Annotated in this window: 108 protein-coding genes and 15 pseudogenes (2 of these 123 only partly in view); 52 read left to right on the plus strand and 71 right to left on the minus strand. The window is 40.9% G+C overall.

Annotation, left to right across the window (positions count from 1 at the left end):
* A pseudogene (locus tag ACRWSG_RS18320) lies at positions 1-397 on the plus strand (glycosyl hydrolase family 18 protein) (it extends 2,236 nt beyond the left edge of the window).
* A gap of 468 nt (positions 398-865) precedes the next feature.
* Complete coding sequence (locus ACRWSG_RS18325) at positions 866-1,618, plus strand: substrate-binding periplasmic protein (protein ID WP_054553453.1); 753 nt, start codon at positions 866-868, stop codon at positions 1,616-1,618.
* A gap of 18 nt (positions 1,619-1,636) precedes the next feature.
* Here the strand turns inward: ACRWSG_RS18325 and ACRWSG_RS18330 are convergent, their stop codons facing one another.
* The 4 genes from ACRWSG_RS18330 to ACRWSG_RS18345 all read right to left on the minus strand — a co-directional run bounded on the left by ACRWSG_RS18330 (position 1,637) and on the right by ACRWSG_RS18345 (position 4,669).
* Positions 1,637-3,142 carry a phospholipase effector Tle1 domain-containing protein gene (locus ACRWSG_RS18330; RefSeq protein ID WP_462167111.1) on the minus strand — a complete coding sequence of 502 codons (1,506 nt, stop codon included), beginning with the start codon at positions 3,140-3,142 and terminating at the stop codon, positions 1,637-1,639.
* Between the two features lie 129 nt (positions 3,143-3,271).
* On the minus strand, positions 3,272-3,673 hold the full coding sequence (locus ACRWSG_RS18335) for an Hpt domain-containing protein (RefSeq protein WP_199528804.1): 402 nt from the start codon (positions 3,671-3,673) through the stop codon (positions 3,272-3,274).
* Positions 3,674-3,727: 54 nt separating this feature from the next.
* Positions 3,728-4,339 carry a GGDEF domain-containing protein gene (locus tag ACRWSG_RS18340; protein ID WP_462167113.1) on the minus strand — a complete coding sequence of 204 codons (612 nt, stop codon included), beginning with the start codon at positions 4,337-4,339 and terminating at the stop codon, positions 3,728-3,730.
* 33 nt (positions 4,340-4,372) lie between these two features.
* Entirely contained in the window at positions 4,373-4,669 is a 297-nt protein-coding gene (locus tag ACRWSG_RS18345) for a response regulator (protein ID WP_462167114.1), read from the minus strand.
* Between the two features lie 145 nt (positions 4,670-4,814).
* Between ACRWSG_RS18345 and ACRWSG_RS18350 the strand changes: the two genes are divergently transcribed.
* Entirely contained in the window at positions 4,815-6,962 is a 2,148-nt protein-coding gene (locus ACRWSG_RS18350; protein ID WP_462167116.1) for a diguanylate cyclase domain-containing protein, read from the plus strand.
* Positions 6,959-7,264: an EAL domain-containing protein gene (locus ACRWSG_RS18355; protein ID WP_462167117.1), complete on the plus strand. Its 306-nt coding sequence runs from the start codon at positions 6,959-6,961 to the stop codon at positions 7,262-7,264. Before ACRWSG_RS18350 ends, ACRWSG_RS18355 begins: the two co-directional genes overlap by 4 nt.
* On the opposite strand, the gene ACRWSG_RS18360 is transcribed toward ACRWSG_RS18355, so the two are convergent.
* From ACRWSG_RS18360 to ACRWSG_RS18375, 4 genes are all read right to left on the minus strand, one after another.
* Entirely contained in the window at positions 7,261-7,833 is a 573-nt protein-coding gene (locus ACRWSG_RS18360) for a manganese efflux pump MntP (RefSeq protein WP_462167119.1), read from the minus strand. The genes ACRWSG_RS18355 and ACRWSG_RS18360 overlap by 4 nt on opposite strands.
* 85 nt (positions 7,834-7,918) lie before the next feature.
* A complete protein-coding gene (locus ACRWSG_RS18365; RefSeq protein ID WP_462167121.1) occupies positions 7,919-8,545 on the minus strand; it encodes a hypothetical protein in 627 nt (208 codons plus the stop codon).
* 138 nt (positions 8,546-8,683) lie between these two features.
* A complete protein-coding gene (locus tag ACRWSG_RS18370; RefSeq protein WP_462167122.1) occupies positions 8,684-10,009 on the minus strand; it encodes a hypothetical protein in 1,326 nt (441 codons plus the stop codon).
* Between the two features lie 160 nt (positions 10,010-10,169).
* Positions 10,170-11,474 carry an NAD(P)/FAD-dependent oxidoreductase gene (locus tag ACRWSG_RS18375; protein ID WP_462167123.1) on the minus strand — a complete coding sequence of 435 codons (1,305 nt, stop codon included), beginning with the start codon at positions 11,472-11,474 and terminating at the stop codon, positions 10,170-10,172.
* A gap of 258 nt (positions 11,475-11,732) precedes the next feature.
* On the opposite strand from ACRWSG_RS18375, the pseudogene ACRWSG_RS18380 reads away from it, so the two are divergent.
* Positions 11,733-13,666 (plus strand): annotated as a pseudogene (locus ACRWSG_RS18380) (RecQ family ATP-dependent DNA helicase).
* A gap of 7 nt (positions 13,667-13,673) precedes the next feature.
* Here ACRWSG_RS18380 and ACRWSG_RS18385 read toward each other — a convergent pair.
* The 4 genes and pseudogenes from ACRWSG_RS18385 to ACRWSG_RS18400 form a co-directional block, all read right to left on the minus strand.
* Complete coding sequence (locus ACRWSG_RS18385) at positions 13,674-14,594, minus strand: nucleotidyl transferase AbiEii/AbiGii toxin family protein (protein ID WP_187489864.1); 921 nt, start codon at positions 14,592-14,594, stop codon at positions 13,674-13,676.
* Between the two features lies 1 nt (position 14,595).
* Positions 14,596-15,162 carry a type IV toxin-antitoxin system AbiEi family antitoxin gene (gene abiEi, locus ACRWSG_RS18390; RefSeq protein WP_235372680.1) on the minus strand — a complete coding sequence of 189 codons (567 nt, stop codon included), beginning with the start codon at positions 15,160-15,162 and terminating at the stop codon, positions 14,596-14,598.
* A 69-nt stretch (positions 15,163-15,231) separates the two neighbouring features.
* Positions 15,232-16,600 (minus strand): annotated as a pseudogene (locus ACRWSG_RS18395) (TrkH family potassium uptake protein).
* On the minus strand, positions 16,597-17,256 hold the full coding sequence (locus ACRWSG_RS18400) for a potassium channel family protein (RefSeq protein ID WP_462167124.1): 660 nt from the start codon (positions 17,254-17,256) through the stop codon (positions 16,597-16,599). Before ACRWSG_RS18400 ends, ACRWSG_RS18395 begins: the two are co-directional and overlap by 4 nt.
* A gap of 177 nt (positions 17,257-17,433) precedes the next feature.
* Between ACRWSG_RS18400 and ACRWSG_RS18405 the strand changes: the two genes are divergently transcribed.
* The 3 genes from ACRWSG_RS18405 (at position 17,434) to ACRWSG_RS18415 (ending at position 20,395) form a co-directional block, all read left to right on the plus strand.
* Positions 17,434-18,738: a DUF4118 domain-containing protein gene (locus tag ACRWSG_RS18405; protein ID WP_462167126.1), complete on the plus strand. Its 1,305-nt coding sequence runs from the start codon at positions 17,434-17,436 to the stop codon at positions 18,736-18,738.
* Positions 18,731-19,399: a response regulator gene (locus ACRWSG_RS18410; RefSeq protein ID WP_054553464.1), complete on the plus strand. Its 669-nt coding sequence runs from the start codon at positions 18,731-18,733 to the stop codon at positions 19,397-19,399. The genes ACRWSG_RS18405 and ACRWSG_RS18410 overlap by 8 nt, the downstream gene beginning before the upstream one ends.
* Positions 19,400-19,492: 93 nt before the next feature.
* On the plus strand, positions 19,493-20,395 hold the full coding sequence (locus tag ACRWSG_RS18415; RefSeq protein WP_138599349.1) for a diguanylate cyclase: 903 nt from the start codon (positions 19,493-19,495) through the stop codon (positions 20,393-20,395).
* Position 20,396: 1 nt separating this feature from the next.
* Here the strand turns inward: ACRWSG_RS18415 and ACRWSG_RS18420 are convergent, their stop codons facing one another.
* From ACRWSG_RS18420 to ACRWSG_RS18435, 4 genes and pseudogenes are all read right to left on the minus strand, one after another.
* The gene (locus ACRWSG_RS18420; RefSeq protein ID WP_462167127.1) at positions 20,397-21,092 is read right to left on the minus strand and encodes a class I SAM-dependent methyltransferase; all 696 of its coding nucleotides are present in this window, start codon (positions 21,090-21,092) and stop codon (positions 20,397-20,399) included.
* A gap of 124 nt (positions 21,093-21,216) precedes the next feature.
* Entirely contained in the window at positions 21,217-21,714 is a 498-nt protein-coding gene (locus ACRWSG_RS18425) for a GNAT family N-acetyltransferase (protein WP_462167128.1), read from the minus strand.
* A gap of 63 nt (positions 21,715-21,777) precedes the next feature.
* Complete coding sequence (locus ACRWSG_RS18430; RefSeq protein WP_462167129.1) at positions 21,778-22,395, minus strand: glutathione S-transferase family protein; 618 nt, start codon at positions 22,393-22,395, stop codon at positions 21,778-21,780.
* 46 nt (positions 22,396-22,441) lie between these two features.
* Positions 22,442-23,474, minus strand: a pseudogene (locus tag ACRWSG_RS18435) (NADP-dependent oxidoreductase).
* Between the two features lie 166 nt (positions 23,475-23,640).
* Here ACRWSG_RS18435 and ACRWSG_RS18440 point away from each other — a divergent pair.
* Together ACRWSG_RS18440 and ACRWSG_RS18445 are read left to right on the plus strand one after the other, a co-directional pair.
* Positions 23,641-24,075, plus strand: a complete 435-nt coding sequence (locus tag ACRWSG_RS18440; RefSeq protein WP_054553470.1) for a hypothetical protein — start codon at positions 23,641-23,643, stop codon at positions 24,073-24,075.
* An 11-nt stretch (positions 24,076-24,086) separates the two neighbouring features.
* On the plus strand, positions 24,087-24,929 hold the full coding sequence (locus ACRWSG_RS18445) for an SMP-30/gluconolactonase/LRE family protein (RefSeq protein ID WP_194441210.1): 843 nt from the start codon (positions 24,087-24,089) through the stop codon (positions 24,927-24,929).
* Here the strand turns inward: ACRWSG_RS18445 and ACRWSG_RS18450 are convergent.
* From ACRWSG_RS18450 to ACRWSG_RS18460, 3 genes and pseudogenes are all read right to left on the minus strand, one after another.
* Positions 24,926-25,160: pseudogene (locus ACRWSG_RS18450) on the minus strand (helix-hairpin-helix domain-containing protein). The gene ACRWSG_RS18445 and the pseudogene ACRWSG_RS18450 overlap by 4 nt on opposite strands.
* A gap of 18 nt (positions 25,161-25,178) precedes the next feature.
* Complete coding sequence (locus ACRWSG_RS18455; protein WP_138599343.1) at positions 25,179-25,523, minus strand: VOC family protein; 345 nt, start codon at positions 25,521-25,523, stop codon at positions 25,179-25,181.
* Between the two features lie 136 nt (positions 25,524-25,659).
* On the minus strand, positions 25,660-28,395 hold the full coding sequence (locus ACRWSG_RS18460; RefSeq protein WP_462167132.1) for a TonB-dependent receptor domain-containing protein: 2,736 nt from the start codon (positions 28,393-28,395) through the stop codon (positions 25,660-25,662).
* A 259-nt stretch (positions 28,396-28,654) separates the two neighbouring features.
* Here ACRWSG_RS18460 and ACRWSG_RS18465 point away from each other — a divergent pair, with 259 nt between their 5' ends.
* Positions 28,655-29,860, plus strand: coding sequence for an anhydro-N-acetylmuramic acid kinase (locus tag ACRWSG_RS18465; protein WP_054553475.1), 1,206 nt, complete (start codon positions 28,655-28,657; stop codon positions 29,858-29,860).
* Here the strand turns inward: ACRWSG_RS18465 and ACRWSG_RS18470 are convergent.
* The 8 genes and pseudogenes from ACRWSG_RS18470 to ACRWSG_RS18505 all read right to left on the minus strand — a co-directional run bounded on the left by ACRWSG_RS18470 (position 29,762) and on the right by ACRWSG_RS18505 (position 35,476).
* Positions 29,762-30,340 carry a hypothetical protein gene (locus ACRWSG_RS18470; RefSeq protein WP_462167134.1) on the minus strand — a complete coding sequence of 193 codons (579 nt, stop codon included), beginning with the start codon at positions 30,338-30,340 and terminating at the stop codon, positions 29,762-29,764. The genes ACRWSG_RS18465 and ACRWSG_RS18470 overlap by 99 nt on opposite strands.
* Positions 30,341-30,522: 182 nt before the next feature.
* A complete protein-coding gene (locus tag ACRWSG_RS18475; protein ID WP_462167538.1) occupies positions 30,523-30,906 on the minus strand; it encodes a GGDEF domain-containing protein in 384 nt (127 codons plus the stop codon).
* Positions 30,869-31,351 (minus strand): hypothetical protein, encoded by a 483-nt coding sequence (locus ACRWSG_RS18480; protein ID WP_462167135.1) that lies wholly within the window; start codon positions 31,349-31,351, stop codon positions 30,869-30,871. Before ACRWSG_RS18480 ends, ACRWSG_RS18475 begins: the two co-directional genes overlap by 38 nt.
* Positions 31,336-32,346, minus strand: coding sequence for a tetratricopeptide repeat protein (locus ACRWSG_RS18485; RefSeq protein WP_462167136.1), 1,011 nt, complete (start codon positions 32,344-32,346; stop codon positions 31,336-31,338). Before ACRWSG_RS18485 ends, ACRWSG_RS18480 begins: the two co-directional genes overlap by 16 nt.
* A gap of 149 nt (positions 32,347-32,495) precedes the next feature.
* Positions 32,496-33,206, minus strand: coding sequence for an arsenical resistance protein ArsH (gene arsH / locus ACRWSG_RS18490; protein ID WP_462167138.1), 711 nt, complete (start codon positions 33,204-33,206; stop codon positions 32,496-32,498).
* Positions 33,207-33,269: 63 nt separating this feature from the next.
* Positions 33,270-33,644, minus strand: a pseudogene (locus tag ACRWSG_RS18495) (sigma-70 family RNA polymerase sigma factor); the annotation flags it as partial.
* A gap of 15 nt (positions 33,645-33,659) precedes the next feature.
* Positions 33,660-33,806: a hypothetical protein gene (locus tag ACRWSG_RS18500; protein ID WP_462167140.1), complete on the minus strand. Its 147-nt coding sequence runs from the start codon at positions 33,804-33,806 to the stop codon at positions 33,660-33,662.
* A gap of 95 nt (positions 33,807-33,901) precedes the next feature.
* Positions 33,902-35,476, minus strand: coding sequence for an arylsulfatase (locus ACRWSG_RS18505; RefSeq protein WP_187489899.1), 1,575 nt, complete (start codon positions 35,474-35,476; stop codon positions 33,902-33,904).
* A 313-nt stretch (positions 35,477-35,789) separates the two neighbouring features.
* On the opposite strand from ACRWSG_RS18505, the gene ACRWSG_RS18510 reads away from it, so the two are divergent.
* Together ACRWSG_RS18510 and ACRWSG_RS18515 are read left to right on the plus strand one after the other, a co-directional pair.
* The gene (locus ACRWSG_RS18510; protein WP_462167141.1) at positions 35,790-36,611 is read left to right on the plus strand and encodes a hypothetical protein; all 822 of its coding nucleotides are present in this window, start codon (positions 35,790-35,792) and stop codon (positions 36,609-36,611) included.
* Positions 36,612-36,653: 42 nt separating this feature from the next.
* Positions 36,654-37,130 carry a hypothetical protein gene (locus tag ACRWSG_RS18515; protein ID WP_054553486.1) on the plus strand — a complete coding sequence of 159 codons (477 nt, stop codon included), beginning with the start codon at positions 36,654-36,656 and terminating at the stop codon, positions 37,128-37,130.
* Between the two features lie 34 nt (positions 37,131-37,164).
* Here ACRWSG_RS18515 and ACRWSG_RS18520 read toward each other — a convergent pair whose 3' ends face one another.
* The 3 genes and pseudogenes from ACRWSG_RS18520 to ACRWSG_RS18530 form a co-directional block, all read right to left on the minus strand.
* The gene (locus ACRWSG_RS18520; protein WP_054553487.1) at positions 37,165-37,500 is read right to left on the minus strand and encodes a hypothetical protein; all 336 of its coding nucleotides are present in this window, start codon (positions 37,498-37,500) and stop codon (positions 37,165-37,167) included.
* Positions 37,501-37,972: 472 nt separating this feature from the next.
* A pseudogene (locus tag ACRWSG_RS18525) lies at positions 37,973-39,009 on the minus strand (methionine synthase).
* Between the two features lie 11 nt (positions 39,010-39,020).
* A pseudogene (locus ACRWSG_RS18530) lies at positions 39,021-39,999 on the minus strand (DUF1852 domain-containing protein).
* 380 nt (positions 40,000-40,379) lie between these two features.
* Between ACRWSG_RS18530 and ACRWSG_RS18535 the strand changes: the two are divergent.
* The 4 genes from ACRWSG_RS18535 to ACRWSG_RS18550 all read left to right on the plus strand — a co-directional run bounded on the left by ACRWSG_RS18535 (position 40,380) and on the right by ACRWSG_RS18550 (position 44,916).
* A complete protein-coding gene (locus ACRWSG_RS18535; RefSeq protein WP_187489903.1) occupies positions 40,380-41,189 on the plus strand; it encodes a sulfite exporter TauE/SafE family protein in 810 nt (269 codons plus the stop codon).
* Positions 41,190-41,319: 130 nt separating this feature from the next.
* Positions 41,320-41,502 carry a hypothetical protein gene (locus ACRWSG_RS18540; RefSeq protein ID WP_462167142.1) on the plus strand — a complete coding sequence of 61 codons (183 nt, stop codon included), beginning with the start codon at positions 41,320-41,322 and terminating at the stop codon, positions 41,500-41,502.
* Complete coding sequence (locus tag ACRWSG_RS18545) at positions 41,499-42,455, plus strand: serine hydrolase domain-containing protein (RefSeq protein WP_462167144.1); 957 nt, start codon at positions 41,499-41,501, stop codon at positions 42,453-42,455. The genes ACRWSG_RS18540 and ACRWSG_RS18545 overlap by 4 nt, the downstream gene beginning before the upstream one ends.
* Positions 42,456-42,954: 499 nt before the next feature.
* Positions 42,955-44,916, plus strand: a complete 1,962-nt coding sequence (locus ACRWSG_RS18550; RefSeq protein WP_462167145.1) for a TonB-dependent receptor plug domain-containing protein — start codon at positions 42,955-42,957, stop codon at positions 44,914-44,916.
* 39 nt (positions 44,917-44,955) lie between these two features.
* Here ACRWSG_RS18550 and ACRWSG_RS18555 read toward each other — a convergent pair whose 3' ends face one another.
* Entirely contained in the window at positions 44,956-45,867 is a 912-nt protein-coding gene (locus tag ACRWSG_RS18555) for a LysR family transcriptional regulator (RefSeq protein ID WP_171043833.1), read from the minus strand.
* Between the two features lie 97 nt (positions 45,868-45,964).
* On the opposite strand from ACRWSG_RS18555, the gene ACRWSG_RS18560 reads away from it, so the two are divergent.
* The 3 genes and pseudogenes from ACRWSG_RS18560 to ACRWSG_RS18570 all read left to right on the plus strand — a co-directional run bounded on the left by ACRWSG_RS18560 (position 45,965) and on the right by ACRWSG_RS18570 (position 47,817).
* A complete protein-coding gene (locus tag ACRWSG_RS18560) occupies positions 45,965-46,381 on the plus strand; it encodes a VOC family protein (protein WP_138617930.1) in 417 nt (138 codons plus the stop codon).
* Between the two features lie 11 nt (positions 46,382-46,392).
* A pseudogene (locus ACRWSG_RS18565) lies at positions 46,393-47,492 on the plus strand (alkene reductase).
* A gap of 79 nt (positions 47,493-47,571) precedes the next feature.
* Positions 47,572-47,817 carry a hypothetical protein gene (locus ACRWSG_RS18570; protein ID WP_462167146.1) on the plus strand — a complete coding sequence of 82 codons (246 nt, stop codon included), beginning with the start codon at positions 47,572-47,574 and terminating at the stop codon, positions 47,815-47,817.
* An 87-nt stretch (positions 47,818-47,904) separates the two neighbouring features.
* Here the strand turns inward: ACRWSG_RS18570 and ACRWSG_RS18575 are convergent, their stop codons facing one another.
* Both ACRWSG_RS18575 and ACRWSG_RS18580 read right to left on the minus strand, forming a co-directional pair.
* Positions 47,905-48,903, minus strand: a complete 999-nt coding sequence (locus ACRWSG_RS18575; protein WP_371351533.1) for an AraC family transcriptional regulator — start codon at positions 48,901-48,903, stop codon at positions 47,905-47,907.
* 1 nt (position 48,904) lies between these two features.
* A complete protein-coding gene (locus tag ACRWSG_RS18580; RefSeq protein ID WP_300419835.1) occupies positions 48,905-49,687 on the minus strand; it encodes an SDR family NAD(P)-dependent oxidoreductase in 783 nt (260 codons plus the stop codon).
* Positions 49,688-49,863: 176 nt separating this feature from the next.
* Here ACRWSG_RS18580 and ACRWSG_RS18585 point away from each other — a divergent pair, with 176 nt between their 5' ends.
* The 9 genes from ACRWSG_RS18585 (at position 49,864) to ACRWSG_RS18625 (ending at position 57,310) form a co-directional block, all read left to right on the plus strand.
* Entirely contained in the window at positions 49,864-50,628 is a 765-nt protein-coding gene (locus ACRWSG_RS18585) for a metalloregulator ArsR/SmtB family transcription factor (RefSeq protein ID WP_462167147.1), read from the plus strand.
* 9 nt (positions 50,629-50,637) lie between these two features.
* Positions 50,638-51,660 (plus strand): ACR3 family arsenite efflux transporter, encoded by a 1,023-nt coding sequence (arsB, locus tag ACRWSG_RS18590; RefSeq protein WP_462167148.1) that lies wholly within the window; start codon positions 50,638-50,640, stop codon positions 51,658-51,660.
* A gap of 13 nt (positions 51,661-51,673) precedes the next feature.
* Complete coding sequence (locus ACRWSG_RS18595) at positions 51,674-52,174, plus strand: phosphatase domain-containing putative toxin (RefSeq protein ID WP_054553501.1); 501 nt, start codon at positions 51,674-51,676, stop codon at positions 52,172-52,174.
* A 2-nt stretch (positions 52,175-52,176) separates the two neighbouring features.
* On the plus strand, positions 52,177-53,187 hold the full coding sequence (locus ACRWSG_RS18600; protein ID WP_462167149.1) for an ArsJ-associated glyceraldehyde-3-phosphate dehydrogenase: 1,011 nt from the start codon (positions 52,177-52,179) through the stop codon (positions 53,185-53,187).
* 5 nt (positions 53,188-53,192) lie between these two features.
* Positions 53,193-54,401 carry an organoarsenical effux MFS transporter ArsJ gene (gene arsJ, locus ACRWSG_RS18605; RefSeq protein WP_199528780.1) on the plus strand — a complete coding sequence of 403 codons (1,209 nt, stop codon included), beginning with the start codon at positions 53,193-53,195 and terminating at the stop codon, positions 54,399-54,401.
* A 144-nt stretch (positions 54,402-54,545) separates the two neighbouring features.
* The gene (locus ACRWSG_RS18610; RefSeq protein ID WP_462167151.1) at positions 54,546-55,727 is read left to right on the plus strand and encodes a MerR family transcriptional regulator; all 1,182 of its coding nucleotides are present in this window, start codon (positions 54,546-54,548) and stop codon (positions 55,725-55,727) included.
* Complete coding sequence (locus tag ACRWSG_RS18615; protein WP_462167152.1) at positions 55,724-56,263, plus strand: GNAT family N-acetyltransferase; 540 nt, start codon at positions 55,724-55,726, stop codon at positions 56,261-56,263. Before ACRWSG_RS18610 ends, ACRWSG_RS18615 begins: the two co-directional genes overlap by 4 nt.
* Before the next feature lie 5 nt (positions 56,264-56,268).
* On the plus strand, positions 56,269-56,952 hold the full coding sequence (rsgA, locus tag ACRWSG_RS18620) for a GTPase RsgA (RefSeq protein WP_462167154.1): 684 nt from the start codon (positions 56,269-56,271) through the stop codon (positions 56,950-56,952).
* Positions 56,912-57,310, plus strand: coding sequence for a hypothetical protein (locus tag ACRWSG_RS18625; protein WP_462167155.1), 399 nt, complete (start codon positions 56,912-56,914; stop codon positions 57,308-57,310). Before rsgA ends, ACRWSG_RS18625 begins: the two co-directional genes overlap by 41 nt.
* 3 nt (positions 57,311-57,313) lie before the next feature.
* On the opposite strand, the gene ACRWSG_RS18630 is transcribed toward ACRWSG_RS18625, so the two are convergent.
* Together ACRWSG_RS18630 and ACRWSG_RS18635 are read right to left on the minus strand one after the other, a co-directional pair.
* On the minus strand, positions 57,314-57,715 hold the full coding sequence (locus tag ACRWSG_RS18630) for a hypothetical protein (protein WP_462167157.1): 402 nt from the start codon (positions 57,713-57,715) through the stop codon (positions 57,314-57,316).
* A complete protein-coding gene (locus ACRWSG_RS18635; RefSeq protein WP_462167159.1) occupies positions 57,690-58,574 on the minus strand; it encodes an alpha/beta hydrolase family protein in 885 nt (294 codons plus the stop codon). The genes ACRWSG_RS18630 and ACRWSG_RS18635 overlap by 26 nt, the downstream gene beginning before the upstream one ends.
* Before the next feature lie 74 nt (positions 58,575-58,648).
* Here ACRWSG_RS18635 and ACRWSG_RS18640 point away from each other — a divergent pair, with 74 nt between their 5' ends.
* The gene (locus tag ACRWSG_RS18640; protein ID WP_054553508.1) at positions 58,649-59,011 is read left to right on the plus strand and encodes a MerR family transcriptional regulator; all 363 of its coding nucleotides are present in this window, start codon (positions 58,649-58,651) and stop codon (positions 59,009-59,011) included.
* A 127-nt stretch (positions 59,012-59,138) separates the two neighbouring features.
* Here ACRWSG_RS18640 and ACRWSG_RS18645 read toward each other — a convergent pair whose 3' ends face one another.
* Positions 59,139-60,038 (minus strand): LysR family transcriptional regulator, encoded by a 900-nt coding sequence (locus tag ACRWSG_RS18645; RefSeq protein WP_462167160.1) that lies wholly within the window; start codon positions 60,036-60,038, stop codon positions 59,139-59,141.
* A 409-nt stretch (positions 60,039-60,447) separates the two neighbouring features.
* Between ACRWSG_RS18645 and ACRWSG_RS18650 the strand changes: the two genes are divergently transcribed.
* From ACRWSG_RS18650 to ACRWSG_RS18665, 4 genes and pseudogenes are all read left to right on the plus strand, one after another.
* Positions 60,448-61,038 carry a hypothetical protein gene (locus ACRWSG_RS18650; protein ID WP_462167161.1) on the plus strand — a complete coding sequence of 197 codons (591 nt, stop codon included), beginning with the start codon at positions 60,448-60,450 and terminating at the stop codon, positions 61,036-61,038.
* Between the two features lie 63 nt (positions 61,039-61,101).
* Positions 61,102-62,076: an SEL1-like repeat protein gene (locus tag ACRWSG_RS18655; RefSeq protein WP_462167162.1), complete on the plus strand. Its 975-nt coding sequence runs from the start codon at positions 61,102-61,104 to the stop codon at positions 62,074-62,076.
* 467 nt (positions 62,077-62,543) lie between these two features.
* Entirely contained in the window at positions 62,544-63,515 is a 972-nt protein-coding gene (locus ACRWSG_RS18660) for a calcium/sodium antiporter (RefSeq protein WP_462167163.1), read from the plus strand.
* A 35-nt stretch (positions 63,516-63,550) separates the two neighbouring features.
* A pseudogene (locus tag ACRWSG_RS18665) lies at positions 63,551-64,386 on the plus strand (mechanosensitive ion channel family protein).
* 54 nt (positions 64,387-64,440) lie between these two features.
* Here the strand turns inward: ACRWSG_RS18665 and ACRWSG_RS18670 are convergent.
* Positions 64,441-64,776 carry a zinc ribbon domain-containing protein YjdM gene (locus ACRWSG_RS18670; RefSeq protein WP_054553514.1) on the minus strand — a complete coding sequence of 112 codons (336 nt, stop codon included), beginning with the start codon at positions 64,774-64,776 and terminating at the stop codon, positions 64,441-64,443.
* A gap of 172 nt (positions 64,777-64,948) precedes the next feature.
* On the opposite strand from ACRWSG_RS18670, the gene ACRWSG_RS18675 reads away from it, so the two are divergent.
* From ACRWSG_RS18675 to ACRWSG_RS18690, 4 genes and pseudogenes are all read left to right on the plus strand, one after another.
* Positions 64,949-65,401 carry a TlpA family protein disulfide reductase gene (locus ACRWSG_RS18675; protein WP_054553515.1) on the plus strand — a complete coding sequence of 151 codons (453 nt, stop codon included), beginning with the start codon at positions 64,949-64,951 and terminating at the stop codon, positions 65,399-65,401.
* Between the two features lie 82 nt (positions 65,402-65,483).
* Positions 65,484-66,070: pseudogene (locus tag ACRWSG_RS18680) on the plus strand (DUF4202 domain-containing protein).
* 20 nt (positions 66,071-66,090) lie between these two features.
* Positions 66,091-66,606 carry a TFIIB-type zinc ribbon-containing protein gene (locus tag ACRWSG_RS18685; RefSeq protein ID WP_054553516.1) on the plus strand — a complete coding sequence of 172 codons (516 nt, stop codon included), beginning with the start codon at positions 66,091-66,093 and terminating at the stop codon, positions 66,604-66,606.
* Positions 66,607-66,753: 147 nt separating this feature from the next.
* Positions 66,754-67,413 carry a hypothetical protein gene (locus ACRWSG_RS18690; protein WP_462167164.1) on the plus strand — a complete coding sequence of 220 codons (660 nt, stop codon included), beginning with the start codon at positions 66,754-66,756 and terminating at the stop codon, positions 67,411-67,413.
* A 96-nt stretch (positions 67,414-67,509) separates the two neighbouring features.
* On the opposite strand, the gene ACRWSG_RS18695 is transcribed toward ACRWSG_RS18690, so the two are convergent.
* The 11 genes and pseudogenes from ACRWSG_RS18695 to ndk all read right to left on the minus strand — a co-directional run bounded on the left by ACRWSG_RS18695 (position 67,510) and on the right by ndk (position 78,879).
* Positions 67,510-67,809: a hypothetical protein gene (locus ACRWSG_RS18695; RefSeq protein ID WP_462167165.1), complete on the minus strand. Its 300-nt coding sequence runs from the start codon at positions 67,807-67,809 to the stop codon at positions 67,510-67,512.
* 148 nt (positions 67,810-67,957) lie between these two features.
* Positions 67,958-68,338 (minus strand): VOC family protein, encoded by a 381-nt coding sequence (locus tag ACRWSG_RS18700; protein WP_187489350.1) that lies wholly within the window; start codon positions 68,336-68,338, stop codon positions 67,958-67,960.
* A 115-nt stretch (positions 68,339-68,453) separates the two neighbouring features.
* The gene (gene der / locus ACRWSG_RS18705; protein WP_054553521.1) at positions 68,454-69,923 is read right to left on the minus strand and encodes a ribosome biogenesis GTPase Der; all 1,470 of its coding nucleotides are present in this window, start codon (positions 69,921-69,923) and stop codon (positions 68,454-68,456) included.
* A 75-nt stretch (positions 69,924-69,998) separates the two neighbouring features.
* Positions 69,999-71,178: pseudogene (gene bamB / locus ACRWSG_RS18710) on the minus strand (outer membrane protein assembly factor BamB).
* 9 nt (positions 71,179-71,187) lie between these two features.
* Positions 71,188-71,807: pseudogene (locus ACRWSG_RS18715) on the minus strand (YfgM family protein).
* A gap of 24 nt (positions 71,808-71,831) precedes the next feature.
* Positions 71,832-73,106: a histidine--tRNA ligase gene (hisS, locus tag ACRWSG_RS18720; RefSeq protein ID WP_462167166.1), complete on the minus strand. Its 1,275-nt coding sequence runs from the start codon at positions 73,104-73,106 to the stop codon at positions 71,832-71,834.
* A 133-nt stretch (positions 73,107-73,239) separates the two neighbouring features.
* A complete protein-coding gene (ispG, locus tag ACRWSG_RS18725; protein ID WP_054553525.1) occupies positions 73,240-74,358 on the minus strand; it encodes a flavodoxin-dependent (E)-4-hydroxy-3-methylbut-2-enyl-diphosphate synthase in 1,119 nt (372 codons plus the stop codon).
* A gap of 5 nt (positions 74,359-74,363) precedes the next feature.
* The gene (locus ACRWSG_RS18730; protein ID WP_054553526.1) at positions 74,364-75,248 is read right to left on the minus strand and encodes a RodZ domain-containing protein; all 885 of its coding nucleotides are present in this window, start codon (positions 75,246-75,248) and stop codon (positions 74,364-74,366) included.
* A complete protein-coding gene (pilW, locus tag ACRWSG_RS18735) occupies positions 75,245-77,032 on the minus strand; it encodes a type IV pilus biogenesis/stability protein PilW (protein ID WP_462167167.1) in 1,788 nt (595 codons plus the stop codon). The genes ACRWSG_RS18730 and pilW overlap by 4 nt, the downstream gene beginning before the upstream one ends.
* Positions 77,033-77,146: 114 nt before the next feature.
* On the minus strand, positions 77,147-78,277 hold the full coding sequence (gene rlmN, locus ACRWSG_RS18740) for a dual-specificity RNA methyltransferase RlmN (RefSeq protein ID WP_054553528.1): 1,131 nt from the start codon (positions 78,275-78,277) through the stop codon (positions 77,147-77,149).
* A gap of 170 nt (positions 78,278-78,447) precedes the next feature.
* Positions 78,448-78,879 (minus strand): nucleoside-diphosphate kinase, encoded by a 432-nt coding sequence (gene ndk, locus ACRWSG_RS18745; protein ID WP_036972405.1) that lies wholly within the window; start codon positions 78,877-78,879, stop codon positions 78,448-78,450.
* 820 nt (positions 78,880-79,699) lie between these two features.
* On the opposite strand from ndk, the gene ACRWSG_RS18750 reads away from it, so the two are divergent.
* From ACRWSG_RS18750 to trhP, 4 genes are all read left to right on the plus strand, one after another.
* A complete protein-coding gene (locus tag ACRWSG_RS18750) occupies positions 79,700-80,308 on the plus strand; it encodes a hypothetical protein (RefSeq protein WP_199528770.1) in 609 nt (202 codons plus the stop codon).
* A gap of 94 nt (positions 80,309-80,402) precedes the next feature.
* Complete coding sequence (locus ACRWSG_RS18755; RefSeq protein ID WP_462167168.1) at positions 80,403-82,010, plus strand: hypothetical protein; 1,608 nt, start codon at positions 80,403-80,405, stop codon at positions 82,008-82,010.
* 71 nt (positions 82,011-82,081) lie between these two features.
* Positions 82,082-82,939, plus strand: coding sequence for a hypothetical protein (locus ACRWSG_RS18760; RefSeq protein ID WP_462167169.1), 858 nt, complete (start codon positions 82,082-82,084; stop codon positions 82,937-82,939).
* 412 nt (positions 82,940-83,351) lie between these two features.
* Positions 83,352-84,737 (plus strand): prephenate-dependent tRNA uridine(34) hydroxylase TrhP, encoded by a 1,386-nt coding sequence (gene trhP, locus ACRWSG_RS18765; RefSeq protein ID WP_462167170.1) that lies wholly within the window; start codon positions 83,352-83,354, stop codon positions 84,735-84,737.
* A gap of 38 nt (positions 84,738-84,775) precedes the next feature.
* Here trhP and ACRWSG_RS18770 read toward each other — a convergent pair whose 3' ends face one another.
* From ACRWSG_RS18770 to ACRWSG_RS18825, 12 genes are all read right to left on the minus strand, one after another.
* Positions 84,776-85,681: an AraC family transcriptional regulator gene (locus ACRWSG_RS18770; RefSeq protein WP_462167171.1), complete on the minus strand. Its 906-nt coding sequence runs from the start codon at positions 85,679-85,681 to the stop codon at positions 84,776-84,778.
* 15 nt (positions 85,682-85,696) lie between these two features.
* On the minus strand, positions 85,697-86,317 hold the full coding sequence (locus ACRWSG_RS18775; RefSeq protein ID WP_235372724.1) for a flavodoxin family protein: 621 nt from the start codon (positions 86,315-86,317) through the stop codon (positions 85,697-85,699).
* A 26-nt stretch (positions 86,318-86,343) separates the two neighbouring features.
* Complete coding sequence (locus ACRWSG_RS18780; protein WP_235372725.1) at positions 86,344-86,979, minus strand: NAD(P)H-binding protein; 636 nt, start codon at positions 86,977-86,979, stop codon at positions 86,344-86,346.
* Between the two features lie 67 nt (positions 86,980-87,046).
* On the minus strand, positions 87,047-87,982 hold the full coding sequence (locus ACRWSG_RS18785) for an alpha/beta hydrolase (protein ID WP_462167172.1): 936 nt from the start codon (positions 87,980-87,982) through the stop codon (positions 87,047-87,049).
* Between the two features lie 58 nt (positions 87,983-88,040).
* The gene (locus tag ACRWSG_RS18790; RefSeq protein ID WP_138617873.1) at positions 88,041-88,955 is read right to left on the minus strand and encodes an alpha/beta hydrolase; all 915 of its coding nucleotides are present in this window, start codon (positions 88,953-88,955) and stop codon (positions 88,041-88,043) included.
* A 387-nt stretch (positions 88,956-89,342) separates the two neighbouring features.
* On the minus strand, positions 89,343-89,756 hold the full coding sequence (locus ACRWSG_RS18795) for an Rrf2 family transcriptional regulator (RefSeq protein WP_462167173.1): 414 nt from the start codon (positions 89,754-89,756) through the stop codon (positions 89,343-89,345).
* A 1-nt stretch (position 89,757) separates the two neighbouring features.
* Positions 89,758-90,534, minus strand: a complete 777-nt coding sequence (locus tag ACRWSG_RS18800; RefSeq protein ID WP_462167174.1) for a DMT family transporter — start codon at positions 90,532-90,534, stop codon at positions 89,758-89,760.
* Entirely contained in the window at positions 90,513-90,674 is a 162-nt protein-coding gene (locus tag ACRWSG_RS18805) for a hypothetical protein (RefSeq protein WP_462167175.1), read from the minus strand. Before ACRWSG_RS18805 ends, ACRWSG_RS18800 begins: the two co-directional genes overlap by 22 nt.
* Positions 90,675-90,772: 98 nt before the next feature.
* Positions 90,773-91,480 carry a helix-turn-helix domain-containing protein gene (locus ACRWSG_RS18810; protein ID WP_462167176.1) on the minus strand — a complete coding sequence of 236 codons (708 nt, stop codon included), beginning with the start codon at positions 91,478-91,480 and terminating at the stop codon, positions 90,773-90,775.
* A gap of 62 nt (positions 91,481-91,542) precedes the next feature.
* Positions 91,543-92,013: a LysE family translocator gene (locus ACRWSG_RS18815; protein ID WP_462167178.1), complete on the minus strand. Its 471-nt coding sequence runs from the start codon at positions 92,011-92,013 to the stop codon at positions 91,543-91,545.
* 157 nt (positions 92,014-92,170) lie between these two features.
* Positions 92,171-93,001, minus strand: coding sequence for an AraC family transcriptional regulator (locus ACRWSG_RS18820; RefSeq protein ID WP_130151864.1), 831 nt, complete (start codon positions 92,999-93,001; stop codon positions 92,171-92,173).
* Between the two features lie 94 nt (positions 93,002-93,095).
* Positions 93,096-93,872 carry a DeoR/GlpR family DNA-binding transcription regulator gene (locus ACRWSG_RS18825; protein ID WP_462167179.1) on the minus strand — a complete coding sequence of 259 codons (777 nt, stop codon included), beginning with the start codon at positions 93,870-93,872 and terminating at the stop codon, positions 93,096-93,098.
* Between the two features lie 200 nt (positions 93,873-94,072).
* Between ACRWSG_RS18825 and ACRWSG_RS18830 the strand changes: the two genes are divergently transcribed.
* Positions 94,073-95,221 carry an MFS transporter gene (locus ACRWSG_RS18830; RefSeq protein WP_462167180.1) on the plus strand — a complete coding sequence of 383 codons (1,149 nt, stop codon included), beginning with the start codon at positions 94,073-94,075 and terminating at the stop codon, positions 95,219-95,221.
* Between the two features lie 127 nt (positions 95,222-95,348).
* Positions 95,349-96,203, plus strand: coding sequence for a DUF417 family protein (locus ACRWSG_RS18835; protein WP_462167181.1), 855 nt, complete (start codon positions 95,349-95,351; stop codon positions 96,201-96,203).
* A gap of 37 nt (positions 96,204-96,240) precedes the next feature.
* On the opposite strand, the gene ACRWSG_RS18840 is transcribed toward ACRWSG_RS18835, so the two are convergent.
* The 7 genes and pseudogenes from ACRWSG_RS18840 to ACRWSG_RS18870 form a co-directional block, all read right to left on the minus strand.
* The gene (locus ACRWSG_RS18840; RefSeq protein WP_462167539.1) at positions 96,241-97,125 is read right to left on the minus strand and encodes an alcohol dehydrogenase catalytic domain-containing protein; all 885 of its coding nucleotides are present in this window, start codon (positions 97,123-97,125) and stop codon (positions 96,241-96,243) included.
* 60 nt (positions 97,126-97,185) lie between these two features.
* A pseudogene (gene dkgB / locus ACRWSG_RS18845) lies at positions 97,186-97,992 on the minus strand (2,5-didehydrogluconate reductase DkgB); the annotation flags it as partial.
* A gap of 82 nt (positions 97,993-98,074) precedes the next feature.
* Positions 98,075-98,905, minus strand: a complete 831-nt coding sequence (locus ACRWSG_RS18850) for an LLM class flavin-dependent oxidoreductase (protein ID WP_462167182.1) — start codon at positions 98,903-98,905, stop codon at positions 98,075-98,077.
* Between the two features lie 169 nt (positions 98,906-99,074).
* Complete coding sequence (locus tag ACRWSG_RS18855) at positions 99,075-100,277, minus strand: low temperature requirement protein A (protein ID WP_462167183.1); 1,203 nt, start codon at positions 100,275-100,277, stop codon at positions 99,075-99,077.
* Positions 100,278-100,289: 12 nt separating this feature from the next.
* Entirely contained in the window at positions 100,290-100,655 is a 366-nt protein-coding gene (locus ACRWSG_RS18860) for a cupin domain-containing protein (protein ID WP_228482482.1), read from the minus strand.
* Positions 100,656-100,664: 9 nt separating this feature from the next.
* Positions 100,665-101,213 carry a redoxin domain-containing protein gene (locus ACRWSG_RS18865; protein WP_054553544.1) on the minus strand — a complete coding sequence of 183 codons (549 nt, stop codon included), beginning with the start codon at positions 101,211-101,213 and terminating at the stop codon, positions 100,665-100,667.
* Positions 101,214-101,222: 9 nt separating this feature from the next.
* A complete protein-coding gene (locus ACRWSG_RS18870) occupies positions 101,223-101,804 on the minus strand; it encodes an NAD(P)H-dependent oxidoreductase (RefSeq protein ID WP_199528759.1) in 582 nt (193 codons plus the stop codon).
* A 127-nt stretch (positions 101,805-101,931) separates the two neighbouring features.
* Here ACRWSG_RS18870 and ACRWSG_RS18875 point away from each other — a divergent pair, with 127 nt between their 5' ends.
* Positions 101,932-102,288 (plus strand): winged helix-turn-helix transcriptional regulator, encoded by a 357-nt coding sequence (locus ACRWSG_RS18875; protein WP_054553546.1) that lies wholly within the window; start codon positions 101,932-101,934, stop codon positions 102,286-102,288.
* On the opposite strand, the gene ACRWSG_RS18880 is transcribed toward ACRWSG_RS18875, so the two are convergent.
* On the minus strand, positions 102,285-103,187 hold the full coding sequence (locus ACRWSG_RS18880; protein WP_138617853.1) for a LysR family transcriptional regulator: 903 nt from the start codon (positions 103,185-103,187) through the stop codon (positions 102,285-102,287). The genes ACRWSG_RS18875 and ACRWSG_RS18880 overlap by 4 nt on opposite strands.
* Positions 103,188-103,297: 110 nt before the next feature.
* On the opposite strand from ACRWSG_RS18880, the gene ACRWSG_RS18885 reads away from it, so the two are divergent.
* Entirely contained in the window at positions 103,298-104,266 is a 969-nt protein-coding gene (locus ACRWSG_RS18885; RefSeq protein ID WP_462167184.1) for an NAD(P)H-dependent oxidoreductase, read from the plus strand.
* Positions 104,263-105,327, plus strand: a complete 1,065-nt coding sequence (locus ACRWSG_RS18890) for an ankyrin repeat domain-containing protein (protein ID WP_054553549.1) — start codon at positions 104,263-104,265, stop codon at positions 105,325-105,327. The genes ACRWSG_RS18885 and ACRWSG_RS18890 overlap by 4 nt, the downstream gene beginning before the upstream one ends.
* Before the next feature lie 84 nt (positions 105,328-105,411).
* Here ACRWSG_RS18890 and ACRWSG_RS18895 read toward each other — a convergent pair whose 3' ends face one another.
* From ACRWSG_RS18895 to ACRWSG_RS18905, 3 genes are read right to left on the minus strand one after another with little or no spacing between them, the layout of a single operon-like run.
* On the minus strand, positions 105,412-106,473 hold the full coding sequence (locus ACRWSG_RS18895) for a fatty acid desaturase family protein (RefSeq protein ID WP_294408326.1): 1,062 nt from the start codon (positions 106,471-106,473) through the stop codon (positions 105,412-105,414).
* A complete protein-coding gene (locus ACRWSG_RS18900; RefSeq protein WP_462167186.1) occupies positions 106,470-106,820 on the minus strand; it encodes a 2Fe-2S iron-sulfur cluster-binding protein in 351 nt (116 codons plus the stop codon). Before ACRWSG_RS18900 ends, ACRWSG_RS18895 begins: the two co-directional genes overlap by 4 nt.
* Positions 106,796-107,512 carry an FAD-binding oxidoreductase gene (locus ACRWSG_RS18905; RefSeq protein WP_462167187.1) on the minus strand — a complete coding sequence of 239 codons (717 nt, stop codon included), beginning with the start codon at positions 107,510-107,512 and terminating at the stop codon, positions 106,796-106,798. Before ACRWSG_RS18905 ends, ACRWSG_RS18900 begins: the two co-directional genes overlap by 25 nt.
* A 323-nt stretch (positions 107,513-107,835) precedes the next feature.
* Between ACRWSG_RS18905 and ACRWSG_RS18910 the strand changes: the two genes are divergently transcribed.
* The 5 genes and pseudogenes from ACRWSG_RS18910 to ACRWSG_RS18930 form a co-directional block, all read left to right on the plus strand.
* A complete protein-coding gene (locus ACRWSG_RS18910; RefSeq protein WP_462167188.1) occupies positions 107,836-108,819 on the plus strand; it encodes a response regulator in 984 nt (327 codons plus the stop codon).
* A gap of 13 nt (positions 108,820-108,832) precedes the next feature.
* On the plus strand, positions 108,833-109,951 hold the full coding sequence (locus tag ACRWSG_RS18915) for a putative bifunctional diguanylate cyclase/phosphodiesterase (protein ID WP_462167540.1): 1,119 nt from the start codon (positions 108,833-108,835) through the stop codon (positions 109,949-109,951).
* 87 nt (positions 109,952-110,038) lie between these two features.
* Positions 110,039-111,306, plus strand: a pseudogene (locus ACRWSG_RS18920) (ABC transporter substrate-binding protein).
* Between the two features lie 9 nt (positions 111,307-111,315).
* Positions 111,316-113,577 (plus strand): ATP-binding protein, encoded by a 2,262-nt coding sequence (locus ACRWSG_RS18925; RefSeq protein ID WP_462167190.1) that lies wholly within the window; start codon positions 111,316-111,318, stop codon positions 113,575-113,577.
* Positions 113,578-113,594: 17 nt separating this feature from the next.
* Positions 113,595-115,343, plus strand: partial view of an ATP-binding protein gene (locus tag ACRWSG_RS18930; RefSeq protein ID WP_462167191.1) — the 5' portion only. Its footprint extends 1,716 nt past the window's final position; the window shows 1,749 of its 3,465 coding nt (coding positions 1-1,749); the start codon lies at positions 113,595-113,597; the stop codon falls past the right edge of the window.

Genomic DNA, 115,343 nt, shown 5'->3' on the forward strand with positions numbered 1-115,343 from the left:
ATGCTGATACAAGCTATGTTGTGTCGGTATCAGTAAGCGATGGGCAAACAGCGACTGCAGTGAGCTTTAATGTTACCGTGACAGATTCTGGTACAACAACTCCGCCAGATGGTGAAACCACATGGGATGCAGCGGCGACTTATGTTGGTGGTGATACGGTGATTTATAACGGCATAGAATACACAGCTAAATGGTGGACACAGGGTGACCGCCCTGATTTAGGCGACCATGGGAAGCTAGCTCACAACCAACAGATGGGAACGGTGATGTTGTATGGCAAGCTGCGGGTATCTATAACGGTGGTGACCAAGTCACTCACCAAGGTAATAAATACGAAGCGAAATGGTGGACTCAAGGAGACGAGCCAGGCGTCGCGGATGTATGGAAAGCACTTTAAGTGTAATAACCACATTTAATGCCCATCATTAAAATGTGATTTCCCTTTAAAGCAGCCGCATGGCTGCTTTTTTGTGGGGGAAGTAGGTTGGGTAGAACGGAGTGAAACCCAACATAATCCATGTAAACCTTTTCAAATTTCTTATCTTCAGACGCGCGAAACAAGTTTCACGCCTACGGGGGAAAACATAGGCGCTGGGGTTTAGGTGCTAGGGCGTGATGTAAAAACTCTGCTACAGACTCGTATCTCGCACCTCGAATCTCTTAACTTTACTCTTTCCCCTTGAAACTCGCTAACTTAAGACATTTCCCGGCTAAAGCCAGTCCTACGGGCTGCCACCTCGCATTTCGGAACTTTCCCCTTAAAACTTACTAACTTTCTGTTTCTCATTTCATACACTGATCTTTCAGGCATTATCAACCATACTTGAATAATATGATCTGTAAGTATTTAAGCTAAGGTGGATAAATGAGGTTAAGCGTGTTGTTTTTACTTACCGTTTTTGTATTTAGTAACTCGGTATTTAGCTGCGATAAAACCTTAAAAGTGGGAATTAGTCAGCAGTGGGCGCCTTATGTCTTTACGCAAAACGGTGAACTCACCGGCATAGATATCGATGTGGTCAACTTAGTACTAAATGAGGCAGGGTTTTGTGCAACATACGTCGTCATGCCTTCATCTAAACGCGGGTTTACAGAGCTTAAACACGGTAAAGTCGATTTACTACCTGCCGCAAGTTATAGCACAGAGCGTGACTCTTTTAGTTTTTTTTCAGAGCCTTACCGTAATGAAGTGATGCGCTTGTTTTGGTATCCTCATGGCCGGTTAGAGTCTTTAGACTTGCAAGGTTTGCTCGAACATCAGCAAGTTATTTTAACTAACAGCGGGAGCTACTTTGGATCTGACTTTACTCATTTAAAAGAAGAACCAAAGTATAAAGAGCTACTCGTTACTGTACCCTCTTTGCGCCAGCGGCTAGCTATGCTGGTTGCTAAGCGGGTCGATTTTTTTGTTGATGATGAATTAGCCGGTTTATATTTAATTCAAAAAAATAACCAGCAGGGGATCGAGTTGCATCCGTATATTGTCAATAATGACAGCGTTCATTTTATGCTGAGTGAAACAACCCTTTTAGCAGAAGACAGAGCAGCTATTAACTCAGCAATTATAAACAACCAGCAAGCGATAACCGAGATTATCGCTCGCTATGTTAAGCACTAAGCTAGCCTAATCACTAAATTATCCTAAACGAGTCACACGCAATTTTATTCGCCCCGCATTCGCCCCATAAAAGCGGTTTAGGTCGTTGGCAAAAGGACAAAACTCACCTGATTTAGCAATACGAATATCAGCACCCTCAGCAATTTCAAATAAATGATCGTCGTTGTTATCGATAGCACCAATTAGCGCAAACCATTGTGCGTGGGGTAAACGTCTAAACGGTTCAAGCACGGTCATTGGGATTTCTTTCACCCCAAGTTGGATATTGTCGCGGTGCCAACCTGCAGGTCCGCAACTAATGCCGTCGTCATACCAAGTTTGCTCTGGGTAAGGCGTAAATCGGTACGTGCCACCTTGCTCTAACATTAAGCCTGTGTGATTGTACTTTTCAGCGCCATACACAAACACATCTTTACTTTCGTCTATGCCCAACACCGTCATATTTTGTTTATCAAGCGCAATATGTGGGCTTAAGCCTTTAAATTTCAAGCGGGTTTCATCGCTATAAAGTACATCGTAATGAAGGCTTTTTAACGACTCCGGACGATAGCTCGTTAGGCGATTAATGCGCTCTGCTACTGTGTAATGAATGGTTGGTGCGAGCGTGCTTTGTTCGTTATCAACCAATACACAGCATTCGCGATCTACCAGTTTGAACAACGGGTTAAACCAAAAATAGTTTTGCTGATGACTAAGAGCCAGCGGATCTGGGGTAACGGTTACATCATCTTGTGCAATGAGGTTACGATGCTCTTCTGGGAGCAGAGTGTTGTAATTGATATCCGCGCTGGTAAGTAAGTTTAATGCAACGGTTTGTTCAATCAGCCACTCAATCGCATAGCGCAGACAAATGTCTGCTAAGCCATCACGATAATAGCCGCCACCCACATCAGAATGGGCGCCTGCAAACCAGATCTCTTGCACATGCGGTGCACTGTTTATAAGTGTGGGTTCAAATGCACGGCGTTTTTCATCAAGTGCCACGCAATGAAGGGCAGCTTTTATATTGCTTGCTAGTGTGTAGTTTTCAAAAATGACATGCTCAGCACCGCGGGTTGCTTTTGTTACTTTCGAAAAGCCTATTGATGCAACGGTATCGAATACACATAAGTACACATCATCACTGATAAGTGGCTCTAAACATTTGGCAAAGCGCCTAGCAAGAGCAGCACCGCGGCTAAAACCAGTTAGAAGTACCTTGTCGCCTACATTGTAATAGCTTTTAAAGTCGCCCATAGCCCGGTTTAAAATGCTGGCAACATCATCACCTCTTGGCGCAAGGGCTTGATTGAATAAACGTCGAAAGCGACTACCTTGGGTGCCTATACCTTGATAATAAAAGCTAAGTTGAGTTGGAAATGGTGTTGCGGGTTCGCTATTGAGTGCGCCGCCAAACAATAAATGAAGTTTAAGAATATTAGAAATACTTGCGTCTTCTTTGAAATGTGCGGCGCTGAATTGTTCAGCATCACGAGGCTCACTGCCTGTGCCATCAAAGTTGAAAATCAGCGTTTTAGCGGTCATAGCGTCATTCCTTTAGTGGTTTGTATAAACATACTCCCACTTTATGAAAATTTGAAGACAAAGATTCACCTAGACAAGCATTTTTGATGCTACGCTAACGTGGTTGCTAAATTAAAACTAAGTGGTTTATCAAGAGGTGTATTTTTGTAAGATTGTCAGTAATACTTGGTAGTCTTTTTTTATTTCAAATAATTTCGATTGTATCTCCTCAAAAGGGTGACGCTCATTGGCGATTAATACAATTAATTCGCTTAGGTGTTGATCTAATCTTGTAGCACCTAAATCGCCGCAGGCTCCTTTAAGTGAATAACTGGCTGATGTAGTTGTTTTAAAGTCTCTGTTCTGTATGGACTGAGATAGTGATGCTAATTTGACATGAGAACTATCTAAAAACATTTTGCTTACTCTAATGAGCAAGACCTCATTGTTCATGAGTCGGTAAAGTGCCGCTTTTTTATTCCAATGGTTCAATTCTAAACTTTCGCTTTTCGAGTCTGTTTTTTGCTGCTTCCCTGACATCTCACTGTTCATTTTTTATTTGCCTTTATAGTTATGTCATTTTGAAAAAATCTACAAAAATTTAAATTATTCACTGGTTGCGATAATACAAACGCAGCGATTTCTTCCTTGTTGTTTAGCCTGATATAGCGCTGTATCTGCACTGTTGATTAAATTTTCTGGAGTAAAATTTTTATCATCTGACAGTGTTGCGCTTCCCACGCTTATAGAGACTATTCCTGACTCTGTAGTTGGGTGTTTAATAGCTAGATTTTTAATGTTGGCCAATAGCTTATGAGCAATAAACTGTGCTCCTTGAATATCGGTATCAGGTAAAATACAGAGGAATTCTTCACCACCGTAGCGAATAGTTGTGTCTGTTGGTCGGTTAATACTATTTTTGATTTCTGTAGCTACTTTTATTAAGCAGTTGTCGCCTTGTTGATGTCCAAGCTGATCGTTGTATTGTTTAAACCAGTCTATATCGATCATCAGCACAGATAGTGCCTGACTATGACGTTTCGCAAGTAATAGATTTTGCGTCAGAGTCGTATTTAAAGAACGGCGGTTTTTTAATCCCGTTAGGCTGTCTTGCTGTGTCTGTTGTTTTAAAAGATCTGCTTGTTTCTTTAATGTCAGGTGTGCAGTCACTCTGTTTAGAAGGGTTACACCATAGACTGGCTTAGTTACAAAATCCACAGCGCCTGCTTGCCAGCATTGGTTTTGATCTTCTTAATCCATAATTGCAGTGATGAATATAACCGGAATATCTTTATAAGAAGGGTGAGCTTTTAGCTCTTTACACACATCAAGACCACTCATAGACCCTAACATGACATCTAACAATATTAGATCGGGTTTAATAGAGTCACAAACAGACATCACTTCTTCACCACAATTAATCGTGTGGGTTTTAAAATGTGATGCTAGTAAACTTTCAATGACAGTCGCATTGATTGGCTCGTCATCGACTATCAAAATGATGGAATCATCAATCAGTTTGTTGTTATTTACTTCATTAGATTGCAAATTATCTTCTCCCTGAGTGTTGATTAAGCATAGACTGAATTTTTAGAATTTCTACAACTAAAGAATGGAAAATTATATTTTTTATTGGCGCTACTGATGAGATAGGACTAGAGTTTTTTTAGTTACATTAATTGAGGTCATAGTCTTGCTTTTTTCTCATCTAAATAATCGGCAGAGTAAAATACTCGTTGTTGATGATGAACCTACAAGTCTATTAGTGATGACTGAGGCTCTTGGTGATTTAGGTGAAGTTATTGGATGTGCGTCAGGAGTTGAAGCCTTAGGCGTAGCATTTTCATTCAGGCCCGATATTATTTTACTTGATATCGAAATGCCAAATATGAATGGCTTCGAAGTATGCAAAGCAATTAAACAAAACCCACTAACAGCCCTATCAATCGTTATTTTTGTCACCTCGCATAATGAACAAATATTTGAGTATCAGAGTTTTGAGAATGGTGGGGTTGATTTAATTCATAAGCCTGTAGACTTAAATCTATGTCGGTTGAGAATAGTAAATCATCTAAAAATGAAGCAACAGGAAGCGCAAATAAGTACTGCAAAAGATGACGTTGCGGCACTAATAGCTCAAGTTCCTGTATTTATTTCTTATTGGTCAGTGCAAGAGCTAAACCTTTTTAATAATGACATGACTTGTCAGTGGTTTGCCGTAAGTGGCAATGAGATGATTGGTCACAGAGCTAAAGATATTCTTCCTGATAATCTATACCTTGCTTTGCATAATTGTTTAGAAGAGCAAAAGCCGCAGGAAGTGTTAAATGTACCGTTTGTCGATCCGAGCGATAATATTGAGCATGTTAGGGCACAAATTAATTTACAATTTCATGAAGGACAAGCGGTAGGCGTTATATTGACGCTTACGGATATAACATCAATTAAGCGCACTAAAAAGTTATTAGCTGCTGAGTCTGAGCGATTGCGAGTAATGCTCAACTCGATTGGTGATGCGGTTATCGCAACAGATAACGAAGCCCATATTACGTTTATGAATCCCATTGCTGAAAAACTAACGGGTTATTCAGCACAGCAGGCTCAGGCAAAACATATTGATGACGTGATGAAGTTGACTGATGCGTATTCAGGACAAAACCTAGTTAATCCTATCCTACTTGCTTTGCGAGAAAATCGTATTGTTGCTATGTCGTTAAATACCCAATTAACAGCATTAGATAACCGTGTTTATCGAGTCGAAGATTCTGCTGCGCCAATTCGTGATGATGATGGTCGTGTCAGTGGTGGGATCATCGTTTTTCACGATGTTAGTGAGTCAGTGGCAATGGCAGTTAAAATGAGTCACCTTGCTAATCATGACTTACTAACCGACTTGCCTAATCGAGTCTTGCTTTATGATAGAGTCTCCCATGCTTGCAAAGTAGCCAAGAGTAAGGAGCAACAAGTTGCTTTAATTTTAATTGATATTGATCATTTTAAATACTTGAATGACACACTTGGTCATCAACAAGGTGATTTAATAATTAAACTTGTTGCGAAGCGATTAGAATCTTTAATTGATTTAAACTACACATTAGCGCGGATCGGCGGTGATGAATTTGCGATATTAATCCCTGAAATAAAGCTAACATCAATTATTGATGTGATTGCTACTGACATCATTAATACAATGAGTGAACCATTCAAAATTGATGAACAACCTTATATTTTGTCAGTGAGTGTAGGTATTAGCATTTATCCTAGAGAATCAGTGACAGCAGAAGATATGATGACTCATGCTGATGCCGCTATGTATAAAGCGAAAGAGCAAGGACGTAATCGCTTTTGTTATTACTCAGATGATTTAGAGCATCAGTTTAAACAGCGCCAAAGTGTTGAAAAACTGATTCGTACTTCGATAGAAAACGACAAGATAGAAGTTTATTATCAACCCAAGGTCGCACTGGGTTCACAAAAAATAGTCGGTGTTGAAGCACTTGTTCGGTTACGAGATACTAATAATCAAATTATATTGCCAGTTGAATTTATTCCTTTAGCTGAAGAGACTGGACTTATTAACGCTCTTGGTGAGTCAGTTTTAAAGCAAAGTTGTTACGCAGCAAAGGAGTGGTTAGATAAAGGCTTTCGTATCAAGGTTGCTGTCAATATTTCAGCAAAGCAGTTTACGGATAAAAACTTTTGCAACTTTGTGGCGCAAACTCTCCAAATGTCGGGCTTACCGAGTGAATTGCTCGAATTAGAAGTTACAGAAAGTGCGTTAATGGAAGATTTTGAAGTAACTAAGAGCATGCTGAATGATTTAGCGGTGCTTGGCGTTTGACTATTGCGATTGATGATTTTGGAACGGGTTATTCCAGTCTTTCATATTTAAAGCTTTTTCCGGTCGATGTTTTAAAAGTAGATCAATCATTTGTTAGAGACATGATGGTTGATTCGCAGAGTATGGATATAGTCAAGACAATAACAAGCTTAGCTCATTCATTAAGTCTATTAATTGTTGCCGAGGGAGTAGAAGAAAAACAGCACCTAAATAAGTTGATCGATTTAGGCTGTGAACTTGGGCAGGGGTACTATTTTTATAAGCCCATGCCCAAAGAAGAGTTTGATAAGCTATTAGTTTAAGTCATGGTATGGCTGTATAGGATGCCACAGCCGATAAAAATAAGTGCAACACCGCCAATTGCTTCGGCTTTTTTGCCTACCCAGCCACTCATTACGTTACCAAGTAGCGCGCCGATGGTAACCATAATTGTGGTTGCTAGGCCTATCATGGCGGCAGCTAAGTAAATATTCACTTTCATGAAAGCAAGGCTAATACCTACTGTCATAGCATCGATACTAGTGCCAACGGCAGTTAGTAGTGTGGCAATGAAAGAGCGCTTGGTATTCGGTGCAAGTTCCTCTTCATCGTCGTCATCTTCTTTACGACTCTCAAGCAACATATGAATGCCTAAACCCACTAACAACACAAAAGCAATCCAGTGATCAAAGGCTTCAACGTAATCTGCACCGGCACTGCCAATCAGCCAGCCAACAATCGGTGCGATAGCTTCGATACAGCCAAACAATAAACCAAGCTTGATTGCACTCAGAACACGAGGGTTTTTAAGTGTACTGCCTTTGGTGATTGAAGCTGCAAAAGCATCAGTCGACATTGCAAGCGACAAAACGCTTAGCGTAATAATATTCAATTTTTGCGCCCCACAAAAAGTGGGCATTATACGCGGCTAAGCCGTAAACAGATAGGTTAATTTACGGCTCAAATAGGTAAGGAGCTTAATAAGCGCTGTACTGATAGTTATTCATTACAGTGCCATCTTTGGGTGCAAGTTTTGGCGCAAGTTTAATAAGCTCTTCATAAACATCAGGAACAAAAACTTTTAGACGCTCGGCACGACGAAAGTGGTTAGGCTCATACTGGTCAACAAGTTTTAATGCGCTTGGCATATAGTCAGCGAGGGTTTGTGTGTTATAGCTTTGCTCCAGTGCTTGGTCGAGAATATCAAGCCCAGGTTTAGAAAAGTCATGCGCAACTGCAAGGCTCATTAAAAACTTAACGGCTTCTTTTGAATGCATGCTTGCATAAAAATACATATCGTTGTTTTGCATGTCTTTTAATGAAAAATCAAAGCCGTTATCAGCTAATGTTTGCCATTGTGCTAATGGTAACTTAGTAAATAGATAAAGATTTTCAGGTGCAGTTGGAGCGACTCTGTTTTGCCAAATAGACGTCAATTGTTGAGCGTTTTCTATTGTTGCTGCAAGCAACATATTTGTCTGGTGGGTACTGAGCTTTGCTGTTTGGGTAATCGTTGCAACAGTATTAAAGTCTTTTTCGACAATTGCTTCTTTATAGGTTTGATACTGCGTTGAGGTTTGATATTTATTCTCATTTGAATGCAAGAATTGCCAATTATGAACTTGTACAGGGTCGATGGCTTGAAGGGTGTCGAGGGTTAGTAAGCCTTGTTGCGCTTCGAGCGTTTCTAATTCTTCGAGTGCTTGAGAGCGTGTTTTTATCGCTTCTAGCGAATAAATCCGCTAATCTATCGTTTCACACTCAGGAGATACTTTTTTGGCTTGCTGTTTTTGTAGTTCGTAGGCGCTGAGTGCTTTTGATATTGCAGAGTTATCTTTTTCTTTACGTTTAAATGCTAGGTTATTTGGGATTAGCTTTAAATCTATAAACTGAGAAAAAGCATCATTAGCAATTTGGTCGCCAACAAATAAAAGGCTACTCGGTAAGAATGAAGATTTAAGCATCAGTAGTCTATCGTTCGGTGTGTCGCGTACAAGCTCGCCGTGAGCTCGATAACCCTTATTTTTTAGATAACTTAGTGTTTCTATGTGTTTGCCCTCTAGTGGCTGCACTTCGCTATTTGAGCTGCCCTTTAGGTTTACAATGGCAATATCCATCGCTGTAAATACATTTGGCTGATTAGTGGGCTCAATACCTCGTTCACTTAATAACTTTAAAATTGGCACGTTAAATTCACTCACAGCGACATCTGCAAGGTTTAAATACAGTTGTTCATCGATAAAGTCATCACTCATTGCTGTAGGCGAGCCGTTTAGCTGTGCTGTTTGAGAGATCAGTGCTGTTAAATAATCATTAGGTAAGTTGCTTTTTAAAGCCACAGCAATGTCGTTAACAGTAAACTCTTTACTAGATATCGCGTTTTCAAACTCAGTTAAACTAAGCGCATGAGCATTAACAAGAAACAAAATAGATGGTGAAATGAGCCTTGATGGGCCGATTTTAAACGGCGTTTTTAAATAGGTATTAAAATCATCGTTGTTATCCAATAGTTTGTACAATGCTGTTTTGTTTACTTGCTCAGGTAATGGCACATTAAACATCATTGAGCCAGTATTTTGACTAAGGGGTCCATCAATTGCCGTTAGTTGATTGATTGTATCTATATCAAAATAATCAATGACCTCAAGCCCTTGCCAGTTTTTTAATATGCCAACTGATAAGGCATATTGAAATTGCTGTTCTGCATTTTGTTTGATGGCGTTAATAACTAAGGTATTAAATGAACGGTAGGATATTTTCACCAGCTCTGAATAACTTAAAATATCTTCAAGGGAGTCGCCGTCTTTTAGTGCTTGTTTAATCGCTGCTTCTATTTGACTGTGATCAGCTGCAGCTTGAGTGGCTTTTAAACTTTGTTGCTTACACTGGCGTTTGGCTAGCTTGAGTTTAGCCAGCTCTGTTGCTTTGCTATTAGGCTGATTTGATGGTTTAAAGAGGCTCGTAGCCTTTTTTTGTTCAGCGACAGTAGCAGAAGATGTCGAGACTTCATTGCTTATCGCTTCGATGGGTGTGGGTTTATCTAATATCAGGTAAAGTACCACAGGCACAAAGCACTGCAAAAACGGTTAGCGAAATACCTTTTTTCATCTTCAATCCATGGATCTATCTTGCTTGAAGTGTATGACTTTGTAGAGTGATGTCAATTACCTAGGGACGAAGTGCATAAATAGCCGACAAACAACTAATTTGCCGGCTTTATGCCGTAGCTTAATGCAGTTTCATTTTTGGCCTAACAACGCGGAGTACTTTTTCGCTGATCCACAGTGCAAAAGTTTTTGCACTGCCATGGATAGCACGTTGATGCATACGATAGAGCGAAATATACATAAATCGCGCTATTTTACCCTCTATAAAAAAGCTATTACTGGTTAGGTTGCCCATTAAACTGCCTACCGTGCTGTAGCGTGACAAATTAACTAAAGAGCCATGATCACTGTAGGTAAAGGCACTCGGAGGCTGGTCTTTGAGTGTAGCTATAAGGTTTTTTTCAACACATTGCGCCATTTGATGAGCCGATTGTGCTCTGGGTGGCACTTGTGTGCCATCTTCTTGAGTAAATGCACAGCAATCACCAATCACAAAAATATCGTCGTTAACGCTACTTTGCAGATATTGGTTCACCTTAATTTGGTTATTGCGGGTGAGCTCAAAGATACCAATATCTTTAATGAAATCAGGTGCTTTTACACCCGCAGCCCAAACCATAATGTCGGCTTTGATATGTTCATCGTTTTTGGTAATAAAGCTGTTTTCTGTGGCTTCTTTTACTTGCGTGCCTTCGCGGACTGTTACTCCTAATTTAACCAGTTCACGCTTAGCTGAGTTTGCAATGCGCTCGGGTAATGCGGGCAAAATTCGCGGCCCCGCTTCAATTAAATCAATGTGTAAGCGTTTCGCGGTCATTTTATTAAGGCCATACATTTTTAGCATGTCTGACACATGATAAAGCTCTGCCGACAGCTCAACCCCGGTTGCACCACCTCCCACTATGGCAATGGTTAAAGAATGTTGTGGGTCGTCATCTTGATGTAAGCGGGTGAAGTTATCGAGTAGAGCATGCTGAAAGCGCTCAGCTTGTTGGTTTGAATCAAGGTAAAAACAGTGCTTGTTAACACCTGGGGTATTAAAGTCGTTACTAACACTGCCTATAGCAAGTACAAGGTAGTCATAACTGACTTGGCGCTCGGGTAAAATTCGGTGGCCAAGTTCGTCTTTTAACTCACTTAAAGTGATAGTTTTGTTGGTTTGATCTAAGTGGCAAAAGCTGCCGAGTTGAAAATTATAATGATGTTTTGCTGCATGAGCTGAGTATACAACGCCGTCTAAATCGGCATCAATCGACCCCGTCGCTACTTCATGAAGTAACGGCTTCCAAATGTGGCTGCGGTTTTTATCGATTAAAAGTATCTCTGCTTGACGTTTTTTCCCGAGTTTGTGTCCTAATTGTGTTGCTAGTTCTAAGCCACCAGCGCCACCACCGATTATCACGATTTTAGGAGGTTGGTTAATCATTACGTTGCCCTCAAAAGTATAATACCTAAACACTCTTGCGAAAAAGCGCTTAGGTATTGCAAGTCCATCCATCAATACCCCATGGCAACGCGCCCATTGTGCGCCTTTTTACTGGTTTTGTCAGTACCTGTTAAGAACAATATAGTGCGCTTAGTTATATCAATGGCCTTGGGAGATTGAGTTAAACACGTTAACATGGCTAATTCGCAGTAAGAGACCTATCATTACCTGAAAAGGGAATGAAAGTGAGGGATCAGGATGACTACACCACTACACACTTCGTTGAATCAATACTTTGGCTTTAATGAGTTTCGCCAAGGTCAGCAACAAACCATTGAGCAGTTATTAAACCAGCAATCGTCGTTGGCAATTTTTCCAACTGGCTCAGGTAAATCTTTGTGCTATCAATTAACCGCATTGCACTTACCCAACTTGACCTTAGTGGTATCGCCATTATTGGCACTGATGAAAGATCAAATCAGCTTTTTAAATAGCAAAGGTATTTACGCGGCAAGCCTTGATTCAAGCCAAACCAGTGAGCAAAGCCATACGGTAATGAGTGATGTGCGAGCAGGGAAGGTGAAAATTTTAATGGTCTCAGTTGAGCGTTTTAAGAATGAGCGCTTTCGTGAATTTATTAAACAAGTGCCTATTTCGATGCTGGTGGTTGATGAAGCGCACTGTATATCTGAATGGGGCCACAACTTTAGGCCTGACTACTTAAAACTGCCGCGCTATCGTGAAGAGCTTAATATTCCGTTGGTATTGCTACTTACCGCCACCGCAACTAAAAAAGTAAAGCGCGATATGTGTGAGCGTTTTGCCATTGCCCCAGAGCGTGTAGTGCAAACTGGCTTTTACCGAAGCAACCTCGATTTATCAGTGCTCAGTGTTGCAAGCCAAGAAAAACCTCAGCAATTAGCAAATATCATAGCCAGCCAACAAGGGGCAGGGATTGTCTATGTCACCTTACAGCATACCGCTGAGCAAGTGGCCGAAGGCTTGGCAAGAGCGGGCTTTAATGCAGTGATTATCATGCAGGCCTTGAGGATGATAAACGCTGGCAAATTCAAGATGATTTTATGGCGGGTAAAATCAATATCGTCGTGGCAACTATTGCTTTTGGGATGGGGGTTGATAAGTCTGATATTCGTTTTGTGATCCACTATGATTTGCCAAAATCGATTGAAAATTATAGCCAAGAGATTGGCCGTGCAGGGCGAGATGGTGCGCCATCAAACTGTTTTACCCTAGCAAACCTTGATGGCTTAAATACCGTTGAGAACTTTGTTTATGCCGACACGCCCGAGCAAAGTGGGATTGACTATGTCATTAATAACATTCGCAACGAACAAACGAACAACCAGTGGGAAATGCAAGAGTACAGCTTATCGAGCGAAAGTAATATTCGTGCTTTAGCGTTAAAAACCTTACTGGTGCAGTTAGAAATGCAAGGGGCTATTACGCCTTTATATGCTTATTACGCCGATTTTAAATATAAGTTTTTAACGGATCAAAACGAGCTACTTAGCCAGTTTGATACTGACCGACAAGCGTTTTTACAACAGGTATTCAAACACACTGAGTTTAAGAAAATTTGGGGCACACTTAATTTTGATGCGTTAACCCGTGCCACTCAAGTTGATAGAAAACGTGTGGTTGCAGCGCTCGATTATTTGGCCGAGAAAGGTCATATAGCCCTTGAAACTAAACGTATTACGCAAGTGTATGAGGTGAATAACTCGGTAATAAACCATGCAGATTTAGCACCGCAACTTCACCAATATTTTATCGAAAAAGAACAGGCCGAAATTAAACGTATCGCCACTTTAGTGCGCTTTTTTGAGCTAGATAGCTGCTTAAGTTATAACTTAGCCCGCTATTTTGATGACCAACATGCACCCCAGCAATGTGGCCATTGTTCAGTGTGTAGAGGACAGCAAGTAAAGCTTAGCTATTCATTAGTGCATCAAATGCCTGAGCAAAATGTGATTGCCAGTAAAGTTGCAGAGCTTAAACAGCACTTAGCCGCCAAAGGGATTAGTGATGTCAGCATCGATACTCAGTGCCGCTTTTTAGCGGGCATGAGCGTGCCTTTATTTACTCGTAATAAAGTCAGGCAGCTTTCAGGTTTTGGCCTTTGCGAGCAACAACGATACAGTGACATTAAAGCCCTGCTACAGCAGTTGTAGCAGGGTCTTACATTTTAAAATCAGGCTCTGTAGCTTCGGTAAACATTTTTGACAGAACTGTCTTGAATAACTCTGTCAGGGTGTTTTGTAAGTACAACTGAAACTTTTCTTTACCGAGAGTTCTATCGAATACTTCGGTATCTAAAAAGCGTTTCATTTCACCGATAAACTCAGGGCTCGTGGTAAGTTCGGGTAACCTATCAATTAAATGAGAAAGCATGGACTGATATTGCTCAAGTTGATAGTCAGCAACTTTATTTTTAACTAGTTCAATATCTAATTGAGCCCCTTGCTGTTGCAACCAAGCAAGATCCCAAATGTCTCGATGTCGCACATACTTTGTTGTAGCTGGTAATGAAATTATTTTGTCAGCCATCACCTCATCGAGTGTTTCAGCTAAGATCAGTGTATCGCTGTATCCATCAGGCAGAAAATCATAGTTCACATTCAGTGGTAAAGGCTGTTTTGTGTAGGCCGGAATATTGGCAACTTCTAACTTAATTTTTTGTTTGGGTAAATCCTTTCTTTGTGGTGCAGTTACTACTGCAACTTGCCACTTATCAATTTTTAATTCTGAGTATTTAGGGTCTTTTTTTAACTCTTTCGGTTCTTTAACTGTCACCTCAAGGCCATATCTTTCGCCAATATACTTTTCAATACATGCTTTGATATCTTTTAACATGAATGAATTGAATTCTTTACCACCAGCAAAATCTAAATCTTCACTAAAGCGATTTCCGCCGTAACATAATCTTAAAGAAGTACCTCCTTGAAATACCAGCTTATCAAGAAATCCACCTCTTTCGAGAGCAAATAGGATGTCGTAATGCAATAACTCTTTTTCTATAACAGCTCGCATATGAGAAACATTTGTGGTTTGCATAGCGAGATTTACTAGTTGCGCAAAGTTCTCTTGTTCAGTTTTCATCTTATGCTTCCTCTGCAATTAAATGAGTATTTCGGCCAACTCTTTTTAAATCCCTTAGAGCAGTATTTTTCGTTGCAAATCTCAAAGAGCGATCTGTTTTCATTGTGTTTTCTAGAATGTCTAAACGGTCTCGCTTAGTGTGAGTAAATTCAATTGTACCAAAAGGCGTTTTATATTCACCCGAGCGTCCTGTTGTCATAATGGTCAATCTGCCAACGGGGATTTGTGAAATAATTCCATACTCTGAAAGTGCAGACTCTAAACTAACGTAATTGTACTCACCACGGCGGATTGTTTTTGCAATTAGCTCCAGCGTATCACTTCCTTTTGACTGAGCAAGAGCGTAAATAAAAATGCCATTTGCAACTCTAATTAAAAAGCCATCATCGATGAGTCGAGAAATCCCCGCTCTCAAGCTCCTATTAGTATCATCAAAAAAAATCTTTGCAAAATCAGACATTGTAAAAATATAACGTCCTTGTTTATCAAATTCTGATAGCTTTTTGATTGCATCTGACTTTTTCAATTTATTTCTCAAGTAATGATTAATGGCATATTTATATGTCATTATTGTAGACTTATTTTAGTGCTTTTCAAGTTCACAAATTTAACACTAAAAAGTGTCAAAATTGTACACTTAACCAATTTGAATACTGGTAGTCGGGTAGGTCAAAGGTTGGCTGTGCTGGCGAGCAAAACAATAAGCAAAGGTTAATAAACCCAACCCGACCTATCAGCATCAGCAGTATGATGATGAGCTGACTAGGCGCACTTAAATCCCCAGTTATACCTCGCGAAAGGCCTACGGTACTGAGTGCCGAAATTGCCTCAAAGGTGATATCAAGTAACGACCCTTGTTCAAGCTTAGTGATGATCATAATGCTGGTAAAAGCGATAAATAAGTACAGTATCATGACGCTTAATGCCTTGATCACTAACTTGTCGCTCAGCTGGCGGTTAAACACGGTAACCGTGGTTTGCTGTTTTAAATAGCTGCGCATTGCTAAAATTAGGATCACAAAGGTGCCTAGTTTTATGCCGCTCGCCGTACTGACTGAACCACCGCCAATCACCATCAGCAGCATAGTCAAAAGCGTTGAATCTTGACTCAAACCATCAATCGGTAGGGTATTAAATCCTGCTGTACGAGGAGTCACCGCTTGAAACCAAGCCGTTAATATTTGCTCAGACGTTGATAGCGGCGCTAATGTCGTCGGATTGGCGTGTTCAAAGAAAAAAATCAATATAAATGCGATGCAGTTGAGCACTAAGGTGGCAATTAACACCAGGCGGGTATTGGTCGATAGTAATGACCAGCGCTTTTGTTTGTAGATATCAATCAGTACAGTAAACCCTAAACCACCGATGATAAACAAAGCGGTGATCACTACGTTTACGGTTATATCGCCCTTGAATGCCGATAAGCTATCGCCACTTAACGCAAAGCCCGCATTATTGAACGCCGAAATCGTATAAAACAGACTGTGATAGGCGCTTTTTAGTGCGCCATAGTCATCGAACCAACTAATAAAGAGTAAGCAAAATGCCACCGACTCAATCACTAATGAATACACTAAAACATACTTAGCAACTTTGATCACCGAGGTTAAATCGTTAGTGTCAAAAGCGCGGCTAGCGAGTAAGCGTTGTTGTAAGCCTAGGGTTTTTCCTAAACTTAGTATTGAAATCACCGCCACGGTCATAAAGCCAATGCCACCTATTTGAATCAGCAGCATGACCACGCTTTGACCAAATACAGTCAGATCAGTACCTGTGTCGATGACCACCAGCCCTGTTACTGTAACCGCAGAGGTTGCCGTAAATAATGCATCGAGCCAGCTGATCGGTTGGGTGCTTGCCATTGGTAGCATAAGCAAGCCCGTGCCGAGCATAATTAACACAATAAAGCCGATAGTAAGCACTAAAGGTGGGTTTATTTTTTGCCGCTTACGGCACTTTACACCGCTAAATTGTTTTGGATAAACGTTGGCTTGCCAGTTGATCATAATGCACGAAACCGTTTTGCTAATTTAGTTAAGTAAGTTTTAGAGCCCAGTAGCACCAGACTATCGCCGTGACGCAGTTCGGTGTCGTTAGTCAGCTCTGTATTGAAGTAATCATCACGTCGTAGTGTGAGTGGTTTAATATCGCTATTACGTTCTTTGAGCAGCCAGCCAATTTTGCGACCTGAAAGCTGCAGATCAATGCCTAGTTCAACAATAAACGTGGATTGGTTAAGCGGGAAATATTGATTAACCATTGGGTAGTTAAGCGCTTGCGCAACCCTCACGCCCATTTCTTCTTCAGGGTGAATTATGCGGTCAACGCCAAGTTTACTTAGTATTTGATGGTGGCTTTTAGTACAGGCTTTTACCCAAATTTGCTTTACGCCTAAGTTTTTTAAGTGCAATACACATAAAATACTGGCTTCAATATTCTCGCCAATGGTCACCAATACGGCTTGGCAACTGGGTAAATCGAGCCGTGCTAATTGTGTTTCATCACTGGCATCAACCACCACGGTAAAACTGAGTTGGTCGGCATAGTGATTAACGGTGCTTTCGCTAATATCGGCGGCACACACTGTATGACCTTGTTTTGAAAGTTCTAAACAGGCGGTTACGCCAAAACGTCCTAATCCGATTACTGCAAACTGAGCCATAGTCTTTCTCGCTATTGTGGGTACGCGCTAAATGCTAATGGCAAAAAAACAGAAGTCTCTAGAGAGCTTGAAAGCTTTATAAAGATTTTATGCCGAGATAAAAAAACTTTATAAAAACTTTATAGTGACAAAATTGAAAACCCTTTAATCTAATAGGGATAAACAATAAGTGAAAAGATGATGCAGTCAGTATTCAAAATACAGTATTTAAAAGCCGCATTTTTAAGTGTGTTGATGCCACTTGTCGTGGTGCTTGCGATATTCCCATTTCGAGAACTGTTTACAACCACCGATATTGTGATGCTTCAGCTTTTGTGGGTGACATGGGTTGCGGTGCGCAGTAATCGCCGTGTTGCAGCGCTTACCACCTTGGTGAGTGTTGCCTGCACGGACTGGTTTTATGTGGTGCCGTATTTTACTTTTCATATCGAAAATATTGAATATGTGGTCACCTTTTTGGTGATGTTGATTGTGGGTTTAGTGATAAGCCACTTAGCCGGGGAGCTCAATACTAAGGTTCGCGATGTGCAAGCCCATGCAAGTAATAGTCGCTTATTGTATGAGTTAGCAAAAAAGCTTAATGATCTCGATAGCCTTGAGGAGCAAAAGCAGCTGTTTTTAACAACCATGACCGCGCATTTAAAGGTTGCGTGTGATTGGCAGCTAACAGCGTCAAAGCAGTTTATTTATTTAAACGAACAACAAGCGGAATTTGGCGGTATTGCGTTTGCTAAAGCGCTAAATGCAGAGCAACAGGCTTTGGCGAATACAGCGTGTTCTTTACTGTATCAGGTTCAAGAAAAAACCTTATTACGCGAGCAATCAGCGGCGATAAAAGTACAGGCGGAGCTAGAGAGGTCAAAAAACACCTTGTTGCGCAGTTTATCCCATGACTTACGTACGCCATTAGCGACCATTATGGGCGCATCAAGCATGTTGGCTGATGATGATATCCAACTAAGCTCTGAGGTTATCAAAGAGCAAGCTGCTAACATTTATGAGCAAAGTAAAATACTTAACCAGCACTTTGATAAAGTCATGGAGCTCAGTAAAGTTAATAAGTTAGCTGAGAATATTAAATGGCAAAAGCTACCTATTTTGACCTTAATTAGCGAGGCAAAATCTCGTCGTCAGCAGCAACTACAAAACTTTAAACTGAGCATCGAGGCTCAGCAACAAAGCATCTGTTTTGGCGATGAAACCCTACTAGAAATTGCCTTTGCCAATATGCTCGAGAACGCAGCTCGTTACGGAGATGGTTCGGCGAATATGCAATTTATTGAAACACACAATGAATATCAAATTGTGCTAACCAATCCTTTTGCGAATAAGCATGAGACGAGTCAAGATGAAGGTGTTGGACTAGGGAGTGTGATTTGCGATGTGGTTGCTAAATGTCATCAAGGGCGCTTTGAATTAACCCTCAATGAGCAAACAAAGCAAGCAACAGCTATATTAATTTGGAGTAACAGTCGTGGCTAATATTTTGGTTTTAGAGGACTCACCGCCTCTGCAAAGTTTTTTAAAAACACTATTAAAAGCCAGTGATCATGAAGTTAGTGTGTGCGCCAAAGGGCTTGATGCGTTTGCACTTTTAAGCCAGCAGCAGTTTGATTTAGTGCTGCTTGATTTAGGCTTGCTCGATATGGATGGGCAAGATTGGCTGGTGGAGTTTAGGCAGTGGAGTCTGCTCCCTGTATTAGTACTTTCTGCACGCGACGGCGAAACAGAAAAAGTCACCGCCCTTGATAACGGTGCCAACGATTATCTAACCAAACCATTTAGCGCAAACGAATTACTAGCGCGCATTCGGGTGCTACTTCGCACACAAACAACACCCAGCCTAACTTTGCAATGTGGCGATATTCACATCGACCCACATAAGCACGTGGTCCGTAAAGGCGCTGAAGAAGTCAAACTAACTAAAAAAGAGTACGCTATTTTACTGTTGTTGTTTCAGCAAAAAGATAAGGTGTTAACGCATAACGCTATTTTATCTGAAGTGTGGGGAGAGCAGTATATTAACCGTCCTGAGTACGTGCGAGTACATATTGGTCAGTTAAGACAAAAACTTGAACAAAATGCGGCGAGCCCTAAACATATCTTAACCGAGCCCGCCGTAGGTTACCGCTTAGTTGAATAAACTATCTCTTTACCTCGCTTTGGGTTGAGTTTGTAACATTCCTTAGGTACTGTTTTAGATAATAATAATAAAGCGGAAGTCCCTTCATTGGTCATGCATCAAATTAACAGACAAGGTATTAGTTCATTATCGAATACACAGCTCGAAGATGTGATTGCAGAAATTGACCAAGCTATTGAGTGGCACCAGTCATGGTATAAAAACTTATTAAGGTGTCTAATTGCAGATACTCCCGCAAATGAACAAGATTTAGCAGATAATGCTCATAACTTTTGTCGCTTTGGGCAGTGGTTTAATAAGCTACCTGATCAGACTATAAAGCTTCACCCTCACTTTTCTGAAATCGCTTCTGCACATAAAAAAATGCATCAAGGAGCGAAAGTCTTGTTGTCGTTAAAAGAGTCTAAGACTGTTATTCCAGTAAACTTATTAGACCAATTTCATGCGGATTTAGATAGATTACGCGAGTTATTTGACTGCCTTATCGATGAGTTTACTGAAGTGCTTCACACACGCGACCCTTTAACGGGTGCATCAAATCGTACGAACTTATTAGAAAACCTGCAAAAAGAACACGAGCTGTGTAAGCGCAAATCACTGAGCTGCGCACTGATAATGATCGACCTTGATCACTTTAAGCAAGTAAATGATGAATTTGGTCATGCTGCGGGCGATAAGGTGTTAATAGCCCTCGTGAAATGCATTAAATCTCAGCTAAGAAAATACGATCAATTATATCGCTATGGTGGCGAAGAGTTTTTAGTCTGCTTACCACAAACAGAGCTTGATGATGCTAAGTCATTTTCTGAACGGCTAAGAGCTGGCGTTGAGGCTTTAAAAATCGACATTAGCAACGATAATCACATTAATGTTACTGGCTCATTTGGCGTAACGCTGATAAGCGCCGATGATAATATTGAAACGGCAATCGAAAGGGCCGATGAAGCTATGTATCAAGCTAAAAAGTCAGGCCGCAATCGAGTGTGTGTGGCTTAAACTATTCTTTAACGGCGGTAAATGCTTTTATTAAATCAGCTTGATAAAAAGAGTAAACGCCTGTAAAGCCTGATTCGGCAATGATGTTTTCGATGACTTGAGATTCTTTTAAAGCAACGTCATTTTCATAAGCTAGTTTTACTCTTTCAATTTGCTCAGGACTGACTGCGGCTGATGACATAACGCTTAACCAGTGACTAAGCAGCAGTGGGTAAGTTTTGGCACTTTGATTAGCACTTAAGTCTGCGTTGACAAGTAACCCACCTGCTTTTAAACGTTTGTGAATATCTGCAAAAAATGCCACTCGTTTAGGTTCATCCACAATAAACTGCGATACTAACACGGCTGTCGCTGCATCAAAGGGCATCAAGTTTTTAAGTGAATCTACGTAACCATTATGAAACTGGCAGCGATGTGCCACCCCTGCTTGCGTTAAATTGTGTTTGCATACTTTGATCATTTCACTCGAGGGTTCGACTGCGGTGAAACTAAATGTAGGGAAGGCCTGTGCTAAATGCAAAATTTCATTTCCGGTGCCCGCTCCAACGCAAAGAATATGCGCATTGCTTGGTAGTTTGCTGAATAAAGGTGTCATCATAAAATACAAGGCCTGGCTAATGGGGGCCATGTTTTGCCATTGTGAATCATAATTAGCTGCTTGTTGATCAAATAAGGCGGTGACTTCGTGTTGTTGCATAGTAAAAACCTAGTAGGTAACTTTAAGTGTTACAAAAGTGGTTAGCTTACTTTATTTTAGGAAACTTTAAAAGTTACTTAATAGGGCATTCAAATGATATGGTGATGTATGCATACTCATTTGCTTAATTTTTAGGTTTTAACAATGAAAAAAGGTGCGCATTAAATAAGTGTCCTTTCTTGAACATCGCGTTTTTTAAAACTGCATCTTGTTCGAAGCCTAATCTTTGCAGAACCTTCATTGAGGCAGGATTATCTTCGCACACGTAAGCAAACACTCTGGCGATTTTCGTTTTAGAGAATACTGTTTCGAGTAGCATAGATGCAGCTTTTACAGTGATACCTTGCCGCCAGTACTCTTTTGCCAGCCAGTAACCTAGCTCACCTGAGCAATCAAATTCAAACTCGCCTGGGTGCACACTCACGCATCCAATAAGTTTATCGTTAAATATAACGGCTTTAATGAGCTGACTTTGACTACCTTCATTAATCCACCACTGAGCATCCTCGTAACTATAAGGAGAGGGGATTTTAGTTGATAGGTATTGTGTAACATCCATGTCGTTAAGAATTGCAACAAGTTGTTTTGCATCTGACTCTACGAAGTCTCGAAGTGTAATCACGCTCATCCTTTGGAGTTTTGTAAGTGTGTGTGCGAAGGCATTGGAGTATGCCTTTGCTTGTCTTTATCCGTATTTGGCTTCTAACTCACTTGCTGTGCGATAGCTCTCATAGGTGTTTAATCGCTCGAAATACCGCTCTATTTCTGCAAAATGAGACAGCATGCCAGACTCAGCGACTTTCTCTATGACGAATGACATCATAAAATCAGCGCCAGTAAGGTTGTCATCAACAAAGTACTTTCTACCTTTCAGATGTTGATTAACATAGCTGAGTATTTTACCAATTTCATGGTCGGCATAATCAGCAATGAAGTTAGTTTTACAGCCATCTTTTGTAATAAATAGTTTTAATAAAAAAGGCACCATTGCTGAGCTTTCAGCAAAATGGAGCCATTGTTGATAATCAATGTAACTCTCACTTTGCTGGTTTGGCATAAACTTACCTTTGCCATACTGAGTTATTAGGTAGTCAGTTATCGCACCCGATTCAGTAATTACTTTACCGTTATCTTCAATCACAGGAGCTTTACCGAGAGGATGAATTTGTTTTAACTCATCAGGTGCTAAAAATGTCTCTTTATTACGTTGGTAGGCAATAATGTCGTAATCAACGCCAAGCTCTTCGAGCAGCCAAATAATCCGCTTAGAGCGTGATTTGTTTAAATGGTGTAATTTAATCATTTGTTATCCTTAATAGTGGCGCAACATTATTTGTTGCGCCTAATTTTTAAATTGGCTGCTGAACTTGCACCACGGTTTTACCAAAGTTTTCACCATTTAACATGGCGTTAAAAGCGTTTAGAGTATTTTCGAAATCAGTTTCAAGGTGCTCTTTGTATTTTATCTTGCCGTCGTTCAGCCATTGTTGCATATCTTGTGCAAACTCACCGTAACGATCGCTGTAATCATCAAAGATAATAAAGCCTTGTACTTTAATACGTTTTCTAAGAATTAAGCCCATCAACATAGATAGGCAATCGAATTCCTGGCGGTAACTCAGTTGCATTATATTGTGATACTAATCCACATAGTGGGATTCGTGCTTTTGTGTTAAGTAAAGGCAGTACCGCATCTAAAACATGACCACCGACGTTCTCGTAGTAAACATCAATACCTTGATCACAGGCGTCCTTAAGCTGTTCTTCAAAGTTATCGGCTTTATAATCTATGCATGCATCAAACCCTAAGTTCTCAATCGCATGCTTACATTTTTGAGAGCCTCCAGCGATACCAACGACTTTACAACCTTTTAATTTGGCTATCTGACCGACGGTTGCTCCAACCGGCCCTGTTGCTGCAGCTACAACCACTGTTTCGCCTGCTTTTGGTTCACCAATATCTAGTAGTCCCATATAAGCAGTAAACCCTGGCATACCTAAAATACCGAGTGCATAGGAAGGAGTATCTGGACTTTCTCCTAACTTCATCAGTCCTTCAGTATTACTTATCGCATACTCCTGCCAACCAGTATAGGCAAGTACCCATTCACCTACTTTATAATCAGGGTGCTCTGATTGCTCTACCTGACACACTGTCGCACCAACCATCACATCGCCAACTTCAACAGGGTCAGCATATGATTCTGCATCGCTCATACGGCCTCGCATATAAGGGTCAAGAGATAAATAAATTGTTCTTAGTAAAACTTCACCTTGTTTAGGTGAGGCAAGAGTAGATGTTTTTAAAACGAGGTTATTCTCTGTTGCAGGGCCTGTTGGACGTGATTCAAGAATATACTGACGGTTTTTAATTTCAGTCATACTTATCTCCTATGATTTGTTTTAAATCCTGTTTAATAAATAGGTGCGGGCATGTAATTAGAAATCAATGGCGAAATTGTTACCGAGTAGAAAATGATAATTTCATTCAAACGACAATCCATTTTGCACGGTATAGTGTAAAGGTGTATGCTGGAAAAATAATCAAATGGCGAAACAAATTGATATGAAAGGTATTTCTCTTATAGCTTTTACGCTTGTTGCGGGTTTTATGGCAAGGAGTGCGCATGCTAATACAAGTGTTTTATCGGTTGATCCTATCACTCCAGGAAACGTATTTGCGTTTGAAAACGACGCAAGACGTTATCCAAAGCAAAGTGAGTTTAGTATTGTTCACAGTGTTTCGATGAGCAGTGAAAGCGGCCGACGATTAGCTGTGGTAACTGTTGAAAACAAAGCATCAGGATCGCGTATCTTACAAGCAGACCATATTATGGCTTTATTTGCCGATGGGCGTCGCTTACACCCGTTAGCTTTTGATGAAGGTATCAAGTTAGATGATGGTGAAAAGCGCTCACTGACTTTATCTTTTGGTGAAAATGAATACCCCATTTTAGCGGTATACACGAGTTTAGATGAGTAAAAGGCAGGCCCATGAAATTACCTAAGCCACTGGCAATAACACTACTTTTAAGCTCACCGTTAGGTTTTGCTATTGATAGCCAAGACTTTGTTAAAGATAACGTGTTCACGCAAGGCATTGAAGGGCCAACTATGTATAACGGTGCCCTATACGCTGTGAACTATGCCCAGCAAGGAACGATTGGCCGCGTAGATAACATGGGCAAAACATCGTTGTTTGTGCGGTTACCGAATGACAGCGTTGGTAATGGCTTACAGTTTGACTCACAAGGTAATTTATTTATTGCCGATTACGTTAACCACAATATTTTAAAAGTACCTGCTGGCAGCAATAAAGCAGAAGTGTTCGCCCATGATAGCAAGATGAATCAACCCAATGACATTGCTATCACTCAACATGGGGCGCTGTTTGCAAGTGACCCTAACTGGGCGAACGAAACGGGTCAGCTATGGCGTATTAATGCGGATGGCAGCACCCATTTACTCGAAAAAAACATGGGGACTACCAATGGAGTAGCGGTTAATAACGACAATACCAAGCTCTATGTGAACGAAAGTGTGCAACGAATCGTTTGGCAATATGACTTAGATGACAACTTAAACATTAGTAATAAAAAAGTTTTGATTAAATTTGCTGATCATGGCTTAGACGGCATGCGCGTTAATAATCAAGGGCATGTGTTTATTACTCGTTATGGCGCAGGGAAAGTGCTTGAAGTCTCGCCTACCGGCAAGCTTTTAAATAGCTATCAATTAAAAGGCCAGCATCCAACGAATTTGGCTTTCAACGAAACGCAAAACAAAGTGTATGTCACCATGCAAAAGCGCGGGGCAATCGAAGTGATTGAACTTTAGCCTTGCTTTGCTCGCGTAATAGCAGCGGTGATTGCCGCTTTTGCTTGCGGACTATTCTTCCAGCAATTTGAATGCAGCATCGACGCTACTCGCTCAGCAATAGTGTTGGCATCAAACCCAGCTAAGTCTTCAAACGATTCAATCCCAACTTCTTCGAACCGTTTTATAACCGTTGGGTCCTACACCCTTGAGTGCTAAAAGCGCGCTGCGTTCTTGTTCGTTAAATGGCATGTTTTTGTTCCTTGTTCATTAAATAAATTCAATGATTTGCCATAACTCGCCTGCAGGACCCCAAAGACTGAACTCTTTTCCCCAAGGCTTTTGCGTTATGTCGCTGTACTTCACATTAAAGTCATTTAGTCTACGTAGTTGTGAATAGACTTCATCAATATCTAATACACTCAACTGCAACATCAGGTTGTTTGCTAATTGAGGTTGATAAAAATCTTGTAAGAAAAATCCGCATTCCCCACTTTCACATAGACAAAGTGTGTCTGAAACGGAGGTTAACTCAAATCCAAATGCTTTGTAGAAAGCTTGAGATTGTTGGTAGTTCTTACTTGGTACAAAAGCACGGATGTCATCTACTTGCATAATTTTCCTTCCATATTGAAGGTACTTTGCCATATTAATTTTACATAGCAAATCTAATTTTTAGGCAATAAAAAAGCGCACCGGGCAGGGTGCGCTTGAGGGGATCAATCCTGTGTAGCTAAAACAGTAGGATTAATTAGAAGCTTGGGGCATATCTCAGTGAAACACCGACTGAACGGCCAATCACACTGTAATCACTCACGGTGTTAAAGTGGTTTGCGCCTACCTCAGGTGTTGGTGGTTCACGATCTAATAAGTTATCGACACCAAAGTTAACAGCAAGTTCCTCGTTAACTTGCCATGCAGCAGCAAAATCTAAGTAATTTTGTGCTGAAATTGTTTCTGAACGGTCGACAGCATACTCTACTTCACCTATTCTGCGCCAGCCAAGTTGGAAGTTCATGTTATCTAACTGCCAATCAATGCTTGCGCGATGTTTGTAGTCAGCTTGTAAAATGCTCGCAAAGTCACCCGAACAGGCGCTGCCGTAAGTTCCCTTACAGTCAACTTCAGGCACTGTGCTGTTGTTTTGACGGGTTTGTTTAGTAACAAAGTTACCTTGGTACGAGAATCTAAAACGACCACCCATTTGCTCTGGTGCATCAATCACATAATTTGCTGCAACGTCGATACCTTCTTGCTCAATGGCGGCTAAGTTAAAGTCATTAACGATGGCTGTGCTAATAAACCCCGTGTTTGGATCGCGAAGTACCGCACCACACAATGGGTTGTTCGGATTCGGGTCATCAACATAACAGCTTTGTAGTGCCGCACCTGGCTGAATTTGGCTTACCGCATCTGTAACACGAATACTGTAGTAATCGAGTGATAAATCAAAGCCTTCTAAGTAGCCAGGTGTATAAACAATGCCTAATGTATCTGATTCGGCTTGCTCAGGTTTAATATTTGGGTTACCACCATAGGTGTACTCTGCGGTACTTGAATCGAACTCGGTGCCAACAGGTGGCGCACCAAACGCAGCACATTGAGTTGCATCACCGGTGCCAAGTAAACATGGATCGCCGTTATAACGCCCTGCTAGTCGTGGCACAAACTGGTCGCTATTTTGGTCAAATAACGATAACGAGAGCGCTGTGATTGGGCTGGCAAACTCACCTAAGTTAGGTGCTCTAAATGCGGTTAAGCGGTTGGCGCGAATACGAATGTCGCTGTTTATTGCCCAGTTGATACCTAGTTTGTAAGTGTCTTCTGCTTCGGTATTTGAGTAATCAGAAATACGGTAGGCACCTTCAAAGCTAAGCTCTTCAGCAAAAGGTTTATCAACTAAAATAGGCACTAAAATTTCGGCGTAGAACTCTTCAGAGCTAAAGCTTGCATCCATATCAAATGCGCTAATAGACGCAAAGCTGGTGCCGTTTCTAAATGCATCGCCCGGTGTTTGTTTACCTGTTTCTTTACGGTATTCATAACCGATTGCAAAATCGATAGCACCGGCTGGTAATTCAAATAAGAACCCAGAATCACCCGATAGTGTTGCTGAGATCACACTTTGAGTACGGTCGCGAGTGGTATAAAGCAGCGGATCGCTAAAGTCGCTGAAATCATGGTTGGGATCAAAAATATCGACTGAATTTGCAAGGGCAGCAAAACGACTATTACCGTTGTTATCATTGCGGTATGCGTTGTTGTAAATGGTGGCTACTTCGTCCGTTTTGCCGTACTGACCATATACGTCATAACGTAAGTAGTCAGTTAAATCACCTTTTAAGCCCAGTTGAAATTGCATTGAATCACGCACCGCTTCGGTGTGTTGCACGCCTAAACCTAGGTTACGTTCAACATTAACAAGGGCATTGCCTTCGCTATCAAACGTAAGTTGGTCGCGTAGTTCATCTGGAATATACGCATTGTCTTGCGTGAGGGTCACTTGCTCGTTTACAAAAATCGGTGTTTGACCACTGGCACCCGCACCATTTACGGTCACTTTAGAATACATTGCGCGGCCATAGGCAATGGCACTGTCGCTTACATCAACGTCAAATAATAAGCCCGCAGAAAAACGGTCCATCGGTTGAGTTAAATAACGGTCAGCTGTGAAATCAGTTGTTTGACGCTCACTTGTTACAGCACCAGAATCAGCAATACCGATGCTGTTGCCAGAGGCAACGTCAGTATAATAACCACCGCTGTTGATCATTGCCGCTGAGTTTTCAAGCGCATAGTCACGCTCGCCGGCTAATAGCTCTTTTCGTTCGGTGTAACCAATATAGCCTGTTACATGGCCGCGACCGTCGGCGATGTCACCACCAAAAATTGCTTCAAAGTTAAGCTTTTCGTTACCGCCGTCAGCACTTTCGTAACTGGTTGAGAATTCAGCGCCAGTAAAATCATCGTCTAAAACAAAGTTAACAACACCAGCTACCGCATCGGCACCGTAAACCGCTGCTGCACCACCTGTTAATACATCAACGCGTTTTATTAACCCGGCTGGAATAGTATTTACATCAACCGAGTTACGAAAACTAAATGGTACCGCGCGAGTGCCGTCAATAAGAACCAATGTGCGGTTTTGACCAAGGCCGCGTAAATCAATCGTTGATGAGCCAAATGAGTCACCGACTGTGGCGCCGGTGCTGTTGGCACCCGCCGCAGCTTGTGGCAGTTTCGCGGTAATATCTTCAACGTTCACTGCACGGTCTAGGTGAATTTGTGCTTCATCAACGCTCACTACAGGACTACTTGAGACCAGCTCAGTACGTTGAATACGTGAACCTGTTACGGTGATCACTTCAGGTTTTTTTGCTTCAGTGCTTTGCTCTGCGTGTGCATAACTAATTACTGAACTTACAGCGAGAGCTAAAGGTGATAGCAGCAATAGCGAGCGATGCCCTGTTGATGTATTTGCTTTCATGATGATTCCCTTGCGTTTTATCATTTAAATCAACGCAGGTTGGTGTCTGACCTAGACCATTTAGTTAATTTAATGAGTCATACTTTTTGTTATGATGCTTGTGTGCTCTCCTTTTGGGGAGCTCACCGGTACAGTTTTAAAGCAATTTAAAAGTCTTTGCAATAATTATTCTTTAAATCTATTATTTTAAAATATAAACTATTCCAAGTCGTTAACCCGCTTATTTACATCTAATAAGCTGATTTTAAGTGATTTATTTATGCATCAACATATTGAAAAACTGTATTTAAGCGCAAAAAAAGAAAGAAAATTAATAATTGGTCTAATGAGTGGCACCTCATTAGATGGTCTTGATATTGCGCTATGCGAAGTATCAGGGCAAGGCATGGATACTCATGTCGAAGTAGTAAAGTTTACGACGGTCGACTACGACGATGATTATAAAACGCGTGTAAAGCGAGTGTTCGCCAAACGCGAATGTGACCTTGAAGAAGTCACTTTACTCAATCCTTGGATTGGTCAATTACATGGTGAAATGGTTGCCAAAACGTTAGCCAGCTGGGGAGTAGCAAAAGAACTTATTGATGTGATTGCCAGTCACGGACAAACTATTTATCACTGCCCTAAAAACCAACACAAACGTGCAGAATATGGCAATGCAACACTACAAATTGGTGACAGCGATCATTTAGCCGTGACTGCAGGTATTACAACCATAGCTGATTTTAGACAAAAGCACATTGCAGCGGGTGGTGAAGGTGCGCCGCTTGCTGTATATGGTGACTACTTGTATTTCACAAGCACCAGCGAAAACCGTATTTTGCTTAATATGGGCGGCATTGCAAACTTAACCTACCTACCTAAGTCTGCAGACGCACGAGCAGTTTTTAGCTCTGATATAGGCCCCGGCAATACCATTATGGATGCTTATGTGCAGCGTTATTTTACACCACTTCATTATGATAAAGATGCCGCTATTGCAGCAAAAGGCACGGTAAGTGAAGATTTGCTCGCAGCGCTGTGTGATGATGCATTTTTTGCTTTAGGGTTTCCAAAAACCACGGGGCCAGAAGTGTTTAATCTAGACTATTTAGCTGCAGCACAAGCACGCTCGAATACGCAGAACTTATCGCACTTTGATGTGATGGCAACCTTAGTGCAGTTTTCAGGAGCAATGATTGCTAAAGCAATTAACCAATGCAGCGAAGGTTTGACCGATGTGGCTGTATACGCCAGTGGTGGTGGGGTCCATAACCCATTATTAATGGACATTATTTTGGCTAATTGCCCAGCGCTTTCAGAGATAAAAAATACCGATTCGTTGGGGATTAATCCAGATGCAAAAGAAGCTGTGTTATTTGCTATTTTAGCGAACGAATGTCTGTCGGGTGGGCAACAACGCTTTGGTAATACCGAGCAAGGGATCCCCGATATTACCATGGGTAAAATTAGCTTTGCTGACTAAATTATAGAAAAAGGCTAAAAAGCTTGCGCCAATATTACTAATGTAATGGCGTAAGCCCTGGTTTTTAGCTTGCTCAGAAGTTAATAGCTCTGGTGATGTGCTAGCTGCAATACTGACATCAAACTGGGCGCTGTCTTTAAGTGTTGCATGCAAGCCGTGTAGCATTAATTGCAATACAAATTCACCACTATGAGTAACGTTTTCTAAGGTAAGCATTATAACGTGCTGTTCTAGATCGTGTTGCGTTAAAGTGTGTGCAGTAAAATACGCCGATTCGCGCGCATCAGGGCGGGTTGCACTGATAGAGATCACATCGCCTTCATGGGCATCATCTGGTAGCACACAACAAAACACAACACGCTTTTGCTCATTAGCCGCAAAATGCAATTGTTCGTATTCCATAGTATGCGCAAGTGCAGCACATAAAGGGTCTTCACTAGAGGGGAGTGCAAACGAAAGTTGCACCAAGGCACTGTCCATTACTTCTTCATTACATTAGGTGATTAAATTAGCGTCAATTATTGATCAGTTAAATGACAGAATTATGACTATTGTCATATTGCGGATTATATATTTTAGAAACAGAGAAAAGTTGAATATTTGATTCGTTTGGTCGGATATTAGTCTGTCTTTTTTGATTGTTGTTGAACTCCTTCTTAAAACTAAGAATAAACAGCATTTCGCCCTCCTCTTTTTGCCTCATAAAGGTGTAAGTCGACTCTTTTGGCAGCCTGTTCTGACGTTTCGTTTGGTGCAATTTCAATAACACCTAAGCTTATCGTTGCGCTTATAAACAAAGATGTATGTTCCTTTTCGGCAACAGAAAGCCTAATACGTTCAGCAATGTCTTTTGCGTGCTCTAAAGACTGATTCTCAAGCACAATTAAAAACTCTTCTCCGCCGACACGACCTACTCGATCGGAACAACGGACTGTTTGCACAATCGTATTGGTTATGGATATGATTAATTCATCACCAATATCATGACCGTATTGATCATTGACCGCTTTAAAATGATCGATATCGATAGAAATTAATGAGCTGATTTAGTTTGTTTTGCAGCATGACACTTTGTTTTAAATTTAAAATAGCTCTTCGATTCGCTATCCCTGTTAATTCATCTTTTAAAGCGAGAACTTCAAAGTACTTTTTCTGGCGAACTTGTTTAAATGTATAAACGGCGAATAAGAGTAAACACACGCAAGTTATTATCACAGTTAAGCCTTGCCAAAAAGACTTATCTTCGGCCACTGCTAAAAGTTTTTGTTGTAGCTTTGACTCATGCTCTAAACGAGAAATCTCAAGGTTCTGTTGTTCATAATTAAAGTTTAACCTGGCAGAAATAAGTGTGTTATTTGCGATAGCTTTTTGTTTATCCCTAATTAAAGCGATTAATTGTTGTTGAGATGCTATTTGTAAGTAAGTATCTCCTCTTGCAGCTGCGAGCCGAGAGGTTAAATTTAAATAGCGTTCCCTTAAGTTAGCGGCCATGATTGATTATGCCCGGCTATCTTCTCATAAGATGTAAGGGCGGCTTGCAATTGAGAGTTAGCTAAGTACCATTCTGACTTAGTGAGGTTGTAAAGAGTCAAAATCCAGCTGTCTGTAACAGAAAGCGTGTTTAACTCAGTTAGATATGAATCAGCCTGAGATAAACTATTAAGTTTTATATTGAGTTCCGTAAGTTTTATCAATATGTAAGCATAGCCGTTGTCGCTTTCGAAACGACGAACATCTTTTTTAATCGACTTGTATAGCTCAATTGCCTTTATTAAGTCGCCTTTTTCTTCGTAGGTATACGCGAGTTGATCCGTTACTTTGTAGTGCTCTTGCTCATTGAATTTCGTTAACGCTAATTTGGCTCGCTGCAGTTGTTCAATTGCAAGTTCATAGTTGTACAACGCTATGTGAATATCGGCAATTTCTTTTAATGCAAGTGCTTTTTCGTAGTCATTACCTGCTTTTTCAAATAGCTGATAAGCAGTTTTAGCAGAGTCGAATGCCTCTTGATAGTTGCCTTTAGTTAACTGAATACGGTTAAGTACTATGTGGGCAGTAGCGATGGTCGACAATTGCTTAGGGGAGATTGTGTTTTCTACTGACGTGGTGTTAATTATTGGTTTTAAGTGTTCTAGAGCTGTTTGATAATTACCTTGTGTATACTCTTGGTTTGCTTCACAGACAGCAAGTTCCTGTATTAAGTTTAAATTGTTTGCTTGTTGAATGACTGGTTTGGCTGTTTCTAGAAACTGTTTGTATTCACTAATCCCGTTTGGAGTTGATACATTAGAAAACCAACATTTAAACGCCATTACTTGCGCATTATCTAGCGCATTTTCATAAGGCATTTGTTTTTCTAATTTGCTTAAGATAGCTATATCCTCGGCTCTTGTTGTAAAGCCTTGAAAAACTTTGTTTATTTCGTTTTCTACTTCAGTAGCAGCAAGCTGAGAAGAGAATAATAGAAAGCAAAAAACCCTAAACATTTTAAATGTTACTCCGTCAGGAATTATTATCCATAATATTAATTTTGCAGATGTTCTGGCTAGCATTCATAGTGAATGTAGCAGGTTTGTTTTGGTCAAATAGCATAAGGCTGAACTTCATTGAACAGCCTTGTGGAAAGTTGTTAAAGCTAAGAGTTTGGTTCAAGCACTTTACTGTCATCCACTAATTTAGTTGTTTGTAAGTTCGCAGCCGCTTGCCTTTCGCTATATCGGTCTACAAGCCAGTCCAGTTTGTCTCTGGTTAGTAAAGTAAATTTAATTAACTCTTCCATCACATCGACAATGCGCATTCTAAACGACGACTCTTTCATATTGCCAGCCTCGTCAAACTCTTGCCAAGCTTTTGCGACTGATGACTGATTTGGTATCGTTAACATACGCATCCAGCGACCAAGAATGCGCATGTTATTTACAGCATTAAAGCTTTGCGAACCGCCAGATACCTGCATTACGGCTAGCGTCTTACCTTGTGTTGGTCTAACAGCACCATCAGTGAGTGGGATCCAATCTATTTGATTCTTGAGCACAGCTGACATATTGCCGTGAATTTCAGGTGAGCACCAAACTTGTGCTTCGGACCATTTCACAAGCTCTCGCAGCTCTTGTACTTTTTGATTGTTTACTGACTCTCCATTATCAAATAATGGTAATCCATCTGGGTTAAATATTTTAACTTGAGCACCTAAGTGTTCAAGTATTCTTGCGGCTTCTTCACTAGCAAAACGGCTAAACGACGTTTCTCGTAAAGACCCGTATAAAATTAAAACTCTAGGTTTACTTTTGCTTGCATTATCGAAAGTCGGGGTTACGTCAAACTTTGCATCATTTAAGTATTTCATTACATCTCCTGAATGATTGAGGCTTACCTAGTAAGACGTAATGTTTTTCAAAAAGACGAAGTGTTAGCAGAACTTTTTTTGTTTGGGATGGTAATCAACTAAGTTGCCGTACTTATCGATTTCAAAGTCACAACAACAATCGAATAATGCCTTCAATTTTGAGCGACTTTTTTGCAGCCTTGATTTGTAGGTTGAGTAACTGATGTTTAACTTCAAAGCTTCCTCTTTTTGAGAGTATCCTTCGAGATCTATTTTTCTAATTAGATCCGCTTCTTCTTCGGGCATAGCTTGTAAAAAAGGTTCAATGCACTTTATGAGTTCAGCTTTTACGGTTTTGTTTTCTTGTTGCGAAATAATATTATCAAGCTCTATTTCTACATGCTTATTTTGACGCCTATAAAAGTCAACAATAACATGGTGTGCTATTTGAAATAACCAAGCCTTTAAACTTCGCTAATCTTGTAAGTGATGAATATTAAGATGTGTTTTTAACAGAGTATCTTGTAAAAGCTCTTCAACATCAGCAGGGTTCGATATTTTTGTGGTTAAAAAAGCACGTAAACTATTTTTGTATTCAAGCCAGATTTGTTCGATGGACATAATAGTATCGTTGTTGGGATTTAATCGTTAGTTTATCAAAAATAGTACAGAGCCTGCATGTGGCAGGCTCATTTTAATTACTCTACCAAATAAGATTAGAGCCCGAGTCCTATATCCGTATTTGGGTATTTTTTCATTGTGGCTATGTGTGCTTTCATAAACTTAGTCGCTTGAGGCATGCCCCATTCAAAATATTGGTGCCCTGTGCTTGCCATTTCTTTAGGGTCCATATTTAAATTGAAAACCCAAGGCGCCGTTCCGATATCTAATAAGAATGATGCATCAATGTTGCGTCTTGGCACTGCAGTATTGAACACTTTAAAATGAATTTTGTAGTCTAACCAGCGAAGTGCTGTGAAATCTTCACGGCTCCACATATACACAACTTGACGTCGTGATTTGCCATTATCAGCTAGTAAGAAAGCTGTTTGATCTATGCCATCGAAATACATATTACTCGGAAGCTCATCAATAACACCACCTAATCGTAAAGAAGTCATGTAGATATCGGTGAGGTCCATTAAGCCATTATTGACCTGCCCAGCAGATATCATGCCTTTCCAGTAAGCAATGCCGGGAATTCTAACTCCTCCTTCCCATGTTGTTCCTTTACCACCACGCCACGGCGAATAGCCACTATCTGGCCAAGTATCTTCATTAGGGCCATTATCTGAAGTGAAAATAATCAGTGTATTTTCTAGCTGCCCTTTTTCTTTTAATAGAGCAACAAGTTCACCTGTAATATCATCAACTTCGACCATAGCATCGCGAACGGGCATTGCAGCTGGGCTTGCGCCTTTGTATTTTGGAGCTGGGTAGTTGTCGTTATGGATCTTTGAAAAAGAATGAATTAAATAAAATGGTTTCCCTTCATCAACAGCTTGGTTTATAAATTTTACAGACTCATCTCGCAATACCTGATCAATCATTGAGATATCTTCAATACTATTAATTGGATACGCAACTTCACGCTTACCACCTTTGCGGCCTTTTATCAGGCCTTCAGGACGCAGCTGAGAAGCTTTAGTGTAAAGCTCTTTGTTTGTCATCATGTCGGCATATTGGCGCTCTACCAAAAATTGGGTGTAATCTGATTGAACTGATGGGAGGCCATAGAAATAATCAAAACCTACCTCATGAGGAAGCATTCCCTCAGCTTCACCAACATGCCATTTACCGATTAGCGCCGTTTTATAGCCCACTTTAGATAATAGCTTACCTTGAGATACTTCTTTCTCCCACGGATTTTGTGTCACTTTATCGCCAGTTAGAATAGGGCGAACTAAGCCACTTCTTACGGGTAATCTACCAGTTGTCAGTGCAGCTCGAGAAGATGTGCAAGTTGGTTGTGAATACATTGATGTGAGGCGAAGCCCTTCGTTTGCCAGTTTATCTATATTAGGAGTGGGAGCACCTATCGCTGCACCGCCACCATACACTCCAGGGTCACCCCAGCCTAAATCATCTACTAGTAAAACAAGAACATTTGGTTTTCTGCCTTGCTTAGCTTCGAGATTCTTTAGCTTTGAGGCCGCAACTTTCTCTTGTTCAGGGCGAGGAATGGCTGGCTCCATATTTGGCTTTTCAACGATTGCATCATTGAATACATTTTTTTCTGCAACCACAGAAAATGATGCGATTAACAGACTGAGAACTAAAAACCTTTTCATACTTTACTCCTTGTTAAGGGGGATGAATTCATTCATATATATTAACTGTTTGATATAAAAATAATTATTCTGAATTTTTAGTCTTTATTAAGAATATCAGCTGTTGGAAATATGGCCAGTTTTATTGTGCTAGTTTTGGGAGGAGATGAACTTAATGGCTAGCTTATTAATTCTAGAATGAAATTTTAGTTCGTGTTTTTTTATAATCACTAAAGGTATGGCGTTGCTATAAGTTTTATCTCAAAAATATGATTTTTGTGCCTTAAATGGTATTGTCCTCAGTGTAAATTTAATTAAAAGGAATTACTTTTTTATGCTAAATAAAATGCTTCTTAGTGGTGCTTTTCTATTTTCTGTTACTGCAATGGCTGACATGCCAGCCTACTTTAATAATGAGATAGATCAAGAGTATCGCGCGGTTTTAAAGCACATGGATGAAATGATGCCGCAAACCGATTTAGAGCTTGCTTACTTACCCTCTTTTTACCCGTTTAGCATCTTTGATATTCATGCCACAAAATTGAAAAATGACAAAGATAAGCAAGCGTTTACTAACTTTAATTTAGGCGTGCTTGGTAGTCAGTTTTTAAATGTAGAACCGCAGGTTGGAACAAAACTTCCTAATTTAGTTATTTGTAAAAAAGATAAGTGTACGGAACAAAGGCTAAAGCAAATTAGCTCATTTTTAGCTGTATCGGAGGAGCAAATCTTAGCTTTTAAAAATAACATTAGCTTGAACCTTGTACAATTAACTGCGCCGAATGTTTATCGTATTAACAATACTTTTTACTCCCCAACTCAATTATTAAGCTATACACCATCAAAGTATGCGGGTTTTGTACCATCTGCCGATTATAAAATTCTATCACCTGATACAGCCTCTAGTTTGATGGAGCTATCAGCTTATTCTCAAAAGCTCAGAGATTTAATGATTAAACATAAAGTTGCAGCTGTCACAAAAGATAAGAATGACAGCGTAAATGTAATTTTTGGCGGCCTTAGCGATAATCATTGGGGGGTGGTACTTTTAGACAAAAGTAATATACCTAGGAAAGGTGATAGAAATGCAATTGGTATTGAGTATGACGTAATAAAACCACTCTCTGAGACAAGCTTTTATTATCAAACAAATTAAGTCTATTTTTATCAAAAAGTGTATAAATCAATAGAGTGAATTATGAGCTCATTTAAAAAATATAGATTAAAGAACTCTCGGTTTGGGTTGAAAAGTTTTGGTTTAATAGCACTATTTGTATCTTTAACAGGGTATGCCACCGAGCAGCAAATACAGCAGCAAGTTGATGCGTTTATTCAAAACCAATATAAAGATCATTTTCCAGAGTTAGTCTCTGATGATGAAGTTGGCCGGTTAAAGCGTTTTTATGAGCATATTGATGGCAGAGTCTCTATATTTTGGACTTATCAATCAGGCAATGTTTGGTTAGAGAAGCTGACTCTTATTGAGGTTCAAAATGACGGTTATAACGAGTTGTCGTCTATTTCTTTTAACGGAGTTGTAGAAAGTACAAATAAGGTAGGCGAAGAGCTTGTCATACAATTACGTACATATGATGAAAATGATCCTCGTTGCTGCCCCAGCAAGAAAACCACGTTACGCTACAGTATTTATAATGGTGAGCTAATTGAGTTATAGCCTGATAATTTGTCACCAGGCTATAAATCAAGAATTAGCAAATATGATATTCACCACGTGGTTTGTTGCTGAACATAAAGGCCTGTAACTCAGATTTGAGTACTTCGATAATATCAGTTGTAAAGGGCGTTCTGATTTCGCCAGAGTCTAAATATCTAAGCAGATCAGTTTCATGCTTGAGTGCCGATTGAATAGAGTAGCTAATAGGATAAGTCACTTTAAACTGTTTGCGCGATATCACGTTATCGTGGTTTTCAATATCAACATAAAAAGTTAACTGTTCGTCTTCTTCGCAAATATCACTGCAGGTGCCTTGTTCGCGAATACAATCTAAGACAATATTTCTGATGAAAATATCAAATTCGTTCATATTAATCCTTTAATCTTTGCCCTTCCATTGGGTACAAATAAAACTAGCAAAAAGTAATTAATTTAGCCAATCCAATTTTGCATCTTTTGGATTAACTCTTTCTGAATGGGTTGATTTAATAGTATTAGGGGGTGGGCAGTAGTTAGTTGATAGAGGATAGGATGCGCGATACACGTTTCAAGCCTACGTTGTAGCAGCGGCTTTATGCTGTGGCATTGATAAATTTTTACGAGAAACGAGAAACGAGAAACGAGAAACGAGGGGTGATGGGTGAGGTAAAACGCGATGTGAAATCGCTGCTACATAATCAGGTTCAGACTAAATTTAAAATCTGACGGACTAAAGCCCGACCTACCATGTAGGTCGCTATTTATGGCGACAAGGCTCGAGGGAGATGCGCACCTCGCCTCTCGAACCTCGCACCTAGCAACTTTCCTCTTTCACCTAGTAACTCGCTAACTACCTCTAGAACCTAGCTTCTCGCCCCTAAAACCTCGCCTCTTACAATCTCTGCGCCTTTACTTAGCGCACTGAGTTTGGCGCTTGCTATCTGGCGAGGGAGGGGAGCCATACCGCAGTTTGTGCATGGGTAAAGCTTGTAGGCATCAACGTATTTCAGGGCTTCGCGTAATGTTTGTGCGACCTCTTCAGGGGTTTCAATTTCATTGCTCGCTACATCAATGGCGCCAACCATCACTTTTTTTCCACGTATCAGTGCTAATAGCTCAATGGGCACGCGAGAGTTGTGGCACTCAAGTGAAATAATATCGATATTCGATTTTTGAAGTTTTGGGAATACTTCTTCATATTGACGCCATTCATTGCCCAGTGTTTGTTTCCAATCAGTGTTGGCTTTGATGCCATAGCCGTAGCATATGTGCACAGCAGTTTCGCACTCTAAGCCTTCGATTGCTCTTTCGAGGCACTTAATGCCCCAGTCATTAACATCATCGAAAAACACATTAAACGCAGGCTCATCAAATTGAATAATATCAACACCTGCAGCTTCGAGCTCTTTCGCTTCTTGATTGAGGATTTTGGCAAATTCCCACGCTAGTTGTTCACGGCTTTCATAGTGGACGTCATACAAGGTGTCAATCATGGTCATTGGCCCTGGCAACGCCCACTTTATAGGTTGCTTGGTTTGCGAACGTAAAAACTTGGCGTCTTCAACAAACACGGGTTTGCTGCGTGACACCGGATAATCACACTTGGTACACTGGCTTCGTAGCGATTTCGAATGGTCACTGTTTTACGGTTCTCAAAATCAACGCCATTTAAGTGTTCGATAAAGGTCGTTACAAAGTGCTGGCGGGTTTGCTCGCCGTCGCTCACGATATCAACACCAGCTTGTTGCTGCTCTTGTAAGGCAACACGCAGCGCGTCTTGTTTGCCGTCGATAAGTTCTGCACCTTGCAATTTCCAAGGTGACCATAAGGTTTCAGGCTCAGCAAGCCAAGCTGGTTTTGGTAAACTGCCTGCTGTTGATGTAGGTAATAACTTTTTCATTTTTAATCTCATTAAATTGCGTAGTTGGCAGACCATTTTTCAAGTACTGACTGATAAGGCTTAATAAAGTGCTGCTCAGTAAATTTACCTTGTGCAATCGCAAGTTGACTGCGCTCTTCACGGTCGTAAACAATTTGCGTGATAGAGTGATCGGCGTTTCTTAAATTGGGTTGATAGCAACTACCCGCCACAGCATTGGCGTTATAAATTTCTGGACGGTAGATTTTTTGGAATGTTTCCATAGTGCTAATCGTGCTGATCAAACTCTAAGTTGGTGTAATCGTTCAGCAAGTCACCAAAGAAATAAAACGCCAGCGGAGCAACTGTGTTTGGTGGCATAAAATAGCGCACCTGCAAGCCCATTTTTTTAAAGTATTGCTCGGTTAATGACGACTCATTTGGTTGGTACTCAGCACCTAAAATTGGGTGTTGGTTTTCTGTGCGGTGGTACGTTTTGTTATCAGACACGCTTAAACAAATAACCGGTGGCTTTTTAAAGTGCTGTTTGTAAGTTTCTGAGTCAATGAAGTATTTAAAGAGTTTACCGTGTAAGTCACCAAAGTTTTCGGGAATGCTGAATTCGCTTTTCGCTTTGTTATGATCAAGCAGCAGTACGCTAAAATCATAATCGCGCACGTAAGATGAAAAGTTATTACCAACAATACCTTCGATACGTTCATTAGTTTGGTGATCAATGATATTAGTTTTTAGTACTTCAATTGACGGGAATGCCTCTGCGCTTTGTGCAATTTCTAAATCAACAGAAATGATCTCAAGCTCTACTGAGTAGCGGTTGCCTTGCGGGTTATCCCAGTTTGCTAGCGCATTAAAGCGACTATCAATCATTTTTAAGGCGTTACGTAAATTCTGCTGGCGACTTTCACCGCGAGCTAGGTTTGCAAAGTTTGTGGTAAGTCGTGTGCTATTTGACGGATGATAATTTTCGTCGAGGCAAATACTTTTAATTGTAAATCTGAAATCGTTGTTCATGGCAATGTATCCAAAAGTCCTGAGATAAATGATTGCTGCTCACCTTCCTTAAATCGCTAGGTCATTAACCTTAGGTTGCTCTGCAGCGCTAATAAATTTATACGTTCTTACTATCATGAAGAAAAACGTTTTTATTTCAGGTAAAACATGAGGCAGATTCATGCTGCTTTGTTGTCTTAGTTCTAAAAACAGCAACTGGGAATGAAAAAATGCTTTAAAGTTATTTTGGACGTCTAGATTTCTAAAGTCACATGTTGAAGTTGCAGTAATTTCATATAAAACGTGAGTAATATTCACTAGTTAACAGGACTTTTGAGAGCAACCCCGTACTTTATTGTTGTTATACTCGGTTTCACAAATCAACAACACAGACAAATACAATGAATGAATTAATCGTGCTTATTATCGCTTGCGCCATACTTGGTAGCGGGGTTGGCTTTTTAGCTGGGCTGTTAGGAATTGGTGGAGGTCTAGTGATCGTGCCTATATTAAGCATGATCTTGCTGTATTTTCAGGTGTTACCCGCAGAGCAAGTGGTGCTGGTGGCGATTGCTACATCGCTCGCCTCAATTCTTTTTACTTCAACGTCATCAGCTATCGCTCACCACAAAAATGGTAATGTGCCTTGGCAATTGGCTCCGTGGGTAATGACAGGGGTTGCACTAGGCGCACTTATCAGTGGCTTTTTGGCTTCGCTATTACCCGCAAATGTGGTGCGAATTGTATTCGCTGTGAGTGTGGTGCTTATTGCATTAAAAATGATTTTCAGCAGTAAAAACGACAGCCAAACATCACGAACGCTACCTAATAAAGGCCTTTTGACACTTTATACATCCATCACAGGGGGTCTATCTGCCATGATAGGTATTGGCGGTGGTGCGGTACTTGTGCCGCTACTGACGTTTTTCTCGGTTGATATGAAAAAAGCCATTGGCTGTGCTTCGGCGTGCGGTATTGTCATTGCGCTATTTGGCTCTGTGGGTTACATCAGCTCAGGCAGTCAGTACTTTACATTAAAAGAGGGCTTTGCTGGATTTGTTTATTTGCCTGCCTTGTTTGGTATTGTTTGTACTTCGTGGTTTACCGCACCATTAGGTGCAAAAGCAACGCATCATTTACCCGTCTCTACTATTAAAAAAATATTTGCTGGGCTGTTGGTTATTATGGCTGTGAATATGCTTACAAAATAGTGTTAACTTATTAATTCGACAACGCAAAAACGGTTTGTTAATGTCAGTTAAGTAGTAATTAGGCTGCTTAACTGCGCGCTTATTTTGGCTTTAGGCGCTAATAAAGGATTCATTTTTTAAGGAACCTGTTATGGATCGTCGGTGCTCTCTAGCAAGTAAAAAAACGCTAAGCTCTTTATTTGTTGCTCTATCAATGTTGGCTTTGCCAGTGACTGCTGAGCCTACAAAGCCACTCGAAACTCACCACGCTTTAATGGACAAGTTCTCAATGCACACCAACAAGCTCCCCTTACAGGTTTTGCACTTCATGTGATTCTTGATGATGGACATACTTTTTCAACGGTAAAGCAAAGTAAAGAAAATGCGCCGCAAGTTATTAACCCCAACAGTTTATTTAGAATTGCCAGCGTGACTAAAACCTTCACTGCAGCAACGGTGCTACGTTTGCATGAAGAAGGTAAATTAAATCTTGATACAACACTTGATAAGTTAATTTCTGACGACTTTTTTGCGCTTCTTGAAAGCGATGGCTATGCCCTTGATAAAATGACGCTTAAGCAAGTGCTGAGTCATACGGCAGGGCTATACGATCACGCTCAAAGCGATCAGTATTTAGCTGGCATAATGGCAAATCCGCAGCAAGATATTACGATGCGCGAGCAAATTAAAGGGTGTGTAGAGTGGGGCGACCCAGTTGGCAAACCTGGCGAGCTTTTTTCATATTCAGATACCGGATATGTGTTACTCGGCCATATTATTGAAAGAGTGACAGATTTACCCTTGCCTGAAGCGGTTCGAAAGTACTTAGGTTTTGACAAAAATCATATCGAAAATGTGGTCTGGGAACGTGGTGATTCAGTTGCTGTGGATGAGTCGCGACGCGTGCATCAATACTTGTACGGCACCGACACCTTTAATTGGAGTCCAACTGTCGATTTATACGGTGGCGGTGGGCTTGTTGCCAGTCCAATCGGTATGGCTAAATTTTATCAGGCTTTATTTTCAGGTAAGGTCTTCAAACACCCAGAAACGCTCAAACTCATGCTCTCTAATAAAGGCTTACCTGCAGGTAGCCCTTATCGTTTAGGTGTATTTGCAAAAGAATATAACGGCACTTTGGTTTATCAACATGGTGGCTTTTGGGGCACTTTGGTGATGTATGAACCAACAACGCAGGTGGTGGTAGCAGGAGCTGTTACTCAGCAAAAAGACTATGCCCAGCTTGAAAAAGTGATGAGTGATTACTTAACATTACAAGCAAAATAAGCGCAATGAGTGTTACAATGACCCGTAACTTATTTCAGATTTAAATTAAATGTCTAAGCTTTGTTCAACTTGGTTGGTGATAATGTGTGTTTTGCTCTCTTTTGTAGGGCAGGTTATTGCGTCGCCGTCTGAGTTACCTTGTGAAAGTGAAGATATTTATCAGCTCGCTGCACTTGATAGCGCAACCATCCAAATCAGCCCGAGTGAAACTAATGATTGCTGCAATATCGATTGCTGTGAATTAGGGTGTTCTTGCATAGCAAGTTTATGCTCACCAATCTTGTATTTAGACCTTGAAGTTAAAAAAATTAAGTTGCCCTATTTTGCTGGTTTTCGATTCAGTGATCAGCAACAACCCCCCAACTTAATTGCACGGCAATTATATCGCCCACCCATTTTTACCTCTTAACCAAAACCTATAAGTTGGCATTTGCTCGCCTATAGGTGCTGGTTAATGAAAATTTATTTGTCATTACAATAAGCATTCTAAGAGGTAAAAATGCGTCAAAGACTATTTAAATTAGCCGCGGTTACACTGCTATTGCCATCGGCTGGTTATACAAGTGCACATGAAGATGAACATCATCATGAAGAAAAAAGTATCGAGCGAATTCAGGTCAGAGCGTCACGTTTAGGGCGTATTGTGACAGAATCAGCTACTCGCACTGAGATTATTAACGGTGAAGAAGTTCAAGAAAAGGCATTAATGCGGCCTGGAAATATTTCGATGTTAGTTGCTGAAACAGGGGGGGTTAGGGTGCAAACAACATCACCGTCACTAGGCAGCGCGAATATTCGTTTGCAAGGTTTGTATGGTCGATATACCCAGTTACTAAGCGATGGCTTGCCACTTTATGGTGGGCAAACGGCTTCGATTGGCCTTTTACAAATTCCACCTACTGACCTTGCAAGCGTTGAGATAATTAAAGGTTCTGCCTCATCTTTATATGGTGGTTCAGCACTTGGTGGTGTAATTAACTTAATTTCGCGAACACCTGCCGACGAGTTTGGCGGCGAGGTATTGCTTAATGCGACATCTAAAGATGACCAAGATGTAACAACCTATTTATCGGCGCCGATCAATGAGTCGTTCGCAAGCTCTTTGACGGCGGGCATTCATCATCAAGTAAAACAGGATCTGGATGATGATGGTTGGATAGATATGGCACAGTATGAACGGGTCACTGCAAGGCCTAGGCTTTACTATCAAGGTGAAAATGGAGAAAACCTCTACTTAACTCTTGGAGGGATGAAAGAACAGCGTAAAGGTGGCACTGAAGCTGGGGCTTTAATGCCTGATGGTCTGCCATTTGTGCAGCAGCAAGATACACTCAGAACAGACTTAGGTTTTGTTTATGATCAAGCATTAGCTGAAGAACTTGATTTAAATGTTCGTGGCTCAGCAATGGAACAAGATCATGATCACCAGTACGGTCAGGTATTTGAACAAGATAAGCATAATAGTTATTTACTTGAGTCGAGTGTGTCAGGTTATTTGCACAATACTGCTTGGTTGGTAGGTGTTGCTTATCAAACAGAGCAGTTTTCCTCACAGACATTTTCGGCGTTTGATTATCGTTATGAGGTGCCAGGACTGTTTTCACAAATTGATTACCAAGCAACGGATGACTTATCAATGTCAGTGAGTGCTCGTGCAGATGATCACAGTGAGTATGGCAATCAATTTAGTCCTCGACTTTCTGTACTCTATAATCCAGAAAACTGGCTATTTAGAGGTGCATATGGCAAAGGGTATTTTGCACCAACTCCTTTTATTGGAGAAATTGATGAGGTCGGTTTATCACAGCTTGAGCCCATTAATGACTTACAAGCAGAGCAAGCAGATACAGCTTCATTCGATATTAGCTACATTGCTGGTAATTTAGAAACCAGCATAACGTTGTTTTCATCAAATATTGAGCATGTTACAGAGCTTGAAGCCTCTCAAGTTGGCAGTGAAAAAGCCGTTCGACTTGTAAACAGCCAAGGGCAAACACAAATCAGAGGCGCAGAGTTTTTAATGCGCTATCGCTGGCATGATATTAAGTTTACCGGCAGCTATTTATATACCGATGCAACGAAGCAAAATCAGGCAGGGTATGGTCGTGAAAAACTCACTCTAACACCAGAGCACTCGGCTGGGCTTGTTGTAATGTGGGAAGAGCATGGCAGTCATCTAGTTGGTTTTGAAGCCTATTATACTGGTACTCAGCACCTTGAAGACAACCCTTACCTTGAACGAAGCAAACCATATTGGCACTTGGGGTTGTTAGGTCAAATAACCACGGGTAACGTAAGCTGGTTTGTAAACGCAGAGAACTTACTTAACGTTCGTCAAACAAAAGAACATCCGCTCACCTTGCCTGAGCAAGCTGCAAGTGGACGCTGGACAACTGATATATGGTCTCGAAATGACGGTTTTACCGTTAATGCAGGCATGCGAATTCAATTTGGTGGTTAATTAATAAATACCCAAGCCGCTCATACTTTGTTGGGCGGCTTACTTATTTTTAAACCAACACTCAAAAAACTCTATAAACGCTTTCACTTGCCGAGGTTGAAATTGCCTGCTCGGATATATCACCTGTAGGCCGACACTTTTTTTATCGCTGTGGCTAAAGCCTCGAACATACTCATCTAGTATCAAAATAAGGTCGCCTGTTTTGAGGTCATTTTTGATATCAATGTATGATTTTAAGGCTATGCCATGGCCTTGATTTGCCCAGCGTCTTATCACCTCACCGTCTGAGCATGAAAGGTGGGGAGCTACTTTGATAGAAAAGTGCGTGTTATCTACCTCAAAATGCCAGTCATTTAGCGGTTGCCCAAGTCGCTCAAGCACAAGGCAACGATGATTTTTTAAATCTTCAGGATGTCTTGGCAAACCAAACGATTTTATATAGCTAGGTGAGGCGCATAGCACACGGCGGTTATTACATAGCGGGCGGCTAATCAAGTTACTATCAGGCAAATTGCCGAATCTAAATGCCAGATCAATACCTTCCTCAACAATATTGGTGACCCCATCTGTCAGTACTAAATGCGGTTTAACATTTGGGTGATTATTGATGAATTCTGCTAATGCGGGTGCAACAAACTGGCGACCAAAGTCAGATGTTGCAGAGAGTTTTAGCTGGCCTCTTAGGCTTTGTTGTGACTCTTGAAGTATGTTTTCAGTATTTTCGACTTCTGCTAATACTCTTAAACAGCCACTATAAAAACGTTCGCCTGCATCTGTTAAGGCAATACTGCGCGTATTACGCGTTAATAATCGCGTATCGTAATTTTGCTCAATTTTATTAATTCGTGCTGTCATGCTTGCAGGCGAAAGCCCCAATTTTCTTCCCGCAGCGGCTAACCCTCCCGCTTTTACAACGTGAACAAAAAGCGCCATATCATCAATTTTTGACATTATTCTTCAGTTTTAATGAACACTGATTTAACTCTAAGGCTAATTATAAATTTAGTCAAAATAGTTAAACTCATTTCATCACTTGAAGGAGATAGAAATGCAGCTTAATCACGCTCTGCTTTTAGCAACGAATATCCAGCACATGGCTCAGTTTTTAGAGTCGTCGTTAGGCCTTAAAAAGGGGCCAAGGCCAGCATTTGGTTTTGATGGTGTTTGGTTATATGACGACTTGGATACGCCATGCATTCATATAGCAGCTAAGTTTGGCATAAATGAATCGCAATCTGATTACTTAAGCCAAGCTTCGGTATCAACAGAAGCAGTTGGCTTATCAACGGTTGACCACCTTGCTTTCTTTGCAACTGATTATCAAGAAGTTAAAGCACGGCTAAAAGCAACTTCAATACCATTCGTTGAGCGGGAAGTGCCGGCAGCGAATGAGCATCAAGTGTTTATTCAAGGGCCTGATGGCTTAAAAATAGAAATTTTATTTAAACGCAGCGAGCTTATTTAAAAGGTACACACATGAAAAATAGAGTATTTAATCCAGACCAAATTGGTCATCATAAAACCGCAAATAAAATAGTAATGGCTCCTATGACCCGTTCACGTACGGCTCAACCAGGTGATATTCCGACAAGTCTAATGGCAGAATATTATGCGCAACGAGCCAGTGCGGGTTTTATAGTATCAGAGGCGACGCAAATTTCTGCACAAGGAAAGGGCTACTCATTTACCCCCGGGATTTATACTGAAGAGCAAATCAACGGATGGCGCAAAGTAACGCAAGCCGTTCATCAGCACAATGGACTCATTTTTTCTCAGTTATGGCATGTTGGCAGAATGTCGCATAGTGTCTTTCATCCAGACGGCTTGCCGGTTGCGCCAAGTGCTATTGCCCCAAATGCGCAAGTGTGGGTGGTTGATGAAAATGGCGAAGGCCAAATGCTTGATTGTCCTACACCACGTGAATTATCGACCAATGAAATAAAGGGCATCGTTCAAGACTATAAACAAGCTGCTTTAAATGCGATTGAAGCAGGGTTTGATGGCGTTGAGGTACATGCAGGTAATGGCTATTTAATTGATCAATTTCTAAGACAAACATCAAATAAACGTAGTGACGAATACGGCGGTAATATTGAAAATAGAGCAAAGTTCGCGCTGCAAATCATTACTGCAATTAGTCAAGCTATGATCCAGAAAAAACGGCTATTCGATTAGCACCTTTTATTACACAAAGAGGCATGGATGATCCGCAAGCAATCGATGTCATTCTATATTTAGCTAAAAAGTTTGATGAACTTGGCATTGCTTATCTGCATTTAGCGGAAGCTGATTGGGATGATGCTCCCCTCGTAACCGATGAGTTTAGAGTTAAATTACGTGAAATCTTTAATGGAAAAATTGTGGTGGCAGGAAACTACACATTAGCAAAGGCCGATAAACTCATTGGTGAAGGCTTAGTTGACTATGTTGCATTTGGCAGAAAGTTTATTGCAAATCCAGATTTACCTTATCGCTTAGAGCACAATTTACCTCTAAATGAAATATCAGATCCTACTACTTTATTTGGTGGTGATGAGCAAGGTTACACAGACTATCCAGTATTTCAGGGGGAATAAATGATGACATAGCAAAATGGATGTTAAGCCAAGACAATGTGCCAAAAAATCAGCCCCGTACTTTTACAGAGGATTTGTTATGAAATACACCGTAACCTTTATTGCACTAATTTTATCTGGTTGCGCCTCACAGCAGCAAACGGGTGAGTTTGAGGATGTAGTAATCGCAGAACATCACTGTCCAGGGGAAATAGATCGAAGCTATAACACCACGATTTATAGCTCTGACGAACCTGAAAAAGTTGGCAAAACTGAAGTTATAACGCGTTGCAATCCAGTTAAAACAGAAACTGAATTTGAAAGAGATTTAAGGCAGAAACATTAGCTTTTACGTATCGGTTATGGTGTGTCCAGTAAGGCTGCTATTGTTAAGCAGCCTTTAGCTAGGCTTTTAGTTGGCTTAACAAAAAAACTAGTGTCTCACTTGTGTTCGCTTATGGGCGGGAGAAACGCCCGTCCAACTACTGTATGCGCGAACAAACGAATTTGTTTCGCTAAAACCGAGTAAAAAGGCGATTTCGATAATTGGTAACTCAGTTTGCATTAAGTAGTGCTGTGCAAGATCTTCTCGTACTTGTTGTAAGACTTTTTGATAACTTTGTTTTTCAGCTGTTAGTTTTCGTTGTAGAGAGCGTTTGCTTAGTGCTAGCTCTGAGGCAACATGTTCAATGTTACTTTGCCCTTGAGGTAGGGATTTAAACAAAATACTTGATACCTTATCAGTAAGGCTTTGTTCGCTGATAACATCTTGCAGCTTACGTTTTAAATCTCCATCAAAGCATGACAACATCACCTGATTACTGGTTAAAAATGGCGCTTTTGCATCTTCTGCTAAAAATGTCACGCTAGGGGTACTCCCCACTTTCAACGGGCAACCAAAGTAGGCTTCGTATTCCATGAGCTTTTCAGGTAGCTCTGGCACAATAACCGTAACAGGGTTAATTTGTTTTCGAGTAGCAAGGCGAGTTAATTGTGTAAAAAATACCAGTTCAGCCAAGCTGTAGCACTTGGGCAGCGTATCAATAAAACCATAACAGCTTACTTGGGCTTTTGTATGAGTATTGGTAATTTCAAGTGCTAGCTCCATAGGGCCAATTAGTGGTTTGTACTGTTGTAACCTCGCTAAAGCAGCATTTAAGTTTGGGCTACAAATCGTGGCAAAAATTGGTACGTCAAATGATTCTATTGTCATGACTTCGGCAAGTTTTAAGGGTAACTCAATGCCGTTTGCTGCTGTCTCTACACCCTGCCATAATTGGAAGTATTGAGCGGGCGTTAAGTATACTTTATCTTGAGAAAATAAACCTGAAGGCAACTGGGCATAAGCCAGTGCCTCTTCTAGGTTGATTTCTAAATCATTGAGTAATACTTGCCAGTTGGGAGGGATCAAAAACTTGCTGGCTCGTTTCATATTAGTTTCCGCTTTTTTCCATAAACTGACGAGAAATTTTTAACACAGTTTTGCGAGGCAATAAAGGGATCACCCAATTGAGCATAAATTTAAGCGGCGCTTCATTAAAAGCAATTAACTGACCTTTTTGCATTGCCTTGTAACCACACAGTGCCACAGAATGCGCTGATTTAGCATTCTTCCAAGCATCTACCCCTTGTAGATCACCTGCTTCAACAAAGCCTGTTGCTACTGTTCCTGGGCATAACGCGGTGACCGTAATGTTTTTATCTTTTACTTCTTCTGCAATTGCTTGACTGAATGAAGTCACAAACGCTTTCGTTGCATAATATACCGCTTGCAGTGGACCGGGCATAAAGGAAGCTGTAGACGAAATATTTAAAATTTTGCCACGATTTCGCTCAACCATGCCTTGTAAGTAATAGTGGCTTAGGTTTGTTAATGTCACAATATTAAGTTGCATCATCGTTTGTTCTGCACTGAGATCACGCTCATGAAACTTGCCATGTCCGCCAATGCCGGCATTATTCACCAAAATATCTATGTGCAAACCAAGTGCCTCAGTACGTGTAAAAACATACTCAGCTGAATCTGGCTTAGATAAATCGGCAGCAATAACCGTAACCTTTACGTTGTGTTTTGATTCAAGCTGTTGTTTAAGATCATTCAGTTTGTCTTCTGAACGAGCTACCAGCACTAAATTATCGCCATGCTGTGCGTGAATATGCGCAAGTTCTAAACCAATCCCGTTTGAGGCGCCAGTGATCAATGCTGTTGATGTCATGTTTGTACTCCATTAATTTGAGCTGTTGTTTTGTTATATGCATAGTAGGCCATCTGTTGGTGCCACATGACATCAGATCGCGCCATCGTTATTGCAAAACGCGCCATTTATAAAATTCAGCTTGCAAATGGTATATAACAAAAATATTATATAACGAAATTATTATGGAGTAAGCCGTGAAAGTCCTCTTTTTATGTACAGAAAATTCAGCCCGTTCAATTATGGCTGAAGCATTGCTTAAACATCATGGTAAAGGTGAGTTTGAGGTATTTAGTGCGGGCACAGAACCTTATGCGGTAGACCCTCGTACGCTTGCTACGATTGAGCATTTTGGCCTAAAAACCGATGACTTACACTCAAAGCACTTAAATGATGTAACTAACCTGCATTTTGATTATGTCATTACATTGTGCGACAAGGCAGCTAAAGAATGTGCAAATCGTGTTGATGGCACACATTGTTTAGGCTGGGACTTTGTTGATCCAAAAACTCGCCCTGAACCTCATGCCTTTGAAAAAACCTTGCAAGAGATCAATGAGCGAATTAAGCAGTTTGTGCAATCCCATAACAAAGAAAAACCAGTATCGATTTCGCCAACTACATTTTATAAAGCGCTTGCAGATGATATTCGTTTAAAAAGCTTATTGCTTATCGCTGTTGAGCAAGAGGTTTGCGTATGCGAACTAATGACGGCACTTAACGAGCAGAGCCAACCAAAGGTTTCAAGGCATTTAGCGCAACTTAAAAAGCAGGGCATTTTGTCGGATAGAAAACACCAGCAGTGGGTGTTTTACTCTTTAAACCCGACTCTACCTATGTGGATGAAACAAACAATTACCTCGACCGTGGTAAACGAACCAAATTTCATAGAAAACGAGTTAGCAAGGCTAAATGCGATGGGCGATGATTGCCCAACCCGTGTTGCTCGTTGCTGCAATTAAGGACTAAAAATGGGTGTTTTTGAACGATATTTATCTGTATGGGTTGCTGCTGCTATTGCCATTGGTGTGGCGCTAGGGGTGATGTTTCCGCCTTTATTTGAGCTAATAGCGAAAGCCGAAGTGGCGCATGTAAACATTGTTGTTGCACTGTTTATTTGGGTAATGATCTACCCGATGATGGTGCAAGTTGATTTTTCAACGATTAAAGAAGTCGGTAAGAATCCAAAAGGGCTGATGCTCACTTTAATCATTAATTGGCTTATCAAACCGTTTTCAATGGCCGCATTAGGTTGGTTATTTTTTGAAGGGTTATTTGCTGATTTTGTTAGCCCTGAAACGGCGCAAGAATATATTGCAGGCATGATTTTACTCGGTGTTGCACCTTGTACGGCAATGGTGTTTGTGTGGTCACAACTAACCAAAGGCGATGCAAATTATACCTTAGTGCAAGTATCTGTGAACGACATCATTATGATTTTTGCCTTTGCACCTATTGCGGGGTTGTTGCTGGGTGTGTCTGATATTCATGTACCTTGGCTTACACTGATGATTTCGGTTGTGTTGTATGTATTGCTACCACTCATTGCCGGGGTATTAACACGCAAAGCTCTTAATAATTCAGCGCAAAATGAAGCTGCTGTGCAGTCATTTTTAGAGAAAGTTAAACCTTACTCAGTTATTGGTTTACTGGTCACAGTGGTCTTGCTATTTGGGTTTCAGGCGAACACGATTTTAGCCCAACCGCTTAACATTGTACTGATTGCTATTCCGCTTGTTTTGCAAACCTACGGTATTTTTGTAATCACCTATTTCATTGCGTTAAAGCTTAGGCTTAAGCACAACATTGCAGGGCCAGCATGTTTAATTGGTACTTCTAACTTTTTTGAGTTAGCGGTCGCAGTGGCTATTTCATTATTTGGTTTGCACTCTGGGGCAGCATTAGCAACCGTTGTTGGGGTGTTGGTCGAAGTACCTGTAATGCTGTCGTTGGTTGCAATCGTTAATAAAACAACACATTGGTTTAAAGAGTAATTGGGGAATCATAATGCAATCACATCCATTTGATATTTTACAGCTAGAAACTGGGGCATTTATTTTTACCCCTTGCCCTGGCACAAAAGGCGTTGGCTTATCACAGTCTGTTGCTGATTTAAAAGCGGCAGGTGCAAAAGCCATTATTACGCTAATGTACGATGAAGAGCTTGTTAAAAATGGGGCGCAGCAGCTTGTAATCGAATGTGAGCAAGCTGGCCTTAGCTGGTTTCAGTTACCTATTTTGGATGATGACGCGCCAAACGAAGCGTTTAGTCTCGCTTTCAACAAACACCTTAACGACATTCTTGCCATCATAAAAAGTGGTGGTAGCGTGGCTGTACATTGTAAAGGCGGCTCAGGCCGTACAGGCTTAGTTATTGGTTTATTAATGCATGAGCTTGGCTATGCTAAAAATGACATAGTTACTCAAGTGCAGGCTATTCGCCCTAAATCGTTGCATAACCCAGTACAACGTTCATTTTTCGACAATTTTCAAAAAGTAGGAGCTTAACAATGGCAATTAAAGTAGGCATTAATGGTTTTGGCCGCATGGGTCGTTTATCACTAAGAGCAGCGTTTGCATGGGACGACGTTGAGTTTGTGCAAATTAATGACCCAGCGGGTGATGCAGCTACACTGGCTCACTTACTAAAGTATGATTCGGTACACGGTATTTGGCCTCATGAGGTTGAAAGTAACGACAATGTTGTGATTATCGATGGCCACGAAATTAACGTTACGCAAAATAAAGCGATTGCAGACACTGATTGGTCTGGTTGCGATATCGTTATTGAAGCCTCAGGTAAAATGAAAAAAACCGAATTACTGCAAGCCTATCTTGATCAAGGTGTGAAAAAAGTTGTTGTCACTGCGCCTGTAAAAGAAGACGGCGTGTTGAACGTTGTAATGGGTGTAAACGATGATTTATATGATGTACAGCAGCACGATATTGTGACTGCGGCATCATGCACTACCAACTGTTTAGCGCCTGTGGTTAAAGTATTGCAAGAAAAAATTGGTATCAAACATGGTTCAATGACGACCATTCACGATATCACTAACACGCAAACTATCTTAGATGCGCCGCATAAAGATTTACGCCGTGCTCGCGCATGTGGCATGAGCTTAATTCCAACTACAACCGGCTCTGCAACAGCGATTACACATATTTTCCCTGAACTTAAAGGCAAATTAAACGGCCACGCAGTTCGTGTGCCATTAGCAAATGCATCAATCACTGACTGTGTGTTTGAAGTTGAAAAGCCAACTACCGCTGAGCAAATTAACCTATGGATGCAAGAAGCCGCAGCAGGGGAGCTAAAAGGCATTTTGGGCTATGAAGAAAAGCCACTTGTTTCTATCGATTACAAAACTGATCCACGCTCAAGCATTGTTGATGCGTTATCAACCATGGTTGTCAACGAGACTCAAGTTAAGCTGTATGTTTGGTACGATAACGAATGGGGTTATGCAAACCGCACCGCCGAACTTGCCCGTAAAGTTGCGCGATCACTTAAAGGTTAAAAGCAATGACGCGTTTGGCTAATCTTCCCGCTGATATAAAGCAGTACTTAATTGTCACCGGGAATTACTGGGCATTTACGCTAACAGATGGCGCATTGAGAATGTTGGTGGTACTGCATTTTCATGCGCTTGGGTACTCGCCTTTGAGTATTGCCATGCTGTTTTTGTTTTATGAGATTTTTGGTGTTGTCACTAACTTAGTGGGCGGCTATTTAGGCGCAAGGCTTGGTTTAAACAAGACCATGAACATTGGCCTTGCCATACAGGTTGCAGCCTTGTTCATGTTGGCAGTCCCCCCTGAATGGCTGAGTGTTGCCTATGTGATGTTGGCGCAGGCGCTGTCGGGCATTGCAAAAGATCTCAATAAAATGAGCGCTAAAAGCTCAATTAAAATGCTGGTTGCCAGTGGCCAAGAAGGCACCTTGTTTAAATGGGTAGCGATACTAACAGGCTCTAAAAACGCCTTAAAAGGTGTAGGCTTCTTTTTAGGTGGCTTACTACTGACATTAATGTCGTTTAAAGGCGCAATGCTAACCATGGCTGCCACCTTGCTGGTGGTGTGGTGTTTTAGTATTTATGCACTTAAAAATGATTTAGGCAAAGCTAAAAACAAACCTAAGTTTAACGAGATATTTTCAAAGAGTAGTTCAATCAATATCTTGTCGGCCGCGAGGTTGTTTTTGTTTGGTGCGCGTGATGTTTGGTTTGTAGTTGCACTTCCGGTGTTTTTATCACAAGCCTTTGATTGGGATCACTGGACTGTGGGTGCCTTCTTAGCTAGTTGGGTCATTGGTTATGGGGCTGTGCAATCTTTTGCTCCTAAAATCATTAAGCTCAATAAGCAAACATCACCAAGCGCAGAAACAGTTAAGTGGGCATCCTTGCTTGCTGTAGTCACCTTAGCCATTGCCCTTGCTATTGGCTTTGAGTGGGCTGTAAAACCAATGCTGATAGGCGGGTTGATGTTATTTGGTGTGTTATTCGCAATTAACTCATCTTTGCACAGCTACTTAATTGTTAGTATGGCTGATGCCGATGGCGTATCACTCGATGTCGGGTTTTACTATATGGCCAATGCCATGGGACGCTTAATTGGTACTGTGTTGTCGGGCTTAGTGTTTCAGCTTTATGGCTTAGCAGCTTGTTTAGCTATCTCACTGTTATTTATTGTTATTACCGCCCTTATTTCGACTAAATTGCCAAAACAAATTTAGTAAAATCTAAACACGCCCTATGAAGGTAAGCAAGCTTTATTGCTTACCTTATTTTCTTAAATTATTTTGCAAAAATATTTGACCTGTCTACAGCTTTACACTTCATACTTATTATATTCAAAAGCCTTATAGGCCTATTTCATCATGTATTTAATTTCAGAGTTAGCAGCAAAGCTTGGTTTGTCGCGCACGGCTGTGTTGTATTACGAGAAGCTTAAAATCATTCAGGGGCGCAGGCTTGCAAATGGTTATCGCTATTATAGCGAGGCTGATTTACAACGCTTGGTTTTGATCCAGCAGTTACAAAGCGCGGGGTTAACCTTAAAAGAATGTCAGAGCTGTTTAGATGTAGAGCTAGATAAAGCTATTTTGCAACAGCGCTTAGCACAACTTGAAGATGAAATTACCGCTAAGTTACAAGCCAAAGATTTATTACTGAGTTTGCTTGGCGAACGCTCTCAAAAACACTTACATGATGAGCTGAATAAGCGTGCGCCAAGTGCGCATTTAAATTGGTTGTTAAAGCAAGGCTACACAGAAAAAGAGGCATTGCGGCTTCGTTGGTTATCAAAAGATATGAGTGACCATGAAAGCTACATGCACGATTTTATGACTGTGTTTGAGCCATTAGAGCGATGGGGGCCTGGTAGCGAAGAAGCTACATTAAAAGCCATTGCTGCTGTTCCTAACAATGCCAACCAAATTTTAGAAATTGGCTGTGGTAAAGGTTCATCAACATTACTAATCGCCAAGCAAACTGATGCCAAGATCACGGCTTTAGATAATGAGTCATCGGCACTTGCTTATTTACAGGAGCGATTGCACAAAGAGCAATTGGCTGAGCGTGTGTCTTTGACTTGCGCATCGATGACTGCACTGCCTTTTAAAGCAAATTCATTCGATGTTATTTGGGCAGAAGGGTGCGTGTATGTCATGGGGATGCAAAGCGCATTATCAAGCTGGAAACCGTTTCTTCGCCGTGATGGGGGGATTGTGGTCAGTGATTTAGTTTGGCTTAACAGCCAGCCTGAAATGGCGGTTAAAGAGTACTGGCAAGCGAATTACCCAGATATGCAATCAATCGAAAGCCGCATAGCCTTATTTGATGAGCTTGGTTATGAGCTTATAGAGCAGTTTTCGCTGGATCAGCAAGCTTGGAAAAACTATTGGCAACCACTCAAGGCGCGCCTTGCTGAGTTAGCGCCATCGATAAGTGAGTCTCAAGCTGTGAAAGACATACAAACAGAAATTGCCCTTTACGAAAATGAAACCGGGCAAAACTTTACTTATCACTATTTTATTTTAAAACTTAAGGAGTCTAAGTGAATTTTTCAATTTACGAACAGAGCCAAAAAAACGAGATTATTGCGCTTTACTTGGCAACATTTAGTGCGTCAGAGTCAAAACAAGAAGGCGAGCAAGTTGCCCGTTTAGTCACTGACTTTTTAGCTGAGCCATATCCATCAACTGATTTATATGTGTTTGTCGCGACAGATGAGCAACGGATCGTCGGCGCTATCGTGCTGTCGCGTTTACAGTTTGCGCACGCTAAAGAGGTGTTTTTACTCTCACCTGTTGCAGTGGCAACGGATTGTCAGGGACAAGGCATAGGACAAAAGCTGATCCAATTTGGCTGTGATAAGTTAGCTGAACAAAATGTTAGCCTAGTGATGACCTATGGTGATATCAACTTTTATGGAAAAGTCGGGTTTTCCGTTGTGAGTGAAGAAGTTATTCAAGCACCTCATAGCTTATCTTACCCAAAAGGCTGGCTTGCTAAACCGGTTTTAGATGACGAAATTTTGCCAATTACTGGTAAGCCAAGTTGCCTAAAACCACTCGATAATCCACAGCTTTGGTAAACACTATGCAAACACCATCACTGATAGAATTAGGCATGCGACCTTTCTTTCAACAACAGTTGAGTTTAGATGAGCTAGAAAACGGCTACTTAGGGCGTGTTGTTGAGCATCACAAAACAGAGGTTGTATTGCTTGGCGAGCAAGGCACGATGCGGTTTGCTTTAACACCGGGTCTTGAACAAATTTGCGTAGGTGATTGGGTGGTATTTGATGATTCGCGTATTTTACGGGTACTCGAAAGAGCTTCAATCATTAAGCGCAAGGCTGCAGGCTCTAAACACGCGTTTCAATTAATCGCGGCGAATATTGATACCGTGTTTATTGTTACATCGCTTAATGATGACTTTAGTTTAAATCGGATAGAGCGATATTTAGCCTTGATTAAAAATGCCCACATTGAGCCTGTGGTGGTGCTAACCAAAGCTGATACTTGCTCAGACGTTGAAAAGTACTGCCTGCAAGTGCAAAGCCTAGACTCTCTTTTGAGTGTTATTGCTATTAATGCGTTAAAAGAAGAAGGTTGTGATTTACTTACACCTTATTGTCGAAAGGGGCAAACGCTCGCATTTATGGGCTCATCTGGAGTAGGTAAATCGACCATCGTTAATGCACTACTTGGCTCCGATGAATTAAAAACAGCAGGTATTCGTGAACAAGATAGCAAAAAGCAGTCATACAACAACCTTTAGATCGATTAAATGGTTGCCTAATGGTGCGTTATTGATGGACACACCGGGTATGCGAGAATTGCAATTAAGTGATTCAAAGCGAGGTATTGAACGTGCATTTGAAGATGTTGAGCTACTCGCAAATAGCTGTCGATTTATAGATTGCCAACACCAAACAGAGCCGGACTGCGCTGTTATTAAAGTAATTGAAATGGGCTCATTATCAATAAGACGCTTAGAAAATTACCGTAAGTTGTTAGCTGAAAATGAGCACAACAATGCCACCATGGCTGAAAAGCGCGCCAAACAGCGCGCGTTTTCAAAAATGGTTAATACTGTTCAAAAGCAAAATAGGTCAATTAAAAAGACTCAAGAGTGACCGCTAGTTGGTTGTTGCTAAACGGGCTTTTGCAACGAAAACAATGAGCCAAATAGCAACAACGGTTTCTAGCCAAATTAATACATGCATTGCGGTTGTCATAACGTTATCGCTATCAACCGCATAATGCAGTACCGATAACATGTTCATCGCAGCATAAAGATAGAGCAGCCACATGGCGTGTTTAATGCGTTGCTTAGCTAAACAGAGCAGCGCATATAAGCCAACAAAAGTCATGATAAACCAAAAGTAGTCGACCACGTTTGCTGCAAGCCAATCAGGTTCAGGATAGTGCTCAAAATACATAATATTGTGCACATAATGCAAGATACTGGCGATAAAGTTCGCGAGTACCATAAAGAGTAAACGAGCGTGTTGTTTAAATAGCACTGCTTTGTTTTGCATTATGAGTCTCATTTAACGCGGTTAATATGTCATGCCAAATTGCTTGATTATGTTTTCTGAAATAGCCAAAGTGGCCTACTTTTTTAGCGGGTAATTGTGCAGATTGATAACGCTTAAAAGCAATTGGGTGTTTGCTGGTTACATTGCGCCAAAAGTTATGCACGTTTTGCTCGGTACAGATTTCATCGTCGTCAGCGGTAAAGACATAGGTAGGAATATCAAAGTTTTTATAGGTACCTTCGGCAATCGATTTACCGTAAAACTTATTCGAGAAAAACAACTGCTTTTCTCTACACCACGCCGACCATTCACGCGCAAAGCCAACGGGTAAGTCTTCCATAAAATTCATTTTTTTAGCGGGCACGTATTTAAATAATGCCCCCGTAATCGGTGAAAATAAACGAAAGAAGAAGTTAGCTTTAATACGGTAACCGGTTGGCATATAACCAAAGTATCCGGCAGAAACTGCAACCGCAACAAGGGCATCAAGCTTTTGGTAATTGGCAGCTAAACCTATTTGCTGACCGCCAGCACTATGACCAACGCAATAAAGTGGCAGAGTAGGATTGATGCTTTTAGCTTTATCAATCATGGCAGGCATATCAAAGCGGCCAATGTCTGAATATTGATAACTACAGCCTTTTAACTGGCTTGTTTTCGATTCGCAAAAGCCACGGTAATTCCAAACAACCACATCGAAACCTTGGCTGACTAAGAACTCCGCAAACGGTAAATAGTAGGTGGTTTTTGTTGCTGTACCTGGGTTTAATAGCACCGTTGCTTTAGGGTTGTTGGCCGCAAAATGAGTGCCATTTAAAGTGACGTTATCGGCTGTTTTAACAATAATCGATGTATTCATTTTTTTATTAGTATTGATAGAAGAATGCGTTGAGCATAAACTGTGGAGCTTACTCTACAGTCAAGCGTATTTTTATGAAAACCAAGCAAGTCACGCAATTAACCGGCCTCACAAAAGACACCATTCGTTTTTATGAAAAAGAGCAGTTGATCCCGCCACCTTCAAGAGATGTGAATGGCTATCGTATTTATAGTGAAAAAACAGTTGAGCAGCTCAACATGATCACAATGGCTAAAAACCTAGGCTTCACTTTAAAAGAGATTAAAGATCTCACACAGCTACTTGGCAAAAACAACTTAACTCAGCAAGCTATGGCCGCCAAATTGATTGAAAAAAGTAAAGAAATAGACGCCAAAATCACTGAGCTGACGAACATAAAAACCTTAATCGACCATGCTTTAAAAGGCATGTGTGAGTATAAAGATAAGTTAAGCTAATCACGTTTGGCATATAACTAGCTTTTAATACGATAGTTTTTAATTGGCCTTTATTGCTGGAGCTATATAAATGATTCAATGTAAAGCAATCAATTCTACGCGATATAAAATCGCCGCTACAATTTTGCTAACTTGCTAAAAATTCATTTTTTAGCCATGCAATCAATTGTTGAATGCTGGTATGTTTTAATTTGTCAGCTTTGCAGGCATAGAAAAATGACTGCTGCGGATGGATTACTGCATTGCCTAGCTGCACTAATTCGCCATATTCGAGCTTTTCTAAAACAAATTGCTTATGGGTAACCAGTAGACCAAGTTCTCTCGTTACAGCTTGCAATGCTTGAGCTGTGGTTTCAAAAGAGCGGTTTTTTTGTGCTTTAGGGCAGGCAATGTGGTTATGCTCTGCCCAAATCTGCCAGTTATTGTTTCTGCGGGCATTGAGTACCTGAATGGCTGGAAAGCGGTTTAATAGTTCATTGATGTTGTTTGTAGTTTCTGGCTTTAATAATGTAGGGCTGCAAACTAAAACAAGTTCATCATCTGCTAATTTCTCACAGTGGTACTTTTGCCAATTTTGCGGATCGCCTTGAAAAATAGCCATATCGATATTGCGTCTTTCGAGATCAACATCACCTACAAAGTTTGATAAGCGAATATCTAACTCAGCATAACAATTTTGTAGCTTATCAACCCGTGGTATCCACCAATGTAATGCCAAAGAGTTCACCATGTTGAGTGAAATTGAATGATGATCTTTGTCTTTATTTTTAACCTCTTCGCTTGCTGAAATGATGGCCTGAACGGCGGGCGAAACGCGCTGATAATAAAGTTTCCCTGCATCATTTAAATACACTTGTCTGCCAACCCTATCGAAAAGTTTTACCTCAAGCTGTTGCTCAAGAGACTTGATAGCTTGGCTGATAGCCGAGTGACTAACGTGAATTGAATCTGCGGCTTTAACCATGCTGCCAGTCTCTGCAACAGCAATGAAACTGTATAAGGATTTGAGTGGGATATTGTGTTTCATATGTTAGTTTTTCTTACATATTAATGCGGTTTTATTCGCTTTTTTATAATTTCAGCAGAGCGTATCGTGAGTGTCATCTACTCGCTTTATAAACAATGTAAATGAATATTAGTCACCGCTCTAGTGCGTTAATGCTGCTATCTACCCTTACTCTAGCACTGAATGGACTGGTTACCCAGCTGTTAACTCCCATGCTGCCAATTATTTTACTGTTATTCTTAAGGTTGCTCTTACCTGGTTGTTTAATGTTAGCAACAGCGCGAGCACGGTTTTGGCATTATGTTAGTTTTTCTGCATTAAAAAATGTGATGCTACGCGCTGTTTTTATCACCTTGTGCCAAGGGTTTTTTATTTTAGCGCTTTACAAACTTACGTTAATTGAGGCGGTTGTGTTGTTTAGCACCGGACCTTGTTTATCCCACTGCTTGAAAGTGTGGTGTATAAGCGAGAAATCGACTTGTTTGTCGTGCCGACTTTGTTGTTAATGATGATAGGGCTGATCATTCAAAGTATGACCGACCAAGGGATTACGTTACGTTGGGAGCTATTAATTGGTCTGGCGGCTGGCTTTTTTAATGCTTGCTCGCAATTGTGTTTATTTCAAATTAGTAAAGAGAAAACCCCGGTTCTGGTTGCCAATGGTTTTTGCTTTTTAATTGCAGCACTATTCAGTACGCTATTTTTCATTCTGCCGATGTTCGTTGGTGGGCTAAATGCTGTGTTCGCAGCAGGCAGCTTGGTGGTTGAAAGTGCTTGTTTATTATTAGGCTTATTAGTGTTATTAGCGGTATTCAGTAGTGCTACGCAATACTTTAGAAGCTCAGCATATAAACTAGTTGCTACCGGCTCTGAACTGGCGCCGCTGATTTATACGTCAGTGGTGTTTTCATACTTTCTTCAGTTAACCATTCTAGATAGCCCGGTAAATGGGCAGCAATTAGTTGGGATTAGTTTTATTGTTATTGCTTGTTTAATGCAAACAAAGCGAAACCGCAGTTAAGTTTCGCTTTCATCACTGTTTTCTTGTAACTTACTGAGCAACAAAAATAATAAGTAGGTTGTTATGTCTGGGTATGCTTTTGTTAGGCAAGGAGTAAAGCCATTTTTAATTGTGGTTTTGGTATTGTTGTTCGTTATTTATATATATTCTTCACGAGAAGCTGCAATCTTTGCAACCAATTCAGAGTCATCAAATGATACAACAGCTTCGCAGCACGTTGAGGCACAAGCAAACATATCAGCCACAAAGCCTGATGCGAGTTTGTTAGCTGATGAATCTGCTGAGCAAGGGAGTGAAGCCAATGATAGCCGTGAATTTATTATCAAAAATGCACCGAAATGGCGTTTTGATGGTGTGTTTATTGACCATTTTACTGAGCTAAAGCAACGCGCTAAGCAAGGTGATGCTGAGGCTAACTATCTCATCGCACAAAATCTTAAGTATTGTTTTAATGCTCCTTTAGATGCTGAGGCGCTTGAGGCAACATTAGCCGAAAGCTATGAGTTTAGCGATGCTGGTGATACGCAAAACCGTGTTTTAGAGAAATATGAGTATTGCGAAGGGGTTGATTTAGCAACGCGGCGGTCTTTTTACCGTTATTTGACAATGGCAGCAGAACAGGGCTCTGCCTTTGCGCAGCAAACGTTTGCTGGGCTAACTCCCGAATTTTACATGAAGTCGCAATTTCCTGAGAAGTTGTCACGTGCCGAGTTCATCAAAAATCGTGATGGTTTTAAAGAGCGTAAAACCGTATTTTTAGAGCAAGCAGCGAAGCAGGGCAGTGAACAAGCGCTGATGAGTTTAGCGAGCATGTATTACAGCGAACAAGTTGGTGAGCATAGTGCAGCAAAAGCCTACGCTATAAATCGACTCATTATGGAAATCACGCAAAATAACGATGTGTATAATCGTTATGCGTGGTTTGAGCAAAGACAATACCCGACACTTTCAGATGAAGAGCTGAGTATCGCGAACAATTTGTTTGATCAATGGCTTTTGCAAATAAAGCAAAATGGTACATTATATCTAAAGCACTGAGTACCCAAAGAATTAATAACCCAAAGCAAGGATAGCAATGATGTTTGAACCAAACTATACAAGTTACACTCTTGAAGAGCTGTGAACATTGTCAAGTTACAGGGATTGTTGTAGAACATTTGAGCTTCTAAATAACAAGTAAAAAAGGAACAAATAGAGCTTTAATTGTATGACTTTTAGTTATATAGTCTTTACCTAACCTTAGGGGAGTAGTCTCTTAGATTAAGATGAACGTCAACAGTCTCCGAACCAATGTTCGTGGCGTTCATGTCCGCAAGCCGGATTGACAAGACCTAAGGCACGTATTGGGTTCAATGGGCGACCTTGATGCGTGTCTTATTGTTCTTCGCCCTAAGGAACCGTCTCGTGCTTGTTACATTTCTAGACCATTTATATGGTTATTTCTGTCCTCTTAAATCGGTTTATTTATCACATTTTGCTTTGCAACCCTTCTGTTGGAGAGCACTATGACCTTGTTTATCCTTGCCATTTTAGTTGGTTTTGTATTGCTGATTTGGAGCGCTGATCGCTTTGTTGATGGTGCAGCTGTAAGCGCAAAATATGCAGGTATACCTAGTTTACTCATTGGTATGATTGTGGTTGGGTTTGGTACGTCGGCTCCTGAGATGTTGGTATCGGTCATGGCTGCTGCTGATGGCAGCCCAGAGCTTGCTTTAGGTAATGCGCTGGGGTCAAACATTGTCAATATTGGGCTTATACTAGGGATAACAGCGCTGATTGCCCCGATTGCTGTTCACTCTAATATCGTTAAAAAAGAACTCCCACTATTGCTTGTGGTGAGTGTGCTATTTGCATTACTGATTTTTGATGGTGGCTTATCACGTTTTGACGCAGGTGTATTGTTACTTGGATTTTTTAGTTTTATGGGGTGGAGTATTTATTCTGGCCTTAAAAGCAAAAATGACAGCTTAGCAACAGATGTTGAGCAAGAACTTAACGTGCAAACAATGTCACTTAAAGCAGCTATTGTTTGGCTGGTAGTTGGGCTTGTTGTACTCATTATTAGCTCAAGGCTATTGGTATGGGGGGCAGTCAGTATTGCTGAGATTATGGGTATTAGCGACCTCATTATCGGTCTCACAATTGTGGCACTTGGCACTTCGCTCCCTGAACTTGCAGCTTCAATTGCCGCAGCCAGAAAAGGTGAACACGACATTGCCATTGGTAATGTGATTGGCTCAAACATATTTAATATCTTGGCCGTCACAGGTATTGCAGGGATGATAGCGCCAGCTGATAACCTTTCACCGGATCTATTATCGCGAGATTGGCTGGCGATGTTCTCTCTTTCAATATTTTTATTAATTTTTGCTTATGGGCACCGAGGTATTGGCAGGGTAAATCGCGCTGAAGGTATTGGTTTATTGCTGATTTTTATTGCCTATAACGCATGGCTTTTCTTTTCAATTTATCAATAAATGCAATTTCGAATTTAAAAAAATCAAGGATCTTTATGAAACAAACCCTCAATGAGTTTTGGCTCAATAACTCAGAAACAATCATAGCGCTAGGGTATAAATTGATACTCGCAATTGTTATTTTAATTGCCAGTGCAGTGCTTGCTAAGTCAGTGAAAAAGGCTATAAAAAACTCCAACGCGACGCTTAAAAAAGTTGATAATACCTTGCTGCCTATTTTGTCGTCTGTGGCAGGCTATGCGGTGTATATTATTGGCGGGGTATTTATTTTAGATATCTTTGGCGTGAATACGGCAAGCCTTATTGCCCTAATGGGGGCGGCAGGTTTGGCGATAGGTTTAGCCCTTAAAGACACTTTAAGTAATATTGCAGCAGGCATGATGTTACTTATATTAAGGCCGTTTAAAGTTGGTGACTTTGTTGAAATAGGCTCGATGCAAGGTACTGTCTCTGAGGTAAACCTATTCACCAGTGTTTTTCAAACGATTGATGGTCTTTATATTGCATCACCTAATGGCATAGTGTGGGGTAACAATATTAAAAATTTCACCCGAAATGGCAAACGCCGAATGGATATTGTTGTGGGTATTTCATATGCCGATTCAATCGATGATGGCTTTGCGGTGCTAAAAGATATTGCCGCGAACGAAAGCCGTTTACTGAGTGAACCGGCGGCGCAAGTGATGGTGACAGCCATGGCTGAGAGCTCGGTGAATATTCAGCTAAGAGCATGGGCTAAAAATGAAGACTATTGGCAAACCTATTGGGATTTAAACAAACGTGTCAAAGAGTCAATCGAGAAAGCGGCCTGACAATTCCTTTCCCACAACTTACTTTACACATACCTGAAGGCGTGGTGACAAAGAAGTAACTTTACTAATGTTAGTAAGTAAATCTGGTTAGTCGATTTACTTACTATGCTTCTTTAAGCTTTTTTAACAAACTTAGCGGTTACCATCATTTCACCAACGCCATCGACTTTACAGTCTAATTCGTGGTCTTTTTTATCTAGCACACGGCGGATCACGGCTTTGGTGCCAATTTTAATAACTTGCGAGCTGCCTTTAATTTTTAAATCTTTAGCAACGGTCACTTTGTCTCCATCAGCCAATAAAGTGCCGTTAGCATCTTTCACATTGATCACATCATCGGTATCAACCGCATTGGGGTCCCACTCGTGAGCACACTCTGGGCAAACTAAATTGTTTTGATCTTCATACACGTATTCAGAGTTACATTGTGGGCAAGGAGGAAAAGACATAAATGGCACCATGGTTAATTATAAAAGCGTATTTTAATGGCTTATTCACAGCATTGCGAGTTTATCTAAAGCACCTCATAGAAAGTAAGTATGTGCAAACTCGCAATTGTAATGCTGGAGTGTTTTCGATAATTTGGTTATTGTGAGTTAATTAGAACAAAGAGCACTCACAATGAAAAAAGTTATTTATTTCGTTACCTTATTATTCTCATCATTCACATTTGCAACGACGTCGCCGTACAGTGGGGAAATTACCGCTGAGGATTTACTCGCACAATATCCTGCTTTTGCTAAAGAGTATAAAAACTATTCACCATCTGAGGATGATTTAAACACGATTAAAACGCTCAGTGGTAAACAAGTATTAGTATTTTTAGGTACGTGGTGTCATGACTCTAAGCGTGAAGTGCCTCGTTTACTAAAGTTACTTGATGGTTCGGGTGTAAAGCTGAAATCACTCCAATTAATTGCGGTTGGTTACGATAAGCTTGACCCTGATGGTTTAGCTAAGCAGTACGACCTTCGTTATACCCCAACGTTTATTGTAAGCTCTAACGGCAAAGAGTTACTTCGAATGATTGAAAAGCCTAAGCACAGCATCGCGATGGACCTTACTCGTTTGTAATAGAGTTGTTTGCTAGAGCAAAGTAGCTAAAGTAGTTGTTGCTCATTATAATCATGGCTATAAACCACCTAGAGAATGTTATATGTCTCAAACTGTTATAGAAGCCATAGATGCAGCGAATGCTGCAGACCCCAATCGTGTTAAGCATGCTGGGCAAGCGTTAGCTAAAGAATCTTTATATTCTATGCGTATGACCGATATGCTTAACCGTTTTAATCCGCAAGCCGATGAACTAATGCATATTGCTGCACGGGATAACATATTGAACGCTGGCGCTCTCCTCGCAGTGACTTCCCTATGGGTAAGCAAGGTTATTATCAATGGCGCACTGCTTTATATGATTTTCATGCCGAGCGTGTAACAGCCCTTATGAAAACCGCTGGTTACTCAACGAGTGAATGTGAGCGTGTATACGCAGCCGTGGCTAAAAAGAATATAAAGCGAAACCCTGATAGCCAATTGATTGAAGATATCGCAAGCCTTGTGTTTATCGAACATTACATGCTTGATTTTGCAACTAGCAAGCCTGATTACGATGAGCAAAAATGGTTGGGTATTATTCGTAAAACTTGGCAAAAAATGTCAAACGAAGCACATGAATTTGTGTTAGCTGGTAACATCAGCTTACCTGAGCCGCTTAAACCGATAATTACAAAAGCGCTAAGTTAAATTTAAAACAAGGAAGGTCTATGTTTTGCCCGCGTACTAAAACAGCACTTGAAGCAGTGAGCATTGGCGATGTTAACGTGTATTTATCAAAAAGCGGTGGTGTATTTTTTGATAATCGACAAATATTCCACTTTAGCGATCCAAGTTTAAAACCAGCGCAAGTGCTGGTGGCTCATTTACAAACTCTGCCAACAGAATGCGTTGATTTAGCAAAGCGAATTAATTGCCCGAAGTGCCCTGACGTGGTGATGATGCGACGCTTTTTCACGCCACTAAAAGTGGTTGAAATAGACGAATGTCCAAATTGTGCGGCTATTTGGCTTGATCATGGCGAGCTTGAAAAGATCCATGAAAATCATTTAACGCCAAAAGAGCGTGAAATGCTGCGTATTGATATGGCCAATAATCATGGTTTTATTCAAGTTAAAATTCCCAAAAGGCGTTACTCGGTTCATGCTAAAAAGCCTGAGTCTAATGCAACGTCACCTTTAGAAAAACTAGCAGAACTTGCCTATTTATCGATTTTGAATGACTAGGAAGAGAATATTTAAAAGCTCCCATTATTAGCGCTAAATAATTTTTAAAAAATAAGGTCAATAGTGTGAAAAAATTAGTGGTGTTTATGAGCGTGTTACTGGCCTGTTTGTTTACAACAAGTTGCACTACAGTACTCGATAAGGCGCATGGGTATCGCGTTCATCGTTGTGACAATTAAAACAGAAGATGGCTCAGTGTCGGAGTTTCCTTTTATAATAGAGTCTGTGTACACAGAGTCGTGTGGTCATAGTAGCTGTGGCATAGACTCCGGTTATAGATATCTAAAAACGAGCTATGCCAATGAGCCAATTACCTTCCCGCGAGAGCGGTTAGACCTATTGCAAGCTAATGCCTACGCAACAATTCTTTTTAAAGTTACTCATCCTAATTATCACTACAACGTCTTTACTCGAGGTTTTGCGCCTACCGATGCTGATGACCCCATTTATGTAACGTTTACTGTTAAGCCCTTTGCTGAACAAATGAATAAAGTAGCTGGCTGGGCGGAAGGCCCTAAACAAGACATGCAAAAATTCGCACCAGATAGCAGAGAGTTTAAAAAAGCAGATATTAGGTATCGCCAAGCGCGTTTTAATTTAGGACAGATGATTGCAAGGCATATCACGTTGACTAAAACGGTTTACTTACCCCATTTTTCAGAAAGCATGCAACAACGTGTGATTGAAAAGTATCAACCTATTTTTAAAGCGTGGTATTACGGCGTACCTGAAACAGATTGTTGGGATATGGTTGACTGCAGAAAGCAAATTTTAAAACCAAGGAAGGCCGAGTATGAAGGTTTGTAAGGGCAAGGGATGCTTGTTTCGGCAATCGTATTTTTTAAACTTGCTTAATAAGAAGCCTGTACCAACTCAGATACAGGCTTTATTGGTTATTAAGTGTTATAGCTTAACCAGCATTTTTCCTTTATTTTTACCTTCAAACAGGCCAAGAAATGCATCAACGGCATTTTCAATGCCATGGTAAACCGTTTCTTCAGATTTAATTTTACCTTCGCTGATCCACGCACTCATTTGCTCAATAAACTCAGGGAACTGATCAAAACAATCAATCACGATAAAGCCTTGCATGGTGAGCTTTTTCGAGTTGATATAAAACAGGTTGCTTGGTCCTGGCTGTGCAGTGTCGTTATTGTAACCTGAGATCATGCCACATACAGGAATACGGCCGTAATCGTTCATTACATTGAGTGCTGCTTAAAGTTGATGCTGAAGAATTAACAGCTAAGTTAATGGCACGCTCAAATATGAGTTTGGAGCGAATCGAGTTATTACGCGAGTTAACCCTTGAGCTGCATACTGACCTAACAAAAGCGGACCTTACAAAAAGCTAATCTTCTACTAAACACACTAAAGTGCCCTCAATAGCCCGAACATACGCATAATGCTGGGCGTCTTTTTTAGTGGGCGGGCATAATGGCTCAGCACCAGCAAGTACAGCTTTATCGTAACTTTCGACTAAATTATGGCAACTGAATCTTAGCTCAAAACCAAGAGCAGGCTGCTTTGGATGGGCGCGAATATACCCTTGCTTGAAATATGCTTGCGCATGCGGGTGGGTTGCAAAGGCAAGTTTTACAGCCCCTGTAACAAGTTCACCGTACTCAGCATCGTCACTGATATGATTGGTATTAAAACCAAATGCTTGATAGTAAAAGTCGAGTACTTCTTCTACGTTATCGACGTAAATAACCTGACTTAAAAAGTCCATTTATGCTGCTCTATTTATTATTCGTTTATTAAATAAAGCATAGTTTCAGCAATAAAAAAACCTTGTAAGTCATACTTACAAGGTTTTTGTAATACTTAAAGCTTAGCTGTAGAAATTACGACTTGTTGCGGTTTTCTTTCGCAAATGCACGAATTTTACGTTTTTGCGATAAGGTCACTTTGTTAGTGCGGCCAGCGTATGGGTTGTCGCCTTCTCTAAATTCAATTTTGATTGGCGTGCCCATAATACCTAATGCTTTACGGTAATAGTTCATTAGGTAGCGTTTGTAGCTATCTGGTAAGTCATGAACTTGGTTACCGTGGATCACGATACGTGGTGGGTTATAACCCCCTGCGTGAGCATATTTAAGTTTTACACGACGACCGCGAACAAGTGGCGGTTGGTGATCAGCTTGTGCCATATCCATGATACGACGCAGCATCGCTGTGCTAATACGTTTAGTCGCTGATTCGTACGCTTCGTCTACTGATTCAAATAAATGACCCACACCGGTGCCATGTAAAGCAGAGATAAAGTGTAAACGTGCGAAATCGATGAAACCTAAACGACGGTCAAGTTCTGACTTAATACGTTCTTTAACGTAATCGTCTAGGCCGTCCCATTTGTTAACAGCCACAACCAATGAACGACCTGCGTTTAAGGCAAAACCTAGTAAGCTCAAATCTTGATCAGAAATACCTTCTCGCGCATCAACCACAAGCAATACCACGTTAGCATCTTCAATCGCTTTAAGGGTTTTGATCACAGAGAATTTTTCTACAACATCGCTTACTTTCTTACGTTTACGAACACCTGCGGTATCAATAAGAATGTACTCTTTGTCGTTACGTGTCATCGGAATATAGATAGAATCACGGGTTGTACCCGGCATATCGTAAACGATTACACGTTCTTCGCCTAAGATACGGTTTGTAAGTGTTGACTTACCAACGTTAGGACGACCGATAATTGCAAGCTTTACTGGCTTATCAGCAAAGGCTTGCTGGTTGTCTTCGCCTTCTTCATCTTCGCTGTAAAGATCAACTAATTCGTCATCACTTTCTTCAAGCTCTTCAGCTTCGCCTGCAAGTTCGGCAATGACTGGCTGTAAAGTTGTTTCAAGTAGCTGCGTGATACCACGGCCGTGAGCCGCTGCAATGTGATGTACGTCACCTAAGCTTAACTGGTAGAACTCAGCACAGTACGAGTCTGCATCAATACCATCGACTTTGTTTGCCACAACAAAACATTTCTTTTGTTGTTTACGAAGGTGATTCGCAATTGCTTGGTCAGCGGCAGTCATACCTGCGCGGGCATCAACTAAAAATAACACGATATCGGCTTCTTCAATTGCCAGAAGCGATTGCTCAGCCATTTCAGTTTCGATACCTTGCTCAGAACCGTCAATACCACCCGTGTCTACCACGATAAATTCATAGCCATCGTAATCAGCTTGGCCATATTTTCTATCTCGTGTTAAGCCTGGAAAGTCGGCTACGAGGGCGTCACGAGTACGTGTTAAACGGTTAAATAATGTGGATTTGCCCACATTGGGTCGCCCAACAAGAGCGATCACGGGAAGCATAAACTACCTCTTAAAAAAACAACAAAAGGCTTCGCCAAGCGAAGCCTTAGAAAAATAACGTTTACTATTAGTAAGTTAGTTTGGAATTTTAACCGCGCTAACTTCACCATCTCGGGTGTATAAAATTAATTTGTCACCGGCAACAACAGGCTCAATAAAGAAACCTGAGCTGTCAAAGTCTTCGCGCGATACAAGCTCGCCCGTTTCTTTGTCTAACCAGTGTAGGTTACCTTCTTGGTCACCTAATGCTAAATATTTACCAGCCACAGTCGGTACCTGTTAAGTACCAGCCGCGCAGTGCTGGTTGGCTCCAGCGCTCAATACCTGATGTTTTATCTAGACCGTAAATAACACCATCGCTATCAACAACATAGATAGACTGGCTATCCATAGATAAATCACGGTAGCTGCTATATTCACGTTTCCAAACAACATTACCTGAACGAATATCAACGGCTGCTAAGTTACCATTATAAGCGATTGCATAGGCGTATGGGCCGCTAATTAATGCTTGTGTATCTACATCAACTAAACGTTCAAACTCAGATGCACCCTTAGGAGAGGCAATTTCAGCACTCCATGCAGAGTAGCCGTTTTCTGAAATTAATACGCTCAATTTACCTGTTTCAAGACCTAGTAATACACCGCCGTTTGCCACAGTTGGTGAACTTTGACCACGTAATGTCAGTGGTGGTACTTCTTGTTCGAAGCGCCAACGTTCTTCACCTGTATCTGGGTGCACTGCTAATAATTTACCAGAGCCTAGGTTTACAAAGATTAAGCCGTCGCCTGCAGCAGGTTTAGCAAGTACTTCGCCAGGCATCGTTTTACGCCAAACAATTTCACCTGTTTCACGGTCTAGCGCGGTTAAGTAACCATGCTCAGAACCAACAAAAACTTTGCCGTAAGCTTGTAAAATACCACCCGATAACTTGGCACTTTCTGTGGTTTCCCAAGGCCAAAAGGCAGGGTTTTCACGCACATCGGTTTGCCATAGCGTATCGCCATTTTCAAGCGAAAGGGCTTCAACTTCACCTTCGCGGTTTGCTACATACACAACATCGTTATGAATAGCCGGCGTTAAGCGCGAGAAATAATGCTGAACACCGTCACCAATTGATTCTTGCCATACTACGTCTGTCTCAAACTGATTAACAATTTCAGGCAGTACCAGTTCTTCTTCGTCATCACTTGACGAACACCCAGTTAGGGTTGCGATACACAGAGCAAGTGTTGCCGCTGTTAACTTCTTCATCTTAACCCCTTACGCCGCTGGGCTAGTTTGTGCTAAGTCATCAAGTTTAATTTGTAATAACGGGTTGTTTTCAGGTCGCCATTATCCGCAGCAGCTTGGTATTGGCTGCGTGCTTGGTCTTTGTCGCCTTGTGCAGCATAAACATCGCCTTTTAATTCAGCGACTGCAGCAGTAAATGATGCAGGAAGCTGGGCGTTTAGCGTTGTTAGCGCTTGCTCATATTGCTTTTGCGCAAGGTGAACACGAGCAAGGCGCGTTGTTGCCGTTGCTTTAAGCTCAGGGTTTTGCTCGTTGGTGATGATCCAGTTAAGCTTTTCGCTTGCTGCATCAAGGTCATTCTTTTCTACGGCTTCTTTTGCCGCAACAAATGCTGTTAGCGTGCTGTAGCTTGACTCGTTATTTTCTTTAATAAACGTATCCGCTTTTTCTAGCACGGCACCGCTTTCAACAAGTTGTGTGAAAGAGTCAGATGCTTTCTCAGCCGTGGTGATTTGGTTTTGGTTATAAGCTTTCCAACCATATAAACCACCTAAACCAGCAACAATACCAATCGCAAGTGCTAAACCATTTTCACGGAAAAAGCGTTTGATCGCTTCTTCTTGTTGTTCTTCTGTTGAATAAATTTCCATGCTTACCTCTGTTGCTAGCTGGGCTTAAATAAGCTCAGCTAGTAGCGTTTTCGCTTCTTCTAGTTTTAAGGTGACTTGTTCTTTACGCTCACGTAAGTACTTAATTGTCACAACGCCTTGTTCTAATTCATCTTCGCCGATAATAACTGCGACTAGCGCATCGCTTTTATCTGCGCGTTTTAATTGCTTTTTAAAGTTGCCACCGCCTGCGTGCACCATAACACGAAGACCTGCAACATCTTTACGTAACTGAGCGGCAATGATAGGCGCTTGAATGCTGGCTTTATCGCCCATGGCTGCCAAATATACATCAGCACTACGGCGGATGTCACCTACACTTTCTAGTGCTTGAAGTAATAACACTAAACGCTCAAGACCCATTGCAAAACCTACCGCTGGTGTTGCTTTACCGCCAAGTTGTTCAACTAGGTCATCGTATCGACCACCGGCACAAACGGTTCCTTGTGCGCCTAGGCTATCGGTTACCCACTCAAAAACGGTGCGGTTGTAATAGTCAAGGCCACGTACAAGCTTTTCATTTACCGTGTATTCGACGCCTGCAGCGTCTAAACGTTCACATAAATTTTCAAAATGTTCTTTTGATTCAGCATCTAAGTGCTCAGATAGTTTAGGCGCCTCAGTTAAAATGGCTTGTACATCAGGGTTTTTGCTATCTAACACACGTAAAGGGTTGGTGTGCATACGACGCTTAGAGTCTTCATCAAGTACATCGACGTGTTGCTCTAAGTAAGCAACAAGTGCATCACGGTAGTCTGCACGCGCTTCATTTGAACCCAATGAGTTAAGCTCAAGACGAACGTGCTCACTGATACCAAACTCTTTCCATAATTGGGCTGTCAGCAAAATAACTTCTGCATCAATATCAGCAGTGGCAATGCCGAATGTTTCTAAACCAAATTGGTGGAATTGACGGTAACGGCCTTTTTGTGGACGCTCGTGACGGAACATCGGGCCCATATACCATAAACGTTGTTCTTGGTTATACAGTAGACCGTTTTGATTACCTGCACGCACGCACACTGCGGTACCTTCAGGGCGAAGAGTTAAGTTATCGCCATTACGGTCAGCAAAGGTGTACATTTCTTTTTCGACGATATCGGTTACTTCACCGATAGAGCGTTTGAATAGGTCGGTTGATTCAACAATTGGAAAACGAATTTCTTGATAACCAAACGATGAAACTGTTTCACGTAAAATATCTTCTACTTTCTGCCAAATTTGCGTATCGCCTGGCAGACAATCGTTCATACCACGAACTGCCTGAATTTGTTTTGCCACTGATAAATCCTAAATACTGTACGTGCGCTGAAAAAATCGCGCCTCAAGAAAAACTAAAAAATTGACCCGCTATTATACCGTTTGGGCTCTAAAGGTAAACGGCAAACCCAAGGGTTTGCCGAGTATATGCGAATTATTCAACGATTTTGATGTCGATTGGCGTTTCTTTCTCTTTTTTAGCGATAAAGTCGCGCACATAGCCTTCAAGTTGGTCGACAATGTTATCGTTATCGATACGTGCTTTTTGACGCTCACCATTGATATATAAGCCAGAGCGACGGTTCGCACCAGCAAGGCCGATATCACTAACCAGCGCTTCACCAGGGCCATTTACCACACAACCAATCACCGACACTGACATAGGCTCAACTACGTCTTCAAGGCGCTCTTCAAGTTGGTTCATGGTGCTTACCACATCAAACTCTTGGCGTGAGCAGCTCGGGCAGGCAATAAAGTTAATGCCGCGTGAGCGAATGCGTAATGATTTTAAAATATCAAAACCTACTTTGATCTCTTGTACCGGATCGGCAGCAAGTGATACGCGTAATGTGTCACCAATGCCTTCGGCAAGTAGCATACCTAAGCCAACAGCTGATTTAACAGAACCTGAGCGCATACCGCCTGCTTCGGTAATACCTAAATGCAGTGGCTGGTCGATTTCTTTCGCAAGTAGACGATATGCACCGACCGCTAAAAATACATCTGACGCTTTAACGGATACTTTAAATTGGTCAAAGTCTAAACGTTGTAAGATCTCAACGTGGCGCATAGCTGATTCAAGTAAAGCTTCTGGCGTTGGTTCACCGTATTTTTCTTGTAAGTCGCGCTCTAATGAACCGCCATTAACACCAATACGAATAGGGATGTTATGCTCACGGGCTGAGTCTACAACGGCACGAATACGCTCTTCGCTACCGATGTTACCCGGGTTAATACGCAAACAATCCGCACCATACTGAGCCACTTTTAACGCAATACGGTAATCAAAGTGAATATCTGTTACTAGTGGAATTGTGACTTGTTCTTTAATGCTTTTAAATGCTTCAGCTGCTTCCATGGTTGGTACAGACACACGCACAATGTCGGCGCCGGCATCTTGAATAGCTTGAATTTGTGCAACCGTTGCATCGATATCTAGGGTGTTGGTGTTAGTCATCGACTGAACGGCAATTGGTGCACCATCACCAATTGGCACATTACCTACGTTAATACGGGTCGATTTTCTACGTTTAATAGGAGATTCTGAAAACATTGCGGTTACTCTGATAACGGTAAAGTAAATTTAGCTAAGCGATTTTTGGCAAAATGTGAGGTATCGACAGCTTGACCTTGAAAAGTAATATCGACTACTTGGTGTTTGCCGAGTACCACACTAAATGGCTGTGGGCCGGTTACTGTCATAACGTAACCAGCTTTTTTAACACCAAAAGCAATACGATCGCCGTTGCCATCGTGAATTTCTACCCAGCTATCTTCATTGAAGTGCATCACCACTTCGCTGTGCTCAGGATCAGCTTTTTTGGTTTGCGGCTGAGCAGTTAATTGGCTTTGTGACGCAGCCTGATTTGCTGCTTCGTTGTTAGTTATTGGCACAGTTTCTTGTGGCTCAATAACTTCTTTGTCTTCTGTAGGCAATTGAACTGTTTCTTCAACTGGCGCTTCGTCTGCTAAATTAGTGGTTAGCTCATTACTTTCAAGCTGATTTGGCATCGCCGTTGTTACCGGCTCTTCGATACTTTGATTACTATTTTGCCACCACCAAACGACCGATGAGCCTATAATGACAGCTAAAATAAAATAACTGAATAGCATTAAACGGCTATCGTTTGCTTCTTTTTCGGTGCGACGAGAGAAGCTCTGCATATTAGATTTTTTAGCTGGCTCAACATGCTCAGGTAACAATTCAAGCATGGCTTGGCTATCTATTTTTAGCTCGCGACAATAGCTTCTGATATACCCTTTTACGAAGGTTGCAGGGCCTAGTAATTCATGTTCGTCGTTTTCTAATCGTTGTAATTGTAAAACTGATAGTTTTAATGCACCAGCAAGCTGCTCAAGGCTCATTCCTGCATCTTCGCGGCGTTTTTTTAGCGCTTGGCCGAGCGTTTCTTGTGGTTGTTCTAAATTGTTTTCTTCATTCATAATGCGTATGAGTCTGGATCTACCAATAAAAGTCTATGCCCAGGCTTAAGGGCAACATCTGGGCTCAATTTGTTCCAGCGCATTAATTGATCGATTAATACGCTATGCTGCGTGGCAATGTCGTACAAAGTATCACCAGCATTAATGTCGTGATAAATATTCGGATCATTTAAATAGATGCGAGTACCGTTTTGTACGCGATCCGATTCTTTTAAGCCATTCCACAGCAAAATCTTCTGTAGTTTAACATTGTATCGCACTGAAATGCTAAATAGGTTTTCACCATTTTCAATAATATGGTAGGGGATATTCAGCGCAGGTACACGTGGGTTGAGCATGGGTAATTGTATTTGTTCAGAAGTCACTGAGTACGAGGTTTGACTCGTTTGGCCTGCATGGTTGGATTCTTCGCCAAAGACATTTTCATCTTTTTCAGGCTGATAAAATATCACTGTGCTTTCATTTTTGCTGACAGCTTTTGCAGAAGTCGAAGTTTGTTGCTTAATTTCAGGAGATGTGGGTGCCCCAAAAGAAACAATAGTGACTTCATCGTTAGCTGCTTTAGGTGTTGATATACTTTTCTTTTGTTCTGGTGTTTTTATCGCAAGCGCATTAACAACAGCTTCAGTATCGACAGGCTTAGTTGCGGTTGATGCTATTTTTTTTGACGATTCAGTCTTAAAACCCGAAGGTTCGGGCTGAATCTTTGCTTGCTCTACAACTAGGGCTGGCATGTTTGCAGCAGATTGGGTTGATTCGACAGTTTCTTGTTCATTAATTGCAGGCACTTCTGACTTTTGCTGATTCGTAGCATATACTTCTTTTGCATTAGAAGTTTGTACATCTGTCTTATCTACAATTACTGTTTCATTCGCCTTTGTTGGGGCTTTTCTTTTTACGATTCGGATCTTTGGTTGGTCTTTGCTAACCGATGAGTTATCGCTTGAAATCTGGAGCTCTTCGAGTTGAGCTTGACGATATTTTTCTCGTAATATTTCAAACTCTGAACGTTTAACCTGCCCAGAAGAAATGGCTTTAGCTTCGTTTGAGCCGGGGTAAGTTTGTAAAATGATACCTGCAGTTGCTTCGGCTTTTTCTATGTGTCCCATACGTTGCTGGATAAGATAGCTGAGCATAAGTGCACGAGGTGTTACGCGGCCTGTTGATTCGTATTTTTCAATAATATCTTCAGCTTTATGTAAATCGCTTTTTGCGTAATACAAACCAGCTAAGCTTATCATTGAAGAAGGGCGCTGCGAGCTGTGATTAAGTGCTGATTTTAGGTATTTTTCCGCATTTTCGAAGTCATCAAATTCAATCGCACATAAAGCTAAGTTTTCGTAACTTTCAGCTACACGGATATAGCTAGGAATTGAAATCGCTTTAAGAAGCTCTTCTGCAGCGCGGTCATACTCACCAATGCCACACAAAAATACACCATAATTGTTTAAGGTGTTTGGATCATTAGGGGCAATTTTTAATGCGCGCTGATAGGCTTTATCGGCAAGTTCTGGTTCATCAACCTGTTGATAGTAATAAGCTAAAGAGTAATGAACTTCAGGGAGGTCAGGTGCAAAATCTGCGGCGCGTTCTAAATTATATTTTGCTTGTGAGTTATTGCCTGTTTTTAAGTACTGTAACGCAAGGGCGATACGGGTACGGGCAGCACCGGTATTGTTAACTTGTTTTTCAACAACGGGTCTGTCGCTACCTTCGTAGCTGTTTTCTGTAACACACCCTGTTAATGCAAATGCACTAACAGTAATGGCAAGTATAGAACGCATTACCTAATCTCTTCTTTGATTCCGTATGCCTATCTTACCGAAAAGCCTTTGTGTTGCATCTATTATTTTAAAAATAACGAGTTTGCCACAAAGGCTTAACTTCAAAAGTTACGCTTATGCTTGGTGAATGTTTACCGCAATTGCGTTATCTTCGCGCATTTTCTTTTTCGCTAAACGTTTAGTACGGTCAACGACATCACCCACTAATTGACCACAAGCTGCATCAATATCATCACCACGAGTACGGCGAACGATACAGGTAATACCTGCTGCTTGTAATACTTTAGAGAAGCGGTCGATACGGCTGTTACTCGAACGACCATATTCATTACCCGGGAATGGATTAAACGGGATCAGGTTCACTTTTGAAGGTGTACCTTTAAGTGTTTTAACCAATTCGTGGGCTTGATCGGTACTGTCGTTCACACCTTGTAGCATAACGTATTCGATAGTCACATCTTTGTTTGCTTTAGAACCATCGATATATCGACGACATGCGGCTAAAAACTCTTCAATTGGGTACTTTTTATTAATTGGTACTAGTACATCTCGCAGCTCATTGTTTGGCGCATGTAGTGAAATAGCCAATGCTACGTCAATCTTCTCTTTTAATAGATCAAGCGCAGGAACCACACCTGAGGTACTTAATGTCACGCGACGTTTTGATAAACCAAAACCCCAATCGTCCATCATAAGTTCCATTGCTGGTACGACGTTTTTAAGGTTAAGTAATGGCTCACCCATACCCATCATTACAACGTTAGTTACAGGGCGTTTAGTGCTGTCGCCGTCTAAACCAATATCTTTCGCGACACGCCAAACTTGGCCGATGATCTCAGACACCGCTAAGTTACGGTTAAAGCCTTGTTGAGCCGTAGAGCAGAAGGTACATTCAAGGGCACAACCTACCTGTGAAGATACACATAAAGTTGCACGGTCTTTTTCTGGGATCCAAACAGCTTCTACTTCTTGGCCACCTTGTAGCATCAGGGCGTATTTAATAGTGCCATCAGTCGCTACTTGTTTAACTGAGATCTCAGGAGCAACAATTTCACATTCAGCTTTTAGCTTTTCTTTCAGCTTTTTGTTGACGTTTGTCATGTCGTCAAAATTGTCTACGCCAAAATGATAAATCCATTTCATCACCTGATCGCCACGGAATGGCTTTTCACCGAATGATACAAAAAGCTCACGCATTGCATCTCGGTTTAAATCTAATAAATTAATCTTTTTTTCAGTGGTCATGAAACAACCTCAATCAGTGACGGTGGTAAGTAGTTTGGGTGCGCGATTGTACATTATTTAATCGACTTAGTCATTAGCTAAACAGATTTACAATGGGCTTAGCTAATGACTAAAAAAGGGCCCGAAAGCCCTTTTTCTTCTGCATCACAGACTTAGCTGTGAACTCGAAATTAACGAGTACGTGGGCAGATTTCTTCGTCAGCGAAGAAGTATGCGATTTCACGTGCAGCTGATTCAACAGCGTCAGAACCGTGAACAGCATTTTCGTCGATGCTGTCTGCGTAGTCAGCACGTAAAGTACCAGCTAGTGCTTCAGCAGGGTTAGTAGCACCCATGATTTCACGGTTTTTAAGTACTGCGTTCTCACCTTCAAGAACAGTAACCATTACTGGACCAGATGTCATGAACTCAACTAAAGCACCGAAGAAAGGACGCTCGCTGTGCTCAGCGTAGAAACCTTCAGCTTTTTCTTTTGAAAGGTGAACCATTTTAGCTGCAACGATTTTAAGACCCGCAGTTTCGAAACGGTTGTAGATAGCACCGATGTGGTTTTTAGCAACTGCATCAGGTTTTACGATTGAAAAAGTACGCTCTAAAGCCATCTTTATGCTCCAATAATTTTAAATTTAAAAGGTTAAATATTAACGGGCGCGAATTATACGCGCTTTACGTGAAAATTCCTAATTTAATTAAATAGTCATTTGATGGCATTTTCATGAATCTAAAAATGCTCAGCAAAATGAGTATAAAATGCGAACACCTTTTACAGTTAAGCACTTGTTTCCACAATGAACTCAGCGTGGTTACGAGTATACATAGCGTGTGTGATATCACAGAAGTGTTTGTTAATGATTTTGATTATTACAGTGATGGCAACTATGCCTGTGTAGAGGACTTCGCAAGCGTATTACCCATTACAGCCCCTATATTTATTGAACTAAACCTAACCAAGTTCCTGAAGTTGGAAGTAGTCATATTTTTTAAATCGCTATTAATCAGCTATTGTCGCGGGGGCTTCTCTGCTGACATACCTAATCTCTACTTGCTTACAATTAGCTCACCTAGCTAAGCTAATTAGTAGTAATTCACCCCTCTGCATAATACATCTAAAAAGTGTAAAAACACCAACTTATTTCGTTAACTTCTTGTTCACTTTATGCGGCTAATCTAATTGCTAATGATAAACTATTGCGTTTTAAATTGTTGAAAATTAATAGTATATAATTTCATTGGATCTTTAGCCTATCTTGTTTGTGAGAAATAGCAACAACTAAGTTGTAACTCAAATGTTAAATTTAGGTGTACAAAACGCTACATAGTTTTTCGTGAATTCTTGAACTTATTCAATCATAAAATATTAGTAATTGGATTTTTTATAAACAAAAAGTCTTATTTTTATTCGAATAATTAAAGGAGAGAATAATGAAACTACGCAGTGCACTTTCTAAGTTGTCATGCGCGTCAGCTTTTGCACTTGGCAGCATGCTAACTTTGAGCCCAGCAGCCAATGCTATGAAACTAAAACAACAAAACTTACAAGAGATGGCCGTTGTTTCACAGAGCATTATTGCCGGGCAGGTAGTAAGCGTAACCGATGGTTTTGACAACAACCGCCCCTATACCGAAGTGACTATTCAGGTTTCGTCAGATGCTAAAGGTAAGTTAAAAGACGATTCAAATTACACCTTCCGTCAGTTTGGCCTAATCAAGCCTCGCTCAATGGGTAATGGCAAGGTGTATCTGGGGGTAACCCCTGATGGCTTTGCAAAATGGCATGAAGGAGAAAATGTCATTGCGTTTATGTATAAACCTGCATCTATTACTGGTTTTCAAACAACGGCTGGCATGGCGCAAGGTAAGTTTATTGTTCGTGATGGCAAGGTTCTTAACCAGTTTGCGAATAGTGGATTATTTGAAGGCATGGACACTGCTAATTTTTCGCATGAAGAGCGCAATATGCTGACTAACCCTCAAGACATAAACGTGGATGAATTTATGCACTTAGTTGGCAAATTAGCGGGAGAAAAATAATGATGAGATTTACGAAACTTGCTGCAAGTATTGCATTGGCATCGCTTTCTACAACTGTATTAGCAGGTGAACTTTATATATTCATGATAAAACCATGCAACCTTATAAATGGGATACCTCAAAAGGTGACATTCCAGTTTGGACTGATGGGGGGCAACTAATTAAAGATAAGAATGGGAAAGATGTTCAGTCATTTACTGTTTTAGAGAAAGGAACAATCTTTAATGTCGATATCACATTGCCTGATGGCACTGTGTTGCCCAAAAATGTAGCGTTAGAGCGTGATTATACTTTTTTGACAATTGCACAAGCTAATGCCGTAACAGCAGAGGCTGTTGCGCAGTGGTCAAATGTTGAAACATCGACCCTAACAATGTCTGTGGCGGGTACGATAGAAAGTCAAACAGGGATCCGCGATGTCAATGCATCGAATGTAGACCAGATTTATAATGCAGAAAACGGTTATGGTTTTTGGGTTAACTACTACACTGATGGTGCTATCTTAGAAAATTATTTTGGTATTCCACGCGACCAAGTACTAGGTATTGCTTTTCCTGAATGGGCTGATGAAGAAACCGGTGAAATTACTGAAGCAACGGCTTTAATGAATGGTTGGTATATCGATATTAATGATACAGAAGGGAAGATGGTACAAGGTGTGTTCACCCATGAGTTTGGCCACGCGATGAATATGTCTCACTCTCAAGCAAATGGTCATTTTACCTATATTGCAACGCCATGGTATCAAATGCACGATGGTGTTGCAGGCTGTACGGGAACAACAGCTTACTCCGGTCGTGGTCAAGCACCGACTGATAGTATTGAAACAATGTTTCCTTTTATTAATGTTCGCAGCATTGAAGGACAAGAGCAGGGAACAGTTAATGTTCGAGATGACATTGTAAATATCTCTGATTTATACCCAAGCGCAAGTTATCTCAGTGAGTATGGAACTATAAAAGGAAAGCTATTTACAAAAGAAGGCGTTGAATATTCAGGTATGAATATGGTTGCACGCAATCTTGATAATCCTTTGTACGATGTGATCACTCAACAAAGTGGTAATTTAACTCAAGGTCGTATTGGCCCAGACGGTTCTTTTACAATTAATGGTTTGACGCCTGGTGGGCGTTACGCACTTTACATGGACCCAATTAGAGCTGGCGGCTACCCAACGACACCTACCGATATTATTTCCGTGAATGAATATTGGAATGAAGGCGAAAGCAGTTCTCCAGCACTGGATGATGCTTGCAACATGACACCTATCGTCGTTGCAGGAGGTGAAACTAAAGAAGTCGCTATGTATTTCAATGGCTATAATGATGGCATTCAATATACGCCTTTAGTTTCTGCATGGGTAAGTGATCATGCAAAAAATGGTAAAAGGGCGTTTGGTACAACGCAGGGAGGCACGCCGTTTGTTTATGATAGCAATCATAATACTTTTGAGACATTAACGACGCCAGAGGGTTACGCGGTTTTGTCTGCCACCAACGCGGCAATGAACAAAAATGCAACCAAAGCGGCTGTGATTGCAGATCTTGATAATGATGGTGTAGGCCAAGGTGCTGTTTGGGATATTCGCTCAAATAAATTAATTGAACTTGAAGATCCAACCAATAACACCTGCTCTTTAGGTGGCCAGCAAGGCGTAAGCTCGCACTCTATTTGGGATATGGATGATCTGGATACAAGGTAGTTGGTAACTCTCGAAAACCTAATGCTGGCGGGGATGAGTGTGCTGTTGGTGAAGGAGCCAGTTCGTATGGCGTGCCCACTGTATGGAATACAAAAACAGGAAAGGCAACTTTATTAACAGATGGTATAGAGTTCATTCCTAGTAGTTATGGAACAGTACAAGCTTTGATCAATGGTGAACGAACTGAAGCGTGGGTACGTGCCGATCGTGTATCTGGTAATGGCCGCACTGTGACAGGATCTGGTAATAATAATAACTCACAGCTCGCTTGGGTGGATGGAAAATTACGTGATACTTACAAAGAGTTTGGAGCGTTAAATTCATCGGTGATCTCAGTTGATGGTGAGCTTGTCGCCTTTGGTACACAAAGGGGGTTTGGTCGTAGTGCCTTCGGTGAAGGCGTTAAAGTGTGGAATACCGTAACAGATGAAGTAACCTTGTTAGGTGGTTTACGCTGGTGTGAGGATGTACCGTATTTTTACTTTAATAATAATTTATGCGCATCACCATTTAATCAAACCCACGAAGATATCGTTCAAACCGCAGGCTTACCACTAAATATGGTTTTGGATGCGAATGATGATTTGTCGGTCATAACTGGTCGTGTGTTAATTAATGGTATGCCTGCAGGGGCAACGATTTATATTGACGGATTAGGATGGATGACTGGGGAAGAGTTCTTCACTAAACAAGGTGTTGTAGAAGCAACTAACTTGATGACTAATGGTATTTTTGGCGTAAGCAGCGATGGTTCTGAAATGATGGCCGGGGTTGTAGGTTTGCCTACACCATTAACCATTGAGGTTGATGCAAATAAGGCCTTTGTGTGTGATAAAGGGCAAGATCGTGAGCTTAGTTTTCCTAAGCAAGTGGTTAAAGCTGTTAAAGCTGGTGCCAAGTTTGGCCGCTGTGCACACTTAGATACATAGCCTTTAATTACTGTATTAGATGCCAAAGGCTCATAAATATTTTATGGGCCTTTTTCATATCAGTGTCATAAATATGTGATAAATTTTAATAAGTTACAAATATACTAACAGCTTGTATTGAAAGTTTTGCTTTCTTCATATAGCAAAATTACCTAATAGAAAGTGATGGTTAAGTGATATTATTAGCAATTCCAAACCAATTACCCTGGATAGTTAATTGAGTTTGATCAAAAAAGGTGGCCATAGGATTGGTCACCTTTTTCTTTTTATAGGCTCACAGCTGGTTTGCTAAGTTTCTATCAAGCATGATCTAGATCAATAAAATTAATGGGCAGGTTATTATACTGCCGCGCTTCATTATCGTATTAATTCATGCAACCGACTTGTACTCGGTTCGATGTGTGGAGCTTTCATGTCGTCACCTATTTTGACCCCTCGTCCTTTTACGCCTGAGTTGTTATCACCTGCGGGTAGTTTAAAGAATATGCGTTATGCCTTTGCCTATGGTGCAGATGCCGTTTACGCTGGCCAACCTCGTTACAGTCTTCGTGTTCGTAATAATGAGTTTGACCTAGATAACCTGCAAATCGGTATTAACGAAGCGCATGCGCAAAATAAAAAATTGTATGTGGTGTCGAACATTGCTCCTCACAATGCCAAGGTAAAATCGTATTTACGCGACATTGAGCCAGTCATTGAAATGCAGCCAGATGCCCTGATAATGTCTGATCCTGGGCTTATCATGTTAGTGCGTGAAAAATGGCCAGATATGCCAATTCACTTATCTGTGCAGGCCAATGCGGTGAACTATGCCACAGTGAACTTTTGGGCTCAGCAGGGTATTGAACGAGTCATTTTATCGCGCGAATTATCCCTTGAAGAAATCGCTGAAATTCGTGAGCTATGCCCAAATACAGAACTTGAAGTGTTTGTTCACGGTGCGCTTTGCATGGCGTATTCTGGCCGTTGCTTGTTATCGGGTTATATTAATAAACGCGATCCAAACCAAGGAACGTGCACTAATGCATGTCGTTGGAACTACGATGTGAAACCGGGCACTGAAAATGAAACCGGCGAAATGGTACATAAAATCGACCCTAAAGCGGTGATCCCAACTCTAGGAGATGGTGCCCCAAGTAACGAAGTATTTATGCTTGAAGAGCAGGACCGTCCTGGTGAGTATATGCCTGCTTTTGAAGACGAGCATGGTACTTACATAATGAACTCAAAAGATTTACGTGCAGTTCAATATGTTGATCAACTAACGAAAATGGGCGTGCATAGTTTAAAAATTGAAGGCCGCACTAAGTCTTTCTACTATGTTGCACGTACTGCGCAAGTGTATCGTAAAGCCATTGATGATGCCGTTGCTGGTCGTCCATTTGACGCAAACTTATTTAAAACCCTCGAAAACTTAGCGCACCGAGGCTATACAGAAGGATTTTTAAAGCGCCACGCACATCAAGACTATCAAAACTATGAGTATGGTCATTCGGTGTCAGATAAACAGCAGTTTGTGGGTGAAGTATTAGGCCGCAACGATAATGGCTTAGTTGAAATTGATGTGAAGAATAAGTTCTGTACTGGTCATTCACTTGAGCTTATGACGCCAAAAGGGAATATTAACTTCAAGCTAGATTTTATGGAAAACAAAAAAGGCGAAGCCATTAGCGATGCAAAAGGTTCGGGCCATATTGTTAAAATCCCTCTACCAGAAGATATCGATTTAGAGCACGCAATTTTGATGCGGAATCTCGATGCCGACCAAGATACCCGTAACCCATTTAATAAAGCTTAATAGAAGGTGCGCTAAGTCATACTTAGCGCATTTATCTCTTATAACTGTTGTTGCCTTAACCTTTGCATATCTTTTTGCGGAGGCAGGCCAAATAAACGGCTGTACTCGCGACTAAATTGCGAAGGGCTTTCGTAACCGACCACACCACTTGCTTGACCAGCATCAAGACCATTGATCAGCATTTGATCGCGAGCCTCTTGCAGGCGTAAGGTTTTTAAATACTGCAATGGGCTGGTGCCAGTAATGGTTTTGAAGTGCTGGCGAAATGTTGATGAGCTCATATGCGCTTGTTTTGCTAACTCTTCAATTTGTACTGGGCGCATAAAGTTGGTTTTAAGCCAGCTCACAACTCTGACAATATGACTACTTGGTGACCCCTCTGATGCCAGTTTTCTAAGGTGAGGCCCGTGAGGTCCCTGTAAAAGGCGAATAACAATTTCTTTCATGAGTAATGGCTGTAAGCCGTCGCGAAGTGCAGGGTTATATTCAAGCTCAAATAACCGAGTGAGTGCATCAGTGAGTCCTGCATCGATATTATGAATAGAAATCGGCGCAAACGTTTCGTTGCGTGATTGTTTTGGCAGCTTAAGTTCTGCGTCCGTTTGCAAAATTAAGTTGTAATCAAGCTTTAGCACCATGGCAACAAATGGCTGGTGGCGTGTTGCTTCGGTCACATGGGATACCACAGGTAAGTCGAAAGTTGTTAACATGGTTTGCCCACCAGAGCAGGGCAGTACACTGTTTTCGACTGAAAGCATTTTTGCACCTTGTAGCACCACTGCAAGGCTTAATGTGTAAATACAATGCAAGGGGTCGGTTGGTGCGTTACGAATGTGCAATGTGAGCTCTGGCGTATGAGAGGTAATATCACCCGCTTTATTAGCGAATAACATAATCTTTTGCGCGAGTGGTTTAGCAATCTCTTGATGGTTGGTGTCTATCATGTTTAAAACTCACGGTTAGTTATCTTGGCTGTCAAATTTATTGAGCATATCTTGGCTACTAATTTGAGAGCCCATACGGCCACGATTCACGTACCTGTGAGAAAACGTTTTTGCGCCATTTGCCCGAACCAGCTTTTCAAAATCATCAATAAAATGCTGTTCGAACTTACTATTAAAGGTATTAAATAAAATCACATTTTTACCTGAAAAGTCATTATTTTTTGCAAACTGCCATATCGGTGGGGCAGGGCTATAAAGCCAAATAGGCGAGCCTAAATAAATGGTGTGATACTCTTCAAGGTTAATATTACTCGGGGTAATTGTTGCTACCTTGCTTCTGGCATCATTAAGAGCAGCTATCCAACCAGGAATACCTAGTTCGTAATCGGTAGCCGTTATCTCAAACAGCTCCGCGTTATGCTTTTGTGCTATGTGATCCGCTAAAACCCCAGTATTCCCAGAGCGAGAAAAAACCACGACGGCTGTTTTGGCATCAAGCGTGATTTTCGGCTCAGCATTTTGTAGACGTAAGCTGTTTTTAGCATGCTGTGATTTTTCTGTTTGTGTGACCCAAATGGCAAGAGATAAAAGCCCTAATACGACCACTGCGAGTATTATAAATAGCCATTTAATCATTTACGCCACTCCTTTAACCACTTTATTTATAGGAAAGCAGGCTTATCGCCATCTGTATTTGGTTTGTTCACACCAATATTGGCTTTTGAATAAGTCTCTGGTGAAGAAACGATTTCAGCTATCAGTGCTGCAACGCTTTTCCTTGAAACTTCAGTTCCCTTAAATACGTCATTACGCTGCGTTGTTTCAAAATCTATTTCATCATAATCGGTAAGCCAAGCAGCTCTTAGTATTGTGTAGTCTAGATCAGATGCTTCAATAATATCTGCGGCTTCTCGATAAGTTCCTAAGTATTGGCCAATTTCTTGATCGTTCCATTTGCCAAACTCACCGGGTAACTCATTATAAATACCAAGTGAGTTAACAAAAATTAGTCGAGAAATATGCAGTTTAATCATTACAGCTGCAATACTTTTTGCCATCGCAGCCATGTCACCAAACAGGTTGGCATAAACGATATCGGCACCTTCCAGTGCACTTTCTAGTTGCGATTGGTTGAGTACATCAGCAGTAACAACTTGCGCATTAGCGGGAATGTTTCCTTCAAGTTTTTTAGCATCACGAACAACTAGACGCATTTGGATATCTTTTTGCTCAGAAAGCATTGCGATGACCCATGAAGCGATTTGTCCATTTGCTCCTAAAATAACGACGTTTTTCATTACATGACCTCTTTAGAAATGTGTTAGTGGGCAGGTGCATTTAACACAGCTGCCCGAAAATATTGGCTTATAGGTGGTTTGCTAAAAAAGGCAGTATTTGCTGCATCGCTAGCGCAACTGGCTCAGGCTTATCGTACAGGTCATAGTGCGACCAATCTTCTAGTTCAACGAGTTGTCGGTCTTTTGATGAAAATGATTTTCCGTAAATTTCTTTACCGTCACGGTATGCACCAAATGCCCCTACTTTTTGACCAATTACAGCCATCATAGGTTGAGTCATTAATGTTTCGGCAAACGCGAAAGCATCCCACGTGAGGGTTTTTTGTGCATGAGAAAATAACATACGTGTTGCGCCACCTTCACTTTGACCACGCGATGTTTTGTAGTAATCAGTCGCTTCGAAAACATCACGTTCAGTCAGGCCATTGTCGCGGGCAAACTCAATGCTTGGTGGGAGTAATTCGTTAACTTGTAAATCACCACCAAGTGCTTCAGCAGTTCGTTGTGCCGCCATCGCTTCAAGTGCGCCAAGCGGGTTAAACTCGGTGAATGCTTCTCTAAATAGACGACCTAAATTAACCGGCGTAATGCCGACCACGGCTTTTACGCGTTTTTCAGTCAGTGCAGAGTTAAATACATAAGCCCCCCCACCACATACCCCAATGCTACCAATGCGCTCGTTATCGACATAAGGCAGTGTCACGGCATAATCAATAACATGGCTAATATCTTCAACGCGTTGTGATGGGTTTTCAATAAAACGAGGTGTACCGCCAGATTGACCTTGGTAGCTGGCATCGAAGGCAATAACCACATAACCTGCTTCAGCAAGTGCTTTACCATAAACACTACTTGAGGTCTGTTCTTTACAGCTACCAAATGGGTGAACACTGATCATGGTTGGGTAGGTTTTTGACTCATCAAAATTAGCAGGCGTTAAAACAAGTGCTGAGATTTCCCACGCCATATCGTGGTTTTGAATACTAACTGTTTGAATGTTCATGTTTGCTCCTAAATGCCGTTTAGTAATGAGCCCTGTTCGGGCTCATACAGATCAATAATTACAGGTTGCTTGTAAAGAAAGGAGCTAATACGCTGATTGCTTCAGTGATTTCACTTTCGCCATCGTATAGGTCCATGTGGTTCGCACCTTCAACGATGTACATTTTTTTGCTGCTTGATGCTGCGCGCGCCATTAGGTCATCGCTCATCCACTTGCTGCCTGCATTGCTGCCGACGACGGTCAGTAATGGTTGCGTTAAAAATGCTTCAGCTTTAAAGAATGCATCATAAGTGATGATTTGATTTAAGCTGCGTGCAGTCGCAAAACCCGGTGCAGTGCAATAAGCTGCGCGGTCTGTGTGGTAGTATTCCCACGCTTGGCGAAGCTCTTCGTTTGGTGCATCTTCTTCTTTAAGTGGTGCCATTGGGATGGTCGCAATCTCGTTACCACTTGCATCCGATGTGCGAGAATCAGAGCCAGCTTGGATATATGGGATAGCGTCGCTGTCTTTTACATTGTTATCCCAGCCATTACGGAACATTTGGCCAATATTTACCATGCTGACTGTGCCAACGGCTTTAATACGGCGGTCGTTAATTGCAGCATTTGCGGTGTAACCTGCACCCGCACAGATCCCCATTGCGCCAATGCGATCATTGTCTACATAAGGTAAGGTCGTTAAGTAATCGATTACTGCACTCACATCCTCGGTACGAACATGTGGGTTTTCAAGTTGGCGTGGCTCGCCTGTGCTTTCACCTTGGTAAGATGCATCGTATGCAATAGCGACAAAACCTTGCTCAGCTAGTTTACGTGCGTAAGTCCCTGCTGTTTGCTCTTTAACACCACCACCTGGGTGCGATACGACAACGGCTGGGTATGTTTTTGTTTCATCAAAATCAGCAGGTAAATTTAATAAGCCCGCGATAGTAATATCTAAACCGTTCGTGTTTGGAAAAGTAACTTTGTTCATGAGCATAAATCCTCTTTGGGTTAATAAGTAAGGACAGAGACTATTCTCGATTGCAGAGCTGTTTGCTTTGCGTCCTTGATTGAGATTAAGTATAGGAGTGGGCTGAAACGAATGTTTGCCTAAAATGACAGGGTGTTTGTCTAAAATGCCGAAAAAGCACTATGGCAGGCAATCGGAAAATGACCAGGATAGATTGGGAATTTACTTAATTGCTTGAAATGGTCGGGTTTGTAGGGTGTTTAGAGTGCTTGCTCTACATGATGGCAGTGATGGGATTTTATTTCTAAAATCGAAATACCGCTTGCTTTATAAGTATAAGGCTCTTAATTAGGCTGTGATTGCCTATTTTTATTGCCGTAAGCCAATTAATAGGCAGTGTAACGACGCTTATTTTTTAAATTGACTGGCAAGCTCTGCAAGCGACACTTCAGCAAAACGTTTTAATAACAGGGCTTCTGCATCGTCCATTGCGTTTTGCAGGGCGCTGTTAACTGCATGTTCGATAGGGCAGTTGCTGTGCTCATCGGTTAGACCAATTACAAACAGGTTCTTTTCGCCAAGCGCTTGGTGAATATCAAATAAAGTGATGTCTGTTAAGGGAGTGACCAGTAGCCAGCCGCCATTGTGACCTTTGATTGCCGACACATAACCTGCTTGGCGCAGTAACGCCATTGTACGGCGCACGACCACAGGGTTGGTCATTAACATGTTTGCTAATGTCTCTGATGTAATAGGGTGGCTGTAGCTGTCTAAATGGATCAGCACATGCAAAACCCGTGATAATCGGCTGTCTTTTCTCATCTCAAATCGTCAATAAGCGTTTTTTGCAGTGTATCACGAACTGCTTAATATTGACCGTTTGAATTACCAAACTAACGCTCACTAAACCAATTCCAAGCCAGCCAATTTGCTGGAATTGCTCATTTAAAATCACAATAGCCAGTACGGTGGCGATAATCGGCTCAAGTAAAGTAATGAGCACGGCTTGGCTAGCCGCGATGGTTTTTAAGCCAATACTAAATAGCCAATAACCTAAGAACATCGGTACTATGGCCATGTAAAGCGCCACGCTGGTATTGGTAACTGTGGCAAAAAGTGTATCTCCAGTGATCAATAACGAAGGCAAGAGTACACATGCAGCGCCGCCAAATAGGCTCGCCATAGTCGCTCTTGAATGAACGCCGTTGCTAATTAAACGTTTGGCAACCCATGAATAGCCCGCATAGGTAAGCCCTGCAATTAAGCCAAGTAAAATGCCGATGTTTTGACTAAACAGCCCCTTAGCAGCAGAGTGTGAGTCTTTGCCTAACGCGATTAAGCCAATGCCAATCGCACCAAAGCAAAAGCTGACTAGCCAGCGAGTTGAAATGGGCTTTTTCTCAATTAAGTATTCCAATAAGACGGTAAATAAAGGGGCGCTGGCAATCGAAACAACGGTGCCTATTGCCACACCAGCACTATTCATCGAGGTATAAAATGCCAGCGGATAAACAGCCACACAAGCTGAGCCAAGTAGGGTTAGGCGGCAGTGCTTACGCAGAGTACTGGCATTGTTTATTAGCTGAGTGAGGTTAAGCATAGCAATATGCCGCCAAATCCCATTGCAAACGCACCTATTGCAAAAGGGCTTATGTCTGGTGCAAAGCTTGCGGCCGTGCCTGTTGTGCCCCAAAACACACTGGCAACTAAAACGGCCATGGTCGCGATGGTATGGTTCATTGATGATTCGCTTTAAATTTAAGATATCAAAAGCATAATCAAAATTGATGCAAGGTTTTTGACAAAAAGGACGGTTTTGTTGGCGTTTAAAACTAAAGTTATTTTTTGAACTTGCTTGGTGATAAGCCAAAGTACTTTGAAAAACTACGGCTAAAAGATGAAAGCTCATTGTAACCAACTAGCTCACTAATACGCTGCAACGGGTAGTCGGTATGACTGAGTAAGGCTTGGGCTTTTTCCATTCGCTGTTTGGTTACATAGTTCATGACAGTTAATCCGGTTTGTTGCTTAAACAGCAGCTTAAATTGCGTTGGGCTTAAACAGGCAATGCTGGCAAGGTGTTTGATATGAAGAGGAGCGCTTAAGTGACTGTCAATATAAAGCAGGGCCTCGCTAATACGACTGTCGACCTTAGGCTGCATAATTTGCTCAGCTAACAGCAAATTGAAGGTGTTAAACATGGCAAGTTCTAATTCACGATTAACCGCTTGCTCAAGTTGCTTTGCCACAAACTGCAAAAATGCCCAAAGTGATTGATTAATAGCAAACACGCAGCGCTCAGCAGTGGCCAGGTTATCAGGTAGCTTTGGCATATCGGCCACCACAAATTGAGCTTCTGGCATTGCGGTAAACAGGTGTGATTGCGAGGCTTTGACAACCACGCATTCACCGGGGGCGACTTTACCTTGAAAATCACCGACACTAATAGCAATCACACCTTTTAATGGCAGTACAAGTTGATGATAGTCATGGCTATGGCTAACAGGCTTAGTACTGTAAGAACGAATAGATAGATTGCCTTGCATAATTTTGCGATAACCGTTTGCTGAATAAGGCTATTATGCCTGTTTGTTCGGGATGATCAATTTTAGGCCATTAACGGGGTTAGCACATGCTCATAGGCAATCATTAACGCGACATAAACCAACAAAACAGCCATCAGTTTATTAAACACATAAAAAACACCCGGCCGTGATACTTGTTTGCCAAGCACTAAGCCCGCTAACGAGTAACTTGTTGGCGCACCAAAGGCAAGGATGGCTAAAATAAAAGACCAAAATACGATTGCAGCGCCAGTAATATCGGCGCTTGGGAATTGAATCGTAGCAATTGGCAAAGTGGCCACCAAGGCTTTTGGATTTAATAGCTGCATAAACAGGCCATCGAAAAAGCTAAGTGAGGCATCTGCTGAGGTATCACTCACCTGTACATTTGCTTTTGCGACTTTCCAAGCAATATACAAAATATAGCCGCAACCAATTAAGCTCACATAAGGCAAAAACTGCGGATTGATCACTTGCAAGCCAAGGTAGCCAAGCAGCACAAATAAGATAAACATCGCGCTACCCACGCCGATAAAAAACCAAGGTGTGAACGAGTTTGTTTATTTAAGCCGCTGCTTAAACCGAGTAAATTGATTGGCCCAGGGGTGTACATAATGCCAATAGCATATGCAAAAATATCTGCCATAACAGCTCCAAATCAGTAATTCAGCTCTATCTACGAGCCCATTGCAGTTGAAATTGTTTTGGTGTCATACCGAATGCTCGTTTGAAGTTACGATTGAGGTGGCTGGCATCAGCGAAGCCAGATTCAACCGCCACGCTGGTGGCATCGCGGCCAACTTGTAACGCTTTACGGGCATAATTAATACGACAGTTCAAAACATATTGATGTGGAGTAATACCGAAGTGCTCGCGAAAGCGGCGGATAAAATGAAATTTCGACATGGTGGCAGCATGGGCAATGTCATCAATAGAAATGTCATTGTCGATATTTGCCAAAATGTAGTCTTTTGCACGCAGAAGCAAGCTATCAACTCGGGTACTTAAAGTTGGCAAATCAAGACTGCCGTTGAGCCTGACTAAAGACTGCGCCATTTGCAACACTGCTGCTTCTCGCTCTATTTTGCTGGTGCTATTGGTTTGTAAAAGCCTTGATAAGTGAATCACTTGATTACGCAGTAATGGATCAGCATACAAGGTGTTTGCCATACGTAATGTGCAATCTTGCTTATATCCAAGTGCTTTGAACAAAGGCTTAAATTCATCGGGATGAATGTACAGCATAAGATACTCTAGGTTTTGCTCAGTGCCAGAGTGACCATCGTGAATATCTTCTGGGTTAAACAAAATGACATTGCCAGGTACGCTTTTATAAAACGCATTACGACAAAAGAAATCTTGCCGCCCTTGTAGAGTAATACCAATTGAATACTCTTCGTGAGCATGTTTTGCATAGGTAAAATCACTCATAGTCGCAGTCAACATCGAGATGCTCTGATGCTGTTCGTTGTTAATGTACTTAAAGTGATTGTCTTTGCTCACAGGTGCTCCTGAAGGGTGTGCGCTTCGTTATTATTCCTACGCCAATATAGCGAAGCTGGCAACCTAAAAACTTGAACAAAATTGCTGTTTTAATTTATTCAGAGGTACAGACAAGTTTTAATTCAGTGTCTTTAAATTCAGCGAGTTTTATATCGTTTTTCTTGGCATCAGTAACTAAAACAGAAATAGCGTCTAACGCTGTCACTTTATGCCTTGCGACTGAAGACAGTTTTTCTTCAGTAACGGCGATTAATACATTATTGCTTTGTTTTACTATAGCGTGTTTAAACTGTGCATCTTCAACGTCAAACGCTGAAACACCCACCTCGGCATCGATTGCGCAAGCACCTAAAACTGCTAGGTCAAAATGCATTGTTTGTAATTGCTTTAACGAGCAACTACCAATTGCAGCGCCTTGTTGCTTACTTATTTTTCCACCTAACAGAATCACATCACATTGTTGGTGTGATTGTAGTGCAATAGCAATTGCAGGCGTGTGGGTAACCACCGTTAAGGTAAGATCGTGTGGGATCATACTTGCAATGGCTAAATTGGTACTGCCAGAATCAATAAAAATAAATGCATGCTCTTTAAAGTAAGGAATACACGCTTTAGCTAAAAGCTGCTTACGGTCACTATTTAAAACCATTCGTTGCACTAAACTGCCATCATTTTGTGCATTAATGACAGCGCCGCCATACACTTTTTTACACACCCCTTGATTTGCTAATTCTTGCAGATCTCGGCGGATCGTATGTTCGGAGACATTAAGTTCTTTGGCTAATTGAACACACACAACTCGGCCGGTTTGTTGTAAATGATCTTTGATCAGTGCTTGCCTCTGATCTGGGAATGAAGCATAATCGAGCATAAATAATCACAAGTGAGCAGTTTAAACTAAAGCTAATGTAGCATTGCATGCTCGTTTTAGCAATTTTGTGATTATTTAGAGTTAAATAGCTCAATAACTAAGCCTTAGTTTAGTTATAAACTGGAATGAGGGAAGGTGACGGGTTTTAACCTAGTCACTTACCCTGCTCGATTGTGATGTTTTATGTAAGGTTTTGTTTGATGTTGTTAGAAAGGTATCCGTTTAAAAAGCGCGAAGTACTCGTTACAAGGTTACTATTTTTGTGTGCAGGTTTAGCCACGGCTACGTGGGCATCGCTCATACCAGTAATTAAAGCGCATATTGGCATTGATGAGAGTACTTTAGGGTTGTTGCTTTTGTGTCTTGGTGCAGGTGCAATATTTGCTATGCCTGTATCAGGTGCGCTCGCAACTAAGTATGGTTGTAAACGTGTATTACAGTTTTCAACGATGATGATTATTTTTTGCCTACCATTTTTTGCTTTAGTAAATAGTGTGGCTAGCTTGGCAACTTTACTGGTGATTTTTGGCCTTTCTATCGGCGCAACTGATTGTGTTATGAACATTCAGGCTGTGTTGGTTGAAGAACGTTCTAAGCTTTCACTTATGTCTGGTTTTCATGGCTTTTACAGTTTAGGCGGTATTTTAGGGGCGGGTGCTGTAGCAATGCTGCTAATTGCTGGTTTTTCGGCATTCGAAATCTGTATGCTAATGGCGGCGATAGTATTACTGTGTTTGATCTTCGCAAAGAGAGACTTACTTCCTTTTGCAAGCCCCAATGAAGGTCCTGCATTTGCGCTCCCAAAAGGCCCGGTGATTTTAATTGGCATTATTTGCTTTGCAATGTTTCTCGCAGAGGGAACCGTTTTAGATTGGAGCGGAATATATTTAATTGATTATCAAAATGCATCAACAGGAATGGCGGCATTAGGGATTTTTAGCTTTTCAGTCACAATGACTTTAGGGCGCTTATTTGGCGATCGCATTATTGCAAAGCATGGGCAAAGGGCTGTTCTGACTATAAGTGGTTTAGTAGCAAGCCTTGGCTTGATAATCGCTATTGTATCAATGAGCTTTTATGTTGCGCTATTTGGTTATGTGTTAATGGGAATAGGTTGTGCCAACGTTGTACCAATTATGTTTTCTGCGGCAGGGAAGCAAACCTACATGTCGCAAGCTACGGCAATTCCTGCTGTAACAACATTTGGTTATTTAGGTGTATTAATGGAATTTGCAAGTGTCGGTCAAATTGCACATTTTTCTTCACTTGCGTCTGCATTGGTCGTAATAGCGATGTTAATTGCTTTGGCGACTATCTTTTCACTCTTTGTGAAAGTTTCACAAGACTAACTTTATAATTGTTATTATTCAAAAGGTTATATGTATTTAACAGGAAAAGGTTATAGTAAATTATAAAATGGTGAATGTTTTTATCCCTAACTTAGGTCTTCTAATTGAGTTTTATAGAGGGGTTTAAATGAATTTACGTACATCAAATAATTTAGTGATTGCACTTATTACTATCAGTTTTTCTTTATTGGGTTTGTCTTTTATTTTGGGGGCAAACCCCAATGCTATTGGCAGTATATTTTCGTTTTATGGTTTAGAGACTCAGGTACCTGATCATCTCATGAGTATGATTGCAGGCTTTGCACTTTGTTTTGTAGGTATTACCAGCCTTCATTCTCATTTAGGATTTATTAATAGGGCGCTTCCCACCGTGACAGCTCTTATTATTGCACTTGCCTGTTTACTTACATTGTTCAGTGCAAATCGTTGGCTTGCAAGTGAAGGGGGTTTTCCAGTAATTGTTTCGGGGCAGGGTATTATTAAGTATTTTGCTGTTATTCCTTTATTTTTATTTGTGTTTTACAAAGATGTTTTGAGTGATAAAGCGCATGTTGCTTTGAATTATGCATCGGTGGCATTAGTGTTGGTTTGGATTGGTGCCATGAAGTTTTTTGCTTTTGAAGCAAATGCGATTGTTAGCCTTGTTGAGTCTTCACCGTTTATGTCTTGGTTGTATATTGTTTTTAGCGTGCAAGGGGCATCAAATGCGATTGGCATATTTGATATTTTGAGTGTGGCGCTGTTAGGTGTTGGCTTGTATATCAGAAATGCGAAACTTATTTTACTTGCTGGACTAGCCTGTTGCTCGGTATTTATCATGACACAAACATTTTTAATTACCGCACCTAATGCGCTTAGCAGCGTTACAGTGTTTGAGCGATTAGGTCAGTTTGTAATTAAAGATCTGTGGTTTATAGCTAATTTAGTGATTATTTATCATTTAGCTGTATTCAACTATACACCTAAAGAAACAGCAGAATAAAATAAAAAGGCCTCAGAAGAGGCCTTTTAAATGATATCTAAACAACTACAACGGCTTTTTGCTTTTGAACTTTAGAAAACTCAAGGGCATCATTGAGATTGTTAAATTCAAAGTCAGTGGGTTCTTCAACATTTAAAGTACCCGACGCAATGTCATTAAGGAGCTTTTCGCCATCACTTACAAGACGTTGCCATTGCTGTGTATCACCATAATCGTGTAATGCACCAAGGGCAATTTCATGATAAGAAATAGTGCGCGTGAATGGTTCATCGACGGGGGTTTCAATGCGTCCTAAAATACTGATCACATGACCATTTGCCTGTAGAAGTGGCACTAACTTTTTAGCTTCTTCAGGACCATTAGCATCAAAGATTGCAAAGTAGCCACCTTCAGATGGTGCGTCGCGTAATACTAACTTAACGCCAAGCTTTTCGGCTTGCTCAGTCGTTAGGCTTTTTGATAAAGCATGTACTTCAAAGCCACTGTGATTCAGCATTTGTGTCAGCAGTTTATTAACAGCTCCCATGCCGGTTACTAATACTTTTTCGTCTTTGCGTAATGGTATTTTGCTAAAAGCTTGCCATGCAGTAAGCAGTGGGCAAGGTAATGCCGCAGCAACATTGGCTGCTAACCCTTTTGGCACCTGCATAACACGGTCTGCATAAAGTACTGTGTGTTTAGCAAAGCTACCGTTTTCACTCAAACTATGATGATAAGCGACTGTTTTACCGATTAGTTTGCTATCGACACCATCGCCTACCTGCTCAATAACCCCAGCACCGTCTACGCCAGGTGTATGTGTATCTGCCCAATTTATAGGGTCAGCTTGAATAAACTTCCAATCAACTGGATTAATACCAACCGCTAGGTTTCGGACCAAAATTTGCCCTGCTTTAAGTGCTGGTACAGCTTTCAATCCCAAAGCGAGTGCTTTATCAGCACCTTGAAACTGCCAAGCATGAGTTGTCTTTACTTCATCATGATCCCAGTCAGGAGCAAAATCCGGGTTTGCTTGCCTGTCGCCGCAACTAAGGGCATCAATTTGATTGATCTCGTCTTGGCTTAAGCTAAGCGAAAGGGCTTTTAAGTTGGTAGCCATATTTTCGCGTTTGGTAGATGACGGTATCGTCACCATGTCATGCGCTAACTCCCAAGCAATGACTACTTCAGCGGTGCTCACTTGGTGTTTGTCTGCAATCGCTTTGATGGTTGGATCTTTAAGTACTTTACCTACCGCAAATGGCATATAGCCGGTAACGAGAATGTCGTTTTGGGCACAAAAATCACGTACCTTTTGATTGGTTAGGTAGGGGTGAACTTCAACTTGATTGGTAAATAATGCGCCTTTTGGCAAAATACTTAAGGCTTCTTCCATTTGTGCAATGGTAAAGTTTGAAACACCAATTTCTTTCGATAAACCAAGCTCTTTTGCTGATTGTAATTCACTCAAATACTCATGCATGCTTTCGCCATTGGCTGGGCTTGGCCAATGAATAAGCAGTAAGTCGACGTAATCTAGTTGTAGTTTAGTCAGGCTCTCTTTTACGCTGTTAATAAAGTCCGTTTTATTTAACTTATCATTCCATACTTTGGTGGTAATAAATAACTCACCACGTGCAACACCACTGTCTTTAATCGCTCGGCCAACAGCTTCTTCGTTACCGTAAATTTGCGCAGTGTCGATGTGTCTAAAGCCCTCTTCAATAGCTGTTAGCACACTTTGATATGCAACTTCGTCTTGTAATCTAAATGTACCAAAACCCAGTTTTGGCATAATTGATTGTGACATCATAACTCCTTAATTATGGAACGTGGGCAAAACATGTTCGCCAATGTGCTTTAATGCCCATTCAATGGGTAATTCGTTACGTCTAAAGTGCAAACCAGATGTGATTCACACCGGCATTTTTCATTGCCTTTAGCTCTGAGATGAGTCCGATGACGCCTGTTTCAACCCCAAAACGATGACGTTTTATAGGTGCATCAGGATCATCTAATAAATTTAAATGAATAAAACTAACGTACGGCTTATTTCCTGCGACCTCTCGCCACAAAGCGACACGCTTTTGATGATCATCTGGTGTGCCTGGGTAAGCAAGCCAGCCGTCCATGTTTTCGCCAACCCATTGAGGGCTTTGCTGAGCAAGACCTGCTACATAAAGTGGGAAATTTTTCACTTCTGGTAGTAGCTTTTGACCCGCTTCTAAAGGTCGCTTAGGGGCGCCTTTAAGTAGCGAAACAGATTCACGTAGTTGCTCACCACGGCTTGCAAAATCAATATCGAATAAAGGATATTCAATAGGTCTATCACCACTGGCAACACCTAAAATTAGCCGATCATTACTAAGCGCTTGCACAGTATTTGCTGCCTTTTTAACAAGCCAAGGTTGGCGCAATGGCAATACCACCGCTGCGGTGCCAAGTAATATATTCTTGGTTTTAGCTGCTAAGTAGCCAAGGTAACTGAAGGTTTCATAAACTTGGGCGGCATCACCAAATTGCGGGTCATAAATCGGTACGTCGCGAACCCATGCCGCTGCGTAGCCAAGCTCATCAGCAAGTTGAACACGTGATTCATGGTTAGCTAAATTAGGGATCCCAAATGATTGATTTGATTGTTGATTGAAATGTGCCCAATCATTATCAAGTGGAAGTTCAACCCCAATTGAGAATGGTTTTTGCGCTAATTTATCAAAACTCATTATGACTCCAAACTTTAAGGGACATAGCTAAGCAATACTTAACAATTTAATGCCGCCCTGAAAGTGATTTATGATTAAGTAATGAGGGTATTGTGGCGCTAAATTTATTTGCGAAAAACAGCAAGGATAACAAAACACCTTTGTCGTTTTTGCAAAGGTGTTTTAATCGTTATGAATTAGCTTCTTCTTTTGAAAGGGTAAAGTATGCGCGAGTGACTGGGTAGGCAATTTGTGAAATCAGTGCAGTGCCCCAAAGTAAGTTGCCAATGAGCGAAGGCACATGGGGTAAAATGGGAATGGTAACTAAAGCAAGTATGACGCCAAACATTCTTACTTTGGCTGTAGCAAAACGATGGGCTACGCGATGTTCGATCATTAGCTGGATCCACAATAAGCTTAATAAGTAGCCTGCTAACCCTACACAACCAATGACACCATATTTTAGGGGGTACGGCTGCCAAAACCCGGCTTTCACTTCGCCGGCGAGTGCAACGCCAACCATAACTGCACATAGCATTAAAAATAGGTGAGCTAACCACCAACTTACGAGTGTCCATTTGTGTTGATTTTTAGGTTTACCATTGCCAACAAAATCAAAGTAAATCCAGCATTGCACAAATACCGCAATACCACCAAACATAAAGTTAGCCAGTACAGTGGGGTCGACTTTATAAACTCCTTTTTCAGATAAAGTAATCACCAATTTAAAGAAACCTTCGCCTACGACAATAAGTAGTAAAAGGGCGAAGCGCTCAGACATATGCCCAAGGCGTGGTAAAAAGCGTTTATTTTCAAGTACACCAATTTTTGGAGCCATATATAAAACTTGGATAGCGGCAATCGCAGCGCCAAACACCCAATAACGATAGGGGGCAGGCATAAATGCTGTGGTAGCAAAAATGATGGCAAGAGCAAAGTAGTTACGGCTCACACTGCGTGCTAATTTTGTTGATTCGACCCCCAATTGATTGGTGCGATGAAATAAATAAGCTGTAATAAGGCGATTAGCTGCATAGGCTAATGCAAAATATGTCCAACCTTTATCAAGTACATGAGGGATCGAGGCAGCCATAACCATGGCGGTAACAATTTGGCAGACCATGATCAGCCGGTGTTTTACATCAGTACTGACATAGAGTGAATTAAAAACGCTGGAGTCAGCCCACGCAAACCATACGGTGATGAACAAACCTGCAAATGTAAGAAAACCACTTAAATGTAAGTGGTCGCTCAAAAAATTACCTAGCAAAAAAATGATTACCACATGGATAAGGTCATAAAATAATTCAACCCAATGAACATGGTCATGTGAACTTTTTAAATCTAGGTGATGCTTAGGTAAGCGCCACATTGGGTGGTTTTCTAATGCCATAATTGATCCTACCTATTTCCTTTCGACAATAATTGCAGTGATGGTGGTTTCACCCTCATTTTTGACTTGATGAGTCCATGCGTCATGCCACATCACATAGCCATTAGGGATCTCAATTGTTGTTTGTGACTCTTTAGTACTGATGGTCGCTTTACCACCTGTCTCAAAATAGACTGTTTCAGCATTATGCTTATGCCAATTATCTTGCTCACCTGGTGCTAAAGTCATACGTAAAACAAGTACTTCACTGTTATCTAGCAATACTTCATAGTGATTGGGTGAAGCAATATGTGCATGGGGAAGTTGTGCTGAAAAAGCATGTTGTGAGCACATAATTGTGCTCACCAAGCCAATTAGCAAAGCTGTCATTTTGCTCATGGCTACACTCTACTTATGCATACCGCGAATTGGGTAATTATTTTTTGGGTCGCGTATCCAATTAAGCCCGCTTACCAAAGTTGCTAAATCAGGTCTTACAAAAGGATTATTAGAATAATCAACCACATGTACTTTACCTTGCTCGTTAACCACAAACAGTGCAGGCTCTGCGAAAGGGTGATCCGTTTCTTGTGGTGAACGGGGATCAGAAATGTAAGTACCTAATGCTTGCATTTGCTCTGTAGTCAAACCGTAAGCAAGTGGAAATGACACAGATAGCTGCTCTAAATGCGCTTCTAGCTGCTCTTTGCTATCACCTGAAACAGCAATTACATCAACACCCGTTTCTAATAGCGCCGCTTTGTATTGCTCGAGGCTATTTAAATAGCGGGTACATAAAGGGCAATGCTTACCACGATAAACAACAACAAGCTGCCAGCTTGCACCGTGTTGAGGTTGACCAAGAACAGCCTCTTCACCATTTAAAAGTGCAGCACTAATACTAGGAAATGCACTGCCCGGATGGAGTTTGTTGCTATAAACAGATTCGTTACTCATGAGTGTTCCTTAAAAGTTGTCGTTTAAGTGTTTTTCAAAGCGCGCAAAGTCGCTGTCGATGTCTGCATTTTTCATCACGTCATAACAGGCGAAAGTTGGCATCACTTGCATACCGAAAAACTTAAAGTTCATATGCATTGGGAAAACAAGGTCATCAACACTTTTACCTTCAAAAAAGTCACTGGCATCTGCAAATGATTCTGCAGGTGCATTTAAAGTCAGCGACATCATATATTGAGTGTTATTCAAGGTGCCGCCTTTACCGTAATTGGCTTTTGGATTATCTTGATGACGACCATCACCATGGCAAAGCGCTCCACCCATGCCCGCTGTGTACACTTCATCCATGTATTTTTTGAATGACCAAGTCATGCCCATCCAGTTAATAGGTGATTGCAAAAAGACGATATCTGCCCATTGATGGTTCTCAAGTTCAGTTTCTACATCAAATTCGTCTTGTGTATTAACCACGCGAGTTTGATAGCCTTTTGCTTTAAAAAAAGCGTCAGCTTTTTCGATTAAAGCAGCATTTAACTTACCTTCAGAAAAAGGGTAATAGTGATGTGCGTTAAGAATTAATACGTTTTTCATAGTTGAGTATCCGTTTGCTAATTACTTTATCGTGTTCAAAATATATTCTGTGGTATATAATAGTAACCTAGATTATTAAATCAACCAGTCACCTTTTTGTAACTAGTCTGAAAAATGCGAGGATGTTTTGGAAAGTTCAGTAGAAACAGATAGTAAGGGTAGAAAAAAAGTTTTAAATGCTTGCATGGAACCCTGTGCTATTGAAAAAGGCATGCGTTTGATTGGCGGTAAATGGACGGGATCTATTATCTATCATTTAAAAGATGGTCCAGTTCGTTTTAATGATTTAACGCGTATGCTCGGTGGCGCAAGCAAAAAGATGATCGACCAACGTCTAAAAGAACTTGAAAGTAGAGCGATGATCACCCGTCATGTTATTAGCACGCGCCCGATAGCGGTGACCTATGAGCTTACTGACTTTGGCCGCTCAGCACTGCATATACTCGATGAGTTACGAGTTTGGTCTGAATCAAATGAGATTTAAAGTTTGCGATTCTTTTCTAGAATAAAATCTATAAGAACTCTCACTTTTCGCGCCTTTTGACTGTGCTGCTGAAAGTATAAGAAAAGCCCAGAAAAGGGATACCAATGTTCTTCAAGGATTGGAATTAAAGTGCCTTCTTTAAAGTGGCTATGTAACATTGGCTCTACCATTCGCCCTATGCCAAGGCCTTTTTTCGCCGCGTTAATCATCAAATCCGTATCATTCACGACCATCGCAAATGGCATTGTTACTGACGTTGTCTGCCCTTTATTTAATAAGTTAATGGCTACTAACTTTTTAGATGTTATATATCGGTATTGGATTAATTTATGGTTAGCTAAATCTTCAATAGTTTTAGGGATCCCATAGGTTTTAGCATAGCTCGGTGAGCAAAAAAAGCCCTCTTTGAAAGGTGCAGTAAGAGGTTTAGCTACCATGCCAGGCTCAATCTTGTCTCCAAACCGAATACCTATATCCATACCATCAGTAATCAAGTTAACAGTTGCATCATTTATTGATATCTCTAATTGGATCTCAGGATAGCGACGACAAAACTCCTCGTAGTATGGCTCTAATAATAATTGGAATGCAAAACGAGGGGTTGTTAATCTCACTGTCCCTTTTGGTGTTGCACTAAACTCTTTTACACTTTCAAAAGCACCTGACAATTCGCTTATAGCTGTTTTTGTCTGTTGGCGAAGTTGTTCGCCTGCTTCAGTTAGTTCGATTCGCCGAGTGGTACGATTAAATAATGGTACGTGTAGCGAGCGTTCAAGAGATTTTAATGCATGACTTACTGAAGGTGCCGTCATTTCTAGTCTTCGGGCTGCGCCACTAATACTGCCTTCCATAGCAATTGCATGAAAAATAAGTAATTGAGAGTAGTCGGTACCGTTCATTATTGTTAGTTTTTATCTAATAATTATTGTTGATAATATCATCTAAAACTAATTAATAGTATATCTTATGCTTATCGAATTCGTTCCTTATATACCTTGAAGGCAAATTCATGAGTAAAATTTTAGTTATTTCAGGCCACCCAAACCTATCAGAATCAAATGCGAATACGACTGTCATCGAGACATTGTTATCGCGGCATGATGATGTAGCTATAAGACGGTTAGATTCACTATATGGTGAAAAACAGATCGATATAGTTTCAGAACATGAAGCACTGTTAAGCGCTAGTGTTGTTGTTTTACAGTTCCCATTTTATTGGTACTCTGTTCCAGCGCTTATGAAACGTTGGATTGATGAAGTGCTATCTTACAATTTTGCTTATGGGCCTAAAGGTGACAAATTAGCAAACAAACATCTAATTTTATCAGTTACTGTCGGTGACCCTGAAGAAGCATATTCACCTCTTGGCTATAATCATTTCAGTGTGGAAGAGTTTTTGCGTCCACTAGAACAAACTGCTTACCTTGCAAAAATGCAATACCATAGGCCAATCTATAGTCATCGAATGGTTTATATAGAGGGGGTGTACAATGAGTTATCGGATGTCCAAAATCGAGCTGTCGAACATGGAGAGCGCTTAGTGGCTAAAATTGCTGATTTATTACATTCGCCAGAGAGTATAATTAAGCAATTTGTAAATAAATGGTTCGATAAGTTAGATTCTTTGTCAGAAAAAACCGAAGCGTTTTTACCCCATTTATCAAAGCAACTTGTTTTGTGCTTGCCAGAAGGAGATTTTTTGGGGCACGCGGGCTTTAAACAATGGTACCAATGGGCATTATCAACATTTAAACCTAATTGTAGGCACACAGTTGAGCAAATAGATATTACTGCTGACGGAGAATATTTTAACCTTTCTTTGAGAGTTAATTTGAGCGCACACACATACATTGATTCTGATTTTGCTGGGCAAAATGTTGAAGTACAAGTTAAAGAAAATTGGCGTTTAAGAATAATTGATGGGCAACATGTGCTCATTGAGCAGTACTTAGTTTCATCATTGGGCGATCAATTATGAGAAAGAGATTAATTTCAGCATTACTGTTAGCAAGCCTGACAGGATTTAATGTACAAAGTAAAAGTACACTTTATTCCCCAATTGTTGAGCATAATATTAAGCAAAATTTATCAGATTTACATAAAGCGGTTATTGCCAATGATATATCTCAAGTAAAATTACTGATCGCGCAAGGAGCCGATGTTAACCAGCTTGATAAGTTAATGGGGATTGCCCCTTTACACATAGCAGTACAAGGCCGGAATCTAGCGATGGTAAAATTATTAGTAGAGAATGGAGCTTATGTTAATTTACAGTCTGTTAGGCTTGGCGGAACCCCTTTGTTACTAGCTGTGTGGCATCGCAATGTTGATGCAGTAGCGTATTTACTCAGTCTAGATGATATTGATACTACAGTCTTATCAGCTGCGGGAGCTACAGCCTTACAGTTTAATCGCTCAGGAGGAAAAACAAATGATGCCTCACTTAATGAGGATGTATCAAGGATAAATCAGTTGTTTACTGAACATCACGCACGCACTCAAGCTAAAGCAATTGAGAAAGCAGCAATTTATTTGGTAGTTGCAGATAGTTCAATATCGCAAGCACGAAAGGTTGAGAAAATAAAAGACTTAATTTCAAAAGGCTATGATGTTAACGCTTTAGCACCTGTGCTTAAAAACGGTAGTGACTTTCACAGTGCCCTATTATTAGCTGCTATGCAGGGACAGTTAGCTGTCGCTAAAATACTACTTGAGAACGGTGCGGATCAAACTCTAACTGGGGCCTATATGGCCGCGATTGCTTTGCACAAGGCTGCTTATTTTGGTCGGGCTGATATGCTAACTCTTTTAAGTCAATACCCTGGATTTAAAAGTGTCCTAAATGCTCAAGGTCCTAATAATGGTTATACGCCTTTACATGATGCTGTATGGCATGGACATTTTGAGGCCGTGAAGGTATTGGTAGAAGCTAAAGCAAGGCTTGATTTAACAGGTTATGATGGTAATACACCTGAGCAGCTCGCTATTCAAAATGGTTATACTGAAATAGCGCATTTCTTAAAAATGGCATCAAATTAGTTTTGATAGCCTCTGCGAGAAAGAGCGTTTAAAGGGAAGTATACCTAAAGCTATACGCTAGCAGAATTTGCTAGCGTATTTCAATTAAGGAAAAGAGTAGCGCACAATTCGTTTTACAACAGAAAAGTACTGGCGAAAGAAGCCGCCGGTATTGTAGTGGATGCCGTGCTCTTTAAAGATAGCTTGCACCTTAGGGGCAATTTCGCGGTAGCGTTTTGCGGGTAAATCTGGGAATAAGTGATGTTCTATTTGATAGCTCAAGTGCCCAGTCATTACATGAAACAGGTTACCCCCTTTGATATTTGATGAGCCTAACGCTTGGCGGTAATACCACTGGCCTTGTGATTCATTTTCGCAGTCTTGTTGGCTAAATGTTTCAACTTCACCGGTAAAGTGCCCACAAAAGATAATGGTTGAGGTCCATAGGTTACGTAATAAATTAGCCGCTAGGTTGCCCGCCAAAACCCACAAAAATAAAGGCCCAGCAAGCATTGGAAAGAGCAGATAGTCTTTCACTAGCTGGCGTGCACCTTTACTAAAAAAGCGCTTTTTCAGTTCGCTGTGCGATACTTTGTAATCACGGTCATCTTTTTTCTTGCCAAAAAATACGCGCTCGGCTGCCATTTCATGGTACGACACACCCCATTGGAACAGCACACTGAGTAATAGGTAAGTGACAAATTGCCACAGGTTTTTTATCCGCCAACGAAAGTCATTCGATAAGCGTAATAATCCATAACCGAAGTCGCGATCTTTACCAATAATATTGGTATAGGTGTGGTGCTCGTAGTTGTGAACGCGGTTCCAGCTAGCCCCATCGCACGCTATATCCCACTCGTAAGACCTTGAATTTATGTATTTATCATTCATCCAATCGTATTGGCCATGCATCACATTGTGGCCAATTTCCATGTTATCGAGGATTTTTGCAGTGGCTAAACTAAGCACACCCACGAGCCATAAAACAGGCTGAATAAAGCCTAGCATTAATAGAATTCGGCCACTCCATTCAAACACTCGCTGGCAAACAATAACGCGGCGAATGTATTTCGCGTCTTGCTCACCGAGTTTTGATTTTACATCTGCTTTAACGCTATCGAGTTGAGCTGCTAATTTTTCATAATTGACTGTTTTTGTTGTGTTCATGCTGATAACTCCACGTCACTGACTGGTTGCGATATACAAAGTTGAATTAACTGCTCTGAGCTATCAGAGAGCTCACCGGTGCGAATATCACGTACGACGCCTTGCTTTTTAACGCATTGGCATTGATGGCAAATTCCCATACCACAGCCAACTGTTACAGGTTGCTTATTCGCTTGTAAGTGGGTCAGTAAGGTTTGTTGGTTATCAATCGTGAATGTTTTGCCCTGATGAGTGAGTGTTAAATCGTGCTTATCAGAGGTTACTAAAACAGCAGGGACTGCACTGAAATGCTCACTGTCTATCGGCGTATTTAGTTGCTTAGCTAAAGCGGCTGCTTGCTTATACAAAGCAGCTGGACGCACACTAACCAGTGTTTATGCGCGTTTGTTGTCAGCCATGTCGTCGCATCGCCATCTTTGTTGCGCTCAAGTAAGTGATAATCAAAATTGCTCAGTGATTGCTTTAGTTGATCAAGCTCATCTTTAAGCCAGTGGCTGTTTGGCTTTGCATAATAAAGCAGGGTAATCGTTTGTTTGCTGTATGTAGGTAAAGATTTAAGCATGGCTATAAATGGCGTAATGCCTGAGCCACCGGCAAGCATGATTAAAGATCGCGCGGTATTTGGCATAACAAACTGGCCTTTAGGCTCAGAAATATTAAGCCATTGCCCTGGCCTCAAGTTTGTTAGCTTTGATGTAAATGCGCCGATTTCTTGGCTGCGGATCAATAAACGAATTTGTCGCTGCTGCCTTGCCAATTGCGGTTCGCTTGCGATGGTAAATACACGCGTTAGCAATCGTCCATTTGTTTGGATTGTTAACGCAATGTGCTGGCCTGCTTGATGAACTGGCCATGTTTTTTCTGGCTCAATAATCAACTCAACGCTTTGTTCAGCAAACACCTGTACATGTTTTACTTGTGCACGAAAGTAGTCTTCGCGCCAGCCTGGTTTAAAGCACTGAACCACCGGCTCCCAGTATCCTGCCCATGACTGATGATGAAATAAATGTTTTGATAATGAATTTAATAACGCTCTCATTTCCCGCCTTTAGCTTACAAGTGTACGCTCACTTGGCGAACAAGTGTAAGCTGAAATGTGATAATTGCAAGTCTAATTTGAGTAATTATTCTAAAAAGCAGTTGACCAAGGTTTTTAAAAGCGGCATCGAAGCAAGACTATTTAGAGTAAGGCCAAGCAAAGCGCTCTTTTAGCTAGTTAAAAGGAATTGGCTTTGGCTTAGAAAGTTAAAGCAGTTAATGAAAATGGATTTAATTTTAATTTTTCTAATGAAAAAGTGTTGCCGCTTTTTTGATTTTCGAACTATGTTTAATCAGGTACAAATACGTAGTAGAGGGAAAAAGATGGTCGATAATTGCACTATTCTTATCATTGATGATGAAGAGATTAACACTTTACAACTTGAACACGCACTAGAAGATGTTGGTAACATAATCACCTTAAACGACAGTACCCAAGCACTGGAGTTAATCCATAAAGCAAAACCTGATGTTTTGTTACTTGATTTAGAAATGCCAAAAATTAGTGGCTTTGATATTTTACAAGAACTTCAATTCAACCCAGTGTTTGAACAGCTACGAATTATTGTTATTACTTCACATGGTGATCCACAAATTGAAGAATCAGCATTGTCTTTAGGCGCAATCGATTTTATTTCTAAACCTCTGAACTTAAAGTTATGTCGATTGCGAATAGAAAATCACGTTAAAGTTAAAGCGCAAGAGAATATTTTACAAAATACCCAAGCTGCTTTATTTGCTGAAAAAGAGCATTTACGTATCACGATTGATTCGATAGCAGACGGCGTTATTTCAACGGATCAACATGCCCAAATTACTTATATGAACCCTGTAGCGCAAAGGCTTACGGGCTGGTCTCAAACTGCTGCAAAGGGTCGTCATATTGAAGAGGTGATGAAATTAGCTGACTCCACAACAAAAACACCTTCAATAAATCCACTTACTGTTGCTCTAAAGGAAAACCGCCCTGTGGCGATGGCAATAAACACGCAACTAACGAGTAAACAAGGGGTTGAACACCGAGTTGAAGATAGCGCAGCACCAATTTTAAATGAAAAAAAACAACAATGCGGTGCTGTTATGGTTTTTCAAGATGTTAGTGAAACGCTCGCTATGTCGGTTCAAATGACGTACTTGTCACATCATGATCAACTAACCTCACTACCAAACCGCGTATTACTGCATGATAGATTAACTCAAGGTATTGCCAGAGCCTCTTTTAATGACACTAAGCTAAGTTTATTACTGCTCGATTTGGACAAATTTAAGTTTATAAATGATGCGTTAAGGCCATCATATTGGAGATGAAATTATTGCTCATATTGGCCACTCTTTAGATTGCTTTGCTTGTAACGATATTACAGTTGCACGTGTCGGGGGGGATGAATTTGCGCTTGTTGTCCCTCATGAGTCACATTCTTTGAGTCTAGAGCCTTTGATAAATCAAGTGCTTAATGTAATTAGTAAGCCATTTCGCTCTGGTGGCGAACAACATATTCTTTCTGCAAGCTTAGGCATAAGTGTTTACCCTGATGATGCTAATTGTGTTGAAGAAATGCTTCGCCATGCAGACTCCGCTATGTATAAGGCAAAGAACGAAGCGGCAAATAGTTATTGCTATTTCAGCACAGACTTACAGGTTGAAATGAATAAACGCCTTGATGTAGGTAATAAGTTAAGAAAAGCCCTCGAAAATAACGCCCTTGATGTGCACTATCAACCTAAATACGATTTACGTAGTGGCGAAATGGTTGGCGTAGAAAGTTTAGTTCGTTTAAGTGATGATGAGGGCGGGTTTATATCACCACTGAATTTTATTGAGTATGCTGAAGAAACGGGCTTAATTTTTAGGTTAGGCGAGCAAGTTTTAGAAAAAAGCTGTATTAGTGCAAAACGCTGGTTAGATGCAGGTGTGCCGACAAAAGTGGCCGTAAATATTTCCGCTAAACAGTTTACCGACTCAAAACTTGTAGACACAGTCGCGATGATTCTAGAGAAAACTCAGCTACCGAGTAAATATTTAGAGTTAGAAGTGACAGAGTCAGCGCTAATTGAAAACTATGAGTATGCGGTCAACCAACTTAAATTAATTGCCAATATGAAAGTAAGTATTGCCCTTGATGATTTTGGTACAGGGTATTCTAGCTTGTCGTATCTAAGGCTGTTTCCTTTAAATGTATTGAAAATAGATCAGTCCTTTGTACGTGATATGCTAACTGATTCGCAAGCGCTTGATATTGTTTCAACGATTATTGAACTTGCGCACTCTCTTAATCTTCAAATTGTTGCTGAAGGAATAGAAACGGCTGAGCAAAAAAACAAACTAGATGAGTTGGGCTGTGCCACTGGGCAAGGCTATTTGCTTGGTAAGCCAATGAATTATGAAAGCCTAACGCAATTGCTTTTACCTTCGTTGCACAATAACGACCAGTATGTTTGAGCTTAAGTTCATCTTTTTTATGTCTTTTGAATCAATTTTTGAAATTTATTCTACACTTTAAAAACTATAAATTCGTTGGAACTTCAAATGACTAACTCAGTTGACCGTCGGCGTTTTCTTAAAGGTTTAGGAGCTGGCGCGGCCGTCTCTACTCTTGCATTTAAAGCACCTTATGTTTTTGCTAAAAATAAAGTCACATTAAGGGTGCTTGGCACACATGTTACATTGCAAGAAGAACTCAGAAGCAGGGCAATGCGTGAATTAGGCATTAACCTAGAGTTTACGCCAATGGGAAGCGCCGCCGTTTTACAAAAAGCAGCAGCAAATCCAAGTTCATTTGATTTGTACGAACAATGGTCAGACTCAATTAATATTTTATGGCAAGCGGGGGCAATTCAGCCTATTGATATAGATAGACTTGTTTATTGGGATGAAATAAACCCATTAACAAAAACCGGAAAAATAGTCCCTGAAGCTAAGCTTGGCGCGGGCGACTCTCCTAATAAACTGCTTTATGTTCAAGACGACGGTACGCTATCGCAAACTCCGAGCAAAGCAATTAGCTTTATGCCTTATGTTCATAATGTTGACTCATTCGGATACAACACCCAAGTGATAGAGCAAGGGATCCCTTATCAAACTGAATCATGGGCTTGGTTACTTGATGAAAAACACAAAGGAAAAGTTGCGCTAGTAAACGCCCCTACAATAGGTATCTTTGATGCGACCTTGCTGCGCAGGGTCAGGGACTAATGACTTTTAATGACATGGGCGATATGAGTATTGCCGAAATTGATCAACTTTTTGCTATTTTATTAGAAAAAAAACGACAAGGGCATTTTTCTGGCTTTTGGACATCGGTTCCACAATCGGTGGACTTTATGAAAACAAAACGAGTAAACATCCAAAGTATGTTCTCGCCAGGGGTGAGTGCTTGTCGTGGAGCAGGCATTCCCGTGGTTTATGCATCTCCAAAAGAAGGCTACCGAGCTTGGCATGGTGTTATGTGCTTATCAGCCAATACACAAGGGCATGTAAAAGATGCAGCATACGATTATATGAATTGGTGGTTATCTGGTTATCCAGGAGCTTTTATCGCAAGGCAAGGGTACTACATTTCAAACCCAGAGCGAAGCCAGCCCTTAATGTCAAAGCCGGAGTGGAGTTATTGGTATGAGGGTAAAGAAGCCGTTGTAGATTTACGCGGTACCGATGAAAAGGTATCTGTAAAAGCGGGTCAAAAGCGTGATGGTGGTAGCTATATTCAGCGATTTTCAAATATCGCAGTATGGAATACTGTGATGCCTAATTACGATTACAGCTTAGATAAATGGTTTGAATTGTTAAATTCATAAGGGCTTAGATTGCTTAACATCTTTTCTAAATCAATTGCTGCAAAGATGTCGCTGGCGCTGCTGCTATTATTATTAGCATTGAGTGCTAGTTTTTTTGTAATGGATAAGCGATTAAAAACCATAGAAACGGCATTTATAGAGATTAGCCGTATCAGTAATTATGCGGTGAGTATCTTAAGAATAAATAAAGACATTGTAGAGATGCAGCGTGATATTTCTGTGTACGGCAACTCAGGGAGTAAGTCTGTTTTTAATAAAATAGAAGATAACTTTCAAAGTATAAAAAAACGTTTAGGTAATATAAATTTTAATCAAAATGAAGCAAACAGTCAGGTTTACTTAGATTCGATGTCTGAGCTTTTGAGTCGATACGATGAGAACCTAGCAGTACTTACAAAACGCTATGAGGTCAGGGCACATTTAATCTATCAGGTGTTACCAAGTATCTACACTAATGCGATAGCAGAACTTGAAAAGTTGAAATCAAAGAGCATCAATACAGAAGATAAATTAAGTATCGCAGAGCTCACTAATCTATGGCATTCAATGCATCATGATGCGTATCAATTTTTATCGAAGAAAGACTATTCAAAAAGGGCTAAAGTGAATACTACACTGCGCTTGCTTAATCAAAAACTACAAGTGCTTCAAGGTCCTGCGATAACATTCGATAAAATGTCCCAGTTTACTGCTAATTATCAGCAGCAATTCTCTAAAAGTATTCAAGCTAACCGTCATTACTTAAGTTTAGTCAATGTGGTTATGGCAGGTGATGCTATCGAATTTAGTACCTTATCAAACCAGCTAAGAGAGCTTTCTTTATCGAGATTAAAACAAATTAAATCGGAGGCTGAAAAAACAGTTTCAAATTCTGAGCGTATTTTAAAGCTCCTTGCGATCGGTGTTGTTATTTATATTGTGGCTTTTGCAATTGCGTTTCATTTGCAAATTTCGCATGCAATTAAGCGCCTTACCGTTAGTTTTAAATACTTTTTGAGTGGTGACCTTTCGGCCAAAATTTATGATTTAAATCGCAAAGATGAAATTGGTGTTTTAGCGAATGCAGCAGAACGATTCAGGGTTTTAAGTAAAGACCTTGCAGATGCAAAGCAATCAGCTGAGCGTACAGCGAAAGTAAAATCTGAATTCTTAGCAAATATGAGTCATGAGATCAGAACTCCTATGAATGGTGTTTTAGGTATGGCTCGGCAGCTAAGTCGCACACCATTATCGGCAGAGCAAGCAAAGATGCTCAATATCATTAAATCATCAGGTGCAAGTTTACTGGTTATTATTAACGATATTTTAGATTTGAGTAAAATTGAGGCTGCTAAAGTAGAGCTTGAGTCAGGTCCAATTGAATTAAGCTCCTTGTTGAACGAGTTAACGCATTTATTTTCGCAACAAGCTGAAAATAAAGGTATTGAGTTATTTATTACGACAACGCCAGAGCTCACCGACTTTATATTTTTAGGTGATGAAACTCGGCTCAAACAAGTACTCATTAATTTATTAGGCAATGCAATTAAGTTCACTCATCGTGGTAGCGTGTTACTCAACGTCATTATTGAAGAAGTAGTGAATGATGAGTTTAAAGTAACTTTTAGTGTATCTGACACGGGTATTGGCATTGCCAATGAACAGCTAGATTCTTTGTTTGACGCTTTCTCTCAAGCAGATGCTTCTATTACTCGTCGCTTCGGTGGCACTGGGCTTGGCCTGACTATCTCAAGCAAGTTGTTACATTTGATGAATTCGTCATTAAAAGTAGAAAGTGAACCTGATAAAGGCTCTATGTTTTATTTTGAGCTTAATGTTACCCGAACATTCATAACCCCTGCTATTAGTGAAAGCCTTCTGGAAGAGAGTAGCGAAAAGTCCATTGATTTTTCCCATGTAACTGCACTGGTGGTTGAAGACAATGATATTAACCAAGTGGTAATCGAGTCTATGCTGGCTGAGTTTAATATAAAGTCGATCAGTTTAGCTGATGATGGGGAACAGGCCATAGCACAATGTGAAATAGGGGCGTTTGATATTATTTTTATGGATATGCAAATGCCGGTATTGGGTGTCCCTGAGGCAACATTGAAAATTAGAAAACTACCTGCCTATAAGCACACACCCATAGTGGCATTAACCGCAAATGTGCTTGCAGCAGACAAACAGCGATGCTTTGAAGCGGGTATGAACGACTTTATTGGCAAGCCAATTAAGTTCGAAAACTTAAAACGTGTTTTGGTTAAGTGGTGCTCTCAGCATCACCAATAAACTAACAAGGAAGCAATGTGAACAGTCTCAATATAGATAATAAAAGCACAATGTCATCTAAAACGTTTTTGTTATTTGTTTCATTAATTTTTAGCGTTTTTGCTGCCATCGCAGTCTACTTTTTCGAGGGGCATGTTAAACGGGATGCGTTAAACTCAATTGATCAAGAGTTTACAGAGACAAACCAGCGTTTAAAGAAAATACTCACATCTTCAATATTGCAGTCGAAATCTGATTTACGATTTTTATATTCAACGCCCCCTATAGCTGGCCTACCTCGGGCTCATTTTAATGATGGAATTGACCCCTACGATGGTACAACCTATCAGCAATGGAAGGAGCGGCTTGAAACCATTTTTATAGGCTTTATGGAGAACAACCTTGCGGTTGAACAGCTGCGCATAATAGCTGTGAGCGCAGAAGGAAAAGAGTTAATTCGTGTGCAACGTGTTGGCGCTTCAGTAGAAGCTGTACCTGACTATTCTTTACAAGCGAAAAGCGCAGAACCTTATTTTTTGCCAAGTTCATTATTAGAAGTGAACCAAATATACATGTCGCCTATGTCGCTAAACAAAGAGTTTGGCGAGGTAGTGTTTCCTTACAAACCCATGTTGCGTTTTTCTATACCCATATACAGTGATAAAGGAAAGCGATTTGCTTTTTTAATCATGAATGTAAATGCCACCCCATTAATACAGAAGCTAAAAGAAACTATTTTTGATTATTCTCAGTTAGTGATCAGCAGTTCAGAGGGAGATTTTATTTATCACCCTTATGAAGGGTATCAATTCACGAGAGACTTAGATCCGTCTATTACATGGCAGTCAGTGTACGATCAGCCTGTTCAGCACCAAGGGCTATATTTAGTCACTGCAACTTCACCAACAACTCAGCAGTTTTATGTTCATTCAGAAAAAGTACAAACAAGACCAGGTAAAAGTTATGGCTTTATCAATTTTAATCTTTTAGTGGCTAAGCAATACGTTGATAAAGTAATAAATGAAAAGCGGGTCATGACCTATAGCTTATTAATTTTGATAATTCTTTTTACGGGGGTATTACTGTTAACGTTTTACCGAAACGCAAACCGGAGCCAGTTACTAGCAGAGGCTAGAAGAGAAGCGTCAGCTATCGTTGAAGGGTCGATAGATGCCATTGTTGGTTTAAATCTAGAAGGTAAATTGACAAGTTTAAATAAAACAGCTGAAAACCTATTAATGTTGGCAAGTTCGATGTCGATAGGAAAAGCGAGTAAAGATATTGATTTTTTGGCCCGATTACCTATTCCTGATTACATTGCGGATATTCAAAACTCAAAAACACAAATCAAAGATGAATGCAGTATTTCTGAAAACGGTGTGGTGAATTATTTCGCTATTTCGGTCAGCCCTGTTTTTTCGGATCAGCGCGTTTTAATCGGGGTTGCATTGATTATTAGAGATATTAGCAAAGAACAAGAAGCTGCGAATAAAGTTAAACGTTTAAATTCGGAGCTTGAGGCAAAAGTAAGGCAAAGAACTCAAGCACTTGCTGAAGCTAAAGATGAAGCAATAAAGCACAGCGATATCAAAAGCGCATTTATATCTAATATCAGTCATGAACTACGCACGCCATTAAATGGAGTGATTGGCACGTTGAATATTTTAAAACGTCAAACATTGCCCGATAATGCCCGTAAGCTTGTAGATATGATGGAGTTAAGTGCTTCAAATTTAAGGCTATTAATAAATGATATTTTAGATTTATCTAAAATTGAGTCGGGTAAA

This window comes from Pseudoalteromonas sp. GB43 (genome assembly GCF_054923805.1).

Coding starts and splice junctions, on each gene's coding strand:
- rsgA (WP_462167154.1), top strand. CDS start 56,269: ATGCAAACACCATCACTGATAGAATTAGGCATGCGACCTTTCTTTCAA.
- ACRWSG_RS18695 (WP_462167165.1), bottom strand. CDS start 67,809: ATGAACGATTACGGCCGTATTCCTGTATGTGGCATGATCTCAGGTTAC.
- ACRWSG_RS18675 (WP_054553515.1), top strand. CDS start 64,949: ATGAAAAAAGTTATTTATTTCGTTACCTTATTATTCTCATCATTCACA.
- ACRWSG_RS18480 (WP_462167135.1), bottom strand. CDS start 31,351: ATGGCCGCTAACTTAAGGGAACGCTATTTAAATTTAACCTCTCGGCTC.
- ACRWSG_RS18755 (WP_462167168.1), top strand. CDS start 80,403: ATGCAACCTTATAAATGGGATACCTCAAAAGGTGACATTCCAGTTTGG.
- ACRWSG_RS18800 (WP_462167174.1), bottom strand. CDS start 90,534: ATGCTTAACCTCACTCAGCTAATAAACAATGCCAGTACTCTGCGTAAG.
- der (WP_054553521.1), bottom strand. CDS start 69,923: ATGCTTCCCGTGATCGCTCTTGTTGGGCGACCCAATGTGGGCAAATCC.
- ACRWSG_RS18910 (WP_462167188.1), top strand. CDS start 107,836: ATGGTCGATAATTGCACTATTCTTATCATTGATGATGAAGAGATTAAC.
- ACRWSG_RS18790 (WP_138617873.1), bottom strand. CDS start 88,955: ATGAACAAAGTTACTTTTCCAAACACGAACGGTTTAGATATTACTATC.
- ACRWSG_RS18415 (WP_138599349.1), top strand. CDS start 19,493: ATGCATCAAATTAACAGACAAGGTATTAGTTCATTATCGAATACACAG.
- ACRWSG_RS18560 (WP_138617930.1), top strand. CDS start 45,965: ATGCAGCTTAATCACGCTCTGCTTTTAGCAACGAATATCCAGCACATG.
- ACRWSG_RS18610 (WP_462167151.1), top strand. CDS start 54,546: ATGTATTTAATTTCAGAGTTAGCAGCAAAGCTTGGTTTGTCGCGCACG.
- ACRWSG_RS18515 (WP_054553486.1), top strand. CDS start 36,654: ATGAGCTCATTTAAAAAATATAGATTAAAGAACTCTCGGTTTGGGTTG.
- ACRWSG_RS18865 (WP_054553544.1), bottom strand. CDS start 101,213: ATGAGTAACGAATCTGTTTATAGCAACAAACTCCATCCGGGCAGTGCA.
- ACRWSG_RS18660 (WP_462167163.1), top strand. CDS start 62,544: ATGACCTTGTTTATCCTTGCCATTTTAGTTGGTTTTGTATTGCTGATT.
- ACRWSG_RS18600 (WP_462167149.1), top strand. CDS start 52,177: ATGGCAATTAAAGTAGGCATTAATGGTTTTGGCCGCATGGGTCGTTTA.
- arsJ (WP_199528780.1), top strand. CDS start 53,193: ATGACGCGTTTGGCTAATCTTCCCGCTGATATAAAGCAGTACTTAATT.
- ACRWSG_RS18890 (WP_054553549.1), top strand. CDS start 104,263: ATGAGAAAGAGATTAATTTCAGCATTACTGTTAGCAAGCCTGACAGGA.
- ndk (WP_036972405.1), bottom strand. CDS start 78,879: ATGGCTTTAGAGCGTACTTTTTCAATCGTAAAACCTGATGCAGTTGCT.
- ACRWSG_RS18520 (WP_054553487.1), bottom strand. CDS start 37,500: ATGAACGAATTTGATATTTTCATCAGAAATATTGTCTTAGATTGTATT.
- ACRWSG_RS18575 (WP_371351533.1), bottom strand. CDS start 48,903: ATGAAACGAGCCAGCAAGTTTTTGATCCCTCCCAACTGGCAAGTATTA.
- ACRWSG_RS18555 (WP_171043833.1), bottom strand. CDS start 45,867: ATGTCAAAAATTGATGATATGGCGCTTTTTGTTCACGTTGTAAAAGCG.
- arsH (WP_462167138.1), bottom strand. CDS start 33,206: ATGAAATACTTAAATGATGCAAAGTTTGACGTAACCCCGACTTTCGAT.
- ACRWSG_RS18500 (WP_462167140.1), bottom strand. CDS start 33,806: ATGTCCATCGAACAAATCTGGCTTGAATACAAAAATAGTTTACGTGCT.
- ACRWSG_RS18855 (WP_462167183.1), bottom strand. CDS start 100,277: ATGGCATTAGAAAACCACCCAATGTGGCGCTTACCTAAGCATCACCTA.
- rlmN (WP_054553528.1), bottom strand. CDS start 78,277: ATGACCACTGAAAAAAAGATTAATTTATTAGATTTAAACCGAGATGCA.
- ACRWSG_RS18485 (WP_462167136.1), bottom strand. CDS start 32,346: ATGTTTAGGGTTTTTTGCTTTCTATTATTCTCTTCTCAGCTTGCTGCT.
- ACRWSG_RS18405 (WP_462167126.1), top strand. CDS start 17,434: ATGATGCAGTCAGTATTCAAAATACAGTATTTAAAAGCCGCATTTTTA.
- ACRWSG_RS18810 (WP_462167176.1), bottom strand. CDS start 91,480: ATGCAAGGCAATCTATCTATTCGTTCTTACAGTACTAAGCCTGTTAGC.
- abiEi (WP_235372680.1), bottom strand. CDS start 15,162: ATGACATATAAATATGCCATTAATCATTACTTGAGAAATAAATTGAAA.
- ACRWSG_RS18645 (WP_462167160.1), bottom strand. CDS start 60,038: ATGAAACACAATATCCCACTCAAATCCTTATACAGTTTCATTGCTGTT.
- ACRWSG_RS18830 (WP_462167180.1), top strand. CDS start 94,073: ATGTTGTTAGAAAGGTATCCGTTTAAAAAGCGCGAAGTACTCGTTACA.
- ACRWSG_RS18785 (WP_462167172.1), bottom strand. CDS start 87,982: ATGAACATTCAAACAGTTAGTATTCAAAACCACGATATGGCGTGGGAA.
- ACRWSG_RS18825 (WP_462167179.1), bottom strand. CDS start 93,872: ATGCTCGATTATGCTTCATTCCCAGATCAGAGGCAAGCACTGATCAAA.
- ACRWSG_RS18540 (WP_462167142.1), top strand. CDS start 41,320: ATGGATCGTCGGTGCTCTCTAGCAAGTAAAAAAACGCTAAGCTCTTTA.
- ACRWSG_RS18815 (WP_462167178.1), bottom strand. CDS start 92,013: ATGTTTATCTTATTTGTGCTGCTTGGCTACCTTGGCTTGCAAGTGATC.
- ACRWSG_RS18510 (WP_462167141.1), top strand. CDS start 35,790: ATGCTAAATAAAATGCTTCTTAGTGGTGCTTTTCTATTTTCTGTTACT.
- ACRWSG_RS18375 (WP_462167123.1), bottom strand. CDS start 11,474: ATGATTAACCAACCTCCTAAAATCGTGATAATCGGTGGTGGCGCTGGT.
- ACRWSG_RS18860 (WP_228482482.1), bottom strand. CDS start 100,655: ATGAGCAAAATGACAGCTTTGCTAATTGGCTTGGTGAGCACAATTATG.
- ACRWSG_RS18750 (WP_199528770.1), top strand. CDS start 79,700: ATGAAACTACGCAGTGCACTTTCTAAGTTGTCATGCGCGTCAGCTTTT.
- ACRWSG_RS18460 (WP_462167132.1), bottom strand. CDS start 28,395: ATGAAAGCAAATACATCAACAGGGCATCGCTCGCTATTGCTGCTATCA.
- ACRWSG_RS18835 (WP_462167181.1), top strand. CDS start 95,349: ATGAATTTACGTACATCAAATAATTTAGTGATTGCACTTATTACTATC.
- ACRWSG_RS18420 (WP_462167127.1), bottom strand. CDS start 21,092: ATGCAACAACACGAAGTCACCGCCTTATTTGATCAACAAGCAGCTAAT.
- ACRWSG_RS18795 (WP_462167173.1), bottom strand. CDS start 89,756: ATGAGAAAAGACAGCCGATTATCACGGGTTTTGCATGTGCTGATCCAT.
- ACRWSG_RS18550 (WP_462167145.1), top strand. CDS start 42,955: ATGCGTCAAAGACTATTTAAATTAGCCGCGGTTACACTGCTATTGCCA.
- ACRWSG_RS18870 (WP_199528759.1), bottom strand. CDS start 101,804: ATGAAAAACGTATTAATTCTTAACGCACATCACTATTACCCTTTTTCT.
- ACRWSG_RS18430 (WP_462167129.1), bottom strand. CDS start 22,395: ATGATTAAATTACACCATTTAAACAAATCACGCTCTAAGCGGATTATT.
- ACRWSG_RS18465 (WP_054553475.1), top strand. CDS start 28,655: ATGCATCAACATATTGAAAAACTGTATTTAAGCGCAAAAAAAGAAAGA.
- ACRWSG_RS18595 (WP_054553501.1), top strand. CDS start 51,674: ATGCAATCACATCCATTTGATATTTTACAGCTAGAAACTGGGGCATTT.
- ACRWSG_RS18325 (WP_054553453.1), top strand. CDS start 866: ATGAGGTTAAGCGTGTTGTTTTTACTTACCGTTTTTGTATTTAGTAAC.
- trhP (WP_462167170.1), top strand. CDS start 83,352: ATGTCGTCACCTATTTTGACCCCTCGTCCTTTTACGCCTGAGTTGTTA.
- ACRWSG_RS18685 (WP_054553516.1), top strand. CDS start 66,091: ATGTTTTGCCCGCGTACTAAAACAGCACTTGAAGCAGTGAGCATTGGC.
- ACRWSG_RS18505 (WP_187489899.1), bottom strand. CDS start 35,476: ATGAAAAGGTTTTTAGTTCTCAGTCTGTTAATCGCATCATTTTCTGTG.
- ACRWSG_RS18335 (WP_199528804.1), bottom strand. CDS start 3,673: ATGAACAGTGAGATGTCAGGGAAGCAGCAAAAAACAGACTCGAAAAGC.
- ACRWSG_RS18775 (WP_235372724.1), bottom strand. CDS start 86,317: ATGATTAAATGGCTATTTATAATACTCGCAGTGGTCGTATTAGGGCTT.
- ACRWSG_RS18880 (WP_138617853.1), bottom strand. CDS start 103,187: ATGAACGGTACCGACTACTCTCAATTACTTATTTTTCATGCAATTGCT.
- ACRWSG_RS18640 (WP_054553508.1), top strand. CDS start 58,649: ATGAAAACCAAGCAAGTCACGCAATTAACCGGCCTCACAAAAGACACC.
- pilW (WP_462167167.1), bottom strand. CDS start 77,032: ATGCGTTCTATACTTGCCATTACTGTTAGTGCATTTGCATTAACAGGG.
- ACRWSG_RS18730 (WP_054553526.1), bottom strand. CDS start 75,248: ATGAATGAAGAAAACAATTTAGAACAACCACAAGAAACGCTCGGCCAA.
- ACRWSG_RS18470 (WP_462167134.1), bottom strand. CDS start 30,340: ATGGACAGTGCCTTGGTGCAACTTTCGTTTGCACTCCCCTCTAGTGAA.
- ACRWSG_RS18385 (WP_187489864.1), bottom strand. CDS start 14,594: ATGAAAACTGAACAAGAGAACTTTGCGCAACTAGTAAATCTCGCTATG.
- ACRWSG_RS18670 (WP_054553514.1), bottom strand. CDS start 64,776: ATGTCTTTTCCTCCTTGCCCACAATGTAACTCTGAATACGTGTATGAA.
- ACRWSG_RS18805 (WP_462167175.1), bottom strand. CDS start 90,674: ATGAACCATACCATCGCGACCATGGCCGTTTTAGTTGCCAGTGTGTTT.
- ACRWSG_RS18905 (WP_462167187.1), bottom strand. CDS start 107,512: ATGAGAGCGTTATTAAATTCATTATCAAAACATTTATTTCATCATCAG.
- ACRWSG_RS18445 (WP_194441210.1), top strand. CDS start 24,087: ATGAAATTACCTAAGCCACTGGCAATAACACTACTTTTAAGCTCACCG.
- arsB (WP_462167148.1), top strand. CDS start 50,638: ATGGGTGTTTTTGAACGATATTTATCTGTATGGGTTGCTGCTGCTATT.
- ACRWSG_RS18700 (WP_187489350.1), bottom strand. CDS start 68,338: ATGGACTTTTTAAGTCAGGTTATTTACGTCGATAACGTAGAAGAAGTA.
- ACRWSG_RS18580 (WP_300419835.1), bottom strand. CDS start 49,687: ATGACATCAACAGCATTGATCACTGGCGCCTCAAACGGGATTGGTTTA.
- ACRWSG_RS18635 (WP_462167159.1), bottom strand. CDS start 58,574: ATGAATACATCGATTATTGTTAAAACAGCCGATAACGTCACTTTAAAT.
- ACRWSG_RS18630 (WP_462167157.1), bottom strand. CDS start 57,715: ATGCAAAACAAAGCAGTGCTATTTAAACAACACGCTCGTTTACTCTTT.
- ACRWSG_RS18330 (WP_462167111.1), bottom strand. CDS start 3,142: ATGACCGCTAAAACGCTGATTTTCAACTTTGATGGCACAGGCAGTGAG.
- ACRWSG_RS18440 (WP_054553470.1), top strand. CDS start 23,641: ATGGCGAAACAAATTGATATGAAAGGTATTTCTCTTATAGCTTTTACG.
- ispG (WP_054553525.1), bottom strand. CDS start 74,358: ATGTTTTCAGAATCTCCTATTAAACGTAGAAAATCGACCCGTATTAAC.
- ACRWSG_RS18895 (WP_294408326.1), bottom strand. CDS start 106,473: ATGAACACAACAAAAACAGTCAATTATGAAAAATTAGCAGCTCAACTC.
- ACRWSG_RS18455 (WP_138599343.1), bottom strand. CDS start 25,523: ATGCAAGTAGATGACATCCGTGCTTTTGTACCAAGTAAGAACTACCAA.
- ACRWSG_RS18770 (WP_462167171.1), bottom strand. CDS start 85,681: ATGATAGACACCAACCATCAAGAGATTGCTAAACCACTCGCGCAAAAG.
- ACRWSG_RS18400 (WP_462167124.1), bottom strand. CDS start 17,256: ATGGCTCAGTTTGCAGTAATCGGATTAGGACGTTTTGGCGTAACCGCC.
- ACRWSG_RS18885 (WP_462167184.1), top strand. CDS start 103,298: ATGAGTAAAATTTTAGTTATTTCAGGCCACCCAAACCTATCAGAATCA.
- ACRWSG_RS18655 (WP_462167162.1), top strand. CDS start 61,102: ATGTCTGGGTATGCTTTTGTTAGGCAAGGAGTAAAGCCATTTTTAATT.
- ACRWSG_RS18535 (WP_187489903.1), top strand. CDS start 40,380: ATGAATGAATTAATCGTGCTTATTATCGCTTGCGCCATACTTGGTAGC.
- ACRWSG_RS18850 (WP_462167182.1), bottom strand. CDS start 98,905: ATGAGTTTTGATAAATTAGCGCAAAAACCATTCTCAATTGGGGTTGAA.
- ACRWSG_RS18690 (WP_462167164.1), top strand. CDS start 66,754: ATGGGTATCGCGTTCATCGTTGTGACAATTAAAACAGAAGATGGCTCA.
- ACRWSG_RS18780 (WP_235372725.1), bottom strand. CDS start 86,979: ATGAAAAACGTCGTTATTTTAGGAGCAAATGGACAAATCGCTTCATGG.
- ACRWSG_RS18570 (WP_462167146.1), top strand. CDS start 47,572: ATGAAATACACCGTAACCTTTATTGCACTAATTTTATCTGGTTGCGCC.